At 67.4% G+C, this 112,155-nt stretch carries 113 protein-coding genes, 1 tRNA gene and 1 other RNA gene (2 of these 115 only partly in view); 54 read left to right on the top strand and 61 right to left on the bottom strand.

The annotated features are described in order from the left end of the window. The 7 genes in view from GU920_RS10840 to GU920_RS10810 are tightly spaced (at most 48 nt apart) and all read left to right on the top strand, a layout consistent with a single transcriptional unit that may run on beyond the window. On the top strand, positions 1–1,001 hold the 3' portion of the coding sequence (locus GU920_RS10840) for a CpaF family protein (RefSeq protein ID WP_161767025.1). It extends 487 nt beyond the left edge of the window; 1,001 of the gene's 1,488 nt are visible here — the last part of the coding sequence; the start codon falls outside the window, past its left edge; it ends in the stop codon at positions 999–1,001. A 15-nt stretch (positions 1,002–1,016) separates the two neighbouring features. Then, complete coding sequence (locus GU920_RS10835; protein WP_161767024.1) at positions 1,017–1,985, top strand: type II secretion system F family protein; 969 nt, start codon at positions 1,017–1,019, stop codon at positions 1,983–1,985. 3 nt (positions 1,986–1,988) lie between these two features. Continuing rightward, positions 1,989–2,969 carry a type II secretion system F family protein gene (locus tag GU920_RS10830; protein ID WP_161767023.1) on the top strand — a complete coding sequence of 327 codons (981 nt, stop codon included), beginning with the start codon at positions 1,989–1,991 and terminating at the stop codon, positions 2,967–2,969. A gap of 7 nt (positions 2,970–2,976) precedes the next feature. Continuing rightward, positions 2,977–3,540: a tetratricopeptide repeat protein gene (locus GU920_RS10825; RefSeq protein WP_394351558.1), complete on the top strand. Its 564-nt coding sequence runs from the start codon at positions 2,977–2,979 to the stop codon at positions 3,538–3,540. Positions 3,541–3,576: 36 nt separating this feature from the next. Next, the gene (locus GU920_RS10820) at positions 3,577–4,422 is read left to right on the top strand and encodes a tetratricopeptide repeat protein (RefSeq protein ID WP_161767022.1); all 846 of its coding nucleotides are present in this window, start codon (positions 3,577–3,579) and stop codon (positions 4,420–4,422) included. Positions 4,423–4,428: 6 nt separating this feature from the next. Further along, the gene (locus GU920_RS10815; protein WP_161767021.1) at positions 4,429–4,947 is read left to right on the top strand and encodes an A24 family peptidase; all 519 of its coding nucleotides are present in this window, start codon (positions 4,429–4,431) and stop codon (positions 4,945–4,947) included. 48 nt (positions 4,948–4,995) lie between these two features. Then, positions 4,996–6,348 (top strand): ATPase, encoded by a 1,353-nt coding sequence (locus tag GU920_RS10810; protein ID WP_235933229.1) that lies wholly within the window; start codon positions 4,996–4,998, stop codon positions 6,346–6,348. A 102-nt stretch (positions 6,349–6,450) separates the two neighbouring features. Here GU920_RS10810 and GU920_RS10805 read toward each other — a convergent pair whose 3' ends face one another. Together GU920_RS10805 and mgtE are read right to left on the bottom strand one after the other, a co-directional pair. Beyond that, positions 6,451–7,002 carry a 5-formyltetrahydrofolate cyclo-ligase gene (locus GU920_RS10805; protein WP_161767020.1) on the bottom strand — a complete coding sequence of 184 codons (552 nt, stop codon included), beginning with the start codon at positions 7,000–7,002 and terminating at the stop codon, positions 6,451–6,453. Then, on the bottom strand, positions 6,999–8,369 hold the full coding sequence (mgtE, locus tag GU920_RS10800) for a magnesium transporter (RefSeq protein WP_161767019.1): 1,371 nt from the start codon (positions 8,367–8,369) through the stop codon (positions 6,999–7,001). Before mgtE ends, GU920_RS10805 begins: the two co-directional genes overlap by 4 nt. A 145-nt stretch (positions 8,370–8,514) precedes the next feature. Here mgtE and guaD point away from each other — a divergent pair, with 145 nt between their 5' ends. Further along, complete coding sequence (gene guaD / locus GU920_RS10795; protein ID WP_161767018.1) at positions 8,515–9,816, top strand: guanine deaminase; 1,302 nt, start codon at positions 8,515–8,517, stop codon at positions 9,814–9,816. Positions 9,817–10,979: 1,163 nt separating this feature from the next. On the opposite strand, the gene GU920_RS10790 is transcribed toward guaD, so the two are convergent. The 4 genes from GU920_RS10790 to GU920_RS10775 form a co-directional block, all read right to left on the bottom strand. Next, positions 10,980–11,291 (bottom strand): hypothetical protein, encoded by a 312-nt coding sequence (locus GU920_RS10790; RefSeq protein ID WP_161767017.1) that lies wholly within the window; start codon positions 11,289–11,291, stop codon positions 10,980–10,982. 12 nt (positions 11,292–11,303) lie between these two features. Then, entirely contained in the window at positions 11,304–12,647 is a 1,344-nt protein-coding gene (locus tag GU920_RS10785) for an 8-oxoguanine deaminase (protein ID WP_161767016.1), read from the bottom strand. 214 nt (positions 12,648–12,861) lie between these two features. Continuing rightward, positions 12,862–13,659, bottom strand: a complete 798-nt coding sequence (locus tag GU920_RS10780) for an inositol monophosphatase family protein (protein WP_161767015.1) — start codon at positions 13,657–13,659, stop codon at positions 12,862–12,864. Between the two features lie 127 nt (positions 13,660–13,786). Beyond that, a complete protein-coding gene (locus GU920_RS10775; protein WP_101921111.1) occupies positions 13,787–14,149 on the bottom strand; it encodes a helix-turn-helix domain-containing protein in 363 nt (120 codons plus the stop codon). Between the two features lie 343 nt (positions 14,150–14,492). On the opposite strand from GU920_RS10775, the gene GU920_RS10770 reads away from it, so the two are divergent. After that, positions 14,493–15,461 (top strand): NADPH:quinone oxidoreductase family protein, encoded by a 969-nt coding sequence (locus GU920_RS10770; protein ID WP_161767014.1) that lies wholly within the window; start codon positions 14,493–14,495, stop codon positions 15,459–15,461. On the opposite strand, the gene GU920_RS10765 is transcribed toward GU920_RS10770, so the two are convergent. Next, positions 15,449–16,300, bottom strand: a complete 852-nt coding sequence (locus GU920_RS10765) for a LysR family transcriptional regulator (protein WP_161767359.1) — start codon at positions 16,298–16,300, stop codon at positions 15,449–15,451. The two genes, GU920_RS10770 and GU920_RS10765, sit on opposite strands and share 13 nt — an antisense overlap. 110 nt (positions 16,301–16,410) lie before the next feature. On the opposite strand from GU920_RS10765, the gene GU920_RS10760 reads away from it, so the two are divergent. Together GU920_RS10760 and GU920_RS10755 are read left to right on the top strand one after the other, a co-directional pair. Further along, positions 16,411–16,638, top strand: a complete 228-nt coding sequence (locus tag GU920_RS10760) for a DUF1127 domain-containing protein (protein WP_161767013.1) — start codon at positions 16,411–16,413, stop codon at positions 16,636–16,638. 160 nt (positions 16,639–16,798) lie between these two features. After that, positions 16,799–17,539, top strand: a complete 741-nt coding sequence (locus GU920_RS10755) for a Bax inhibitor-1/YccA family protein (RefSeq protein WP_161767012.1) — start codon at positions 16,799–16,801, stop codon at positions 17,537–17,539. A gap of 68 nt (positions 17,540–17,607) precedes the next feature. On the opposite strand, the gene GU920_RS10750 is transcribed toward GU920_RS10755, so the two are convergent. The 7 genes from GU920_RS10750 to gatC all read right to left on the bottom strand — a co-directional run bounded on the left by GU920_RS10750 (position 17,608) and on the right by gatC (position 22,487). Beyond that, positions 17,608–18,186, bottom strand: a complete 579-nt coding sequence (locus GU920_RS10750) for a GNAT family N-acetyltransferase (RefSeq protein WP_161767011.1) — start codon at positions 18,184–18,186, stop codon at positions 17,608–17,610. A 96-nt stretch (positions 18,187–18,282) separates the two neighbouring features. Continuing rightward, complete coding sequence (rpmG, locus tag GU920_RS10745) at positions 18,283–18,450, bottom strand: 50S ribosomal protein L33 (protein ID WP_149588253.1); 168 nt, start codon at positions 18,448–18,450, stop codon at positions 18,283–18,285. A 331-nt stretch (positions 18,451–18,781) separates the two neighbouring features. After that, positions 18,782–19,177: RNase P RNA component class A (gene rnpB / locus GU920_RS10740), an RNA gene on the bottom strand. Between the two features lie 34 nt (positions 19,178–19,211). After that, positions 19,212–19,874, bottom strand: a complete 663-nt coding sequence (locus tag GU920_RS10735; protein ID WP_328799255.1) for an N-acetylmuramoyl-L-alanine amidase — start codon at positions 19,872–19,874, stop codon at positions 19,212–19,214. Next, a complete protein-coding gene (locus GU920_RS10730) occupies positions 19,871–20,692 on the bottom strand; it encodes a hypothetical protein (RefSeq protein WP_161767358.1) in 822 nt (273 codons plus the stop codon). Before GU920_RS10730 ends, GU920_RS10735 begins: the two co-directional genes overlap by 4 nt. 32 nt (positions 20,693–20,724) lie before the next feature. Beyond that, a complete protein-coding gene (gene gatA / locus GU920_RS10725; protein ID WP_161767010.1) occupies positions 20,725–22,203 on the bottom strand; it encodes an Asp-tRNA(Asn)/Glu-tRNA(Gln) amidotransferase subunit GatA in 1,479 nt (492 codons plus the stop codon). Continuing rightward, complete coding sequence (gatC, locus tag GU920_RS10720) at positions 22,200–22,487, bottom strand: Asp-tRNA(Asn)/Glu-tRNA(Gln) amidotransferase subunit GatC (protein WP_161767009.1); 288 nt, start codon at positions 22,485–22,487, stop codon at positions 22,200–22,202. Before gatC ends, gatA begins: the two co-directional genes overlap by 4 nt. 256 nt (positions 22,488–22,743) lie before the next feature. On the opposite strand from gatC, the gene GU920_RS10715 reads away from it, so the two are divergent. After that, positions 22,744–23,436 carry a metal-dependent hydrolase gene (locus tag GU920_RS10715; RefSeq protein WP_161767008.1) on the top strand — a complete coding sequence of 231 codons (693 nt, stop codon included), beginning with the start codon at positions 22,744–22,746 and terminating at the stop codon, positions 23,434–23,436. Between the two features lie 48 nt (positions 23,437–23,484). Here GU920_RS10715 and GU920_RS10710 read toward each other — a convergent pair whose 3' ends face one another. After that, positions 23,485–23,937, bottom strand: coding sequence for a nucleoside deaminase (locus GU920_RS10710; RefSeq protein ID WP_161767007.1), 453 nt, complete (start codon positions 23,935–23,937; stop codon positions 23,485–23,487). Between the two features lie 150 nt (positions 23,938–24,087). Here GU920_RS10710 and GU920_RS10705 point away from each other — a divergent pair, with 150 nt between their 5' ends. The 10 genes from GU920_RS10705 to dtd all read left to right on the top strand — a co-directional run bounded on the left by GU920_RS10705 (position 24,088) and on the right by dtd (position 34,647). Next, positions 24,088–25,362, top strand: a complete 1,275-nt coding sequence (locus tag GU920_RS10705) for a pseudouridine synthase (RefSeq protein ID WP_161767006.1) — start codon at positions 24,088–24,090, stop codon at positions 25,360–25,362. Positions 25,363–25,523: 161 nt separating this feature from the next. Continuing rightward, entirely contained in the window at positions 25,524–26,420 is an 897-nt protein-coding gene (locus tag GU920_RS10700) for a 5-bromo-4-chloroindolyl phosphate hydrolysis family protein (RefSeq protein WP_161767005.1), read from the top strand. Between the two features lie 169 nt (positions 26,421–26,589). Then, a complete protein-coding gene (locus GU920_RS10695) occupies positions 26,590–27,411 on the top strand; it encodes a hypothetical protein (protein WP_161767004.1) in 822 nt (273 codons plus the stop codon). A 181-nt stretch (positions 27,412–27,592) separates the two neighbouring features. After that, positions 27,593–28,774 (top strand): toxic anion resistance protein, encoded by a 1,182-nt coding sequence (locus GU920_RS10690; RefSeq protein ID WP_161767003.1) that lies wholly within the window; start codon positions 27,593–27,595, stop codon positions 28,772–28,774. Between the two features lie 33 nt (positions 28,775–28,807). After that, on the top strand, positions 28,808–29,749 hold the full coding sequence (locus GU920_RS10685; RefSeq protein WP_161767002.1) for a DUF2927 domain-containing protein: 942 nt from the start codon (positions 28,808–28,810) through the stop codon (positions 29,747–29,749). 38 nt (positions 29,750–29,787) lie between these two features. Then, positions 29,788–30,897, top strand: a complete 1,110-nt coding sequence (locus GU920_RS10680; protein ID WP_161767001.1) for an SPFH domain-containing protein — start codon at positions 29,788–29,790, stop codon at positions 30,895–30,897. A gap of 3 nt (positions 30,898–30,900) precedes the next feature. Then, positions 30,901–31,989 (top strand): primosomal protein N' (replication factor Y) - superfamily II helicase, encoded by a 1,089-nt coding sequence (locus GU920_RS10675; RefSeq protein WP_161767000.1) that lies wholly within the window; start codon positions 30,901–30,903, stop codon positions 31,987–31,989. 285 nt (positions 31,990–32,274) lie between these two features. After that, positions 32,275–33,234: a phosphoribosylaminoimidazolesuccinocarboxamide synthase gene (locus GU920_RS10670; protein ID WP_161766999.1), complete on the top strand. Its 960-nt coding sequence runs from the start codon at positions 32,275–32,277 to the stop codon at positions 33,232–33,234. Positions 33,235–33,292: 58 nt separating this feature from the next. Further along, on the top strand, positions 33,293–34,216 hold the full coding sequence (locus GU920_RS10665) for a carbohydrate kinase family protein (RefSeq protein ID WP_161766998.1): 924 nt from the start codon (positions 33,293–33,295) through the stop codon (positions 34,214–34,216). After that, on the top strand, positions 34,213–34,647 hold the full coding sequence (gene dtd, locus GU920_RS10660) for a D-aminoacyl-tRNA deacylase (RefSeq protein WP_161766997.1): 435 nt from the start codon (positions 34,213–34,215) through the stop codon (positions 34,645–34,647). The genes GU920_RS10665 and dtd overlap by 4 nt, the downstream gene beginning before the upstream one ends. A gap of 14 nt (positions 34,648–34,661) precedes the next feature. Here the strand turns inward: dtd and GU920_RS10655 are convergent, their stop codons facing one another. Beyond that, positions 34,662–36,551, bottom strand: coding sequence for an acyl-CoA synthetase (locus tag GU920_RS10655; RefSeq protein ID WP_161766996.1), 1,890 nt, complete (start codon positions 36,549–36,551; stop codon positions 34,662–34,664). A 122-nt stretch (positions 36,552–36,673) separates the two neighbouring features. Further along, positions 36,674–38,452, bottom strand: coding sequence for an ABC transporter transmembrane domain-containing protein (locus GU920_RS10650; RefSeq protein WP_201744083.1), 1,779 nt, complete (start codon positions 38,450–38,452; stop codon positions 36,674–36,676). A gap of 137 nt (positions 38,453–38,589) precedes the next feature. On the opposite strand from GU920_RS10650, the gene GU920_RS10645 reads away from it, so the two are divergent. From GU920_RS10645 to GU920_RS10615, 7 genes are all read left to right on the top strand, one after another. After that, entirely contained in the window at positions 38,590–39,264 is a 675-nt protein-coding gene (locus GU920_RS10645) for a haloacid dehalogenase type II (RefSeq protein WP_161766995.1), read from the top strand. Next, the gene (locus GU920_RS10640; RefSeq protein ID WP_161766994.1) at positions 39,261–40,088 is read left to right on the top strand and encodes an alpha/beta fold hydrolase; all 828 of its coding nucleotides are present in this window, start codon (positions 39,261–39,263) and stop codon (positions 40,086–40,088) included. Before GU920_RS10645 ends, GU920_RS10640 begins: the two co-directional genes overlap by 4 nt. Then, positions 40,085–41,056 carry a threonine ammonia-lyase gene (locus tag GU920_RS10635; protein WP_161766993.1) on the top strand — a complete coding sequence of 324 codons (972 nt, stop codon included), beginning with the start codon at positions 40,085–40,087 and terminating at the stop codon, positions 41,054–41,056. The genes GU920_RS10640 and GU920_RS10635 overlap by 4 nt, the downstream gene beginning before the upstream one ends. 68 nt (positions 41,057–41,124) lie before the next feature. Beyond that, positions 41,125–41,913 (top strand): 3-oxoadipate enol-lactonase, encoded by a 789-nt coding sequence (gene pcaD / locus GU920_RS10630; protein WP_161766992.1) that lies wholly within the window; start codon positions 41,125–41,127, stop codon positions 41,911–41,913. Next, positions 41,906–42,634: an alpha/beta fold hydrolase gene (locus tag GU920_RS10625; protein WP_161766991.1), complete on the top strand. Its 729-nt coding sequence runs from the start codon at positions 41,906–41,908 to the stop codon at positions 42,632–42,634. Before pcaD ends, GU920_RS10625 begins: the two co-directional genes overlap by 8 nt. 56 nt (positions 42,635–42,690) lie before the next feature. After that, positions 42,691–43,902 carry a TCR/Tet family MFS transporter gene (locus GU920_RS10620; RefSeq protein WP_161766990.1) on the top strand — a complete coding sequence of 404 codons (1,212 nt, stop codon included), beginning with the start codon at positions 42,691–42,693 and terminating at the stop codon, positions 43,900–43,902. A 131-nt stretch (positions 43,903–44,033) separates the two neighbouring features. Further along, the gene (locus GU920_RS10615; protein WP_161766989.1) at positions 44,034–45,281 is read left to right on the top strand and encodes a mandelate racemase/muconate lactonizing enzyme family protein; all 1,248 of its coding nucleotides are present in this window, start codon (positions 44,034–44,036) and stop codon (positions 45,279–45,281) included. 36 nt (positions 45,282–45,317) lie between these two features. Here GU920_RS10615 and GU920_RS10610 read toward each other — a convergent pair whose 3' ends face one another. After that, positions 45,318–45,893, bottom strand: coding sequence for a GNAT family N-acetyltransferase (locus tag GU920_RS10610; protein WP_161766988.1), 576 nt, complete (start codon positions 45,891–45,893; stop codon positions 45,318–45,320). 135 nt (positions 45,894–46,028) lie between these two features. On the opposite strand from GU920_RS10610, the gene GU920_RS10605 reads away from it, so the two are divergent. Both GU920_RS10605 and GU920_RS10600 read left to right on the top strand, forming a co-directional pair. Continuing rightward, a complete protein-coding gene (locus GU920_RS10605) occupies positions 46,029–46,385 on the top strand; it encodes a cupin domain-containing protein (protein ID WP_235933226.1) in 357 nt (118 codons plus the stop codon). Between the two features lie 101 nt (positions 46,386–46,486). Continuing rightward, positions 46,487–46,840 (top strand): hypothetical protein, encoded by a 354-nt coding sequence (locus tag GU920_RS10600; protein ID WP_161766987.1) that lies wholly within the window; start codon positions 46,487–46,489, stop codon positions 46,838–46,840. 171 nt (positions 46,841–47,011) lie between these two features. On the opposite strand, the gene GU920_RS10595 is transcribed toward GU920_RS10600, so the two are convergent. The 3 genes from GU920_RS10595 to GU920_RS10585 all read right to left on the bottom strand — a co-directional run bounded on the left by GU920_RS10595 (position 47,012) and on the right by GU920_RS10585 (position 47,934). Further along, positions 47,012–47,088 (bottom strand) — tRNA-Arg (locus tag GU920_RS10595). Between the two features lie 59 nt (positions 47,089–47,147). Then, a complete protein-coding gene (locus GU920_RS10590) occupies positions 47,148–47,609 on the bottom strand; it encodes a GNAT family N-acetyltransferase (RefSeq protein ID WP_161766986.1) in 462 nt (153 codons plus the stop codon). A 13-nt stretch (positions 47,610–47,622) separates the two neighbouring features. Next, a complete protein-coding gene (locus GU920_RS10585) occupies positions 47,623–47,934 on the bottom strand; it encodes an ETC complex I subunit (RefSeq protein WP_161766985.1) in 312 nt (103 codons plus the stop codon). Between the two features lie 390 nt (positions 47,935–48,324). Between GU920_RS10585 and uvrB the strand changes: the two genes are divergently transcribed. Continuing rightward, entirely contained in the window at positions 48,325–50,502 is a 2,178-nt protein-coding gene (uvrB, locus tag GU920_RS10580) for an excinuclease ABC subunit UvrB (RefSeq protein ID WP_161766984.1), read from the top strand. On the opposite strand, the gene GU920_RS10575 is transcribed toward uvrB, so the two are convergent. Beyond that, positions 50,499–51,095, bottom strand: a complete 597-nt coding sequence (locus GU920_RS10575) for an NYN domain-containing protein (protein ID WP_161766983.1) — start codon at positions 51,093–51,095, stop codon at positions 50,499–50,501. The two genes, uvrB and GU920_RS10575, sit on opposite strands and share 4 nt — an antisense overlap. Positions 51,096–51,188: 93 nt before the next feature. Next, the gene (locus GU920_RS10570) at positions 51,189–51,428 is read right to left on the bottom strand and encodes a hypothetical protein (protein WP_161766982.1); all 240 of its coding nucleotides are present in this window, start codon (positions 51,426–51,428) and stop codon (positions 51,189–51,191) included. Between the two features lie 124 nt (positions 51,429–51,552). Between GU920_RS10570 and GU920_RS10565 the strand changes: the two genes are divergently transcribed. After that, entirely contained in the window at positions 51,553–51,747 is a 195-nt protein-coding gene (locus tag GU920_RS10565; RefSeq protein WP_161766981.1) for a hypothetical protein, read from the top strand. Here the strand turns inward: GU920_RS10565 and parA are convergent. Further along, positions 51,738–52,364: a ParA family partition ATPase gene (gene parA / locus GU920_RS10560; RefSeq protein WP_161766980.1), complete on the bottom strand. Its 627-nt coding sequence runs from the start codon at positions 52,362–52,364 to the stop codon at positions 51,738–51,740. The two genes, GU920_RS10565 and parA, sit on opposite strands and share 10 nt — an antisense overlap. 265 nt (positions 52,365–52,629) lie before the next feature. Between parA and GU920_RS10555 the strand changes: the two genes are divergently transcribed. Then, positions 52,630–52,767 carry a hypothetical protein gene (locus GU920_RS10555; RefSeq protein ID WP_161766979.1) on the top strand — a complete coding sequence of 46 codons (138 nt, stop codon included), beginning with the start codon at positions 52,630–52,632 and terminating at the stop codon, positions 52,765–52,767. A gap of 129 nt (positions 52,768–52,896) precedes the next feature. On the opposite strand, the gene GU920_RS10550 is transcribed toward GU920_RS10555, so the two are convergent. Both GU920_RS10550 and lepA read right to left on the bottom strand, forming a co-directional pair. Beyond that, complete coding sequence (locus GU920_RS10550) at positions 52,897–53,583, bottom strand: hypothetical protein (RefSeq protein WP_161766978.1); 687 nt, start codon at positions 53,581–53,583, stop codon at positions 52,897–52,899. 37 nt (positions 53,584–53,620) lie between these two features. Beyond that, positions 53,621–55,420, bottom strand: a complete 1,800-nt coding sequence (lepA, locus tag GU920_RS10545) for a translation elongation factor 4 (RefSeq protein ID WP_201744082.1) — start codon at positions 55,418–55,420, stop codon at positions 53,621–53,623. 368 nt (positions 55,421–55,788) lie between these two features. Here lepA and GU920_RS10540 point away from each other — a divergent pair, with 368 nt between their 5' ends. Continuing rightward, positions 55,789–56,103 (top strand): hypothetical protein, encoded by a 315-nt coding sequence (locus GU920_RS10540; protein ID WP_161766977.1) that lies wholly within the window; start codon positions 55,789–55,791, stop codon positions 56,101–56,103. A gap of 102 nt (positions 56,104–56,205) precedes the next feature. Here GU920_RS10540 and GU920_RS10535 read toward each other — a convergent pair whose 3' ends face one another. The 4 genes from GU920_RS10535 to meaB form a co-directional block, all read right to left on the bottom strand. Then, the gene (locus GU920_RS10535; RefSeq protein ID WP_161766976.1) at positions 56,206–56,748 is read right to left on the bottom strand and encodes a copper chaperone PCu(A)C; all 543 of its coding nucleotides are present in this window, start codon (positions 56,746–56,748) and stop codon (positions 56,206–56,208) included. 49 nt (positions 56,749–56,797) lie between these two features. Continuing rightward, positions 56,798–57,166, bottom strand: a complete 369-nt coding sequence (locus GU920_RS10530; protein ID WP_235933224.1) for a hypothetical protein — start codon at positions 57,164–57,166, stop codon at positions 56,798–56,800. Positions 57,167–57,294: 128 nt separating this feature from the next. Next, positions 57,295–57,582, bottom strand: a complete 288-nt coding sequence (gene rpmB, locus GU920_RS10525; RefSeq protein ID WP_161766974.1) for a 50S ribosomal protein L28 — start codon at positions 57,580–57,582, stop codon at positions 57,295–57,297. Between the two features lie 219 nt (positions 57,583–57,801). Further along, entirely contained in the window at positions 57,802–58,803 is a 1,002-nt protein-coding gene (gene meaB / locus GU920_RS10520) for a methylmalonyl Co-A mutase-associated GTPase MeaB (RefSeq protein WP_201744081.1), read from the bottom strand. Positions 58,804–58,975: 172 nt separating this feature from the next. Between meaB and GU920_RS10515 the strand changes: the two genes are divergently transcribed. The 3 genes from GU920_RS10515 to GU920_RS10505 all read left to right on the top strand — a co-directional run bounded on the left by GU920_RS10515 (position 58,976) and on the right by GU920_RS10505 (position 64,598). Continuing rightward, entirely contained in the window at positions 58,976–59,764 is a 789-nt protein-coding gene (locus GU920_RS10515; protein ID WP_161766973.1) for a DUF3108 domain-containing protein, read from the top strand. A gap of 938 nt (positions 59,765–60,702) precedes the next feature. Further along, positions 60,703–63,150 (top strand): ATP-dependent helicase HrpB, encoded by a 2,448-nt coding sequence (hrpB, locus tag GU920_RS10510; RefSeq protein WP_161766972.1) that lies wholly within the window; start codon positions 60,703–60,705, stop codon positions 63,148–63,150. A 260-nt stretch (positions 63,151–63,410) separates the two neighbouring features. Then, positions 63,411–64,598, top strand: a complete 1,188-nt coding sequence (locus tag GU920_RS10505) for an MFS transporter (protein WP_161766971.1) — start codon at positions 63,411–63,413, stop codon at positions 64,596–64,598. On the opposite strand, the gene GU920_RS10500 is transcribed toward GU920_RS10505, so the two are convergent. The 4 genes from GU920_RS10500 to GU920_RS10485 all read right to left on the bottom strand — a co-directional run bounded on the left by GU920_RS10500 (position 64,502) and on the right by GU920_RS10485 (position 67,675). Continuing rightward, the gene (locus GU920_RS10500; RefSeq protein WP_161766970.1) at positions 64,502–64,876 is read right to left on the bottom strand and encodes a DUF1993 family protein; all 375 of its coding nucleotides are present in this window, start codon (positions 64,874–64,876) and stop codon (positions 64,502–64,504) included. The two genes, GU920_RS10505 and GU920_RS10500, sit on opposite strands and share 97 nt — an antisense overlap. Before the next feature lie 122 nt (positions 64,877–64,998). After that, a complete protein-coding gene (gene argF, locus GU920_RS10495) occupies positions 64,999–65,925 on the bottom strand; it encodes an ornithine carbamoyltransferase (RefSeq protein WP_161766969.1) in 927 nt (308 codons plus the stop codon). A gap of 66 nt (positions 65,926–65,991) precedes the next feature. Further along, on the bottom strand, positions 65,992–66,504 hold the full coding sequence (locus tag GU920_RS10490) for a GNAT family N-acetyltransferase (RefSeq protein WP_161766968.1): 513 nt from the start codon (positions 66,502–66,504) through the stop codon (positions 65,992–65,994). Next, positions 66,491–67,675 carry an aspartate aminotransferase family protein gene (locus tag GU920_RS10485; RefSeq protein WP_161766967.1) on the bottom strand — a complete coding sequence of 395 codons (1,185 nt, stop codon included), beginning with the start codon at positions 67,673–67,675 and terminating at the stop codon, positions 66,491–66,493. Before GU920_RS10485 ends, GU920_RS10490 begins: the two co-directional genes overlap by 14 nt. Positions 67,676–68,015: 340 nt before the next feature. On the opposite strand from GU920_RS10485, the gene GU920_RS10480 reads away from it, so the two are divergent. Further along, positions 68,016–68,609 (top strand): GcrA family cell cycle regulator, encoded by a 594-nt coding sequence (locus GU920_RS10480; protein WP_161766966.1) that lies wholly within the window; start codon positions 68,016–68,018, stop codon positions 68,607–68,609. 120 nt (positions 68,610–68,729) lie between these two features. Here the strand turns inward: GU920_RS10480 and speB are convergent, their stop codons facing one another. From speB to GU920_RS10465, 3 genes are all read right to left on the bottom strand, one after another. Continuing rightward, positions 68,730–69,713 carry an agmatinase gene (gene speB / locus GU920_RS10475; protein ID WP_161766965.1) on the bottom strand — a complete coding sequence of 328 codons (984 nt, stop codon included), beginning with the start codon at positions 69,711–69,713 and terminating at the stop codon, positions 68,730–68,732. 26 nt (positions 69,714–69,739) lie between these two features. Next, complete coding sequence (locus GU920_RS10470) at positions 69,740–71,698, bottom strand: AsmA family protein (RefSeq protein ID WP_161766964.1); 1,959 nt, start codon at positions 71,696–71,698, stop codon at positions 69,740–69,742. 93 nt (positions 71,699–71,791) lie between these two features. Beyond that, positions 71,792–72,820 (bottom strand): hydroxyacid dehydrogenase, encoded by a 1,029-nt coding sequence (locus GU920_RS10465; RefSeq protein ID WP_161766963.1) that lies wholly within the window; start codon positions 72,818–72,820, stop codon positions 71,792–71,794. Between the two features lie 263 nt (positions 72,821–73,083). On the opposite strand from GU920_RS10465, the gene rimO reads away from it, so the two are divergent. Together rimO and GU920_RS10455 are read left to right on the top strand one after the other, a co-directional pair. Beyond that, a complete protein-coding gene (gene rimO, locus GU920_RS10460) occupies positions 73,084–74,466 on the top strand; it encodes a 30S ribosomal protein S12 methylthiotransferase RimO (protein ID WP_161766962.1) in 1,383 nt (460 codons plus the stop codon). A gap of 76 nt (positions 74,467–74,542) precedes the next feature. Next, a complete protein-coding gene (locus GU920_RS10455; protein ID WP_161766961.1) occupies positions 74,543–74,920 on the top strand; it encodes a thiol-disulfide oxidoreductase DCC family protein in 378 nt (125 codons plus the stop codon). Positions 74,921–75,096: 176 nt separating this feature from the next. Here GU920_RS10455 and GU920_RS10450 read toward each other — a convergent pair whose 3' ends face one another. From GU920_RS10450 to GU920_RS10430, 6 genes are all read right to left on the bottom strand, one after another. Then, entirely contained in the window at positions 75,097–75,459 is a 363-nt protein-coding gene (locus GU920_RS10450) for a diacylglycerol kinase (protein ID WP_161766960.1), read from the bottom strand. A gap of 38 nt (positions 75,460–75,497) precedes the next feature. Then, on the bottom strand, positions 75,498–75,860 hold the full coding sequence (locus GU920_RS10445) for a YigZ family protein (protein ID WP_161766959.1): 363 nt from the start codon (positions 75,858–75,860) through the stop codon (positions 75,498–75,500). A gap of 124 nt (positions 75,861–75,984) precedes the next feature. Then, positions 75,985–76,239 carry a DUF6455 family protein gene (locus GU920_RS10440; protein ID WP_161766958.1) on the bottom strand — a complete coding sequence of 85 codons (255 nt, stop codon included), beginning with the start codon at positions 76,237–76,239 and terminating at the stop codon, positions 75,985–75,987. Between the two features lie 497 nt (positions 76,240–76,736). Then, positions 76,737–76,904, bottom strand: coding sequence for a hypothetical protein (locus GU920_RS10435; protein ID WP_394351557.1), 168 nt, complete (start codon positions 76,902–76,904; stop codon positions 76,737–76,739). A 276-nt stretch (positions 76,905–77,180) separates the two neighbouring features. Then, positions 77,181–77,306, bottom strand: a complete 126-nt coding sequence (locus GU920_RS19525) for a hypothetical protein (protein ID WP_394351556.1) — start codon at positions 77,304–77,306, stop codon at positions 77,181–77,183. Positions 77,307–77,384: 78 nt separating this feature from the next. Then, on the bottom strand, positions 77,385–78,137 hold the full coding sequence (locus GU920_RS10430) for a M48 family metallopeptidase (protein WP_161766957.1): 753 nt from the start codon (positions 78,135–78,137) through the stop codon (positions 77,385–77,387). 807 nt (positions 78,138–78,944) lie between these two features. Here GU920_RS10430 and GU920_RS10425 point away from each other — a divergent pair. From GU920_RS10425 to GU920_RS10410, 4 genes are all read left to right on the top strand, one after another. Then, on the top strand, positions 78,945–79,190 hold the full coding sequence (locus GU920_RS10425; protein WP_161766956.1) for a hypothetical protein: 246 nt from the start codon (positions 78,945–78,947) through the stop codon (positions 79,188–79,190). A gap of 102 nt (positions 79,191–79,292) precedes the next feature. Then, complete coding sequence (locus GU920_RS10420; RefSeq protein ID WP_161766955.1) at positions 79,293–80,396, top strand: class II histone deacetylase; 1,104 nt, start codon at positions 79,293–79,295, stop codon at positions 80,394–80,396. 178 nt (positions 80,397–80,574) lie between these two features. After that, positions 80,575–81,144 carry a nitroreductase family protein gene (locus GU920_RS10415; RefSeq protein ID WP_161766954.1) on the top strand — a complete coding sequence of 190 codons (570 nt, stop codon included), beginning with the start codon at positions 80,575–80,577 and terminating at the stop codon, positions 81,142–81,144. A 71-nt stretch (positions 81,145–81,215) separates the two neighbouring features. Further along, on the top strand, positions 81,216–81,917 hold the full coding sequence (locus GU920_RS10410; protein ID WP_161767352.1) for an EI24 domain-containing protein: 702 nt from the start codon (positions 81,216–81,218) through the stop codon (positions 81,915–81,917). A gap of 184 nt (positions 81,918–82,101) precedes the next feature. On the opposite strand, the gene GU920_RS10405 is transcribed toward GU920_RS10410, so the two are convergent. From GU920_RS10405 to aspS, 5 genes are all read right to left on the bottom strand, one after another. Continuing rightward, complete coding sequence (locus tag GU920_RS10405; protein ID WP_161766953.1) at positions 82,102–82,371, bottom strand: DUF1467 family protein; 270 nt, start codon at positions 82,369–82,371, stop codon at positions 82,102–82,104. A 5-nt stretch (positions 82,372–82,376) separates the two neighbouring features. Continuing rightward, positions 82,377–82,781: a methylmalonyl-CoA epimerase gene (mce, locus tag GU920_RS10400; protein WP_161766952.1), complete on the bottom strand. Its 405-nt coding sequence runs from the start codon at positions 82,779–82,781 to the stop codon at positions 82,377–82,379. A gap of 258 nt (positions 82,782–83,039) precedes the next feature. Then, on the bottom strand, positions 83,040–83,732 hold the full coding sequence (locus GU920_RS10395) for a GNAT family N-acetyltransferase (RefSeq protein WP_161766951.1): 693 nt from the start codon (positions 83,730–83,732) through the stop codon (positions 83,040–83,042). A gap of 110 nt (positions 83,733–83,842) precedes the next feature. Then, the gene (locus tag GU920_RS10390; RefSeq protein WP_161766950.1) at positions 83,843–84,328 is read right to left on the bottom strand and encodes a DUF1993 family protein; all 486 of its coding nucleotides are present in this window, start codon (positions 84,326–84,328) and stop codon (positions 83,843–83,845) included. A gap of 127 nt (positions 84,329–84,455) precedes the next feature. Then, a complete protein-coding gene (gene aspS, locus GU920_RS10385; protein WP_161767351.1) occupies positions 84,456–86,237 on the bottom strand; it encodes an aspartate--tRNA ligase in 1,782 nt (593 codons plus the stop codon). A gap of 218 nt (positions 86,238–86,455) precedes the next feature. Between aspS and GU920_RS10380 the strand changes: the two genes are divergently transcribed. Both GU920_RS10380 and GU920_RS10375 read left to right on the top strand, forming a co-directional pair. Beyond that, complete coding sequence (locus GU920_RS10380; protein WP_161766949.1) at positions 86,456–87,367, top strand: ring-cleaving dioxygenase; 912 nt, start codon at positions 86,456–86,458, stop codon at positions 87,365–87,367. Further along, a complete protein-coding gene (locus tag GU920_RS10375; protein WP_161766948.1) occupies positions 87,364–88,005 on the top strand; it encodes an alpha/beta hydrolase in 642 nt (213 codons plus the stop codon). Before GU920_RS10380 ends, GU920_RS10375 begins: the two co-directional genes overlap by 4 nt. A gap of 231 nt (positions 88,006–88,236) precedes the next feature. On the opposite strand, the gene GU920_RS10370 is transcribed toward GU920_RS10375, so the two are convergent. Both GU920_RS10370 and GU920_RS10365 read right to left on the bottom strand, forming a co-directional pair. Beyond that, positions 88,237–88,863 (bottom strand): aminotransferase class IV, encoded by a 627-nt coding sequence (locus tag GU920_RS10370; RefSeq protein ID WP_394351555.1) that lies wholly within the window; start codon positions 88,861–88,863, stop codon positions 88,237–88,239. Then, positions 88,818–89,960 (bottom strand): aminodeoxychorismate synthase component I, encoded by a 1,143-nt coding sequence (locus tag GU920_RS10365; protein ID WP_161766946.1) that lies wholly within the window; start codon positions 89,958–89,960, stop codon positions 88,818–88,820. Before GU920_RS10365 ends, GU920_RS10370 begins: the two co-directional genes overlap by 46 nt. A 357-nt stretch (positions 89,961–90,317) precedes the next feature. On the opposite strand from GU920_RS10365, the gene carB reads away from it, so the two are divergent. Then, positions 90,318–93,647, top strand: coding sequence for a carbamoyl-phosphate synthase large subunit (gene carB / locus GU920_RS10360; protein WP_161766945.1), 3,330 nt, complete (start codon positions 90,318–90,320; stop codon positions 93,645–93,647). 73 nt (positions 93,648–93,720) lie between these two features. Here carB and GU920_RS10355 read toward each other — a convergent pair whose 3' ends face one another. The 3 genes from GU920_RS10355 to GU920_RS10345 all read right to left on the bottom strand — a co-directional run bounded on the left by GU920_RS10355 (position 93,721) and on the right by GU920_RS10345 (position 95,482). Further along, the gene (locus GU920_RS10355; protein ID WP_161766944.1) at positions 93,721–93,933 is read right to left on the bottom strand and encodes a toxin-antitoxin system HicB family antitoxin; all 213 of its coding nucleotides are present in this window, start codon (positions 93,931–93,933) and stop codon (positions 93,721–93,723) included. Next, positions 93,930–94,469, bottom strand: coding sequence for a hypothetical protein (locus GU920_RS10350; RefSeq protein ID WP_161766943.1), 540 nt, complete (start codon positions 94,467–94,469; stop codon positions 93,930–93,932). The genes GU920_RS10355 and GU920_RS10350 overlap by 4 nt, the downstream gene beginning before the upstream one ends. 551 nt (positions 94,470–95,020) lie before the next feature. Beyond that, positions 95,021–95,482, bottom strand: coding sequence for a BrnA antitoxin family protein (locus tag GU920_RS10345; protein ID WP_161766942.1), 462 nt, complete (start codon positions 95,480–95,482; stop codon positions 95,021–95,023). Positions 95,483–95,811: 329 nt separating this feature from the next. Here GU920_RS10345 and GU920_RS10340 point away from each other — a divergent pair, with 329 nt between their 5' ends. Further along, positions 95,812–97,206, top strand: a complete 1,395-nt coding sequence (locus tag GU920_RS10340) for a DEAD/DEAH box helicase (RefSeq protein WP_161766941.1) — start codon at positions 95,812–95,814, stop codon at positions 97,204–97,206. Between the two features lie 182 nt (positions 97,207–97,388). Further along, positions 97,389–97,970: a thymidine kinase gene (locus GU920_RS10335; protein WP_161766940.1), complete on the top strand. Its 582-nt coding sequence runs from the start codon at positions 97,389–97,391 to the stop codon at positions 97,968–97,970. Positions 97,971–98,021: 51 nt separating this feature from the next. Here GU920_RS10335 and GU920_RS10330 read toward each other — a convergent pair whose 3' ends face one another. Further along, positions 98,022–98,939, bottom strand: coding sequence for a DMT family transporter (locus tag GU920_RS10330; protein ID WP_161766939.1), 918 nt, complete (start codon positions 98,937–98,939; stop codon positions 98,022–98,024). A gap of 104 nt (positions 98,940–99,043) precedes the next feature. Between GU920_RS10330 and GU920_RS10325 the strand changes: the two genes are divergently transcribed. Continuing rightward, the gene (locus tag GU920_RS10325; protein ID WP_161766938.1) at positions 99,044–100,672 is read left to right on the top strand and encodes an AMP-binding protein; all 1,629 of its coding nucleotides are present in this window, start codon (positions 99,044–99,046) and stop codon (positions 100,670–100,672) included. 204 nt (positions 100,673–100,876) lie between these two features. Then, positions 100,877–101,893: a hypothetical protein gene (locus GU920_RS10320; RefSeq protein WP_161766937.1), complete on the top strand. Its 1,017-nt coding sequence runs from the start codon at positions 100,877–100,879 to the stop codon at positions 101,891–101,893. A gap of 45 nt (positions 101,894–101,938) precedes the next feature. Here GU920_RS10320 and GU920_RS10315 read toward each other — a convergent pair whose 3' ends face one another. The 7 genes from GU920_RS10315 to GU920_RS10285 form a co-directional block, all read right to left on the bottom strand. Further along, positions 101,939–103,120, bottom strand: a complete 1,182-nt coding sequence (locus tag GU920_RS10315) for an SPOR domain-containing protein (RefSeq protein WP_161766936.1) — start codon at positions 103,118–103,120, stop codon at positions 101,939–101,941. A gap of 68 nt (positions 103,121–103,188) precedes the next feature. After that, on the bottom strand, positions 103,189–103,821 hold the full coding sequence (gene upp, locus GU920_RS10310; RefSeq protein WP_161766935.1) for a uracil phosphoribosyltransferase: 633 nt from the start codon (positions 103,819–103,821) through the stop codon (positions 103,189–103,191). Continuing rightward, positions 103,814–104,791, bottom strand: a complete 978-nt coding sequence (locus GU920_RS10305; RefSeq protein WP_161767350.1) for an adenosine deaminase — start codon at positions 104,789–104,791, stop codon at positions 103,814–103,816. The genes upp and GU920_RS10305 overlap by 8 nt, the downstream gene beginning before the upstream one ends. 8 nt (positions 104,792–104,799) lie before the next feature. Further along, entirely contained in the window at positions 104,800–105,996 is a 1,197-nt protein-coding gene (locus GU920_RS10300) for a phosphopentomutase (protein ID WP_161766934.1), read from the bottom strand. Then, complete coding sequence (locus GU920_RS10295) at positions 105,996–107,303, bottom strand: thymidine phosphorylase (protein ID WP_161766933.1); 1,308 nt, start codon at positions 107,301–107,303, stop codon at positions 105,996–105,998. Before GU920_RS10295 ends, GU920_RS10300 begins: the two co-directional genes overlap by 1 nt. 1 nt (position 107,304) lies before the next feature. After that, positions 107,305–107,697 carry a cytidine deaminase gene (locus GU920_RS10290; RefSeq protein ID WP_161766932.1) on the bottom strand — a complete coding sequence of 131 codons (393 nt, stop codon included), beginning with the start codon at positions 107,695–107,697 and terminating at the stop codon, positions 107,305–107,307. Between the two features lie 161 nt (positions 107,698–107,858). Beyond that, complete coding sequence (locus tag GU920_RS10285; protein ID WP_161766931.1) at positions 107,859–108,953, bottom strand: cupin domain-containing protein; 1,095 nt, start codon at positions 108,951–108,953, stop codon at positions 107,859–107,861. A 149-nt stretch (positions 108,954–109,102) separates the two neighbouring features. Here GU920_RS10285 and GU920_RS10280 point away from each other — a divergent pair, with 149 nt between their 5' ends. Together GU920_RS10280 and GU920_RS10275 are read left to right on the top strand one after the other, a co-directional pair. Then, a complete protein-coding gene (locus tag GU920_RS10280) occupies positions 109,103–111,397 on the top strand; it encodes an NADP-dependent malic enzyme (protein ID WP_161766930.1) in 2,295 nt (764 codons plus the stop codon). 330 nt (positions 111,398–111,727) lie between these two features. Continuing rightward, positions 111,728–112,155 carry the 5' portion of a propionyl-CoA synthetase gene (locus tag GU920_RS10275; protein WP_161766929.1) on the top strand. The gene runs 1,465 nt beyond the window's last position, so only the first 428 of its 1,893 coding nucleotides appear in the window; its start codon is at positions 111,728–111,730; its stop codon lies beyond the right edge, outside the window.

Here is a 112,155-nt window from a genome sequence, read left to right as displayed (position 1 = left end):
GCCCGCAGCGCATCTTCGTGGAACGCGGCGGCAAACTCACGCTGACCGACATCACCTTCAAGGATGAACGCCACCTCCTGCGGATCATCGACAAGATCGTGTCGGCCGTGGGCCGCCGCGTCGATGAATCCAACCCCTATTGCGACGCCCGCCTTGCCGATGGGTCGCGCTTCAACTGCATGGTGCCACCCGTCGCGGTGGATGGCAGCCTCGTCTCGATCCGGAAGTTCAAGAAGGACAAGCTCGGCATTGCCGACCTCGTCCGCTTCGGCGCCTTCACCGAAGAGATGGCCGCCTATCTTCAGGCCGCCGTCTCCACCCGGCTCAACATCATCGTCTCGGGCGGCACGGGGTCGGGGAAGACCACCACGCTCAACGCGCTGTCCTCCTTCATCGACAACACCGAACGCGTGCTGACGATCGAAGACACCGCCGAACTGCAGCTTCAGCAGGTCCATGTGGGCCGCATGGAAAGCCGCCCCCCCAACGTCGAAGGCAAGGGCGCCGTCACCCAGCGCGACTGTCTACGCAACGCGCTGCGGATGCGGCCTGACCGCATCATCGTGGGCGAAACCCGCGGCGAAGAGGTGATCGACATGCTGCAGGCCATGAACACCGGCCATGACGGGTCCATGACCACGATCCACGCCAACAACGCCCGCGACGGCATCTCGCGCCTTGAAAACATGGTCGCCATGGCCGGCATCGACATGCCGCTCAAGGCCGTCCGCTCGCAGATCGCCAGCGCCGTCAACCTGATCGTGCAGGCCTCGCGCCTGCAGGACGGCTCGCGCCGCATGGTCTCCATCACCGAAATCACGGGGATGGAGGGCGAGGTCATCTCGATGCAGGAAATCTTCCGCTACGAACGCCTCGGCGTCGAACCCTCGGGCAAGATCATCGGCCGCTTCAACGCGACCGGCGTGCGCTCGCACTATTCCGAACGCTTCCGCCAGTGGGGCTATGACCTGCCGGCGTCCATCTACGAACCCATCATCTGATCAGGCCCGCGTCCCATGGAATTCAGTGCAGCCCCCGTCATCTACATCCTGATCTTCGTCGCCGTCATCGTGCTGGTCGAGGGCCTGTATCTCACCGTCTTCGGCAAATCCATCAGCCTCAACTCCAAGGTCAGCCGCCGCCTCGCGCTTCTGGAAAAGAACCAGAACCGCGAACAGGTGCTGGAACAACTCCGCAAGGAAATGTCCCAGCATATGAACGCCAAGGGCATCCCGCTCTACAAGATGCTGGCCTCCAAGGCGCAAAAGGCCAACATCGCCTTCTCGCCCCAACAGCTTCTGGGGATCATGGCGCTTTTGTCGGTCTTCGCCTATGTCGGCCTAACCGTCGGCACCGCCGCCGAAACCCCCGTTCGCCTTGGCCTGTCGGTCGTCATGGGCGTGGGCGGCGTCTATTTCTGGGTCGCCAACAAGGCCAAGAAGCGCATGGCCCTGCTCGAGGAACAGCTGCCCGACGCGGTGGAACTCATGGTCCGCTCGCTGCGCGTGGGCCATCCCTTTTCGGCTGCCGTCGCCATCGTGTCCAAAGAGGTGGCCGATCCCCTGGGCACCGAATTCGGCCTGATCGCGGATGAAGCGACCTATGGCCGCGACATCGCCGAAAGCCTGCGCTCCTTCGCCTCGCGGATGGACAATCAGGATCTCCACTTCCTCGCCGTCGCCGTGTCGATCCAACAGCAATCAGGCGGCAACCTCGCCGAAATCCTCGACGGTCTGGCCAAGGTGATCCGCGCCCGGTTCAAGCTGTTCCGCCGCGTCCGCGCCATCACGGCCGAAGCGAAATGGTCCGGCATGTTCCTGTCGGGCTTCCCGATCGTGGCCCTTATCCTGATCCAGATGCTCAAGCCCGACTATTACGACGGCGTCAGGGATACCGATGTCTTCGTCCCGGCGGCGCTCGGCGTCTGCGCCTTCCTCGTGGTCAACGTCATCTTCATGAAGATGATGGTCAACATCAAGGTCTGACCCATGCTTGCTTCGCTGAATGATTTCATCGTCGCCCGCATGGGCGAAATGGGCCCCCTGCTCATCGCCGGTGGACTGGGCCTTCTGCTGATCTTCGTCACCCTGCCCTTCCTGCTGCGCCGCGAGGCCGAACCCTTCGACAAGCTCAAGCAGCAGGTCCGCCAGCCGGAACGCGAACGGGACCGCAGCCGTGATGGCGAGTTGCGCCGCAGCAGCGACCGCAACGACAAGCTCAACAAGTTCGCCCACTTCCTCGAACCGCAGGACAAGGAAGAGATGTCCGCCGCGCGGCTCAAGATGATGCGCGCGGGCTACCGCTCCAAGAACGCGGTGCGGATGTTCCACGCCATGCAGTTCCTGCTGGGCATCGGGCTTCTGCTTCTGGGGATGCTCTACGCCTATCTCGTCAGCCTCAATCAGCCGCTCGACCTGCAAAAGGTGGCCATCTTCACCCTGCTGCCCGCCGCTGCCGGCTATTACCTGCCTACCTACTGGGTCCAGCGCCGCCTGCAGACCCGCCAGCAGAACATCACCGACGGCTTCCCCGACGCGCTCGACATGATGCTCGTCTGCGTCGAGGCGGGCCAGTCGCTCGACCAGTCCATCGCCCGCGTGGCCAAGGAGATCGGCCCCGCCTATCCCGACCTGGCCGAGGAATTCGAGATCGTCAGCCAAGAGGTCCGCGCCGGCAAGGAACGCGTTGCCGTCTTGCGCGACATGTCCGAACGCGTGGGCCTGTCCGACATCACCTCCTTCGTCACCACGATGATCCAATCCGCCACCTTCGGCACCTCGATCGCCGAAGCGCTGCGCGTCTACTCTGCCGAAATGCGTGACAAGCGCGTGATGCGGGCCGAGGAAAAGGCAAACACCTTGCCGACCAAGCTCACCCTCGGCACAATGCTGTTCACGGTTCCGCCGCTGATGGTCATCCTGATCGGGCCATCCATCCACGGCGTGGTCAAGGCATTCGGAGGGGGCTGAACCCTAAGTGACCAAACGCTACCTGACGGCCCTTGCCGGGCTCGCGCTTCTGGCCGCCTGTCAATCGACCGGCGGCCTTGGCACATCCGACCGCCGCACCCCACCGGGCGTCAATGCGCGCGGCGACAGCGAAGATGGCCTGATCGTCGGCCACCGCCTGATGGAATCGGGCGAATACGAACTCGCGCTCAAGGCCTATATGCGCGCGGCGGGCGAGGTGGGCATCAACGCCGACGTCCTTTCCGCCATCGGATCGGCCAACCTGCGCTTGGGCCGCCTTGGGCAGGCCGAAACCATCCTGCGCCGCGCCACCCGCGAAGACCCGACCTTCGTCCCCGCCCTCAACAATCTGGGCGTGGTGCTGATGGAACAGGGCAAACCCGCCGAGGCGCGGCTGATCTTCCAGCAGGCCTACGCGCTTGACAGTGGCCAAACGGACTCCATCCGCGAAAATCTGCGCCTCGCTATCGCGCAAAGCGAAAGCAACGTGTATACTGAACCGCAAGAAGAACCGAATTTCTCCCTCGTGCGGCGCGGTCAGGGCCAGTTCGTCCTGCTCTCGCAACTCTAGGGAAAAGGGATCGAGCAGCAAAAAGGACGCAGCAAGATGCGCCACCCCGTCTTTGTCGCCCTGTGCCTGTCCGGCACAGTGGGCCTCACCGCCTGCCAGAAGGCCTCCGATGCCGAGGTGCAGCGCGCCATCGACAGCGTCAACGTGATCGACGCGACGAACCTCAACGATATCATGCTCACCGTGGGCGACCCTGCCGAAGCGGTCGCCTATTTCAACAAGGCCTCCAGCGAAAATCCTGACCGCGTCGATCTCAAGCGCGGGCTCGCGAAATCCCTGATCCGCGCCAACCGCCCCGCCGATGCCGTGCCCGTCTGGGCCGCAATCGTCGCCTCTCCCGAGGGCACGAACGAGGATCGCATCGGTCTGGCCGATGCGCATATCCGCGTCAACGAATGGGACAAGGCCGCAGCCGAGCTGAACCGCATCCCCCCCACCTATGAGACTTTCGAACGCTACCGGCTCGAGGCGATGGTGGCCGACAGCCGCAAGGATTGGAAAAAGGCCGACAGCTTCTACGAGATCGCCGCCGGTATGACGACCAAACCCGCGGGCGTCTACAACAACTGGGGCTTCTCCAAGCTCAGCCGTCAGGATTTCGCCGGGGCCGAACGGCTTTTCGCGCAGGCGCTCACCTTCGATCCGGGCCTCTTCACTGCCAAGAACAACCTCGTCATCGCCCGCGGCGCGCAGCGCAAATACGATCTGCCCGTCGTCACCACCACCCAGACGGAAAAGGCCGAGCTTCTCTATTCCCTCGCGCTGACCGCGATCAAGCAGGGCGACGTGTCGGTGGGCAAGGCGCTGTTGCAGGACGCCATCTCGACCCATCCCCAGCATTTCGAGGCCGCCGTCCGCAGCCTCGCCGCGCTCGAGGCCTGATCGCCCATGCGCGTGGACGATCTGCCCTCGGTCTGGTCAGCCGCGTGGTTCATCCTGCCCGTCCTTGCCATCTGCATCTGGGTGGCCTGGTCGGACATGAAATTCATGAAGATCCCAAACACCGCCGTCCTCACGCTGGCGGCGGTCTATGTGGTGATCGGACCGATCGCCCTGCCCTTCGGCGCATGGCTCTGGGGCCTCGCACTTGGCGCCATCGTGCTGGCGGTGGGATTTGTCGCTTCCTCGCTGCGGCTGGTGGGGGCGGGGGATTCCAAATTCGCCGCCGCCATGGCCCCCTTCTTCACGGAAACGAGCCCCGCCTTCGTCTTCATCCTGTTCGGCATCTGCCTGCTCGCCGCCTTCACCGCCCATCGCCTGATGCGCAGCGTCCGCCCCTTCCGCGCCGCCAGCGCCGACTGGGCCAGCTGGACTCATGCCAAATTCCCCATGGGCCTCGCGCTGGCAGGCACCCTCTGTTTCTACTTTCTGCTCGCCCTCCTCAACTCTGCCCGAATTTCTCCATGAATGGCGGCTAATCCATCGGCAACCGTCGCTGATGAAAGAGTCTCCGGCATGAACGCCCCCTCCGCCCCTCCGGCCGCGCCGCTGGCACAGACGCCCGTCCCGACCCAATCGGTGACCCCGCCGCCGCAGCCCCGGACCCTTGCCGAAACCGGCCTGTCGCCGGTCTTGCTGCGCGACCTCCTGCTCAAGACGATGTTCCGCATGAACCTCGAACATGTCTCCGACATGTCGCGCGTCATCGCCCTGCCGCTTACCCTGATCCAGGAGATGATCGACAGCGCCCGCAGCCAGCGCTTTGTCGAGGCGACAGGCACCCTGCACGCCACCTCGGGCAACGAAATGGGCTATCAGCTCACCGATGCGGGCAAGGCGCGCGCGCTCGATGCGCTGTCGCAATCCGAATATTACGGCGCCGCACCCGTGCCGCTCGACATGTACAAGGAACAGGTCAAGCGCCAGTCGATCCGCAACATCACGCTGACCCGGCAGGAACTGATGCGCGGCATGGGCCACCTGATCCTGCCCCCCGACCTGATCGACAATCTCGGCCCCGCCGTCACCTCTGGCCGCTCCATCCTGATGTATGGCCCGCCCGGCAACGGGAAATCCTCCATCTCGAACGGCATCCGCGACGCGCTGGGAGACAAGATCTATATCCCCCGCGCCATCGAATATTCCGGCCAGATCATCACCGTCTATGACCCGATCGTTCATGCCGCCGCCGAAGAACAGACCGACGATCCGACCAGCCTGCGCCGGTCCGGCAACCGGTTCGACGCCCGCTACGTGCGCTGCGAACGCCCCACGGTGATCACGGGCGGTGAACTGACGCTCGACATGCTCGATCTGAAGTACAACCCCGTCGCGCGCACCTACAACGCCTCGCTCCAGCTGAAGGCCACGGGCGGCATCTTCATCATCGACGACCTCGGTCGCCAGTCAGAGCCGCCGCAAAAGATCGTCAACCGCTGGATCGTGCCGCTGGAAGAAAGCCGCGACATCCTCGCCCTGCAATCGGGCGAGAAATTCACCGTCCCCTTCGACACGCTGGTGATCTTCTCCACCAACTTCCACCCGAACGAGATCTTCGACGGCGCCGCCCTGCGGCGGATCTTCTTCAAGATCAAGATCGACGGCCCCAGTCAGGAAAACTTCCTCAAGATCTTCGCTCTCGTCGCGCGCAAGAAGAAGATGCCGCTGGATGAACGCGCCCTCGTCCACCTGCTGAAGGTCAAGTACCCGACCATCAACAACAACTTCGCCAACTACCAGCCCGTGTTCCTGATCGACCAGATGATCGCCATCTGCGAATTCGAAGGGATCCCCTATCAGATGACCCCCGACCTGATCGACCGCGCCTGGGCCAACATGTTCGTCCGCGACGAAAAGATCGCCAAGTAATCCGTATCCAAGCAATCCGCGCCGTCGCGCGGGCTGCACCTGCGGGACCGGGGGCCAGCCCCCGGACCCCCGGGATATTTGCGAACGGAAAATGGGGCAGGCTCAGGAAAAGGTTCTGATGCCGGCTTCCGTCACGATCACATCCAGCCGCTGATCGTATTCATCAATCGGCACCTCGGGCAGTTCCTGCGCGGCAAAAGCGAAACCCACCGCCAGCACCGCGTGCCGCGCGCGCAGGCGCGCCAGCGTGCGGTCATAGAACCCCCCGCCATAGCCCAGCCGGTAGCCCCGCGCGTCAAAGCCCACAAGGGGGACGATCACCACCTCCGGCTCCAGCCATGCGCCCTCTGCCGGGATGCGGGCGCCGAACGCGCCGTCCATCATGGCGCAGCCAGGCGACCATTCGCGAAAGCGCAGCGCCTGCCCCGCCCCCATGATGACCGGCACCCCCACCGGCCCCTGATGCGCCGCCATCGCCGCCAGCGGGTCCACTTCCGTCCGCATCGCCATGTAACCCGCCAGCACCCGCCCCCGATGCGGCGCCAGAAGATCGGCCAGCAATTCCGCCGCCTGCCCCTGCCCTCGGGCAAAGGCCTCTTTCCGCGCGGCAAAGGCCGCCTTGCGCGCCGCCGCCTTCGCTTCCTCCACGCTCATATCAGCACCAGCGTGGCAAAGCCGAGGAAGGCCAGAAAGCCCATCACATCCGTCAGCGTGGTGACGAACGTGCCCGACGCCAGCGCCGGGTCCAGCCCCAGCTTATCCATCGTCAAGGGCACCAGCACGCCCCCCAGCGCCGCCACGATCTGGTTCACCACCATCGCCGCCGCCAGCACCGCCCCGATCCACGGATCGCCAAACAGCCCCCAGGCCGCCAGCCCGATGATCGCCGCCAGCGCCAGCCCGTTCATCGCCCCCACCGCCAGCTCCCGCAGCACCACACGCCGCGCGTTGCTGCTTGTCAGATCGCGCGCCGCCAGCGCCCGAACCGCCACCGCCAGCGACTGCGTCCCCGCCACACCCCCGGTCGAGGCGACGATCGGCATCAACGCCGCCAGCGCGACGATGGCCGCGATCGTATCTTCGAAGCGCGAGATGACAACGGCCGAGATCGACGCCGTGAGCAGGTTCACCACCAGCCAGGGCAGCCGCTGCCGCATCGTGGCGAAGGGGCCGTCCAGAACGCTCGCCTCCTCGCTCACGCCCGCCAGCAGCAGCATGTCGGCTTCATGCTCCTCATCCAGCACGTTCATCGCATCGTCGATGGTGATCACCCCCACCAGCCGCCCCGCCGCATCCACCACGGGGCAGGAAATCAGGTGGTACTGGTTGAAGATATAGGCGACCTCGGATTCCTTCTCCGTGGCCTCCACCGTGCGGAAACTCTCTTCCGCCAGATCCCGCAGGCTTGCCTCGCGCCGGGCCGAAAGGATGCGCCCCAGCGTGACATAGGCAAGGGGGCGCATCCGCGGATCGACAAGGATCACATGATAGAACTGATCGGGCAGCACCTCTGCCCCGCGCAGGAAATCAATCGCCTCGCCCACAGTCCAATGTTCGGGCGCGACCACCACCTCGCGCTGCATCAGGCGCCCGGCCGACCCCTCGGGATAGGCCATGGCCTGTTCCACCGCCACGCGGTCGGCATCATCCAGCGCGTCAAGGATGCGCCCCTGCGCCGGGGCCTCCAGATCCTCCAGGATGTCCACCACATCGTCGGTGTCCAGATCGCGCACCGCATCCGCCACCACCTCGGCGGGCAGGCTCTCGATCACTTCCTCGCGGATCGTCTCGTCGATCTCGGACAGAAGATCGCCGTCGATCTCTCCGGCATAGATCGCCAGAAAGGCCTGCCGCTCCGCCGCGTCGATCTGTTCCAGAAAGTCTGCAATGTCGGCGGCGTGCAGCGGCTCCACCAGACGCAGCACCTCGCCTGTATCGCCTGCCTCCACCGCGATGCGCAGCGCCGCGACCCGGCCCTCGTCCAGTTCGATCTCGTCGATCCCTGCCGTGTCGTCTGCCATGCCGCACCCCGCCCGATTACCCCCAGCCTAGCGAAAGCTGTTTCTGCGAAACAGGGGGCATGGGGAAATTTACCCATGCGCCAAAAGACCATAGGCTTGCAAAAGACACACGATCCGCCGGAAGCGGCGCAAGCAAGGATATGCCATGGCCGATCTCCTGCTGGGACAGGTTCTCTCCTTCACCGCCGATCCCTTCGCGGCGGGCGAAACCGCCGCCCATCACGAAACCCACGGCGCCGTGCTGGTGGAAGACGGCCGCATCACCGCCACCGGCCCCGCCGATGACCTGCGCCGGCGCCACCCGCAGGCGCGCCTCCATGACTATGGCCGCGCGCTCATCACCGCAGGCTTCATCGACGCCCATGTCCACTACCCCCAGACGGCCATCATCGCCTCCTGGGGCAAACGGCTGATCGACTGGCTGAACAGCTACACCTTCCCCGAAGAGATGCGCTTTGCCGATCCCGCCTATGCCGGGGCGATCGCCAACCGCTATCTCGACCTTGCCACCGCGCATGGCACCACCACCGTCTGCACCTATGCCACCATCCACCCCGCCAGCGTGGACGCCATCTTCACCGCCGCCCAGACCCGCGGCATGCGCCTCTACGCGGGCAAGACCTGCATGGACCGCAACGCCCCGCCGGGCCTCTGCGACACCGCCCAATCCGCCTATGACGACAGCAAGGCGCTGCTCCAGAAGTGGCACGGGGTGGACCGGCTCTCCTATGTGATCACCCCGCGCTTCTCACCCACCTCCACCCCCGAACAGCTTGCCGCCCTGGGCAGCCTCTGGCGCGAATATCCCGATTGCCTGATGCAGACCCACCTCTCCGAACAGACGGATGAGATTGCCTGGGTCCGCACCCTCTTCCCCCAGTCACGCGACTATCTGGATACCTACGAGGCGCAGGGCCTCCTGCGCGAAGGCGCCCTCTACGGCCACGCCATCCACCTGACAGACCGCGAACGCGCCCGCCTGATCGAGGCAGGGGCAAGCCTCGTCCATTGCCCCACCTCCAACACCTTCATCGGATCGGGACTGTTCGACATGTCCCTCGCCCGCCACCTTCGCGTGGGCCTTGCCACCGACACGGGGGGCGGGTCCTCCTTCTCCATGCTGCACACCATGGCCGCCGCCTATGAAATCGCCCAGTTGCGCGGGCAGGCGCTGCATCCGTCGCAACTGATCTGGCTCGCCACCGTAGGCTCCGCCCGCGCCCTTCGCGCCGAAGACAGCATCGGCAACATCGCCCCCGGGATGGAGGCGGACCTCACGATCCTCGACCTCGCCTCCACCCCCGCCATCGCACAGGCCACCGCCCGCGCCGAAACCCTGTGGGAGGCACTCTTCCCCACCATCATGATGGGCGACGACCGCGCCATCCGCGCCGTTTGGATCGGCGGCAAACCGTTACAGACGTCGCCGGATACAACCCAAAGCTGACCTTCGCCAATCGGACAGCCCCATGGTACCCCTCAGGCTCGCCCCCTATCCGCCCCCGCCGCCCGACAAGACCCGCAACACCCCCTCAAGAAGCCCCTAAATTCCAACCCATTAACCTTAACGCCCCCACCTTGAGCTTGGCGAAAACCCTCAAGGGGTGAACCGGCGCACAGCGCCAGGAGACGGCGGTCCGCCCTTCTCCCTCCCCCTCGTCCCGCCGGACCCAACCGCCGCCCACGCCCCCAACCACGCACCGCCCACCCCGGAAGCCATCCGATCCAAAGCCCGCAGAACTCCCGACAAATCAACCCATTAACCTTATCGCCCCCCTTCGACTTCATCTTGGCAAAGATACCCTCAAGGGGTGACTCGGCGCACGGCGCCAGAAGACGGCGGAACGCCCTTCTCCCTCCCCCTCGTCCCGCCGGACCCAACCGCCGCCCACGCCCCCAAAACCACCCACCACCCACCGCCCACCCTGGACGGCATCCGATCCAAAGCCGCGAAAACCCCGAAAAATCCCCAAACTCCAACCCATTAACCTTAAAGCCTCCCGGCTCTCTCTTGACGAAGAACACCCGCAGAGGGTGAACTGCCACGCCGCGAGAAAAGCGGGCAGAACACCCCCTGCCCATGAACCAATTGCCGCAAGACCCATCCGCCGCCCACGCCCCCCGGCCATGCGTCGCCCTCCCCCCCCGCATCCCGAACGACCCATGATCCGCCACCCCCGAAAACCCCAACAAACCCGTTAACCCTGAACCGATTAACCTTAACGCCCCTCGGCTTCATCTTGGCAAAAATACCCTCAGGGGGTGAATTGGCGCGCAGCGCCAAGAGGGGGCGGAACGCCCCTCTGCCTCTTCCCCAAAGCCGGCGCCCCAGCTACCCCACGGAAAACAGGCCAGCGCCGTCACGGCACCCATCGCCCCGTCCGACACGCCGCCGGGCCCGAAGACGACCGCCCCGATCCGATCCCGCCCCAGACGATCCCCCAGGCAAGGCACCCAGCGTGATCCAAAGATCACCGCCGCCAGCACCATCAGCGCATCGCCAATGACCCGCCCCGCCCCCACGTCAGGGATCAGCCCCGGCGCAAAGACCAACCCGCCCGCCGCTTGCACCACTGGCGCCGCGCGGCAGATCCGTCGCCGGACACGTCCTTACTCGGCCAATTCCCAGCCGTCGGGATAGAAATCATGCGCCAGCGCAATCTCGGTGGCCAGACGCTCCTTGTCCCAGATCGCCTCCGGCGTCACCGGGATGGGGCCGAAAGAGGCGATCACCGTCTCGTCATCGCCCAGCCGCCGCGTCTTGAATCCCCGCGCCTTCAGGGCTTTCTCGAAGGCCCCCCAATTGGCATCCGTCTCCTCGACAAAGAAGATGAAGTCGATCACCGATTGCGCGGGCAGGCCCTTCGCCCCCTTGAAGGTGGCAAAGGTCTCGCGGCGCTGGGCTTCAAAATTATGCGACATGATCCCCGCCTATCACCCCATCAACCGCGCCGCCAGACGCTTCTGCCGCTCCACCACACGCGGCAGGTCGATCGTCACCATCTCGCCGTCCCGCACCACCTGCCGCCCCTCGACAAACAGATGCCTCACCCGCGCGGGCCCACACAGCAGCAGCGCCCCCACCGGGTCCCAGCTCCCCGCCGCGTCCACCCCAGACAGATCCCACACCGCCACATCGCCCCGCTTGCCCACCTCCAGCGATCCGCAGTCCTGCCGCCCTAGCACACGCGCGCCCCCCAGCGTCGCGATTTCCAGCGCCTCGCGCACCCCCATCGCATCCGCCCCCCGCGCCACACGCTGCAACAGCATCGCCATCCGCGCCTCACCCACCAGATTGCCCGCATCATTCGACGCCGACCCGTCCACGCCAAGCCCCACCTTCACACCCCGATCCCGCATCGCCCGCACCGGCGCGATGCCCGAACCCAATCGACAATTCGAACAGGGGCAATGCGCAACCCCCGTCCCCGACTGCCCGAAAAGTTCAATTTCCGAACCATCCAGCTTCACGCAATGGGCATGCCAGACATCCTCGCCCACCCAGCCCAGATCTTCGGCATATTGCCCCGGACGGCAGCCGAACCGCGCGAGGCTATAGGCGATATCCTCGTCATTCTCCGCCAGATGGGTGTGCAGCATCACCCCCTTGTCCCGCGCCAGCAGCGCGGCATCCCGCATCAACTCCTGGCTGACAGAGAAAGGCGAACAGGGCGCCAGCCCCATCCGCACCATCGCGCCCGGGCGAGGATCGTGAAAGGCATCCACCACCCGGATGCAATCCTCCAGAATCGCCGCCTCCCGCTCCACCAGCGCATCCGGCGGCAAGCCGCCCGCGCTTTCCCCGATGCTCATCGCCCCGCGTGTGGGATGGAACCGCAGCCCCACCTCGGCGGCGGCGGCAATCGTGTCATCCAGCCGCGCCCCGTTGGGATAAAGGTACAGATGATCCGATGTCAGCGTGCACCCCGACAGCGCCAGTTCCGCCAGCCCCACCTGCGCGGAGACGAACATCTCCTCCGGCCCGAACCGCCCCCAGATCGGATACAGCGTCTTCAGCCAGCCGAACAGCAGCGCATCCTGCCCCCCCGGCACCGCCCGCGTCAGCGTCTGGTACAGATGGTGATGCGTGTTCACGAACCCCGGCGTCACCACGCAGCCCGCCGCCACCACCACCTCGCCCGCGCTGGCCAAGCCCTGCCCCACGGCGGCCACCACGCCCCCGCGAAGCAGCACATCGCCCCCCGCAATCTCGCGCCGCGCGCCATCCATGGTGACAACGGCCGCCGCCCCGCGGATCAGGATCTCTCTCTCAGGCATGGCTTCTTCCCCTCTCGCCCACCCCCTTCGGTGGATCGGGAACGGCGGGCGACAGAAGGGGGAAGGACTCGGCCCGCGCCCGGCCAGCCTAGCCCCGCCCAAGCCGCAGGCCAAGCCCCGCCCGCAGCAAAACCCCCACCCTTGGCCCTGCCCGCTTCATCTTGGCCCAAATACCCAAAAAGCCACCGCCGTGGCCGGGCGCGACGCCGCAGGTCTAGCCCCGCAACAAGGCCAGCGCCGCCGCATGTACCTCGGCATTGGCGGCGGCCAGCACGCGGCCCCCGTCATGGCAGGGCCGCCCCTCCCAATCGGTGACAATGCCCCCCGCCGCCTCGATCACCGCGATGGGGGCCTGCACGTCATAGGCCTGCAACCCCGCCTCGATCACCAGATCCACCATCCCCGCCGCAATCAGCGCATAGCCATAGCAATCCGTGCCATAGCGCGTCAGCCGCACCTGCGGCACCACACGCCGGAAGGCCGCGCCCTCCTCGGCCGTGCCCACCTCGGGAAAGGTGGAAAACAGAATGGCCTCCGACAGCGGCCGCGCCCCCCGGCAGCGCAACCCCGCGCGCCCCGATGGCCCGTTCACCTCGGCCCGGCCAAGGCCCCCCTCGAACCGCTCGCGAATATAGGGCTGGTCGATGATCCCGTAGATCGGCCCCACCGCGTCGCGCACCGAAATCAACACCCCCCAGGTCGGCGTCCCCGACAGATAGCCCCGCGTCCCGTCGATCGGATCGAGGACCCAGGTCAGCCCGCTCGTCCCGGCTTCCGCCCCGAATTCCTCGCCCAGGATGCCGTCCTGCGGACGGCGGCGCTTCAGGATCGCGCGCATCCGCTCTTCCGACAGCCGGTCCGCCACCGTCACGGGATCGAACCGCTCGGTTTCCTTGGTATCCGCCGTCAGGTCGGCCCGCCGGAAGTGCAACAGCGTCGCCTCCCGCGCCGCATCCGCCAGTTCCGCCGCCGTGGCGATCAACTCTGCCGCAACCTGCGCCGAAACCCGCATCTGCCCCTCCCCCGGAAATGACTGTCCCCCCGCGCTATCCGCACGGGGGGACAGGGTCAAGCCAAAGGTCAGGCACAGCGGAGCGGCCTCGCGCGCGCGGCACGTCCCCGCACGCGGCACGCCCCTATCAGGCCGCGTCGCTCAGCACGCGGGCCAGATCGAACAGGCGGCGGCGCTGCGCCTCGGGGATCGCGTAGTAGGACCGCACCAGTTCCAGCGCTTCCTTGTCGGCCATGAAGTCGCCCTCGGCCGCCTGCGCGCTTTCGCGGCTGTCATCCAGCCCCTCGAAGAAGAAGCCGATCGTCACACCCAGCGCATCCGCAATATCCCACAGTCGCGAGGCCGACACCCGGTTCATCCCGGTCTCGTATTTCTGGATCTGCTGGAACTTGATCCCGACCTTGTCGGCAAGTTGCTGCTGGGTCATGCCCACCATCCAACGCCGGTGCCGGATGCGTTTCCCCACATGGGCGTCAACAGGATGCTTCATTCTCTACTCCTCGGACCAAGTCCCCGCTCAACTACAAGCAATTCGTATGCCAAAGTTACTTGATTAAGATTTATCCACAGAAAAGGTAAGAAAGATGCAAAAACCTGTCTGTTTGGACAGGATGCATTATACATCTGGAGAAGAGGGTTTGGACCAAAGTCCCGTCATACTCTAAGCGGAAGCAACAGAGCACAGATTCTCGTTTTAAGTGTATTTCATTTTGCAAAGCATTTTGCAATGATTCTCGCCCGATCTTCGCATTTCGCAAATAACTTTCCGCTGGATGCCCCCTCGGCCGCGTACTACCTGCGTCGTTGACACGCAAAGGCAGAAAGTCACCCACATGCGCGCCTGGCAGATCGACGAATTTGGAACGCCCGCCACCCTGCGCGACCTGCCCGATCCCCATCCCGCGCAGGGCGAAGCGCTGGTCGCCATTGCCGCCTGCGGGCTCAATTTCGCCGATCTCCTGATGGCCGAGGGCCGCTATCAGGAAAAACCCGCTCTCCCCTTCATCCCCGGGCTCGAACTCGCAGGCACTGTCCTCGCCCTCGGCCCCGGCACCACCGGCCCCGCCCCCGGCACCCGCGTCGCCGTCTATGCCGGCCACGGCGGGCTGGCCGAACGGGGCTGCTTCCCGGCAGACAGCCTGCTCCCCCTCCCCCCCGCCATGCCGATGGTTGAGGCTGCGGGTTTCCAGATCGCCTACGGCACCTCCCACCTCGCCCTCACCCACAAGGCGCGCCTGCAACCGGGTGAAACCCTCCTCGTCCTCGGCGCGGCGGGCGGCGTGGGCCTCACGGCGGTCGAGGTGGGAAAACGCCTCGGCGCCCGCGTCATCGCCGCCGCCCGTGGGGCCGAGAAACGCGCCATCGCCCGCGCGGCCGGCGCGGATGAGGTGATCGACAGCGACCACCCCGATCTGAAATCCGCCCTGCGCGATCTGGGCGGCGCGGATGTGGTCTACGATCCGGTCGGCGGCCCGGCCTTCGATGCCGCCCTCCGCGCCACCCGCCCCGATGGCCGCATCCTCACCATCGGTTTCGCCTCGGGCAGCGTGCCGCAGGTTCCCGCCAACCTCCTTCTGGTCAAGAACATCACCGTCATCGGCTTCTGGTGGGGCGGCTATCGCAGCTTCGCGCCCGCCCTTCTGAAGGGCAGCCTTGCCACGCTCCTCGACTGGTATGCCGCGGGCGACCTGCGCCCCCACATCTCGCACCGCCTGCCGCTCGACCGCCTGCCCGAAGCGCTGGACCTCCTCCGCAGCCGGGCCGCCACCGGCAAGGTGGTGATCGACCTTCAGCAGCAATAGGCGTTGCGGATCTCCTGCATCAGCAGTTCCGCCGCCTCGCCCCGCAGCGTGGGCGCGGCATAAAGGCAGATCGTCTGCGTCCCCAGATCGGGCAACTGCCCCTTGGTGTCCAGCGGATACAACCCCTGCGGCATCGCATTGGTCAACCGCGCCGTCACCGCCAGATCGGCCGCCACCGTCGCCTCGATCGCCTGCTCGCTTTCGCCCAGCACGGCCATCTCCCATGGCACGCCCGACGCCGTCAGCGCCGCAACCGCCTTGCGCCGGAAGATGCAGGTATCCTTGAACCCGATCCGCAAGGGCCGCTTCTGCCAGACCGTCCCGTCTTCCGCCCCGACCCAGACCAGCGGCCGCGCGCCCAATTCCTCCGCCCCCGCACCCGGCGCATCCTCCGTCGTCAGGATCAGGTCCAGCTCGCCCCTCTGGAACTGCTCCTTCAGCAGGATGGTAAAGGATGACACCAGATTGATCCGCATCCGCGGAAACTGCGCCGACAGCCGCTTCAGGATGCCCGGAATCGCCGGATAGACGATGTCATGCGGCACGCCCAGCCGGATCTCCCCCTCGAACTGCGATGATGTCAGCCGCGCCAGGGCCTCATCGTTCAGCGCCAGCATCCGCCGGGCGAACCCCAAAAGCTGCTCGCCCTCCGGCGTCAGGGTCAGCTTGCGCGCCGCCCGCGCGAACAGGCCAAGGTTCAACGCCTCTTCCAGCCGCTTCAACTGCATCGACACCGCCGATTGCGTCAGGTTCAGCAAACCCGCTGCTCGCGTCACCCCGCCCGCATCGACCACCGCCACGAAAGACCGCAAGGCCACCAGATCCAGCGTGCGCGCCATCATCAATCCCCCTGATGCGATATGCAACAATCATTCATTTTCAAAATGCCAAAAGCCGCGGCATATTTCAACCATTCTGATGAAATCAGATACAACCATCACCATCAAGCATGAAAGCCCCCACCATGGACCGCTCGCTCGCCACCCCCGCGTCCCGTCCCACCCGCCGCCTCCGCCTGCGCGAGCGCCTCGCCCAGATGCGGGCGCTCTTGCGCCAGCGCGCCACACTCGCGCAACTCGATGACCATCTCCTGCGCGACATCGGCCTCACCCGTGACGAGGCACAGGCCGAAGCCAGCCGTCCCCTCTGGGATGTCCCCGCCAACTGGCGCCGCTGACCGCGCCGCCCCTCCCGCAAAAACCCCAAAAAAGCGACATTCCGCCTGCATCGTTTCCCTGCCAAGCGTCTTGAAATGAAAGGCCGTCGTCCCGATATTGGCCTCATCCGGCCTGTGGGATGCCAACCCGCAGCCGTTGGCTCAACATCGGAGGCTTCACATGGCTGAATACCAGACGATCCGTTCGGTCGGCGCAGGCGCCCGGACCGCCGAGATCGACGCCGGGCTGCGCGCCCATATGAACAAGGTCTACGGCCTGATGTCCGTGGGCATGCTGCTCACCGGCGGCGTGGCCTGGGCTGTCGGCACGTCGGACGCGCTCCTGTCCATCTTCCGCGACCCCGCCACCCTGCAGCCGAACATCCTCGGCTGGGTGGTGATGTTCGCACCGCTCATCATGGTCTTTGCCTTCGGCGCGGCGATCAATCGCCTGTCGCAGGCCGCGGCCCAACTGTTCTTCTACGCCTTCGCGGCGGTGATGGGCCTGTCCATCGCCTGGATCTTCGCCGCCTTCACCGGCGTGTCGATCGCGCAGACCTTCCTCGTGACCGCGATCGCTTTCGCGGGCCTCTCGCTCTGGGGCTACACCACGAAGAAAGACCTGTCGGGCATGGGCACCTTCCTGATGATGGGCCTGATCGGCCTCATCGTCGCCTCGATCGTGAACCTGTTCCTCGGCTCGGGCGCGCTGGCCTTCGCGATCTCGGTGATCGGTCTGCTGATCTTCGCGGGTCTGACCGCGTTCGACACGCAGAACATCAAGAACACCTACATCCAGCACGCGCAGTACGGCGATGAAGAATGGCTCGGCAAATCCGCCATCATGGGCGCGCTGAACCTCTACATGAACTTCATCAACATCTTCATGTTCCTGCTGCAATTCCTGGGCAACCGCGAATAAGCGCAGCGCCCGCAGGGTACAAACAGGGGGGGCCGGTCACCAGACCGGCCCCTTTTTCCATGCCCCCGTCAGGGCGCGATCTGCCGCATCATCCGCACCGCCGGAAACTGGATGCCCGGCCCCAGCGGCACCTCCACCTCATGCAGCACGCGGAACCCCAGCGCCGCGTAGAACGGCACCGCCGTGCGCGTGGACAGGCAATCCAGCCAATGCACCCCCGCCCGCAGCGCCTCGACGATCACCTCGCCCATGATCGCCCGCCCCACGCCCCCACGCAGCCAATCCGGGTCCGTCGCCACATGGCGCACATGCCCCATGCCCACCTGCGCGGCCCAGCCCGGCTCGGCCTCGTCGCGCTCCGCCACGGGGCGCGACGGCACCACCACACCCGCCGCCGCCCGGGGCTGCGGCTTGCCCAGACTCCACCCCCCGGCGCCGAGGATGCGGCCATCCTCTGCCTCCACCACGAAATACCGCCCCGAGGCCAGCAGTTCCGGCCGCGCCCGGGCGATGATCGGCAGGGCCAGCACCATGGTTGACGGGGGATAATCCGCCCCCAGAAGGCGCGGATAGCTGCGCTGCAACAGCCGGTCCACGGCCGCCAGATCCGAAAGCCGCGCGCGACGCAGGGTAAGGCTCTGATCCATGCCAAAGCCTAGCACGATCGCGGCCCCCGCGATACGCGCAAAAGCAAAAGGCCGCCCCAAGGGACGGCCCGCGCACTGGCTCTTGTCGGCAGGATCTTACTTGATCTTGCCTTCCTTGTATTCCACATGCTCGCGCTTGACGGGATCGTACTTCTTCACGACCATCTTTTCGGTCATGGTCTTGGCATTCTTCTTGGTCACGTAGAAATGCCCGGTCCCCGCCGTCGAGTTCAGACGGATCTTGATCGTCGCCGGTTTCGCCATAGTCGTCTCTCCTGAACCGGGGAAACGCCTGCGCCCCCGCGAAATCTCTTGAAGCCCGCCTTTTACTCGGGCAACCGGCAGAGTCAACAGCCAAACCACCCGCCGATCATCAAATTGCGCGCCTGCGGCGCAAGCCTTTCAGGTCGCCCGCGCGGCCTGCGCCGCTTGGCTCCGCCGGGGGTTCCCCCCGGACCCCCAGGGTATTTTTCCCAAGATGAAGCGGCAGCCCCACAAAGCCCCCGGGCCTTCATCTTAGCCCAAATACCCTGGGGGTGAGCCGCCGCGGGCGGCGAGGGGGCAAGGCCCCCTGTTGCGACAGTGGCCAAGGAATACGCGCGGATGGCCTGTAAGCCGGATTCTGTCCGCCCCGGACCGTGATCCGGGGTTGGATGACCATTCCTCTGCCGCACGCGTTGCCGCGGCGGTCAAGCTGCCAACCCGGGCCTCTGGGCTGAAGCGTCCCTGCGGAGGTCTCTGCAAAGCCGCAGACCTTTCCGCGCGAGGCCCCTATTCGGCATTGCTCCGGGTGGGGCTTGCCGTGCCGTCCCGGTTGCCCGGTCCGCGGTGGGCTCTTACCCCACCGTTTCACCATCACCCCGCAAGCGGGGCAGACTCTTCTCTGTGGCGCTTTCCCTGGGGTTACCCCCGCCGGGCGTTACCCGGCACCCTTGCTTCATGGAGTCCGGACTTTCCTCGGGCTCGCACCCGCGGTCATCCGGCCATCCGCGCGAGGGGCGGCTTACGCCCCGCGCTCCCTGCCGTCAAGCCGACACATCCACCGGAAAACGCGCCGCCAGATCAGCGGCCATCGCGGCATCGGTGGCATCGACCGGCCCCTCCACCCCCGGGCGAAAGCGCAGGCGGAACGCCCGCAAGAGGATCCCCTCGTCCAGATCCGGGTAACCGAAGCGGCGCGCATGGCCGAGGAACTCGGCCGGCCGACCGCCGCTTCGCGCCTCGGGCCAGACCGACAGCCCCCCCATGGCCAGCCTGCGCCAGTCAAAGCGCGCCCCGGGATCACCCTTGCGGTCAGGCGCCATGTCGGAATGGCCGATCACCCGTTCCGGCCGGATCGCCCAGCGCCCCATGATCCCGGCCAGCAGCCGCTCCAGCGCCGCCATCTGCGGCTCGGGGAAGGGCTGCGCCCCGCCATTGTCCAGCTCGATCCCGATGGAGCGCGAGTTGACATCCGTCACCGCCCCCCATGCCCCCGCCCCGGCATGCCAGGCCCGCAAGGCCTCATCCACCAGCGCCTCCACGGCGCCATCCACCCCGATCAGCCAATGCGCCGATACCTCATGCGCGGGATCACACAGCCGCGCCCGCGCCGCCGCCATGCTGGCCATTGCCGTGTAATGGATCACGATCAGGTCGGGCCGCGCCCCGCCCCGCCTTTCGCCGCAATTCGGCGAAGGAAAGCTCACTGCAGGCGGAAGGGCCGCGGATCCCAGGCGCAGGCGAAGCCGTCGCCATCCGGGTCCAGCCCGCGCCGATCCCGCTCCGGCCCGCCTGCCGCCAGAAACGCCTCCTGCGCCAGATCGGGCGAGGCATAGCGCGCACAGGCCGCCGCCTGATCGGTAAAGCGCAGCGACGACCGGTTATAGACCTGCGTGCCGGGCGCATGGGTCGTGGACAGCGCGAACTGCACGATGTTCGGCCCCGTATCCGCGCGTTCCGGCACCGCCGTCGGCTGGATCACCGTATATTGCGCCCGGTTCCGCGCCAGCCGCTCGGCATCGCTTTCGATCGTCTCGCGCTGGGACACGGCGGCAAAGTCCTGCTCGTCGGAAATGCCGCCATTGTTGTGCACCATTTCGCCGGACTGGGACTGAATGTTGCTCGGCGCATTGCCGCGCGGGCGGTTGGGATCGTTCGGATCAAAGGCCGCCACCCCCGCGGATGGCTGGGCCATCGGATCGGCAAGGACAACCGGCGCAGGCTGCGTGGCCGAAAGCGGCGCGCCGATCACGGCACCCGTGGCTGCCCCACCCGTCCCGCTGGCCCGGTCGATCGCCGCAGCCGCCAGATCGGGCGAGAACCCGCCCGTCTGCGTCGCAGGCGCAACCGCCGTGCCAAACGGCGCGACCGGCGTCACCGGCGTAGAGGCCCGCGGGTCCGCCGCCGCCTGCTCGCGCAGATAGCTGTTGTAATCCTGAAACCCCACACCCGCGCCGCTGTCAGGCACGCTCTGGGTGCAGGCCGCCACACCGGCTGTCAGGGCAAGCATCAGGACAATACGCATCTTCACGCCTCGGCTCCGTTCGATCCGGGGGATTACCACCATTTCGCAGGCTTTGCCACAAAGCCCGCCGCCCGCTCCAGCACATAAGCGTGATTCAGCAGGTCCCCTTCCTCCCACGGCCGCCCAATCAGCTGCAGCCCCAGGGGCAGTCCCTGCTTGTCCAGCCCCACGGGAACGGCCACACCGGGCAGCCCGGCAAGGTTCACCGTCACGGTAAAGACGTCGTTCAGATACATCTCGATCGGATCGGCCGAAGACATCTCGCCCAGACCAAAGGCCGCGCTCGGCGTGGCAGGCGTCAGGATCGCATCCACCCCCGCCGCAAAGGCCTGCTCGAAATCCCGCTTGATCAGCGCCCGCACCTTCCGCGCGCGGTTGTAATAGGCATCATAGAACCCCGCCGACAGCACATAGGTCCCGATCATCACCCGCCGCTGGACTTCCTTGCCAAAGCCCTCGGCGCGGGTCTTCTCATACATCTCGGTGATGCCGTCACCCGCCGCCAGCTTCGCCCGATGCCCATAGCGCACCCCGTCATAGCGGGCGAGGTTCGAAGACGCCTCCCCCGGCGCGATCACGTAATAGGCAGGCAGCGCGTATTTCGTATGGGGCAGCGAGATATCCACGATCTCCGCCCCGGCATCGCGCAGCATTGCCGCACCGTCCGCCCACAGCTTTTCAATCTCCGCAGGCATCCCCTCCATGCGGTATTCGCGCGGCAGGCCGATCTTCTTGCCCCGGATGTCGCCCGTCAGCGCCGCCTCGAAATCCGGCACGGCCAGATCGGCCGACGTGCTGTCCTTCGGATCATGCCCCGCCATCGCCTGCAGGAAGATCGCCGCATCCCGCACCGTCTTGGTCATCGGCCCCGCCTGGTCCAGAGACGAGGCAAAGGCCACGATCCCCCAGCGGCTCACCCGCCCATAGGTGGGCTTGATCCCCACGATCCCGGTGAAGGCCGCAGGCTGGCGGATCGACCCGCCCGTATCCGTCCCCGTCGCGGCAAGGCACAGATCGCCCGCCACCGCCGCCGCAGACCCGCCCGAAGATCCGCCCGGCGTCAGCTTGCGCCCGTCGACCTTCCAAGGGTTCACCGCATGGCCATAGCACGATGTCTCGTTGCTCGACCCCATGGCAAACTCGTCCATGTTCAGCTTGCCCAGCATCACCGCGCCCGCCTCGAACAGCTTGGTGGTGACGGTGGATTCATATTCCGGCCGGAACCCGCGCAGGATGTTCGATGCCGCCTGCGACGGCACGCCGCGGGTCGCAAACAGATCCTTGATGCCAAGGGGGATCCCGCACATCGACGGCGCATCGCCCGCCTTGATCCGCGCCTCCGCCGCCCGCGCCTGATCCAGCGCGATCTCGGGCGTCTTGTGGACAAAGGCCCCCAGCGCATCGCCCGCGTCGATCGCGGTCAGACAGGCCATGGTCAGATCGGTGGCCGAAATCTCGCCCTTGCGCAGCGCATCCCGCGCCGCCGCGATCGTCCAAGTGTTCGCGCTCATTCCACCACCTTCGGCACGGCAAAGAACCCCTCGCGCGCATCGGGCGCATTCTTCAGGACAGCCGCCTGGATGTTCCCGTCCGTCACCTCATCCTTGCGCCGCTTCAGGCGCATGGGCGTGACCGATGTCATGGGCTCCACCCCCTCCACATCCACCTCGTTCAGCTGCTCCATGAAGGTGAGGATCCCCGAAAGCTCCCCGGCCAGCGCCGGAAGATCGGCCTCCTCGACCCGGATCCGGGCCAGCTTCGCCACGCGGCGGGCAGTATCAATGTCGATGGACATGGGGCCAGTATTCCCTGTTCTGATCCCCGCCCGTTTAGCCCCCTGCCCCCCGTCCCGCAAGGCCTACGCAAGGCCCGCGCCGCATCTCGCACGCGGCATGGGCGATCCCGCAACGCCGCGTTGTCTGCGCGCCCTTCCCCGCAGGCAAGGTGCAGTCACGCACAGGTCATGCGCCGCCTGCACACTTCCCTTGCCCGCCCGCACCCCTATCATCCCTCCGGGGACGATTGACCCGTTACGACAAAGGAAGACCACCATGCAGATCATCTGGCTCGGCCATTCCGGCTTTCGCATCGAAATCGAGGGGGCCGTCCTCCTCATCGACCCCTGGCTCAGCGGGAACCCGATGTTCCCTGCCGAACGGCGGGCCGATGCGATCCGGGGCGCGACGCATGTCCTGCTCACCCACGGCCATGGCGACCATTCCGCCGATGCGGTGGCCATCTGCAAGGAACTGGGCATCCCGCTCGTGGGCATCTACGACCTGACCTCCTGGCTTGAAGGCCGCGAAGGCATCGCCACCATCGGCTTCAACAAGGGCGGCACGGTGGATTTGGCCGGGGCCAAGGTGACCATGGTCAACGCCGTGCACTCCTCCACCATCGCGGGTGACAATGGCCCTGTCGCCATCGGCTCCGAGGCGGGCTTCATGATCGCGGGCGAAGGCCAGACGCTCTATGTCTCGGGCGACACCGACATCATGGCCGATATGCAGTGGATGGGCGAGTTGCACGCCCCCACCATCGGCATCCTCGCCGCGGGTGGCCATTTCACGATGGACATGAAGCGCGCCGCCTGGGCCGCGCGGCGCTATTTCAACTTCAAAGCCGTGATCCCCTACCACTACCGCACCTTCGGCGCACTGGAACAGGACGCGACCGAAATGGTCGTGGCCCTTCCCGGCGTGCAGGTGATCGAACCGCAGGTGCTGGAGCCGATCTCCTTCTGACGATGACCGGCGGCGGGGCGGGGGGACAGTCGTCCCCCCGCACCCCCCTCATCCCCGCTTCCCGGCGAAGAAGCCCTTCAACAGGGCCTCCGCCTCCGCCGCCCCGATCCCGTCATAGACCTCGGGCACGTGATGGCACTGCGGATGCGCAAACACCCGCGCCCCCACCGCCACGCCCCCGCTCTTTGGGTCCGCCGCGCCGTAGTAAAGCCGCGCGATCCGCGCCGCCGCGATCGCCGCCGCGCACATGGGGCAAGGCTCCAGCGTGACGTAGAGATCGTGCCCCACCAGCCGCTCGGCCCCCAGCCCCGCGCAGGCCGCCCGGATCGCCAGCACTTCCGCATGGGCCGTGGGATCGCACAACTCCCGCGTCCGGTTGCCCGCCCGCGCCACCACAAACCCGCCAGGCGACACCACGACCGCGCCCACGGGGACCTCGCCCCGCGCGCCCGCCGCCCGCGCCTCCTCCAGCGCCACATCCATGAAAGACCGGAACTCCATGCCCCTTCCTGCCCCGTCACAGGACAAGGCGCAACCTTGCCCCTTCATCTTGGCCCAAATACCCCCTTTCGACGGCGCATCCCGCGCTGCGGGGTGGAAAACGCGCCCCGCTTCCGCTAGGCACCAGTCCTGCCCGCAAAGGACGCGCCCATGACCCGCCCGCCGAAAGCCCCCGCGAAAGCCCCCACCAAAGCCGCCCCCGACGGCGACCGCATCGCCAAGGTGCTCTCCCGCGCCGGCATCGCCTCCCGGCGCGAGGCGGAACGCATGATCGCCGCAGGCGAGGTGGCGGTGAACGGCAAGGTCATCGACAGCCCCGCCCTCAACGTGTCCCCCAAGGACCGCATCACGGTCAACGGCCAGCCCCTCGCCCCGCCCGAACCCCCGCGCCTCTGGCTCTATTACAAACCCGAAGGTCTGGTGACCTCCGCCGCCGATGAAAAGGGCCGCGACACCGTCTTCGACCACCTGCCAGAGGACATGCCCCGCGTCATGTCGGTGGGCCGTCTCGACCTCAATTCCGAAGGCCTGCTCCTGCTCACCAATGACGGCGAACTCAAGCGCCGCCTCGAACTTCCCTCCACCGGCTGGTTGCGCAAATACCGCGTGCGGGTGAAGGGCAACCCGACCGATCCCGATCTCGAACCGCTCCGCAAGGGCATCACCATCGACGGCGAACGCTTCCAGCCGATGGAGGTTAAGCTCGACCGCCACCAGGGCGCCAATGCCTGGCTGACCGTGGGCCTGCGCGAAGGCAAGAACCGCGAGATCCGCCGCGCCATGGCCGCCATCGACCTGACCGTGAACCGCCTGATCCGCATCAGCTACGGCCCCTTCCGCCTCAACGAATTGCAACCCGGCGAGGTGGAAGAGGTCCGCCCCAAGGTCCTGCGCGATCAACTGGGCCTGACCGGCACCGATGCCGACGGCCGCGAAGACCGCAGCCCCACCCGCAAACCCACGCGCAGCCCCGCCCCAGCGCAAACCGCGACCAAATCCCCCGCCCGCAGCAAACCTGCCAGCGCCGCCCCCTCCCGCATCACCCCCCCGCGCGGTGCCACCCTGATCGAGGCGCCCGCCACCCGCCGCACCAGCGCCAAACCCGCCGCCACCCCCGGCAAAACCCCCGGCAAGTTCCCGGCCAAGCCCAGCGCACGCAGCGCCCCCCCGGCGAAGCCCGCGCAAACCGCTACCCCCGGCAAACCCGCCTCGCGCGCCACCGCCCCGGCAAAAGGCGCCAAACCCGCCGCCACACCCGGCAAGTCCCCGGCCCGCTTCACCGCACGCAGCACCCCCACGCCCAAACCCGCAACCCCCGCCGCGCCCGGCAAACCCGCCCCCCGCAGCAGCGCCCCGGCCAAAGGCCCCAAATCCGGCCCCTCTTCGCCCTCCCGTCCGGGTCAACCACCGCGCCGCCCGCGCTAGGCCCAGCCCCATTGCCGCGCCATCCCCCCTTCGCCTATAGTCCCGCCATGGCGACTACAGCGCAGGGGGATGGTTCATGTCGGGCACCGGATTGCAGACCCTCTCCTTCTGCGTTCTGGTCGCGCTGATCCTCTACACCGCCGCCAGCGGGGTGCAGTGACATGGCCCAGCGCTACGGCGGAAAATACAGCCCCACCGGCGAAGGCCGTGGCGATCCGGGCAAGACGCTGGCCTCCGGCACCACGCCCGCCCCGCACCGCTTTGATGGTAAACGCCCCCACCGCGCCGGGGCGCGCGTCAACATCTTCTTCCTCGTCTCGCTCACCCTGCTCGTCCCCGCCTTCACCGGCGGGCCGGATGCGCTCTTTGCGGGCCTAGGCGCCACCGCGCTCATGCTCCTTGCCGCATGGCTCACGCGCGAAGGCACCCGCGCGCATCAGGAATACGATGACCGCCGCATCGCCCGCCGCCCCGCCATCCCGCGCAAGATCTTCGCCTCGGTCCTGACCGGCGCCGCCCTCGCGCTCGCGGCCTCCATCACCCAGCCGGGCCTCATCCCCGTCGGTTTCGCCATCGCAGGCGCGCTTCTGCATCTGGCCGCCTTCGGCCCCGATCCGCTGCGCGACAAGGGGACGGAAGGGATCGACACCTTCCAGACCGACCGCGTCGCCCGCGCCGTGGACGAGGCTGAAAAACTGCTCACGGGCATGAAAGACGCCATCCTGCGCGCAGGCGACCGCGCGCTCGAAGCGCGGGTAGACCGCTTCGCCACCACCGCCCGCGCCATGTTCCGCACGATTGAAGGCGATCCCCGCGACCTGACCGCCGCCCGCAAATATCTGTCCGTCTACCTGACAGGCGCCCGTGACGCGACGGTGAAGTTCGCCGACCTCTACCGCCAGAACCGCGACCCCGCCGCCCGCACCGAATACGAGGCGCTGCTGACCGATCTCGAAACCAACTTCGCCGCGCGCACGCAGGCCTTGCTCAGCGACAACCGCACCGATCTCGATGTCGAAATCGGCGTCCTGCGCGAAAGGCTCCAGCGCGACCACTGACCGCCGGACACAAGCGGCGCCCCCCGCCCCGACCGGGCGATTTGCCCCCCGCCCTGCCCGGTCACACCCACAGAAAAGCCCGCAGCGCATCACCCCCGCGCCCCCCCCGCGCCCCATTGCCGCCATGCGGTCAGGCCATGCTGTGCAGGTCCAAACGGGTCCGCGCCACATGAAGACAACGATCTTCACCCTTGCCGCCCTCTTCGGCCTCGGCCTTGGCCTTGTGGTCGTCGGGGCGGATTTCGGTCTGGTGATCCTCGGCCTGCTGCTCGCGCTGGCAGGGGCCGCGTCGCTGACATGGACGCTCGTCACCGGCCTGCGCCCCTACCTGCCCGGCACCCGCCTGCTCTGGGCGCTGCCGCCGCTTCTGTCGGCGCTCATGGGCCTCAGCCTCGGTGCGGCGCTGGCCCAAGGCAGCGCCGATCTGCCCGCCGCCCTGCTCTGCGGCGCGCTGGCGGGGCTGCTCCACCTCCTCGCCGTCTGGCCCGCCACACCCGCCACCGCGGGCGCCAGTACGCCCCCCCATCCCGCACCCGCCCCGGATGCCGACCGAATCGCCGCGACCACCGCGACGCACCTTGCCCGGCTGATCCGCGCCCTTGCCCCCTGCCGCGATCCCCACCTCCACCGCGCCGCCTGCGCCCTGCGCCGCGCCGCGCTCACCCTCGCAGAACCCTCCGCCCCCCCTCCACCGCCCGAGGCCGCCCACGCCCTCACCCTCTGGCTGCCTGCCTTGGCCGATGCCGCCGAAGCGCTGCGCCTGCAACACCTCGCCGCCGCCGATCCCGCCCGCCCGTCCGAGAAGACCGCCGCACAGACAGCCGCGCTGACCGAGGCGCTGGCCCGCGTCACCACCCGCCTCTCCCACTTCGCCCCTCCGCCCGCCCCGCTGCCCGAAACCGCCCTCGGCACTGGCCCCGGCACCGCCCGCGACACCTCCCTCTCCCCCGCACCGCCACGGGCCACCGCCGCCCCCTACCCCACGCCGTGATCCCCCGCGCGGGCGCCCCGCAACCTGCCCCGGCGTCAAGCTGCTTTTCTGCGCCGCATCTGCAAAACCACACTGGAAAATCCGGCCAAGCTGGGCCAACCTGCGCGCATCAGAAAGGCCCCACCCATTTCATAACCAGTGCGCTGCAAGACCCAGCCGCGAGCAACAAGGAAAGCCCCCCATGGCCACCACCGTTCGTGAAGACGCCGCCAAGGCCCTGGCCGAGGTTGAAGCGCTCACCCGTCAGGTCCTGCCCGTACCGGTTGCGGAAATCCTGCCGCTCGATGCCGCCCCCGCCGACAAGGCCGAAGAAATCCGCAAACGCATGGCCGAGGTGGACCTCCACAACACCCAGTCCATCATCGCCTTCGGCTCCGCCGCGCAGGCCGAACTTCAGGTCATCTCGCAGGACATGCTGGCCGGCGTGAAGAACAAGGATGTGGGTCCCGCAGGCGACGCCCTGCGCGAAATCGTCACCACCATCCGCGGCTTCGCCTCCGAAGAACTGGACGTCAGCCGCGAACGCAGTTGGTGGGACAAGCTCACCGGTCAGGCCGCCCCCATCGCCAAATTCGTGGCCCGCTACGAAGAGGTGCAGTCGCAGATCGACCGCATCACCGAAAACCTGCTCAAGCACGAACACGTGCTTCTCAAGGATATCAAGTCGCTCGATCTCCTCTACGAAAAGACGCTGCGCTTCTACGATGAACTCGCCCTCTACATCGCCGCGGGCGAGGCGAAGCTCGCCCAGACCGACGCCACCGACATCCCCGCGAAAGAGGCCGCCGTCGCCGCCGCGCCCGAGATGGACAAGGTCAAGGTCGCCCAGGAACTGCGCGACCTGCGCGCCGCGCGCGATGATCTGGAACGCCGGGTGCATGACCTGAAACTCACCCGTCAGGTCACCATGCAGTCGCTCCCCTCGATCCGCCTCGTGCAGGAAAACGACAAGAGCCTTGTCACCAAGATCAACTCCACCCTCGTCAACACCGTGCCGCTCTGGGAAACCCAGCTCGCCCAGGCCGTCACCATCCAGCGCAGCAAAGAAGCGGCCGAAGCCGTGCGCGAGGCGAACGATCTGACCAACGAACTGCTCAAGTCGAACGCCGAAAACCTGGCTGAGGCCAACCGCACCGTGCGCGAGGAAATGGAACGCGGCGTCTTCGACATCGAATCCGTCCGCGCCGCCAATGAAACCCTGATCGCCACGATCGAGGACAGCCTCCGCATCGCCGATGAGGGCAAGTCGCGCCGCGCCGCCGCCGAGGCGGAACTGCAGACGATGGAGGCCAACCTCCGCGACACCCTCGCCGCCGCGCGGGCGCGCAGCACCCAGACGCCCCCCGCATCACCCGCACCCTGAACCCACCCCTCCAGCCTGTATCGGCCACCGCACATGACCTTCCCCAAGACCCTCGCCGCCATCGCGCTGGCAGGGATCACCGCCTGCACCCCGACCGCCACCCCCCCCCGCGCGCCCAGCCCCGCCGCGCCGCCCCCGGTCGTGGCCCCCGACAGCGCCGCTGTGGAAACCCCCGCCTCGCAGGCGGCGCGCGCCTATTACGCCCGCGTTCAGGCCCAGCTTCTGGCCCAGGGCCTCTTGCGCACCGATGGCGGCGGCCGCGACACCCCCTTCACCGACCGGATGCTGGCCGAAAACTTCATCCGCATCGCGCTCTATGACGAATACGCCCGCACCTCCGCAGGCCCCGTCCAGCGCATGACCACCAGCCGCATCCGCAAATGGCAGGCCCCGGTCCGCGTGGGCCTCCGCTTCGGCGCGGCCACCCCGCCTGACCGCCGCGCAGCCGATACCGCCCGCGTCGCCTCCTTCCTGCAACGCCTCTCCCGTGTCACGGGCCATCCCATTGGCCTGGATGACCGCGCGCCCAACTTCTTCGTCCATATCGTCAGCGAAGATGAACGCCGCGCGCTCGGCCCCCAGATCCGCAGCGCCCTCCCCGGCCTGTCGGGCTCCGAGGTCGCCGCCATCACCGACATGCCGCGCTCCACCTATTGCCTCGTCTACGCCATGTCGGCGGGCGACGGCGCCACCTATACCCGCGCCTTCGCCGTGATCCGCGCCGAACACCCCGATCTCCTCCGCCTCTCCTGCCTGCATGAGGAAATCGCCCAAGGGCTCGGCCTCGCCAATGACAGCCCCACCGCCCGCCCCTCCATCTTCAACGATGACGAGGAGTTCGCCCTGCTGACCCGGCAAGACGAACTCATGCTGCGGATGCTCTACAACCCCGCCCTCCGCCCCGGCATGACCGAGGCCGAGGCAAGGCCCATCGTGGAATCGCTTGCGGCAAGGCTGGTGGGCGGCGAAACTTGATCCAGACGCCGCGGCGCACAGGTTAGGGAGAGTTCGGCATGGTCTTCGATTTCCTCAAGGGCGAATTCATCGACGTCATCGACTGGACCGATGACAGCCGCGACACGATGGTGTGGCGCTTTGAACGCCGCGGCAACGCGATCAAGTACGGCGCCAAGCTGACGGTGCGCGAGGGGCAGGCCGCGGTCTTCATCCACGAAGGCCAACTGGCCGATGTCTTCGGCCCCGGCCTCTACATGCTTGAGACCAACAACATGCCGGTGATGACCACGCTCCAGCACTGGGATCACGGCTTCAACTCGCCCTTCAAGGCCGAGGTCTATTTCATCTCCACCACCCGCTTCAACGATCTGAAATGGGGCACCAAGAACCCCATCATGGCGCGTGACCCGGAATTCGGCCCCGTCCGCCTGCGCGCCTTCGGCACCTATGCAATGCGCGTGGGCGACCCGGCGAAATTCATGCAGGAAATCGTCGGCACCGATGGTGAATTCACCGCCGATGAGATCAGCTTCCAGATCCGCAACATCATCGTGCAGGAATTCTCCCGCGTGATCGCCTCCTCCGGCATCCCCGTGCTCGACATGGCCGCCAACACCGCCGATCTGGGCAAGCTGGTGACCACCGCCATCGCGCCCCTCGTGGCGAATTACGGCCTGACCCTGCCCGAATTCTACATCGAAAACATCTCGCTGCCCGAAGAGGTGGAAAAGGCGCTGGACAAGCGCACCTCCGTAGGCATCGCGGGGGACCTCAACAAATACATGCAGTTCTCCGCGGCCGAGGCGATGGGCAAACCCGGCTCTGCCGGCGATGCCATGACCGCGGGCATGGGTGCCGCCATGGGCATGGCAATGGCCCAGAACATGGGGCCGTGGGGCGCTTCTGCGGGCGCCTCCCCGGCCGCCGCCGCCGCCCCGCCGCCTCCGCCCCCGCCGCCCGCAGGCAGGGCCTGGCACATCGCCGAAAACGGCGCGACCAAAGGCCCCTTCTCTGATGCCGACCTCACCGCCATGGTCACCTCGGGCGCCCTCACCCGCGCCACGCAGGTCTGGACCGCCGGGATGGATGGCTGGAAACCCGCGGCCGAGACCGATCTCGCCCGCCTCTTCACCCAAATGCCCCCACCACCGCCGCCCGGGGCCTGATCCATGCTCGACGAACGCAAGAACTGGCCCTGCAACACCTGCGGGGCCGATCTCCGCTTTGAGCCCGGCGCGACCGAGCTTGTCTGTGACCATTGCGGTGCCCGTCAGGCCATCCCCGACGCCCCCGCCGCCCGCCGCCGTTCCCTGAACGAGATCGACCTTGCCCTCGGCCTGTCCGACGATCTGCCGCCCGCCCAGATGGAACAGGTCCGCATCACCCCCTGCCCCTCCTGCGGCGCGCAGGTGGAGTTTCAGGGCGCGACCCATGCCACCGAATGTCCCTTCTGCGCCACCCCCGTCTCCATCGGCACGGGCGAGGAACGCCGGATCAAGCCGCAAGCCGTGATGCCCTTCGCCCTGAACGAAGGACAGGCGCGCGAGGCGATGACGAACTGGCTGGGCAGCCTCTGGTTCGCCCCGAACGGATTGCAGGAATACGCCCGCAAGGGCCGCACGCTGAACGGCCTCTACGTCCCCTTCTGGACCTTCGACGCCGCCACCCGCTCGCATTACGCAGGCGCCCGCGGCGATCACTATTACGAATCCCGCACCGTCACGCGCGACGGCAAGACGACCACCGAACAGGTCCGCAAAACCCGCTGGTCCGCCCGCTCGGGCTGGGTCGCGCGGCGCTTCGACGATGTGCTGGTCCTCGCCAGCACCAGCCTGCCGCGCCACTACACCGACAATCTGCAACCATGGGATCTTTCCGCCCTGCAGCCCTGGCGCGACGATTACCTCGCGGGCTTCACCGCCGAAGGCTACACCGTGTCCCTGGCAGACGGCCACGCCATGGGGCGCGACGTGATGGCGGGCGTGATCAAAAGCGATGTCCGCGCCGATATCGGCGGCGATGAACAGCGCATCGACCGGATCGAGACGGATTGGAAGGACGAAACCTTCAAGCACGTCCTCCTGCCCATCTGGATGGCCGCCTACAAGTATAACGGCAAAAGCTACCGCTTCGTGGTGAACGGCCAGACCGGCAAGGTGCAGGGCGAACGGCCCTACAGCGCGTGGAAGATCGCCTTCGCAATCCTCGCCGCGCTGATCGTGGCGGGCATCGTGCTCACTGTCACGCAAACCCGCTAGGGCGGAAACTGACGCAGTTTCCGCGCCGATTTCTGCGTGCAGAAATCGGCCGACTCGCCGCATGGTTAACGTGCGGAAAAGGCCGCGCCCGTGCATACGCCGTGCATACGCCGTGCTGCACGCCGTCCTGCATGCCGCCCGGCACATCCCACACCCCCCGTCCCGGTGAATTAATCCGCCGCGCGCAAGGGCTTGGCCGCCCCCGCCCCAGCCCCGCCCCACCCCCGCTTGACAGCGCCCCTCCCGCGCCGCATCACCCCCGCAACCACAGCATCGGGGGCCCCCATGACCGACCTCACCCGCACCCTCGCGCAGGCGCATATCCCCGAACTTCCCAACCCCTATTTCGGCAAGGTCCGCGATTGCTATGACCTGCCCGACGGCACCCGCATCCTCATCTCATCCGACCGCATCTCCGCCTTCGACCGCATCCTCGCCGCCATCCCCTTCAAGGGCCAAGTCCTGACCCAGACCGCGAAATTCTGGTTCGAACACACCGCCGACATCTGCCCCAACCACGTGATCTCCTACCCCGATCCCAATGTCGTCATCGGCAAGCGGCTCACCATCCTGCCCGTCGAAATCGTCGTGCGCGGCTACCTTGCCGGCACCACCGGCACCTCGATCCTGACGCTCTACAAACAGGGCCAGCGCGCCATGTACGGCCACACCCTGCCAGATGGCCTGCGCGACAATCAGGCCCTCCCCGCCCCCATCATCACCCCCACCTCCAAGGCCTTCGATGGCGGCCATGACGAACCACTGACCGCCCAAGACATTGTTTCCCAAGGACTTCTCACCCAATCCCAATGGGATGAGGTCTCCGCCAAGGCCCTCGCCCTCTTTGCGCGCGGCCAACAGATGGCGGCAGAACGCGGCCTGATCCTCGTGGATACCAAATACGAATTCGGCACCGACGCGGACGGAACCATCTTGCTCGCCGACGAAATCCACACCCCCGATTCCAGCCGCTACTGGCTCGCCTCCGGCTACGCCGCCGCTTTTGACAACGGCACCCGCCCCCCCTCCTTCGACAAGGACGTGATCCGCGCCTGGGTCGCCGCCCGCTGCGACCCCTACAAGGACGAAATCCCTGAAATCCCTCAGGAAATGATCCAGCACACCGCGCAGGTCTATATCGACGCCTATCAGGCGATCACCGGCCAGACCTTCACCCCCGACACCTCCGGCGACACCCCCCTCGCGCGCGTGCGCGCCAATCTCGCCCCGTGGTTCACCCGCTGATTGTTTGCGCTAACATCGCGTGATCCGATAAGGTCCGCCCCACGGATAGGAGGCCCGAATGATTCTCAGCTGTGGCGAAGCCCTGATCGACATGCTCCCCCGCACCACCACGCTGGGCGAACCCGCCTTCTCGCCCTATGCGGGGGGCGCGGTCTTCAACACCGCCATCGCGCTGGGCCGCCTCGGCGCGCCGTCGGCTTTTTTCTCGGGCATTTCCAATGACATGCTGGGCCAGATCCTGACCGAAACGCTACAGGCGTCCAAGGTGGACACCCAGTATTGCGCCCGCTCCGACCGGCCCACCACCGTGGCCTTCGTCAAGCTGGTGGACGGTCAGGCCACCTATGCCTTCTATGACGAAAACACCGCCGGCCGCCTCTTGTCGCAGGACCAGCTCCCCACCCTGCCCGCCGCCATCTCCACCCTCTTCTTCGGCGGCATCTCGCTGGTCAACGACCCCGCCGCCTCCACCTACGAGGCGCTTCAGGCCCGCGAATCCCCCACCCGCGTCACCATGATCGACCCCAACATCCGCCCGGGCTTCATCGCCGGGAAAGAGGCCGAATACCGCGCCCGGATCGAACGGATGATCGCGCGGGCCGATATCGTCAAGCTGTCGGATGAGGATCTGCGCTGGCTGCAAGGCGCGGGCGATGTCTCTACGCTGGCCCGCCAACTCCTTGAAAAGGGGCCGAAACTCATCTTCATCACGGAAGGCGCGGAAGGCGCGCGCGCCATCACCGCCACGCAAAACCGCTTCGTCGCCGCCACCCGCGTCACCGTTGCCGATACTGTCGGCGCGGGCGACACCTTCAACGCAGGTGCCCTGACCGCGCTGCACGAAGCAGGCGCGCTGACCAAAGCCGCGCTGGCAAATCTCTCCGACGCGACCCTCGATGCCGCCCTGACGCTCGGCACGAAAGCCGCCGCCGTCACCGTCAGCCGCCCCGGCGCCAACCCGCCCTGGCGGAACGAGCTGTGAGGGCGGTCCTCCAGCGCGTCTCCCGCGCCTCGGTCACCGTTGACGGGGCCATCACCGGCGAAATCGGTGCAGGCCTCCTGATCCTCGTCTGCGCGATGGAGGGCGACACCGACGAAAAGGCGCTGCTCCTCGCCGCCAAGATCGCCAAACTGCGTATCTTCAAGGATGATCAGGGCAAGATGAACCTGTCCATCCGCGACATCGGCGGTGCCGCGCTGATCGTATCGCAATTCACCCTCGCCGCCGATCTGCGCGGCAACCGCCCGGGCTTTTCCACCGCCGCCAAGCCCGAAGAAGGGCGCCGCCTCTACGAACGCTTCACCCGCGCGATGCAGGACGAAGGCATCCCCACCGCCAACGGCATCTTCGGCGCCGATATGGATGTCAGCCTGAACAATGACGGCCCGGTGACGATCTGGATGGATATGTAAGGGCGCAGCCGCCCTTACACCTTCCAATCCCACGCGCCCGGGAAGGCCCCCAGCAGCGCGGCCACCTTCGCCTCGTCCACCGCACCGGTCTTCTCGACCCGCGCCACCAGCCCGCGCTTCTTGTCTTCCACCACCTCGGCCACACGGGCCGGGATGCCTGCCTCGGCCAGCGTGGCGTCATAGATGCGGCTGATGGCCATGCGCCGCAGGTCCGGCTTGAACACCTTGCCCACCGCCGTCTTCGGCAATTCCGCAAGGATCTCGATATGCTTCGGCACCGCCGCGCGCTCGTGGATATGCGTCTGGGCATAATCCATCAGCGCCTCGACGCCCACGTCCTTGCCCTTCACCAGTTCCACATAGGCGCAGGGCAATTCGCCCGCATGGGCATCGGGCTGGCCGATGGCCCCCACGAAAGCCACCGCCTCATGCTTTATCAAGCCTTCCTCGATCACCGCCGGGTCGATGTTATGCCCGCCCCGGATGATCAGGTCCTTCGCCCGGCCCGTGATGAACAGATAGCCATCCCCGTCGATCCGCCCCAGATCGCCCGTCCGCAGAAAGCGGCCTTCGGCAAACAGATCGCGGTTCTTGTCCACCTCCGTATAGGTCGATCCCTCGAACACGCCGGGATTGGCAACGCAGATCTCGCCCACCTCATCCACGCCACATTCGCGGAACCCGTCTGCCGTCTTCTGCAGGATGCGCACATGGGTATGCGGGAAGGGCAGGCCGACCGACCCGATCTTCTTCGTCCCCCCCGGCGGGTTGACCGACACAAGACAGGTGCATTCCGTCAGGCCATAGCCTTCGACGATCTCCACCCCCGTGGCCTTCAGAAACCGGTTGTACAACTCCACCGGCAGCGGGGCCGATCCCGAAAAGGCATTCTTCAGGCTTGAGATATCGGCATCAATCGGCCGCTGCATCAGCGCGGCCAGGGCCGTGGGCACGGTGATCAGATAGCTGCAGCGCCAGCGTTCGATCAGCTTCCACAGATTGTCGAACACCCCCTCGCCCCGATACCCCGCAGGCGTCGGGAACACCACATGCGCGCCCGATGCGATCATCGACATCAGGATCGGATAGGCCGCAAACACATGGAACAGCGGCAGAGGGCACATCACGCAATCGGTTTCCTTGAACAGCAGCCGATGCCCCAGCCAGCCATTATAGACCATGCCGGATACCTTGTGCTGCGCCACCTTGGGCATCCCCGTGGTGCCGCCGGTGTGGAAATAGGCCGCGACCCGGTCTTCCTTGCGATCCTCAAAGGTCAGCCGGTCCGCCGGTTGCCGCGCCAGTTCCGCCGCGAAGCTGCGGACATTGGCCGTATGCGTGACCGGGTTCTTGGGCCGGATCAGCGGCACGATCCACGATTTCGGCGGGGCAAGATAGCGGACCAGATCCACCTCCAGCACCGTCTTGACCGAAGGCGCATGTTTCACCGCCTCGGCCACCTTCTGCGGCACATCGGTCTTGGGGAAGGCCTTCAGCGTCACCACTACCTTGGCCTTCGTCTCGCGCAGGATGGCGCTGATCTGTTCGGCCTCCAAAAGCGGGTTGATCGGGTTCACGATCCCCGCCACCGCGCCCCCCAGCAGCGTCACCGCCGTCTCAAGGCTGTTGGGCAGCACATAGGCCACCACATCCCGTTCCCCCACGCCCAGGCTGCGGAACAGGTTCGCCGCCTGCGTCACCTTGCCATGCAGCGCGTTCCAGGTCAGCGTTTCGGCCTTTTCCTTGGGGCCGGACAGGATCTGATAGCTGATCGCAGGCCGGGTCCCATGCGCCGCCTTCGTGCGGCCCAGAAACTCATATACCGTGCGCGCCGCGCCGCGCGCCTCCCAAGGCATCTCGGCCTCGATGGCTTTCACGTCCGCCAAGTTTGCGAATTCACCCATGATATCCTCCCCTGTCGCCGGTCCCCCCTTGTGTCCTCCCGGGGGGTGTCAGGGGAAGATGATGGCTCTGGCCCCGCCCCGCAAGGCTGGACTGCACAGGAAAACGCAACGTCAGACGCGGCTCACGCCTGCCCATCGGTGAATTGCAGCCGCGCCAGCCGCGCATAAAGCCCACCTTCGGCCACCAGCGCCTCATGCGTGCCGGTCGCCACGATCCGCCCCTTGTCAAAGACGACGATCCGATCCGCCCGCTTCACCGTGGCCAGCCGGTGCGCCACCACCAGCACCGTCCGCCCCTCGGACAAGCCCTCCACCGCCGCCTGCACCGCGCGCTCGGATTCCGCATCCAGCGCCGAGGTCGCCTCATCCAACAGCAGCACCCGCGCATCGCGCAGGATCGCCCGCGCAATCGCCACTCGCTGCTTCTGCCCGCCCGACAGCATCACCCCCCGCTCGCCCAGCCATGTGTCATAGCCATCGGGCAAGGCGGTCAGGAAATCATGCGCCGCCGCCGCCTTTGCGGCGGCCTCCACCTCGGCATCCGTGGCATCGGGGCGGCCAAAGCGGATATTCTCCCGCGCCGTCGCGGCAAAGATCACCGGATCCTGCGGCACAAGCGCGATCGCGCGCCGGAAATCGCCCCGCGCCATGGTCCGCAGGTCGATCCCGTCCATCGTCACCCGCCCCTGCTGGGGATCATAGAACCGCATCAAAAGCTGCAGGATCGTGGTCTTCCCCGCGCCCGAAGGCCCGACCAGCGCCACCGTCTCGCCGGGGGCCACCCGCAGGCTCACCCCGTTCAGCGCCGAAACCTCAGGCCGCGTCGGATAGCGGAAGGTCACATCCTCAAAGGCGATCTCCCCCCGCGCCGGGCGGGGCAGCGCCACGGGCGCGGCCGGGTCCACCACCGGGTCATCGGCGCCAAGCAGTTCCACCAGCCGCTCCGTCGCGCCCGCCGCGCGCTGCACCTCGCCCCAGATTTCCGACAGCGCGCCCACGGCGCCCGCCACGATCACCGCATAGATCACGAACTGCACCAATTCGCCCGGCGTCATCACGCCCGCCCGCACATCGCGTGCCCCGATCCACATCACGCCGACGATCCCGGTAAAGGTCAGAAAGATCACGATCACCGTCATCAACGCCCGCACCCGCGTGCGGGTCTGCGCCGCGCCATAGGATTTCTCCGTCACCTCGGCAAAGGCCGCCCGCGTCCGCGCCTCATGGGTGAAGGCCTGCACCGTCTGCACCGACATCAGCGCCTCCGACGCCGTGCCCGATGAATTGGCGATCCAATCCTGCGTCTCGCGGCTCAACCCCCGCAGCCGCCGCCCCAGCACTATGATCGGCACCACCACCGCCGGCACGATCAGCAGGACCAGCCCCGTCAGCTTGGCCGAGGTCAGGAACAACAGCGCCAGCCCCCCCACCAGCATCAGCACATTGCGCAGCGCGACCGAAATCGACGATCCGATCAGCGACAGGATCAGCGTGGTATCCGTGGTGATCCGGCTCAGCACCTCGCCGCTCAGCAGTTTTTCGAAAAAGGCCGGGCTCAACCCCATCACCCGGTCAAACACCGCGCGGCGGATGTCGGCCACCACCCGCTCCCCCAGCTTGGTCACCAGATAGTAGCGCAGCCCCGTCCCGATCGCGAGCAAGGCCGCAATGCCCAGCGCCGCCGCGAAATACATGTCCAGCAGCGCCACATCCTCGTTGAACCCGTCCACCACGCGGCGCACCGCGATGGGCAGGATCAGGCTCATCCCCGCCGTCACCACCAGTGCAGCCAAGGCCAGCAGCGTCATGCCGCGATAGGGGCGCAGAAACGGCGCAAGGCCCCGTAGCGCGCCCACCTTCTTTGAGGCTGCGCGCGTCTGCGCACTGTCATCCTTGGCCATGTCTCTTCCCTGATCTGCGCGCCCGAAGGCCTAGGCGGGGTTTAGGCCGTGCCCCCGGGCTGGGCAAGCGCCGCGATGGTCGCGCCCCCTACCACCCCCCCGCCGCCTGTGCCAGACTGGCACCCAAGGGGGATCACATGTCCATCACGACACTGGTGTTCGATGCCTATGGCACGCTTTTCGACATTGCCGCCCCGGCCCGGCGCGCCGCCGCCGCGCATCCGGCGCTTGCCCCGCTCTGGCCACGCCTCGCCGAAGACTGGCGCCGAAAGCAGCTCGAATACACATGGCTGCGCACGATCACCGGCGCCTATGCCGATTTCGCGCAAGTGACGGCCGAGGCGCTGGATTGGGCCCTGCAGGCCCATGCCGTGGCCGACCCGGGCCTGCGGCGCGACCTGCTCGCGCTCTATGACGCGCTCGACCCCTTCCCCGAAGCGCCCGACACCCTGCGCAACCTGCGCGCCACAGGCCTGCGCCTTGCGATCCTGTCGAACGGCACGCCCGCCATGTTGGCCTCCGCGCAGGCCGCCGCGGGCCTGACCGGCCTCTTCGATGCCACCCTCTCCGTCGATCCCCTGCGCCTCTACAAACCCCATGCCCGCGTCTACGCGCTGGTCGAGGCGGCAACCGGCGCCCGCCCGCAGGATGTGCTCTTCGTCTCTTCCAACGGCTGGGATATCGCGGGCGCCGCCCGCTTCGGCTTCCGCACGGCCTGGGTCAATCGCGCAGGCCTGCCGCAGGACCGCCTGCCCCAGCGCCCGCAGCACGAAATCCCCGACCTAACCCACCTGCCCCGGCTGATCGCATGACGCATACCTTCACCGCCCCCGATGGCGCCCGCCTCGCCTATAGCGATGAAGGCGCGGGCCTGCCGCTCCTCTGCCTGCCCGGCCTCACCCGCACCATGGCCGATTTCGATTATCTCCGCCCCCATCTGCCGCCCCTCCGCCTGATCCGCATGGATTACCGCGGGCGCGGGCAAAGCCAGTGGACCGGCGCCGCCACCTACACCGTCCCGCAAGAGGCGCAGGATGCGCTGGCCCTTCTCGATCATCTGGGGGTGGATCGCGCCGCCATCCTCGGCACCTCGCGCGGCGGGCTGATCGCCCTCCTCCTTGCCGCCATCGCCAAGCCCCGCCTGATCGGCATCGCGCTGAATGACATCGGCCCCGAAATCCACCGCCCCGGCCTGACGCGCATCTTCGACTATGTGGGTCGCAACCCCGCCGCCAAGACGCATCAGGCCCTCGCCGCCGCCCTTCCCGGGGCCATGCCGGGCTTTGCCAATGTCCCGCCCGAACGCTGGCTGGCCGAGGCGCGGCTGCACACCACCGCCACCGGGACGGGGCTGAAGATCACCTACGATCCCGCCCTGCGCGACGCCTTCCTCGCCGCCTTCGACGGCCCGCCCGCCGATCTCTGGCCGCTGTTCGATGCCTGCGCAGGCCTGCCCCTCGCCCTGATCCGGGGCGCGAATTCCGATCTTCTCACCGCCGAGACGGCGCAGGAAATGCGCCGCCGCCGCCCCGACCTCATCTTCGCCGAGGTGCCCGACCGCGCCCATATCCCCTTCCTCGACGAAGCCGAAAGCCTTGCCGCCCTCCACGCCTTCCTGAAAGCCTGCCGCGCATGACCGATGTGACGATGATCGAGGCCGCCGCCGCCCGCCTGTCGGGCCATGCCCGCGTGACGCCCCTGCTGAACGCACTGCTCCTTGATGCCGCCGCGGGCCGCCGCATCTTCGTCAAGGCCGAATCCCTGCAACTGACCGGGTCGTTCAAGTTTCGCGGCGGCTGGTCCGCCATCTCGGCCATGGACCCCGCCACCCGCGCCCGGGGCGTGATGGCCTATTCCTCGGGCAACCATGCGCAGGGCGTGGCGCTGGCCGCACAGGCCCACGGCATCCCCGCCGTGATCCTGATGCCGTCGGACGCGCCACAGGTAAAGATCGCCAACACCCGCGCCTATGGCGCCGAAGTCATCCTCTATGACCGCGCGACCGAGGATCGCGATACCCTCGGCGCCCGGCTGACCGCCGACCGCGGCCTGACGCTGATCAAACCCTTCGACGATCCGCAGGTCATCGCGGGCCAAGGCACCATCGGGCTGGAACTGGCCGAACAGGCGGCGGCCCTCGGCATCACCCGAGCCCCCGTCCTCACCTGCTGCGGCGGGGGTGGCCTGTCGGCCGGGATCGCGCTCGCCCTGCAGGCACGCGCCCCGGGGCTGACCGTGCGCCCCGTCGAACCCGCAGGCTTCGACGACATGGCGCGCTCGCTCGCCTCCGGCCAGGCCGAACGCAACGCCCAGACCACCGGCTCGATCTGCGACGCGATCCTCACGCCGCAGCCCGGCGCCCTTACCCTGCCCGTCCTGCAACGCCTCGCAGGCCCCGGCCTGACCGCCACCGATGATCAGGCCCTGCGCGCCATGGCGCTGGCCTTCACCCATCTGCGCCTCGTCCTCGAACCGGGCGGCGCCATCGCGCTGGCCGCCGCGATCCATCACGCCGATCTGCCCGACACCGTGATCTGCACCGCCTCCGGCGGCAATGTGGATGCCGCGATCTTCCGAATGGCGCTTGATCGGCACGCCCCCTGACTGCCTTTTTCGAACCAGAACCCTCGCCCCCACCGCGACAGACACGCAAAGAGTTTCCCCTTTCAAACATGGCCCCTGTCTTCTTTCCCGATCTCCGGCTCAACGCCGATCTCTCCGGCCCCAAGGACGGCCCGCCCCTCGTGCTGATCCACGCGCTCGGCACCAGCGGCGCGATCTGGGATGACCTGATCCCCCTCCTGCCGCCGTCCTTGCGCATCCTGCGCGTCGATCTGCGCGGCCACGGCGCCTCAGACGTCCCCGCCGCCCCCTATGCCATGGGCGCGCTGATCCGCGACACCGAACGCCTTATGGATCACTTCGCGCTCAAGGAGGCCGTCCTCCTCGGCCTGTCCATCGGCGGGCTGATCGCCCAAGGCCTCGCCGTCAAACGGCTCGACCTCGTCCGCGCAATGATCCTGTCCAACACCGCCGCCCGGATCGGGCGGCCAGAACACTGGGCCGACCGCATCGCCACGGTGCGCGCAGGCGGCATGGCGGCCCTCCATGATCCCACGATGGAACGCTGGCTCGGCCGGAACTGGCGCAGCGCCCCGGCCCTGCCGCGCCTGTCCTCCCTGTTCCTGAACACCGATCCCGAAGGCTGGTGCGGCTGCGCCGCCGCCATCGCCGGCACCGACCTGTACGAGACGACCGCCACCCTCACCCTGCCCACCCTCGCCATCGCAGGGGCCAATGACGGCTCCACCCCGCCCGATCTGATCCGCGAAACCGCCGATCTGATCCGTGGCCACCACTTCGCCCTGATCCGCGGCGCAGGCCATATCCCCCCCGTGGAAAAGCCCGCCGAATACGCCGCCATCATCACCCAGTTCCTCACCGGGATCGGCCATGTCTGACATCCTGCTCATCCACGGCGCGGCCCATGGCGCATGGTGCTGGCACCGCGTCCTGCCCGCGCTGGCCGCCCTCGGCCACCGCGCCCGCGCCATCGACCTGCCGGGGAACGGCGCCGACCGCACCCCCGCCGCCGATGTCACGCTCGACCTCTACGCCCGCGCCATCCTCGCTGCGACGACCGGCCCCACGATCCTTGTGGGCCACAGCATGGGCGGCTTTCCCATCACCGCCGCCGCGCAGGCCGCCCCCGACCGAATCGCCGCGCTGGTCTACCTCTGCGCCTACCTCCCCCAGCCCGGCCAGACGCTGGCCCAGATGCGCAAGGCCGGCCCCAGCCAGCCCCTCGCGGGCGCCTTCCGCATCGACGCGACGCGCACCACCTTCACCTTCGATCCCGATCTCGCGCCCGCGCTCTTCTACCACGACTGCCCGCCCGAAGACGTGGCACTGGCCCGCGCCCGCCTCTGCCCCCAGCCGATCCTCCCGCAGGAAACCCCGCTCCCCGACACCGCGCGCGCCGAAAGCCGCCCCCGCTTCTACATCCGCTGCACCGAAGACCGCGCCATCCCCCCCGCCTATCAGGCGACCATGGCCGCCGCCCTGCCCGCCGCCCGGATCCACGCGCTGCCCACCTCGCACTCGCCCTTCTTTGCGGCCCCCGACGCGCTGGCCCGGATGATCGACGAAATCGCGCATCACCCCTCTGTCAACCAAAGCTGACACAGGCTAGCCTGCCCCGGCGCCCCACATCCCCCCGGGCGCCACAGGGACGCCCGATGTCAGACCGCCGCGAAAAACTCGCCCTCGCCTTCATCCTGATCACCATCACCATCGACGCCATCGGCATCGGCCTGATCTTCCCGGTGATGCCCGACCTGATCGAAAGCGTGACCGGCGGCTCGCTCTCGCAGGCCGCCCTTTGGGGCGGGGTCCTGTCCACCTCCTACGCGGTGATGCAGTTCCTCTTCGGCCCCGTCATCGGCTCGCTCTCCGATCGCTACGGGCGGCGGCCCATCCTGTTGATCTCGCTCCTCGTGATGGCGCTCGATTACCTCGTCATGGCGATGGCACCCACGATCTGGCTCCTCCTGATCGCGCGCATCGTGGCGGGCATCACGGCGGCCACCTATTCCACCGCCACCGCCTATATCGCCGACATCACGCCGCCCGAACGGCGCGGCGCGCGCTTCGGCCTGATCGGCGCCTGCTTCGGGGTAGGCTTCGTCGCAGGCCCGCTGGTGGGCGGCCTCCTCGCCGCCATCGACCTGCACGCCCCCTTCTACGCCGCCGCCGCGCTGGCGCTGGCCAACATGATCTTCGGCTGGTTCGTCCTGCCCGAAACCGTGACCGATGCCACCCGCCGCCCCTTCAGCCTCGCCCGCGCCAACCCGCTGGGCGCGCTGCGGGCCGTGTCGAAACTGCCGGGCCTGAAACGGGTGCTCACCTGCTTCCTCATCCTCGGCATCGCGATGAACGTCTATCCCGCGATCTGGGCCTATTACGGACAGGCCCGCTTCGGCTGGGACAGCACGATGGTGGGCGTCTCGCTCGCGCTCTACGGGATCAGCTTCGCCGCCGGTCAGGCCCTGCTGGTGGGTCCGCTCATCAAGCGCTTCGGCGAACATCGCGCGGTGCATTACGGCATGTGGGTGGATGTCACGACGCTGGCCGCCCTCGGCCTTGTCACCCAGGGCGCGCACGCCCTGATCATCACGCCCCTCACCGCGCTGGGCGGTGTCGTCACCCCGGCCCTGCAGGCGCTGGCCAGCCGCGCCGCCCCCGCCGATGCACAAGGCGAACTCCAGGGAGTCCTCGCCTCGCTCAACGCCATCGCGATGATCACCTCTCCCCTCCTGATGACCACCACCTTCGCCTATTTCACCACTCCCGGCGCGCCCGTCTTCTCACCCGGCGCGCCCTTCCTCTTTGCCTCCACCTTGATGCTCCTCTGCCTGATCCTGCACGTCACAGGCAAAGCCAAGGCCTGAAACCGTCACGATCAGGTCGCAAACCCCCGCGCCCCCTGCCTCTGCCCCCTTCATCTTGGCGAAAATACCCTGCGGGGGTCTGGGGGTGCAAAACCCCCAGTCCAACCGCTCCACAAGACGGGAGGCCAACCATGAAGCTCAAGGATCTCGAAATCTTCGTCGTGGCCCCGCCCTTCCCGGGCTGGGGCGGGCGCTACTGGATCTTCCCCAAACTCACCACCGACACTGGCATCGTGGGTTACGGCGAATGTTACGCCTCCACCGTCGGCCCCACCGCGATGAAGGCGGTGATCGAGGATGTGTTCTCCCGCCACATGCAGGGCGAAAATCCCGAAAACATCGAACTGATGTTCCGCCGCGCCTATTCCGCAGGCTTCACCCAACGCCCCGATCCCACCGTGATGGGCGCCTTCGCAGGGCTGGAGATCGCCTGCTGGGATATCCTCGGCAAGGCGCTGAACCGCCCCGTCTATGCGCTTCTGGGCGGCAAGATGAACGACCGCATCCGCAGCTATACCTATCTCTACCCCGAACCGGGCAAGGAGAGCGCCGAATTCTGGGTGGACCCGGACGCCGCCGCCGAGGCCGCGCTGCGCTTCGTGAACATGGGCTTCACGGCGGTGAAGTTCGATCCCGCCGGCCCCTACACCATCCGCGGCGGCCATGAACCCGCCATGTCCGACATCAGCCGCTCTGTCGCCTTCTGCAAGGCGATCCGCGAGGCGGTTGGGGATCGCGCTGACCTGCTCTTCGGCACCCATGGCCAGTTCACCACCCCGGGCGCCATCCGCATGGGGCGCGAACTCGAACCCTACAACCCGCTCTGGTACGAAGAGCCGATCCCCCCCGACAACCTCCTGGAATTCGCCGAGGTGGCAAAATCCGTGCGCGTGCCACTGGCCACCGGCGAACGCCTGACCACCAAATACGAATTCGGCACGCTCCTGCGCGCGGGCGGGGTCAAGATCCTGCAACCGGCGCTGGGCCGCGTGGGCGGCATATGGGAGGCGAAGAAAATCGCCGCCATGGCTGAGATTTTCAACGCCGAGATGGCGCCGCATCTCTACGCAGGCCCGGTGGAATGGGCGGCAAACGTGCATTTCGCGGCCTCCATCCCCAACCTCCTGATCGCCGAGACGATCGAAACCGGCGGCACCTTCCACCTGAAACTCATCCGCAACTCGATCAAATGGGAAGACGGCTACATCCTGCCGCCCGAAGCCCCCGGTCTGGGGATCGAGTTTGACGAGGACGTCGCCCGCGCCCACCCCTTCACCGGCACGGGCCTGCACCTGCAGATGCAGGAGGCACCCTGCGACTATCGCCACGGCAACCGCTTCGAAGGCGGCGCCCCCTCGACCCTGCCGCACAAGACCTGACCGCGCGCGGGGGGCATCCGCCCCCCGCGACCCCCCTCAGATCTCCTTGACGAACAGGATCCACTCATCTGCCGCCACTGCCCAGTCGTCCTTGACGACCGGGCGCCGTGCGACCTCGCGGTAGCCCTTCGCCTGATAGAGCCGCAGCGCATCCAGATGCGTATCCGCCGCGATCAGACTGACCGTCCGGCGCCCGATCCCGCGCGTCACCTCTTCGGCCTTGGCCAGAAGGGCCGACCCGCAGCCCCGCCCCCGGAACGCCGCATAGGTCGCCAGCACGTTCAGATACCACGACCCCGGCGCCAGCGCCTCCAATTCCAGAAGCGGCATGAAGATCGGCGGGGTATCCGGGTCTATCGGCGCAGGCGCATCCTCCGCCGGATAGCCCAAAAGACAGGCCGCCACCGCGCCATCCACCTCGGCCAGCCAGGCGTTGCGATAGGAAAACCCCCCCGTCTCGCGCGCCGCCCGCTCGTGCCCATAGGCCCAGGGGTCACCCTCCGGCCCGACCGACCGCTTCCAGAAATGCAGCGGTAGATCATCTGCCGCCATATTGATGAACCGCACCAGATGCTCCGCATCCGCCGCCACCGCCTGCCGCATCGCCACCATGCGCCCACTCCCTTTCGCCTATACCCCTGACTTACCCGACAGACCGCCCCGCACAACCCCCATCCCCCCGCATCCCGCTTGCCAGCCCCCCGGCCAACCCCTACCAAGGTCAAAACCCACATCAGGAGCGCCCCGATGCCCGCCGACATGGTCTTCCGCTTCCCGCCCCCCGGCCCCGAACCCCTGACCACCGATCTCGACGGCTGGGTAAAGGTCGAAGGCCACCCCAGCATGAAGACATGGGTGCAGCACACCTCGCTCGACGGCAGCGTCATCAGCGGCACGTGGGAGGCGACGCCCGGCACATGGCACGCCACCTACAAATTCTATGAATTCGTCCACCTGATCGACGGCCAGATCACCATCACCCCCGACGGCGCCGCCCCCGTCACCCTGCACCCCGGCGACGGTTTCGTGGTCGAACCGGGCTTCGCCGGGACATGGAAGATCGAAAAGCCGGTGCGCAAGCATTTCTGCATCAAGCTGAAGTGACACCAGTCACAGGCGCGGGAACAACGGGCCACAACCGCAGAGGCAGGATGGGACGGACTGAGACAAGACGCGCAACTGCGGCCGCTCTGGCCATTGGCGCAATGACAGGCACGGTCGTCGCTGGTGATGCAGTCAACAAAGCCGTCGGAACCTGCCTGATCCTGATAGAGGCAGATCAGGAAGAGACGGCCCACCGAAGAAAGTGCACAATCGGAGACCAGATCTCTCTGGTGACCGACCTGATCCATGTGAAGGTGACGTTTCTGGAGCCCGACGCCGAGATAGAGGTTTTGAACCCCGGCTACGTCTTCTTCGACGAAAGATCCATGAACCGAAGCGTAACGCAGGCGCAGAAGTTACCCCTCGCCGTTTATGATCTCAACGCGCCGGACTACGTGTCTGGAGCGCTCAACAGGGCCGTAGCGACCATCTCTGTCCTGTTTGTCGAGGAGTAGGTCCGACTTCCGTCCGCAGGGGCGCCACAGCACCTTCGCGCCCGCACAGGCCGCTTGGCTCGCCCATGGCGCACCGTCCAGTCGCCCCGCAGGAACCCTACACCGGGCCGACATCCGATCCAGTGTCTGACCACCGCGCCGTGCGGGCAGCCTGCGATAACGCACACAGTCTGGCGATCCCGGGAGGACTCGAACCCCCGACCCGCCGCTTAGAAGGCGGCTGCTCTATCCAGCTGAGCTACGGGACCGTTGCCCCCTTTTGGCCGAGCTTGCCCCGTCAGGCAAGACGTCACAGCGCGCAACGCGCCTAGAGCATCCGCGTCATGAAGACGGAATTGGGATCCTCCCAATACCCTTCAAAGGGCGCACATTCCACGAACCCCGCCTTGGCATAAAGCGCGCGCGCCGCGATGAAGGTGGGCTGCACCCCCGTCTCAAGGCTCAGGCGGCGATAGCCCATCACCCGCGCCTCATCCATCAGATGGTCCAGCATCCGGCGCGACAGGCCGCGCCCCCGCACCTCGGCCAGCACATGCATCGACTTGATCTCGGCATGGCCCGCGTCGATCCGCTTGAACGCGCCCATCCCCACCGGCATCCCCACATCGCGCATCACGAAAAAACGCACCTCCGGGATCGCCAAGGCAGAGGCATCCATCATGTGGATCGATTCGGGCGGCGTGTCGGCATGCATATCCGCCGTGTGCCGTTCGAACAGCAGCCGCAGGTCCGCCCCTGTCGGGCTTTCCTCGGTGATGGTCACATCCATCTGCGGCCTGCCGTCAATGCGTCCATGCCCCGCGCCGGTCGGTCGCGAAATTCTCGCCGTAGCCGCGCGGGCGGATGACCTGCTTGCGCGCCTTGGGCTCCACCACGTCATAGGCGATCCCCTTCGCCGTGGCATAGGCCACTGCCGCCTCGCGCGTCTCGAACCGCAGCTTCACCTGCGCCTGCGTGTCGGTGGATGACGTCCATCCCATCAGCGGGTCCACCTCGCGGGCCGAGGCGGGGGCAAATTCCAGCACCCACCCCTTGGCCTTGGCCGTGCCGGACTGCATGGCGGTGCGAGCGGGCTGATAGATGCGGGCGCGCATGGCTGATCTCCTGTAACTGCAGGGGTGTTTTGGCGAAATTGCGCGCGCGACGCAAGCGGCAGGTTGTCCCGCAGGCGCGCGGCCTTGATCGCCTTCGCATCAAAACTGCCGGCCGGTCACGGGGAGTGTGGGTGGGGTGTGGTGCGACCGGCCGACAGCCCTGCTGCTCGCCTCATCATCTTCGCGCAAAGACGCGGGCCTTGCAACCAAAGGATGCACGGTTCTCCGAAAAACCCCATAAAATTGATCCCGCTTTCTTCACGCTTGCGAAACTAATCGGCAGCACCGGGCCGGGATGCCTTGCAGGGGAACAAAAACGGATCAAATCTGCGCTCTGGCCCGGTTCCCGCCGAACCCGATTCCCCGGCCCCAACCCGCGGAGTGATGAAGATGCCCCACAACAACACCAACGCCCTGACCGACCGCCCCGAGGTGCTGACCCGGCCCAAGCTGGAAGGCGGCCGCCGCTTCGTCTTGAACACGCCCTTCCAACCGGCGGGCGACCAGCCCACCGCGATTGCCGAACTGTCCTCGGGCGTCCTGTCGGGCGAACGCGATCAGGTGCTCTTGGGCGCCACCGGCACGGGCAAGACCTTCACCATGGCCAAGATCATCGAAGAAACCCAGCGCCCGGCCATCATCCTTGCGCCCAACAAGACGCTTGCCGCGCAATTATACGGGGAATTCAAGGGCTTCTTCCCCGACAACGCGGTGGAATACTTCGTTTCCTACTACGACTACTACCAGCCCGAGGCCTATGTCCCGCGCTCCGACACCTATATCGAGAAGGAATCCCAGATCAACGAACAGATCGACCGGATGCGCCACTCGGCCACCCGGGCGCTTCTGGAACGCGATGACGTGATCATCGTGGCCTCCGTCTCCTGCATCTACGGCATCGGCTCGGTGGAAACCTATTCCGCCATGACGCAGGACCTTGTCACCGGCCAAATGTATGACCAGCGCCAGATCATGGCCGAACTCGTGGCCCAGCAATACCGCCGCAACGATCAGGCCTTCGCCCGCGGCTCCTTCCGCGTGCGCGGCGACAGTCTCGAGGTCTGGCCCGCCCACCTTGAAGACCGGGCCTGGCGCTTCTCCTTCTTCGGCGAAGAGCTTGAGGCCATCACCGAATTCGACCCCCTCACCGGCGCCAAGACCGACACGTTCAAACAGATCCGCATCTACGCCAACAGCCACTACGTCACGCCCCGCCCCACGATCCAGCAGGCCATCAAGGGCATCAAGGGCGAGCTTGCCCTGCGGCTCGACCAATTGGTGAAGGAAGGCAAACTGCTCGAGGCGCAGCGCCTGGAACAGCGCACCCAATTCGATCTCGAAATGCTCGAAGCGACGGGGTCCTGCAACGGGATCGAAAACTACTCCCGCTACCTCACGGGTCGCGCGCCGGGCGAACCGCCGCCCACGCTGTTCGAATTCATCCCCGACAATGCCATCGTCTTCGCCGATGAATCCCACGTCTCCGTTCCCCAGATCGGCGGCATGTATCGCGGCGACTACCGGCGCAAGTTCACGCTGGCCGAACACGGCTTCCGCCTGCCCTCCTGCATGGACAACCGCCCCCTGAAATTCGAGGAATGGGATGCCATGCGCCCCCAATCCATCTTCGTCTCGGCCACGCCCGCGAAATGGGAACTGGAACAGGCGGGCGGCGTCTTCACCGAACAGGTCATCCGCCCCACCGGCCTGATCGACCCCGAGGTGGAGATCCGCCCCGTCGAGATGCAGGTGGATGACCTCCTCTCCGAAATCCGCATCGTGGCGCAGAAAGGCCTGCGCGTGCTCGTCACCACCCTGACCAAGCGGATGGCCGAAGACCTGACCGAATACTTCCACGAACAGGGCATCCGCATCCGCTACATGCACAGCGATATCGACACGATCGAACGCATCGAAATCCTGCGCGACCTGCGGCTGGGCGCCTTCGATGTGCTGGTGGGCATCAACCTCTTGCGCGAAGGGCTCGACATTCCCGAATGTGGCCTTGTCGCCATCCTCGACGCCGACAAGGAAGGCTTCCTGCGCTCGGAAACCTCGCTCATCCAGACCATCGGCCGCGCCGCGCGCAACGCCGAGGGCCGCGTCATCATGTATGCCGACCGCATCACCGGCAGCATGGAACGCGCCATGGCCGAAACCAACCGCCGCCGCGAAAAGCAGATCGCCTACAACACGCTGCACGGCATCACGCCCCAGACCGTCAAGAAGAACGTCGATGACGTGCTGGCGGGCCTCTGGCAGGGCGATACCGACATGGCCCGCGTCACGGCCAAGGTGGAAAAACCCATGGTCGGTTCCAACCTCGCCGCCCATCTCGATGCCCTGCGCGCCCAGATGCGCAAGGCGGCCGAGAACCTCGAATTCGAGGAAGCCGCAAGGTTGCGGGATGAGGTAAAGCGTCTGGAGGCCGTCGAACTCGCCATCGCCGACGATCCCCTCGCCCGCCAATCCGCGGTGGAAGAGGCGGCCGAAGCCGCGGTCAAGGCCTCCGGCCGCTCCACCGCCGGCCGCGCCGGCCAGCGCGGCGGCAACAAGCGGCGGCGCTAGGCGGCGGGGGCGGCCTGAGGCCAGTCGATACGCGCGGTGCCGCCCTCGACGCGCCCCCGCAGCAAAACGCCCGGTTCGGTCACACTGGGGAAGTGCTGCGCCCAGTCGCGGTAGCGGTCGTTAGTGATGACCCCGGTCTGCAAGGCCACCGCATCGCGCAGGATCAGGGGGTCGGCAGGCGTTCCCTTTGGCGCGACCCGTACCTGTTCCTGCGCCAAGCCAAGCGCGCGCGACAGGGCCGTTTCGTTCATGTAGCGCCCGGCCAGCTCATAGCCCGCATTTGCATCGAACCACAAAAGCGGTGTCAGGCCCACACGCTGCACCTCGCCCAGCACGGCGGACAGGGCCGCCATGGACGGGCGACCCTCTTCCCAATGCATCACGTTGGACCCGTCGATCACCACCCAAGACCGCGCCCGCCGCGCCGCCCGAACCCGCCGCACCCGGATCGCGGCGCGCAACAGCAGCAAAAGCGACACCACCGCCGCCCCTGTCGCGGCAAGGAACCTGTCCTCCAGCGCGCCGCCCTCGGGGGGAAGAAAGGCCGCCATCGCGGCAAGGCTGGCCAAGGTGAAAATGATCGGGATCAGCATTGCAAGCCACGGAAATCAAAACCTAATCCGTGTCGCAGCCAATGAAGGCGGGATCATGGCAACGGCCCCGCAACCGTGAAACTTAACGCGCCCTCAACGCGCTTCCAGCGCAGCGATCCGTTCCTCGTGCTGCGCCTGACCTCTGGCCAGCATCACGGTTATATGCGTCAGCCCGTCGAAACGGGCGGACAGGGCGGCGATGGAGTCTTCGACCTGCGCAAAGCGTTCTTCGACATGACTGCGGAAGCTCGCCATCTCTGCGCGCATCCCGTTCATGTCCTGCCGCATCTCCTGCAACAGGCGAAGGATCAGGTTCTCCGTTGCTTCCGTCATCGCGTCACCCTTCACAGCACACCCCCAAGATAATCGCACCTATGCCTTGACGCAACGTTGACGCCCCCCTTTGCCAAAGCGCCCGCCCTGCCCCATATGGGGATGAACAACCCCAGAGGCGCGCATGAACAAACCCTTCCTCGACCCCGACCATCCGATGTTCCGCCGTCCTTGGGTGCGCTGGGCCACCACCCTTACCCCGCTCGCCTGGGCGGCGTTCGAACTGTCGATGGGCAACACGCTCTGGGCGCTGATGTTCGGGGCCGCCGGGGCCTATGCGGGGTGGAAACTCATCCTGCAAGGCCCCTCTCAGCCCTGAAGCAGCGCCCAGACCTCCTCCGCCAGCGCCACCACCTCATCGCGCGCAGGGCCGCGCCCGACATCCACCGCCGCCCGGCCCTGCCCCAGCGTCTCGGCATAGGCCACGCGATGCGCCAGCCGCGCCGCCGCTACCCGGGCCTTGCCGCCCGCCGCCTGCGCCACCTCCTCCGCCAGCCGCGATCCCGCCTTGCCCCGGTTCAGCACCACCAGCGCCGCCCGCCCCTCGCGCGCGATCAGGTCCAGCACCCCATCCACCGCCCACAGATCCACATGCGACGCCGCCACCGGGATCAGCACCAGATCCGCCTCGCGCAGCGCGGGCCGCAAATCGGCATCCACCTTGGGCGGCGTGTCCACGATCACCACATCCGCGCTCTTGCGCAGCTTTTCACATTCATAGGACACGCCCCAGGCGCTGGCGGTGGAAAACTCCAGCCCCTCCACCCCGACCGCCTCCCGCCGCGCCAGAAACCAGCGCCCAAGGCTGCCCTGCGGATCGGTGTCCAACAGCGCCACCCGCCGCCCGCGGCCCAGCCACGCCACGGCAAGGTTCACGGCCAGCGTGGTCTTGCCCGCTCCGCCCTTCTGCTGCGCGACGGTGACGACATGGCCCATGCAGCCCTCCATGACGGCTCATGCTGCATTGCAGCATGAATGACGCCCTCCGTCAATGCGCCACCCCCTATCCCACCTCAGCCCCCCCGCATCCGGGGCCGGACCTCCCCGCCACATCCCCGCCGCGCATCGGGCGGCCCACCCACCCCAGACAGGCAGCACAGCAAAAATCCGCCGGCCCCATGGCCAGACCGCACAGAATGCCCTAGCTTTACCCTCGTAAACACCGCCCCAACCCTGTGGCGGCACCCGAAAGGACCCTCCCATGCGCCTCACCTGGCTCACCACCCTCCTCGCCCTCACCACCCTGACCGCCTGCGCCCCCCTCGTCGTCGGCGGCGCCGGAGCCATCGTGGCCGACGAGGTGATCGAGCAGGAAGAAGGCGGGGATGGGTTGTTTTGAGAGGGCGTGTAGGGTGCGCGCTTAGCGCGCACCGGGCGTGGGAGATAGTGCGCGCAAAGCGTAAGAGATCCAGCGCAGCACCAGTGCAAAATCGAGAAGACTACCCTCGCCTTAACAAAATAAGCATGCCTAACCTGCAGTTTTGCAATCTTCAGTCATCCGGACAAGATGGGCTCTTATCCCGTTCAAGATAAATAGTTTCAGCTCGCTGGAAACATCAATCAGACCTTGATACCCTCTCAAAGCTCCATGCGCATACGCATGCCTAACAAAATGACAAAAGTCATATAGAAACTCATCCTCGCCCGAGAAGAAGCGGTTCAAGCGATTTTTGTGAGTTTCTTTTGCAAGGAAGCCTTCAAGCTTTAGACGTATTCTTTCGGCCTCAGATATTTGCCGCAATTTTCTTGAGAGATCTAGATTATTCAACTTGAACACGACTTGCTTATGCTGGTACCAATCACGCCCATTTGAACCAAAGCAACCAGCGTAGGCCTCGAAGGCAAAAACTGCGAGAGCAATTTGCATCTGCGCGCTATAACTATTACATAGTTTCTGCGAAATTTTTGACTCAAACGAAGAATGTTCACCTGCAACGACTGGCGTCGCCTGCAAAATATCTGCATTAAAAGATGTTATTGAATTAGCAACTCGCCACTTTGACGCTGCGTTAGTCAGACCATACACATACTCGCCATTTGCACCAATGACAATCCTTACATCATGGCGCTTGGCAACAACCCGATTAGCTGGGATCAAAATCACGTCAGAGAATTCTGAGAAAAATTTAGGCTTCCAAATCTGAGGTTTGGCCAAATCTAACTCCTATGTTAGCTTTAAATTATCGTCCCCCTCACCCATCCATCTTCAGCGCCGAGATAAACGCCTCCTGCGGGATCTCCACCTTGCCGAACTGGCGCATCCGCTTCTTCCCGGCCTTCTGCTTGTCCAGAAGCTTCCGCTTCCGCGTCGCATCCCCGCCATAGCACTTGGCCGTCACATCCTTGCGCATCGCGCTCAGCGTCTCGCGCGCGATCACGCGGGCACCGATCGCCGCCTGAATCGGGATCTTGAACATGTGCCGCGGGATCAGCTCCTTCAGCTTTTCCACCATCGCCCGCCCCCGGCTTTCCGCCCGGTCCCGATGCACCATCATCGACAGCGCATCCACGGGTTCCTCGTTCACAAGGATCGACATCTTCACCAGATGATCCTCGCGATACTCTGAGATCACATAGTCGAACGACGCATAGCCCTTGGTCACCGATTTCAGCCGGTCATAGAAATCAAACACCACCTCGGCCAGGGGCAGATCATATTCCACCATTGCGCGGTTGCCCGCATAGGTCAGGTTCAACTGGATGCCGCGCCGGTCCTGACACAGCTTCAGGATATCGCCCAGATATTCATCCGGCACCATGATCGTGGCCTTGATGCGCGGCTCCTCGATATGGTCCACATAGGTCAGATCGGGCATGTCGGCGGGGTTGTGCAGATCGCGCACCTCGCCATCCTTCATGTGCAGCTTGAACACCACCGACGGTGCCGTGGTGATCAGGTCCAGATCATATTCCCGCTCCAGCCGGTCGCGGATCACCTCAAGGTGCAACAGGCCAAGGAACCCGCAGCGGAAGCCAAAGCCCAGCGCGGCCGAGGTCTCCATCTCATAGCTGAACGACGCATCATTCAGCGCCAGCTTCTCGATCGCATCCCGCAGCGCCTCGAAATCATTGGCATCCACCGGGAACAGGCCGCAGAACACCACCGGCTGCGCGGGCTTGAACCCCGGCAGCGGCACCTCGCAGCCCTTGCGCTCATGCGTGATCGTGTCGCCCACCCGCGTGTCGCGCACCTGCTTGATCGACGCGGTGAAAATCCCGATCTCGCCCGGCCCCAGTTCGGGGATATCCACCATCTGCGGCTTCAGCACGGCCAGCTTGTCGATCCCATAGACGGCATTGGTCTGCATCATCCGCACCCGGTCGCCCTTGCGGATCACGCCATCCATCACCCGGATCATCACGACCACGCCCAGATAGGCATCATACCAGCTGTCCACCAGCATGGCCTTCAGAGGGGCCTCCCGGTCGCCCTTGGGCGCGGGCAGCCGGGTGACGATCGCTTCCAGCACATCGGGGATGCCAAGCCCGGTCTTGGCCGAAATCGGGATCGCATCGCTGGCATCCAGCCCGATCACATCCTCGATATTTTCCTTCACCCGGTCCGGGTCGGCGGCGGGCAGGTCGATCTTGTTCAGGACGGGCACGATCTCATGCCCCGCGTCGATGGCCTGATAGACATTGGCCAGCGTCTGCGCCTCCACCCCCTGCGACGCATCGACGACCAGCAAAGACCCCTCCACCGCGCGCATGGACCGGCTCACCTCATAGGCGAAATCCACATGTCCGGGCGTGTCGATCAGGTTCAGGATATAGGTCCGCCCATCCTTGGCCGGATACTCGATCCGCACCGTGTTGGCCTTGATGGTGATGCCCCGCTCCCGCTCGATATCCATGCTGTCGAGGAGCTGCGCCTTCATATCGCGCTCGGCCACCGTTCCCGTCATCTGGATCAGACGGTCGGCAAGCGTGGATTTGCCGTGGTCGATATGCGCCACGATGGAGAAATTGCGGATCTGGTCAAGCTGGGTCATGGCGCGCATATAGCCTGTCGCACAAGGCGCGGAAAGCCCCCGCAGGGCCGCAAGCGCCGTCATTTTCCCCACCCCGCCCCGGCCTTGCCCCGAACCCGACCCCGCCGCTTCATCTTGGCCCAAATACCCCGGCGCGGCCCACAGCCCCGCACCCCCGCCCGGGCCTGATTGCGCCTGCCCATCGCCGCCCGGCCAACCCACCGTGCCGGGGCCTATCTTGCGGGCCGCCACGCGCGCCCCCGCCAAATTGTCACGCCCGACGCCGGGGAATTGAAAAATCAGGTCCGACGCGGCATAGTCCCTCCCAGAAAACACGATCGCCGCCGGGTCCGCCAAGATGCACCCGGCCGGGGACAAGAGGCAGAGACATGAAGACCATCCTGTTCTGCGCGGCACTCGCCACGCTCACCCTCCCCCTGTTCACCACGCCCGCCACCGCCGGCGTGATCGAACGCGCCTGCCTGCGGTCAGACCGCGACGCCGCCAACCGCGCGCTCTGCGCCTGCATCCAGCAGGTGGCCGACATGACGCTGCGCGGCGGCGACCAGCGCCGCGCCGCTGCCTTCTTCCGCGATCCCGATCGCGCGCACGACACCTGGATGTCAAAGCGTGGCGCCGACGATGCCTTCTGGGAACGCTACAAGGCCTTCGGCTCCACGGCCGAGGCCTATTGCGCGGGCTGAGGCCCGCCACACCGCGCTGAATCCCCCAAAGCAAGAACGCCGCGCCCCGCCCCATGGGCAAGGCGCGGCGCCCTCGCTAAAGCTGGCGCCGTAACCCGCCGATCAGCCGCCCGAACCGTGGCCCGCACCGTGGCCGGAATGATCATGCCCGTCGCCATGATCCATAATCTCGCCTTCGGCGGGCTTGCGGTCATTGTCCACGACCGCCTCGATCACCACATCGCCCGCCTGCTCGAAGGTCAGCGTCACCGGGAAGGTCTGGCCATCTTCCAGCGCCTCGGTCAGCCCCATCAGCATCACATGGTCGCCCCCGCGCTCCAGCGCGTGCATCTCGCCCGCGGGCAGGGCGATGCCACCCTCGACCTCGCGCATCTGCATCACGCCATTGGCATCCTCGATATGGGTGTGCAACTCCACCCGCTCGGCCACATCCGCACGCGCCGCGATCAGGCGGTCATCCGTGGCCGTGTTGTTGTGGATCATGAAGAAGACGGCGCCCGACCCGCCCGCCTGCCCATTGCTGCGGGCATAGACATCGTGGACATGCAGGCCTTCGGGATGCTCCTGCGCCGCCAGCGGCAACGACAGGGACAGGGAAAGGGCAACGCCGGCCGCCAGCGCGGCCATGGGGGTACGGATCATCATGGTGACTACCTCAGATAGATTGTGAACGGTGTGAAAAGCCTCTCGAACGTCACACCGCCCGGGGTGGCCCCCGCGCCGCAGGCCGCGGCGCCGTCAGCGCCGCCCCAGGCTGCGCCCCCATCCCATCCGCCAGCGCCAGCAGGCGTGACACGGGGCGCACCACATCCGGCGCCCGCGGCCCGGCATCCGCCGCCAGTGTCAGGCAATCGGGGCAATGATGCCCCGGCTCCATCGGATCGCCAAAGGAATCGAGGGTGACAACCTCCTCCACCCCCGGCGTCCCGCAGATCACGATCTGCGCCGCCCCGCCCGCACGCATATGCGCCACCGCCGCCGTGACCGAAGTCAGCGCCAGCGACAGGGCCAGCGAAAGGGCCAGGATCAGGCCCGACAGCAAGGAAAAGGACACGCGCCGCATCATGCGCCCCCTCTAGACCAGCGCGCGGCCGGCGAAAAGGGGACCAAAGGTCGCCCCTGCGCAAGGGCAAAAGGCAAAGGCCCCGCTGCGACGCACGCAGCGGGGCCTTTGCAATCCTCGCCCAGCACTCAGGCCGCGGCCTGCGCCTTGGCGATCTCTTTCTTGATCTTCAGCGCATTGGCCGACAGCTCGTCATCCTTGGCCTTGGCCAGGAAGGCATCCAGCCCGCCCCGGTGATCCACCGACCGCAGCGCTGCCGCCGAGATGCGCAGCTTGAACGACTGCCCCAGCACGTCCGAGATCAGCGTGACTTCGTTCAGGTTCGGCAGGAAGCGGCGACGCGACTTGTTGTTCGCATGGCTCACGGTGTTGCCGGTCATCGGGCCCTTGCCCGTCAGTTCGCAGACGCGCGACATCGTCCTGTTCCTTCGTGTGTATACCGGACATGCCCCGAGTCACCCCGGGCGTCCCCAATTCGATTGGGGGCGTGTAAGCGCAAAGCCCGCCCCCGTCAAGCGACGCCACAGCCCCCCATGGCCCCCGGGCGTGATTTTTCGAAGGAAAATCGTAAGCCCGGACCACGATTTTCCTGCGAAAAATCAGTCCGGGCCCCAGCGGCACGCACGGGGCGCGACTCAGGCCAAACCGCGCAGCATCTCGGCCGCGGCCGCCTCCGGCGTCATCCGGCCCGCTTCCACCGCTGCCCCCAGATCGGCCAGCCGTCCCCGCGCAGGCCCCTGCGCCAGCACGCTCAACAGGCCCTGCCGCACCTCTTCCTCGAACCAGTGCCGCGCCTGCGCCGCCCGTCGCGCCTGCCAATGCCCCGTCTCCCGGCGCCACGCGGCCAGGGCCCGCATCTCGGCCCAGGCGCCCTCCAGCCCCTCCACCGCCAGGGCCGAGACCGGCATCGCCTTGGGAAACCCCTCCGGGTCCTGCGGGCGCCGCCGCAGCAGCCGCAACGCCCCCGCATAATCCGCCACCGTGCGCAGCGCCGCCGGGCGCAGATCGCCATCCGCCTTGTTCACAAGGATCAGATCCGCCATCTCCATGATCCCGCGCTTGACCCCCTGCAACTCATCCCCCCCCGCCGGGGCCAAGAGCAGCAGGAACAGATCGCAGATCTCGGCCACAACCGTTTCGGACTGGCCCACCCCCACCGTCTCGATCAGCACCACATCGAACCCCGCCGCCTCGCACAGGGCCACCGCCTCGCGCGACCGCCGCGCCACGCCGCCCATCTGCGCTTGGCTGGGCGAGGGGCGGATGAAGGCGCGCGGATCACGGCTCAGCCGGTCCATCCGCGTCTTGTCGCCAAGGATCGACCCGCCCGACCGCGCCGAGGACGGGTCCACCGCCAACACCGCCACGCGCAGCCCCCCTGCCGTCAGCATCAGGCCGAAGCTTTCGATGAAGGTGGACTTCCCCACCCCCGGCGTCCCCGACAGGCCCAGCCGCAGCGCCTGCCGCCCGGCGGCCGGCTGGCCCGGCGCCCGCAGCCGCGCCAGCAGGTCGAGCGCCTGCCCCCGGTGATCGGCCCGCCCGCTTTCCACCAGCGTGATGGCACGGGCCAGCGCGCGGCGGTCCCCCGCCGCCACGCCCATGGCCAAGGCCGCAACATCAATCACTCCACCGGCCATGTCGCCCCCTTGCGCAACGCCGCCCCGCCCATGGCCGCGCCATGGCGCATGACCGGACGCATCGGCCCTTTTGTGCCTGACACACGCAGGTTATGCCAGTGGGGCATGGACAGCCGCAGAACCGCACCCTCACACTGCCCTGCCCCCACACAGAACACAAAGGCCGCCGCCCATGCTGACGACCGCCCGCCGTTTTGCCCCTACCCCCCTGCGCCCCGCCCCCCTGCGCGCCATCCTGCCGCTCGCCATCCTGCTGCTTGCCGCCACGGCCCCGGCCCCGGCATCTGCCCAGGACACGAAACCGCAGGTGGAGGGCGCCGAATATGACCTCGTCACCACCGGGATCACCGCCGCCCAGCTCGGCTATTCCGCCCGGCAGGAGGGGGACCGCTACGTCGTGACCGCCCGCTTCGCCTCCACCGGCCTCCTTGCCCTTTTGCGCCGCGTGCAGTTCGAAGCCACGAGCGAGGGCCTGCTCACCGACACTACCCCCCGCCCCGACCGCTATGCCGCGCAGGCCGAGGTCGGCCGCCGGACCGGTCAGACCGTGGTGGACTATACCGATGGCACACCGCGCCTGACCGTGGACGAACCGCCCCGCGCCCCGGCCGACTGGCAGATCGACCCCGCCACGCAGGGCGGCACCGTGGACCCGATCAGCGCGCTCTTCGTCATCCTGCGCGATGCGGTGCCGGGCACGGAATGCAACCGCGCCTTCCGGCTGTTCGATGGCCGTCGCGCCACGGAACTGACCGTCGGCCCCGCACGCCCCGGCACCGACGGCACCCTCACCTGCGATGGCGAATACCGCCGCATCGCAGGCTACCCGCCCGAGGATATGGCCGAACGCACGCGCTTTCCCTTCACCCTCACCCTCATGCCCACAGCCGATGGCCGCCTGCGCGTGACCGAGGTGACGATGGACAGCCTGATCGGCAAGGCCCGCCTCATCCGCCGCTGAGGCCAGAAGGCCCTCCACGGCACCGCCCTTCCCTGCCCAGTCTCCCGTTCCACGTCTCCCGCCCCCACGTCTCCGGCCCCACGTCTCCTCTCCCACGCCCCCTCCCCCCGGTTCCCCCCATGGCAGGCTCGACCGAGGCCCCCCACCTTTCCCGTCCAAGGCCCCGCATCGACAGCAGAGCGCGGCGCCCTCGCCCATTCAATCCTCAGCCCCCGGCCCCCACCACCAACCGTCGTCCTAGGCGTCTCCCCTCCCCCGATCTCCTGCCCCGCTCCGATCTCCACCGACCTCCCGCATCCCCAGCCCCGCACCTAACCGAGGCCTCAACCGCTCCACCCGAGGCCCCGCATCGACTGCGTGGCGCCGCTTCCTCTGCCCCCCAATCACCTTCTCCCATCACCCGCCACCAACCGCCGTCTTGAGCGTCTCCCCGCCCCCCATCGCCTGCCCCCGCCGATCTCCTCCGACCTCCCGCCCCCACCCCGCACCTAAACCGAGGCATCACCCGCCCCACCCGAAGCCCCGCATCAACTGCGGGGCGCCGCTTCCTTTGCCCCCCAATCACCTTCCCCCATCACCCGCCACCAACCGCCGTCTTGGGCGCCTCCCCTCCCCCGATCTCCTCCAGCCTCCAGGTCCCCCCCGCCCCGCACCTGAACCGAGACCTCGCCCGCCGCGCCCAAGGCACTGCATCGAATGCGGGGCGCGGCGTCCTCCGCCCCTGATCACCCACCCCCGCCTGAGGCGTCTTCCCTCCCCCGTTCTCCTCACCACCCTTGGTGTCCCCCCCCGCCCCCTCCCCGATCCCCCCCGTCCGGCGCCTGACTCGGACACCCGCCCCGCCTCACCCCCCGCCCCACATCAACGGCGCCACCGCCCCACCGCCCGGCGGTGTCTCCCCTCTGGTCCAAATCCCCCGCCCCCGCGATAAGGGGGCCATGCGCGACTCACACCCCCTGCCCATCGACGATGCCCTGCCCGCCCTGCGCGCCGCGCTGGCCGCCCGTGGCATGGCCGTGCTGCAAGCCCCCCCCGGCGCAGGGAAAACGACGCGGGTCCCCCTCGACCTCCTCGCCACCCCGCGCATCACCGGCCGCATCCTCATGCTGGAGCCGCGCCGCCTCGCCGCCCGCGCCGCGGCCGAACGCATGGCCGAAACCCTGGGGCAACCCGTGGGCCAGACGGTGGGCTACCGCATGCGCGGCGAGGCGAAGGTCAGCCCCGCCACCCGCATCGAGGTGGTGACCGAAGGCATCCTCACCCGCATGATCCAGTCCGATCCGGGGCTCGACGGCATCGGCGCGGTGATCTTCGACGAATTCCACGAACGCAGCCTGAACGCCGATCTGGGCCTTGCCCTCTGCCTCGAAATCCGGGCCGCCCTGCGCGACGACCTGATCCTGCTGGTGATGTCGGCCACGCTGGACGCCGCCCCCGTAGCCCGGCTCATGGGCGATGCGCCCATGGTCACCTCCGAAGGCCGCGCCTTCCCGGTGGATACCCGCTGGCTGCCCCGCCCGCCCGATGCCTCGCTCCGGTTCGAGGCGGCGATGACCAACCTGATCCTGCAGGCCTGCGCGGAAACCACCGAAGGTGGCATCCTCTGCTTCCTACCCGGCGAGGGCGAGATCCGCCGGGTCGAGGCCGCCCTCACCCCCCGCCTGCCCCCGGGTTTCACCCTCCGCCCCCTGTTCGGCGCGATGGAATTCGCCGCCCAGCGCGCGGCGCTGGCCCCGGTGCCGGGGCGCAAGGTGGTGCTCGCCACCTCCATCGCCGAAACCTCGCTGACGATCCCCGACATTCGCGTGGTGGTGGATGGCGGCCGCGCCCGCCGCGCGCGCTTCGACGCGCCCTCGGGCATGTCGCGCCTCGTCACCGAACGCGTCACACGGGCCGAGGCCGAACAACGCCGCGGCCGCGCAGGCCGCGTGGCCCCCGGAACCTGCTACCGCCTCTGGACCAAGGGCGAGGAAGGCGCCCTCGCCGCCTTCCCCCCGGCCGAGATCGAGGCCGCCGACCTCACCCCCCTCGCCCTGGAACTGGCGCTCTGGGGCGGGGCCGACCTGCCCTTCCTCACGCCCCCCCATCCCGGCGTGCTGGCCGAGGCGCGGGCGCTGCTCGAAGCGCTCGGCGCGCTGGATGGCGCAGGCCGCATCACCGATCACGGCAAGCGCCTTGCCACCCTGCCCCTGCATCCCCGTCTGGGCCATATGCTGGCCGTGGCCGGGCCCGAGGCCGCGCCCCTCGCCGCCCTGCTGGCCGACCGCGATCCCCTGCGCGGCGACCCGCCCGATCTGACCGCCCGGCTCAAGGCCATCGACCGCCCGCCCGCGCAGGCCCACCGCCCCACCCTCGACCGCATCCGGGACGAGGCGAAACGCCTCGCCCGCGCCATCCCGCAAGGCAGCAGTCAAGGCATACAAACAGGCCTCTCCCCGGCGCAGATGGCCGCGCTCGCCTATCCCGATCGGATCGGCCTGCGCCGCAAGGGCGACGCGCCGCGCTGGGTGCTTTCGGGCGGCAAGGGCGGCGCCATGGCCGCAGGGCTGCCCCTGTCCGGCGCCCGCCTGCTGGTGGCCACCGATCTTGACGGCGACCCGCGCGAGGCCGCGATCCGTCAGGCCATCGCGATCTCCGAAGCCGAGATCCGCACCCTCTTCGCAGACCGCATCCGCTGGCACGACCTCTGCGAATGGTCGCGGCGCGAAGGCCGCGTGCTGGCCCGCCGTCAGGAACGCCTGGGCGCCCTCGTGCTCGACGATCGCACCTGGCCCGACGCCCCGGAAGAAGCCGTGGCCCGTGCCGCGCTGGACGGCCTTCGCCAGATCGGCCTGCCATGGACCCCCGCCGCCCGCCGCTTCCGCGCCCGGGTGGAACTCGCGCGCGGGGATGGCGACGGTTTCCCCGACATGACCGATGCCGCGCTGATGGCGCGGCTCGACGACTGGCTCCTCCCCCATCTGGGCGGCGCCCGGACCGAGGCCGATCTCCGCCGCCTCGACCTCACCCCCGCGCTCAAGGCCATGCTCGACTGGGACCAGACCCAGCACCTCGATACGCTCGTCCCGCCCCATTTCGACACCCCCCTCGGCCGCCGCATCCCCATCGACTATGACGGCGAGGCACCGGCGATCGAGGTCCGCCTGCAAGAGATGTTCGGCCTGACCCGCCACCCGGTCGTGGGCGCCGCCCGCCTGCCGCTGCGCATCACGCTCCTGTCGCCCGGTCACCGCCCGGTGCAGGTGACGATGGACCTGCCCCGCTTCTGGGCCACCTCCTATGCGGATGTGCGCAAGGACATGCGCGGCCAATACCCCCGCCACCCTTGGCCGGAAGACCCCACCATCGCCGAACCCACGCTGCGCGCCAAACCGCGCGGCACGTGACAGGGGCGATTCTCCTCCGAAAGATCGGCGACGTTCCGTCGCGCGCAAACGGATAACCCGAATTTTCGCAGGAAATTCGCCCCCCTTCCCATCCCGAATTTTCGCAGGACATTCGCAAAGCCTCTCTGGTTTTCGAATTTTCGCAGAAAATTCGCGCCCCCCCGCGGTCTGACACCCGCTGTAACGAAACGTCAACGCCGCCCCCTTCCCCCCGGCCCGCGTCCCGCCTATGGAACGCCCATGCCAAGCGGAGCCTTGCGATGACCGATCTGCACACCACCCGCCGCGGCCGTTGGGCCGTCTCGGCCATGTTCCTTGCCAATGGCTTCGTCATGGGGGCATGGGCGCCGCAGATCCCCCTCCTCCTGCCCCGGCATGACATCACCGAAGGTGTCCTCGGCCTTCTGATCCTTGTCCTCGGCGCGGGTGCGGTGGGGTCCATGATCTTCGCGGGCCGCCTGATCGAGATCTTCGGGGCCCGACGGGTGCTCTGCGTCTTTGCGCTGGCCATCTTGCCCGCCTTGCCGCTGGTGGTCTTTGCCCCCAGCCTGCCGCTTCTGATCCCCGCCATGGCGCTGTTCGGGGCCACCCTCGGCTCCATGGACGTGGTGATGAACGCCCATGCGGTAGAGGTCGAGCGCAGGCTGGGCCGGGCCATCATGTCCTCGCTCCACGGGTTCTGGAGTGTGGGCGGCTTTCTCGGCGGGGCGGGCGGCGGCTGGCTGCTGGCCCATGTCGGGGCCGAAGGGCAAGCTCTGATGGCCGCAGGCGGCGCGGCGCTGGCCGTGCTGGTGGCCATGCCCTTCCTTGCGCCCGATGACCCGCGCCCCGCCCCCGCCCCGGGCGAGAGGCCGCAGCGCAACCGCCTGCTGCCGCGCGAGGCATCGGTCTGGATCCTCGGCCTCCTTGCGCTGGCCTGCATGGTGCCCGAAGGGGCGGTGCTGGACTGGGCCGCGCTCTACCTGCGACAGGAACTGGGGGCCGAGGTGGCGCGCTCCGGCCTCGCCTTCGCCTTCTTCTCGGGCGCCATGGCCCTGATGCGCTTTCTGGGCGACGGGGTGCGCAACCGCTTCGGCGCCGTCCTCACCCTGCGTTGGTCGGGGCTGGTGGCCGCGACCGGCCTGATGGCCGCCGCGCTGGCCCCCGGCGAAGGCATGGCACTGGCGGGCTTCTTCCTGGCGGGCCTTGGCGTGGCCAACATGATGCCCATCATGTTCTCTGCCGCCGGCAACCTGCCGGGCCTCAGCCCCGGCGCAGGCATCGCCGCCGTCACGATGATGGGCTATTCCGGCATCCTCATCGCGCCCTCCGCCATCGGTTTCATCGCCGAACATGCAGGCTTCCGCCTGACCTATGGCGCGCTGGCCGTGGTGCTGGTGGTCGTGTCGATGATGGCAGGCCGCACCGCCTCGGCCGACAGCCTGCGCCCGGCGCCGACCTCGGCCTGAAGTGCGGGCCGCGTGACCGCCCCATGGCGGTGGACTGCGCACTCCCCAGACATCCGTTGCGCCCGTCGCTTTGCCGCCCGCCCCGCCGCCGCACGGGCCGCGAAATCACAGGCCAGTTGCACCTGCCGGACAAAGGGTGGCATGTCGGTAAACTGCCAGAAGGTCAGCAGCGCCTCAGGCTGGATCCCCTTGGCGGTGCAATGCGCCTCGGCCTTGGTCAGCAAGGTGGACAAACTGCCTAGGACGTAGTCACATATGGCAGCGGAACGCTGATGCATGAAAGGCCCCCAGAAGCGCATTTGACGGGAGCCTCTGCCCTTCCCGACGCCGTATCAATCACGGCGCCAGGACCAAATTTCTTCGAAGAAATTTGCAAAAATCTTCGAAGATTTTTGTCGGTTCACACCCCCAGACACCAGCGCATGATGGCCTTCTGGGCGTGCAGGCGGTTCTCGGCCTCGTCGAAAATCACCGAATGGGGGCCGTCCATCACCGCGCTCGTGGCCTCGTCATTGCGATGCGCAGGCAGGCAGTGCATGAACAGCGCATCCGGCTTGGCCCGGCTCATCAGCTGTTCGTTCACCTGATAGGGGCGCAACTGGTTGTGACGGCGTTCCTTGGCGGATTCGGGGTCGTGCATCGACACCCATGTGTCGGTCACCACAAGATCAGCGCCTTCGACGGCGGTGAAGGGGTCGCGCTGGATGGTGATGCGCGATCCCTTGGCGCGGGCGAATTCCACGAATTTCTCCTCGGGGTCCAGCGGTTCCGGCCCGGTGAAGGTGAAATCGAACCCGAACTGCCCCGCCGCATGCAGGAAAGAGGCACAGACATTGTTGCCATCCCCGCACCACACCACCTTCTTGCCCCCGATCGGGCCGCGATGTTCCTCATAAGTCATCACATCGGCCATGATCTGGCAGGGATGGGTGCGGTTCGTCAGCCCATTGATCACCGGCACGGTGGCATGCTCGGCCATCTCCAGAAGCGTCGCCTCCTCGAAGGTGCGGATCATGATCAGGTCCACATAGCGCGACAGCACACGCGCCGTATCGGCGATCGTCTCGCCATGGCCCAGCTGCATCTCCTTTCCCGACAGCACCATCGTCTCGCCGCCCATCTGGCGCACCCCCACATCGAAAGAGACGCGGGTGCGGGTCGAGGGCTTCTCGAAGATCAGCGCCACCATCCGGCCCTTGAGCGGCATCTCGTCATCGGGCGCCCCGCGCGGGCGACCGTTGCGGGCGATTTTCATCGCATGGGCGGCGTCGATCATCCCACGCAACTCGGCGGCGTCGGTCTTGTGGATGTCCAGGAAGTGTTTCATTTCATTCCGTTTCTCTGAGATGGAGCCCCCGGGGCCATTCTGCCCCCGGACCCCTTGAGGGTATTTTTACCAAGATGAAGAGGCGGGATCGTATTCCATCACCACGACCGGATCGCCATCCTCGCAAGGCGCGATGCCGCGTGGCACGAAGCCCGCTCGTCGGTAGGCCCGCACGGCGCGCTCGTTGTCGGGGCTGGGGTCGATCACCACGGCCGTCGCCCCGGCCGCCAACAGCGCCACCGCCCGCTGCCGCAGATAGCGCGGCGCATGGCCCCGCCCCAGCCAGGCCGGATCGCCAAGGAAGGTGTCCACCGCCCGCGTGCCCTGCGGAAAATCCGCGTAATGCGGCATGGGCCAGTGGTGGGCGGGATAGTCCTGCACATAGGCGAAGGGATGCCCGCCCAGCGCGACCAGCCGCATGTCGGTGGGGCCGGTGTCGATGTCTTCCTCGATCAGGGCGATCTCCTCGTCCGGGTCGCCCCACCACGCCCGCACATGCGGCTGCGCGAGCCAGCCCCGCAACAGCGGGTAATCCGCGCGGGTCACGCGCGGAAAGCTGTAGATCTCAGGCTGCGACATCGGCCTTCACCCGTCCGGCCGCCCGGTCCAGCCGCGCCAGCGCCTCGGCGATGTCGGCGTCGGGGATGTTGAGCGCCGGCAGAAGGCGCAGCACGTTATCCGCCGCAGGCACCGTCAGCAGATTTTCGGCATAGGCCGCCTTGACGACATCGGTATTGGGAACCCGGCATTTCAGACCAAGGATCAGCCCCTGCCCGCGCACCGCCTCGAACACCTCCGGATGGCTGGCGACCAGCGCCTCCAGCCCCTGCCGGAAGCGCGCGCCCTTGGCCTGCACCGCGCCCAGAAAGCCGTCCTCCGACACGATCTCCACCACCTTGGCGCCCACCGCACAGCCCAAGGGGTTGCCACCATAGGTGGACCCATGCGTTCCCGCCACCATGCCCGCCGCCGCGGCCTCGGTCGCCAGCACCGCACCCAGCGGGAAGCCCCCACCGATGCCCTTGGCCACCATCATGATGTCCGGCGCCACGCCCGACCATTCATGCGCAAAGAGCCGCCCCGTCCGCCCCATGCCGCATTGCACCTCATCAAGGATCATCAGCGCCCCGCTCTCGTCGCACAGGTCGCGCAGGCCCTTCAGGCAGGCATCGGGCAGCACGCGGATGCCCCCCTCGCCCTGCACCGGCTCCACCATGATCGCCGCCGTCCGCGGCCCGATCGCCGCGCGCAAGGCATCATGATCGCCGAATTTCAGATGCACAAAGCCCGGCATCAGGGGACCGAAGCCCTTCACCATCTTCTCCGACCCCGCCGCCGCGATGGCCCCGGTGGACCGGCCATGGAAGGCGCCCTCGAAACACAGGATCTCCACCCGCTCGGGCTGGCCCTTCTCGTACCAGTATTTGCGCGCCATCTTGATGGCCAGTTCCGCCGCCTCCGTCCCGGAATTGGTGAAGAACACCGTATCGGCAAAGGTCCGTTCCACCAGCATCTCGGCCAGCCGTTCCTGCTCCGGGATGCGGTAGAGGTTCGAGACATGCCACAGCCGCGCCGCCTGCGCCGCCAGCACCTCCACCAGCGCCGGATGGGCATGGCCCAACGCATTGACCGCGATCCCCGCGCCAAGATCGAGGTAGCGGCGGCCGTCCTCGGTCACCAGCCAGGACCCTTCGCCGTGGCTGAAGGCAAGGGGCGCGCGGTTATAGGTCGGCAGGACGGCAGGGATCATGGGCGTGGTCCTTGAAGGGAAGACCCTAGCCGTAAAGGCCGGGCGGGTCGGGTGTCAACGAAAGGAAGGGGCGATGCCCAGGGAAACGGGGCAAATCAGAGCGTCCGGCGCGGTCAGCGTCGGCGTCGGGTGGGCGGAAAAGGCGCGGTCCACAGGCTCATGCGTGGGGTCATAGGCGAAAACGGCGGCCTTGCAAAGCGGAACTTGCCCGCCCGCCGTCACGCTGGCACGCCGGACCCGCCCCCCGCCCCGATCGCCCGGCTTGATCTTGGCGGCCCCGTCTTGTATCCCGCACCGTCCCGTCTAGAATGGCGGGGAACCATCCACCAAAGGGGTTGCCATGTCCTGGACCGATGAGCGCGTCGAGACGCTCAAGCGCATGTGGGCCGAAGGCCAGTCGGCCAGCCAGATCGCCAAGGAACTGGGCGGCGTCACGCGCAACGCCGTGATCGGCAAGGTCCACCGCCTTGGCCTGTCCAACCGCGTGGCGGGCGGCAAGGAGGATGAGGACGACACCCCCGCCGCCCCCGCCACCAGCGCCAAGCCCGAGCCGCGCCCCGAACCCGTCGCACGGCCCGAACCGGCCGCCCGCGCGCCGGAACGCCCCGCCGCACCCGCCGCCGCGCCGTCGAACGTGACACCCCTGCCCCTGCGCAAGGCCATCGTTCCGGCAGGCCAGCCCTTGCCACCGCAGCCCTCGGCCAACGAGATCAGCCCCGAAGCGCTCGCCTCCGTGCGCGAGGTGGAAAAGCGCGCCCGCCGCCTGACGCTGATGGAACTGACGGAACGCACCTGCAAATGGCCGATCGGTGATCCGGCGACGGATGATTTCTGGTTCTGCGGCCTGCCCTCGCTGCCCGGCAAACCCTATTGCGAGGCCCATGTCGGCGTGGCCTTCCAGCCGATGAGCGCCCGGCGCGACCGCCGCCGCTAAGCGCGCCCGCCTGATCGCGCCCAACGAAATTCCTCCGAAATTTCAGGGCGCGGTCCACCCCACCGCGCAACCCTGATTTTTCGCAGGAAATCGCCCTTCCCCCGGCCCGCCCCCCCGCGCCTAGGCCTCCCCCGGCGCGCGCGCGCCTCGCGCCCAGGCCTTCAGGCACAGCATCTCCACCGCGATCACGGCCGCTGCGTTCGATGTCATCTCGGCATGGTCATAGGGCGGCGAGACCTCGACCACATCCATCCCCGTGAAGTCCACCCCCCGCAGCGCGCGCAGGATGGACAAAGCCTGATGCGAGGTCAGCCCCCCCGGCACCGGCGTCCCCGTCCCCGGCGCGGTAGAGGGATCCAGACAGTCAATGTCGAAGGTAAGGTAGGATGGCCCGTCCCCCAGCACCCGCCGGATCACCGCCGCCACCTCCTCGGCCCGCATCCCATGCACCTGCCCGGCATCGAGGATCGTCATCCCGTGGGATGTCTCGCCGTGAAAACAGGTGCGGATCCCCACCTGCACCACGCGGGCCGGGTCCAGTATCCCCTCCTGCACCGCGTATTGGAACATCGACCCATGGTCGATCCGCCCGCCCGCATCGGGCTCCACGTCGCGATGCGCGTCGAACTGCACCATCCCCATCGGCCCGAACTTCGCCGCATGGGCGCGCAGCGTCGGGTAGGTGGTGAAATGATCCCCGCCAAGGTTCAGCGTCGCCGCCCCTGCCGTCAGTATCGCGGCCACATGCGCCTCGATCCCCGCCACGATCTCCATGGGCTGTCCCCAGTCAAAGCCGAAATCGCCGTAATCGACGCAGGCCAGCGTGTCGAAGGGATCGAACCGCCACGGCCAGATCGGCCCCCAGGAATGTTGCGCCGAGGCGCGGCGGATCGCCTCGGGTCCGAACCGCGCTCCGGGGCGGTTGCTCACCGACAGATCGAAGGGGATGCCGGTGATCGCCACATCCACCCCGGTCAGGTCCTTGGAATACCTGCGCCGGAAAAAGCTCAGCGCCCCCGACCAGGACGCCTCGATCAGCGATCCCTTCAGCGCCGTCCGCGTGAAGGCCGCATCCGTCAGCGCCTCGCCCACATCCTTGCCCATCGCCCCTCCCGCAACAAAAGCCCCGCTCAATTCCCGCCCAGAAGCCCGTCCAGCAATCCGCCCACCCCCGCGCCCAGCTCTTCTTCCAGCTTGCGCCGCGCCGCATCCTCCAGCGATTCGCCCGCCTGCTGATCGAATTCCTCGGCCGCCTTGGCCTTTAGCTGGTCCTCCAGCGCTGCTGCCTCCTCGCGCAGGTTCTCCTGCGCCAGGGCCTCCATGTCGAGGGCAAAGGACGGCGCCGCCCAGGATCCCGTGATCCAGAGCGGCACCGACAGCCCGCCCGTCCCATCCTCGGCCGCCAGCGCCGTGGGCCGGATGCGATATTCCAGATCGCGCGCGCCCAGCCCGATCCGCCCCGATCCTTCGGCCCGGATCACCGGCCCGGCCATGATCAGATCGCTGTTGAACAGATCCCCCTGATCCATGTCGAAACTTGCCGACAGGCTGTCAAAGATCGTCCGCTGCCCCTCGCCCACATAGCCCGTATCCAGCCGCGTGATCATGCCCGCGATGTCCAGCCCCACGATCTCGCCCGCGCCGAGGTTCAGCACACCCGATCCCGACAGGCTGTTCATGATCGCCGCCACCGAATTGCCTGAGCCGAGGAAATCGAGGCTCAGGTCACCCGTCCCGATCAACCGCTCGAACCCTGTTAGATCGGTCAGCATCGGCTGCAGGCTGATGTCGCGGAACTGCATGTCGCCCCCCACCGAAAGCCCGCGCCGCCCGTTCACCACAAACTGCCCCGCCACCGTGCCACCATAAGCGCCCACCTCATCCAGCCGGATCACCGCGCGCGCATTGTCCAGCGTCACCGCCGCCGCCACCGGCCCCAGCTTCACCGCCCCAAGGTCCAGCGACGCCGCCGTCACCCCCACATCCGCATCCAGCGCCGACAGCCCGCTCACGTCGATCGGCCGGTCCGACCAGCCCGCGGTCGCCACATCGCCGCCGCCTTCTCCCGCGCCCGTACCGCCCGCCACATTCTGCGCCACCGCCAGATCGCCCATGGTCAGCCGCGCCACCAGCTTGGGCCGCGCCTCGCCCGGCGTCAGGTCCAGATCGCCCGTGATCGCCGTGCCATCCAAGAGGATGCTGCCCCCCCGCAGATGGGCCGACCCCTCGGCGGTGACGGTCACATCCCCCGTCACCTGCACGCTGTCCTGCCCGAACCCCTGCGGCAGCGCGGGCCGGTCCATGCCCAACAGCGCCGACACCGCCGACAGATCGGCCAGATCGGCCTCCAGCCGCCCCTCGGCCATCATCGGCCGGAACCCCGCCCGCCCGTCAAAGACCACCTCCGCCGCCCCGGCCGCCAAGGACAGCGCGACCGGCGACACGCCCCCCTCATAGGCGGTGCGGAACGCCCCCACTGTCAGATCCAGCGCAACCGCCTCGCCTGCCGTGGCGCCCGTCATCGTCACCTCCAGCGCGCCCTCGTAATCGGCCAGCCGCGCCTCCAGATCGACGCCGGTCAACTGCACCCGCCGCCCCGTCGCATGATCGACATAACCGATGCTGCCATCGCGGATCACCCCCAGATCCAGCGTGAAGGGCCGGTCCGCCGTGGCCATGTCGGCGCTGGCGGTGCCGCCCTGCGCGCCCCCGAACACCCAGTTCCCGGTCCCGTCCTCGCCGCTTTCGATCAGGATCTCGGGCCGCGTCAGCTCCAGCCCCGTGATCCGCACCTCGCCCCCGAACAGCGCGTTGGAATCAATCTCGATCGCCATCGCATCGGCCACCAGCATCGGCCCCTCATCCGACCAGCCCGCATTGGAAATCTCGATGCGCCCTGTCTCCACCCCCAGCACGGGCCAGAGCGTGGGCCGCACGCCGCCCTCGATGGTCAATTCCCGCCCGGTGACCCGCTCGAACTGCGCCACCGCCAGCGCCGCCACCCGGTCCGACGGGATCAGCACCAGCGCCGCCGCCGCCGCCACCACCAGCACCGCCACACCCCCAAGCACCCGGAACACCCAGCGCATCGCACCCCCCGAAACCAGCCTTTCCCGCAGGTTACGCCCGCCCCGCCCCGGCCCGCAAGCGCCGCCACCCGAACCGCCCCGCCCATCGGCGGATCAGTTCACCGCCACCGGCTTCGATCGGAACCGCGCCACCGTCTCGCGCTCGGCCCGCTTGCAGACCATGGGCGGCAGGCCCCGATCCAGCAGCGCCAGATCCTCCAGCACCATCTCGCCCATCCGCTTGAACGCCACATCCAGGGCCCCCGCTCGATGCGCCGACAGAAGGAAACCTGGGATCGACCGCACCGGATGATCGGCGGGCAGAGGCTCCTCGGGGAACACGTCAGAGGCGGCAAGGATATGGCCTTCCCGCACCGCGCCCATCAGCGCGGCGAAATCCACCACATCGGCGCGCGACAAAAGCAGGAAGATCGCCCCCCGCCGCATCGACGCAAAGGCCGCCGCGCCCAGAAACCCCCGGTTCTCCGACGTCACGGCAGCGGTGCAGAAGACCACATCCGATTGCGCCAGCACCACCTCCAGATCGGCCGGCTCCGCCCCGGCCTCGCGGATGCGCGACGGCGGCAGCCATGGATCGAACACCCGCAGCCGCGGCTGGAAGCCGGAAAGCACCCGCGCGCAGGCCCGCCCCAGATCGCCAAAGCCCAGGATCCCCACCTCTGCTCCGGTCAGAAGCCGCGCCTCTGCATTGCCCTCACCCCCCCACAATTCCCGCCCCGCCCGGAAATCCGCATCCGCCCCATGGATGTTGCGCAAGAGCGATAGGGCAAAGCCCAGCCCGATCTCGGCCACCGGCTGGGCAAAGACTGCGCCTGTCGTCACCACATGGATGCCGCGCGCGAAGACCGCATCATAAGGCATGTTGTTGAGAAGATTGGATTCCACGTTGAAGATGCAGCGCAACCCCGCCAGCCGCGCCAGCGTGCCCGCATCCAGCGGCGGCTGCCCGATGATATAGCGCGCCTCGGCCAGCACAGCATCGGGCAGGCCGGGCAGGGCCTCATCCGTCGTCTCGACGATGCGGTAGCGCGCGCGCAATTCCGCCAGCCGATCCGGCGCAAAGATCAAGGGCAACGTGCGCGGCAAGGGGCAGGACAGGATCAGCGGGCGGGTGTCGGTCATGGATCGGGCCTCCTCTGGCCGCCGGACGCTAAGCCGCCCCCGACGTCAGGGCAAGCCGCCAACGGTGATCCAATCGCGCGGCTGCGCCGCAAGCCTTTTTGTTGCGCCTGCGCGCCTGCGCGCTCCGGCGCCGCGGCGGGGGCGCTTCGCCCCCCGCACCCCCCGAGGGTATTTTTCCCAAGATGAAGCGGCAGGACAGGCAGGCACCACCCTTCCCGGCGCCCCTCCTTTGCGCTATGACGCCGCCTTCAAGGACAGATGCCATGACCCAGAACCCGCCCAACCTGCGCCCCGATCTTGCCCGTGCCAGCGTCCCCGATGAACGCCGGGCAGGCCAGCCCACCATCGGCATGGTCTCGCTCGGCTGCCCCAAGGCGCTGGTAGACAGCGAACGCATCCTCACCCGCCTGCGGGCCGAGGGTTATGCCATCTCGCCCGATTATGCGGGGGCGGATGCGGTCATCGTCAACACCTGCGGCTTTCTCGACAGCGCCCGCGCCGAAAGCCTCGATGCCATCGGCGAGGCGCTCAAGGAGAACGGGCGCGTCATCGTGACCGGCTGTCTGGGGGCCGAGCCCGACTTCATCACCGGCGCCCATCCCAAGGTGCTGGCCGTGACCGGGCCGCATCAATACGAACAGGTGCTGGACGCTGTCCACGGCGCCGTGCCGCCCCAGCCCGACCCGTTCATCGACCTTCTGCCCGCCACCGGCGTCAGCCTGACGCCGCGCCATTACAGCTATCTGAAGATCTCCGAAGGCTGTAACCACAAATGCAAGTTCTGCATCATCCCCGACATGCGCGGGCGTCTGGTCAGCCGCCCCGCCCATGCCATCCTGCGCGAGGCGGAAAAGTTGGTGGCAGCCGGGGTGAAGGAACTCCTCGTCATCAGCCAGGACACCTCTGCCTACGGGGTGGACCGCAAGCACGACACCAGCCCCTGGCAGGACCGCAGCGTTCGCGCCCATATCACCGACCTCGCGCGCGAGATGGGCCAGCTTGGCGCCTGGGTGCGCCTGCATTACGTCTACCCCTATCCCCATGTGCGCGACCTCATCCCGCTCATGGCCGAGGGCCTGATCCTTCCCTATCTCGACATCCCCTTCCAGCACGCCCACCCGGATGTGCTCAAACGCATGGCCCGGCCCGCCGCCGCCGCACGCACGCTGGACGAAATCGCCGCCTGGCGCAGCCAATGCCCCGACATCACCCTCCGCTCCACCTTTATCGTGGGCTACCCCGGCGAGACCGAGGCGGAATTCCAGACCCTTCTCGACTGGCTGGATGAGGCACAGCTCGACCGCGTCGGTTGCTTCAAATACGAAAACGTCCCCGGCGCACGCTCCAACGCCCTGCCCGACCACGTGGCGGAAGAGGTGAAGCAGGACCGCTGGGATCGCTTCATGGCAAAAGCACAAGCCATTTCCGCGGCGAAACTGGCCGCGAAGGTTGGAAAAGTGCTGCCCGTGATCGTGGATGAGGTGGATGATCAGGGCGCCACCTGCCGCACCATGGCCGATGCGCCCGAAATCGACGGCAACCTCTTCATCGACGAAGGGTTCGAAACGCTCTCCCCCGGTGACATCGTGCAGGTGGAGGTGGAGGAAGCGGGCGACTACGACCTCTGGGGTCGCCTCCTGCCCTGATCGCGCGCAGGATTAGGGGGGGCGGCATCCCGTCGCGCCCCTGCAAGGCGGCCGCCGCCGCGCTATATCCCGCGACATGGCCGAAGAGACACGCATCCTCTACAACGACACCTGCCCGGTCTGCCGGTTCGAGATCGACCATTACCGCAAGACCGCCACCCGCGACGCCCTGCCCCTGCGCTTTGACAGACTGGATCAGGCCGCCGCCTACGGCCTCACGCCCGATCAGGCCGCGCGCCGCCTGCACGTGCTCAAGGATGGCGAACTCCTCTCCGGTCTGGCCGCCTTCCGCGCCATCTGGGCCGGTCTGCCCCGCTGGCGCTGGCTCGCCCGCCTGACGGGCCTACCCCTCATCCGCCCCGCGCTGACCTTCGTCTATGACCGCATCGCCGCGCCCCTGCTCTACCGCGCCCACCTGCGGCGCCAATCGAACCGGGCCCGACCCGCGCCCTGACCCGCGCCCCCCTCAGGCACCACCACAGGCCCCCCCGCGCATGGTCTGGCCCGCCCCTTCACCTTGGCCCAAATACCCAAAAGCAAGGCCACCACCCCGCACCCCGGCCCCATTCCGCGCGCCCAAAAGTTTTCAGAAAAACTTTTGCAAATTCCTTCCTTCAAGGAATTTGTCCCTCACCCGATCAGGATCACCACCCACGCAACCCCGCCCGCCAGCGCCGTCACCGCCACCACCGCCGATCCCGCATCCTTGGCCCGCTTCGCCCGCGGATCGACCTGTTCCGAGATGTAGTCCACCACCTCTTCGATCGCCGTATTCGCCAGTTCCGCCGCCAGCAAAAGCAGCCCCAGCGCTAGGATCAGCGCCCGCTCCCCCGCCGTCAGATCGAGGGCGAAGGCCAGCACAGCCGAAATCACATTCACCAGCGTCCATTGCCGCAGCGATTTCTCCCGCGCCCAGGCCGAGGCCCAGCCCTGCCAGCTCCAGACCGTCGTATTGCCGATCCGGCGGATCTCTGCCCGCAGCCAGCCGAACATCGCGCCACTCCTCCGCACCCTTGCCGTCGCGGCAAGCCTTACCCCGCCCGACCCAAGGCGTCGAGATAGGCCCGCACACAGGTCACCACATGCGCGAAACGGTCCCCGCCAAGCGGCACCCCGCCATACCAGCGCGTGACCACGACAAGATGATCGCGCAACTCCGCCCGCTCCAGCATGCGCAGGATCACCGCACCGGCACCCGCCTCGCCATCATCGCCCTTCTGCGGCCCGCCCTCGCTCAGGACACAGGCCCAGGAGTTGTGCGTGGCCTTGGCATATTTCTTGTCGCGTCGCAATTCGGCCAAGGCCACCGCCACCCCGGCCCGGCCGGCGACCGGCCCGCCCGACACGGCATAGCGCGACCCCCGGTCACGCAGGATCTCACCCAGCTTTTCCATCCGATGGACCGTGCCACAGCGCCGCGGCCCCCTCAAGCCCGGCCCCGCTGCTCACCCGGCGCCCCACAAACAGCGCCCCCAAACAACTCCCCCTAAAACAACTCACCAAGATCGGCGCACAACCTCACCGCGGCACCAAGGCCTCGATCCCCGCCTTGTTCGGGCAGAACTCCGGCAAGGCCTCCGCCTGCGCCGTGCGCCCCAGCCAGCCCGCACAGCGCTCCGCCTGCCCGCAGGCCTGACAGCGCTCCACCAGCACAGCCAACTCCGACCGATGCAGCCAGCCCGCGACCACCGCATCCGTCAGGCTGACGCCCAACACCCGCCCCATCCCGCGCGTCAGGCCCCAGGCCATCGGCGCCTCGCCATATCCGATCATCGCCGCAAGCTCCCAGCCACAGGATCCGCCTCCCGCACCGGCCACCCTGCACCCGGGCGCCCACCCCCGCCTTGACCCAGATCAAGCGCCCCGCTCACACTCCGCGCAACGCTGCCACCACAGCCCGCCCTCGCGCCTCGCGCCGGGCGTTGAACGGGTGACACCCCAGAAAATTGTCCCCCGAAGCCGTCAGCCGACCAAAGAACCCGCCCCCAGCACCGGGTCAAACCCCACGCAGAGCGCGATCTCCTCCCCCAGCGCACCGCCCCATGCCTCGCAAGCCCACCCCGCCCCGCCCACACCCCGCGCAACGGCGCCACCGCGGCCCACGCTTTCACGCTGCGCTGGGCATGGGGCGGATGGCTCCCCAGAAACGGACCCCCCGGATCGCTCAGCCGATCAAAGAACCCGCCCGGAGTACGGGGTCATTCCCCGTGCAAAGCTCGATCCCCGCCGCAAGCGCTTCGACCCATGCGCGCAGGCACACTCCGCCCCGATCAGAACCCGCGCAACTGCGCCACCACGGCCCGCACCTGCGCCTTGCGCTGGGCGTTGGGCGGATGGCTCCCCAGAAACTGGTCCCCCAGATCGGGCAGCCGGTCAAAGAAGCCCGCCCCCAGCACCGGGTCAAAGCCCTCAGATAAGGCGATCTTCGTCCTCGGCACACCAGCCCATGGCCATAAAGCCCGCACCCACGCAGCGCACAGGGCGCCATACAGAAAGACGCACCCGCCCCTCTCAGAACCCGCGCAACGGCGCCATCACAGCCCGCCCTCGCGCCTTGCGCCGGGCGTTGAACGGGTGACACCCCAGAAACTTGTCCCCCGGATCGCTCAGCCAATCAAAGAACCCGTCCGCAGCACCATGCCAAAGCCCGCGCAGAGCGCGATCTCCTCCCCCGGCGCTTTGACCCATGCGCGCAGGCCTGCACCCCGCCCCGATCAGAACCCGCACAACTGCGCCACTACAGCCCGCACCTGCGCCTTGCGCTGGGCATTGGGCGGATGGCTCCCCAGGAACTGGTCCCCCGGATCGGGCAGCCGGTCAAAGAAGCCCGCCCCCAGCACCGGGGCATTCCCCGCGCAAAGCCCGATCCCCGCCCCGAGCGCTTCGACCCATGTGCGCAGGCCTGCACCCCGCCCCGATCAGAACCCGCGCAACTGCGCCACCACGGCCCGCACCTGCGCCTTGCGCTGGGCATTGGGCGGATGGCTCCCCAGAAACTGGTCCCCCGGATCGGGCAGCCGGTCAAAGAAGCCCGCCCCTAGCACCGGGTCAAAGCCCGCATAGAGCGCGATCTCCGTGCCCAGCGCATCGGCCTCCAGTTCAAAGGCCCGCGAATAGCGCCGCGCGCCCACCGTCGCGCCCATCTGCTGCGCCGCCTGCACCGCTTCAGCCCCCGCCCCCGTGGCCTGCGCAAGGATGCCCGCCATCATCGCCCCGGCCATCGCGGTCTGCTGCTGCTGCGGGATATGCCCAAGGATGTGATGCGCCGCCTCATGGCCAAGCACGAAGGCGATCTCATCGGCATTGCGCGCATCCGCAATCAGCGCCAGCGTGAAGCCAAGGACCGGCCGCCCCGTCTCGTCCAGCGTCTGGAACGCGTTCGGCCCCACACCCGGCCGGTCGTCGATCACGATGCGGAAATCGCAATTCACCCCGCGTGTCCGCGCCCGGCAGATCTCTTCGGTCATCGGCTCCACCTGCCGCACGACCCGGATGAAATTGTCCGCCGCCTGCCGCGGCGACAAGGGCGCCGATGGCACGGACGCAACGGCGTCAGGCACCTCCGGCCCCGGCAGGGGCGCGGGATAGCCGCCGGGATAGCCCGCCGGATAGGTCGGCACACAAGCCGCCAGCGCGCCCACCGCCATCATTGCCAGAACCACTGCCCGCATCGCCCGCCAATCTCGCCTTCTGCCGTCCTGCCCGTTGCCGGCCCGCATCCGGCCGTGACAAGGCCCGCTCACCCGTCGCGCGGCGCTGTGGACCTGCACCTTTTCGCACAATCTAGCAAAGCCCGCGCCGCGAACCAGCCCCCACCCCGCCCCTTCACGCCCTGTTCAGCGCCCATCCGCCCGCATCCCCCAATCCCAATCCGCACCACAACCTCAATCTGCCCCCCAACCGTCTCACGCTGTCCCGCAGCGCGAACCAGCCCACACCCCTTCACGCCCGGTTCAGCGCCAACCCACCCGCATCCCCCAATCCAAATCCGCACCCCAGCCCCAATCCACGCCCTCCTCCCCGTACCACCGTCTCACCCTGTCCCGCACCCTTGCATCCCTGCCAACCTTCCAGGCCACCCCGCCCCGTCCCAACCCACCCGCGTCCCCACCACCCCTTCCGTCCCAAGCCACACCACCGGCCCAAACCGCCCTCACCCCTGTCGCCCTTCCCACGGCAAGCCATCCTGCCGTCCCGGCCCACCTTCCTCCCTACCCGCCCCGTCCCCAATTCCCCGCCATCCCCCTCCTCTCCCATCCCTGCCACCCCTCCCGTCCAGCCCCCCCACCGTCCCATCCCGCGCTTATCGCGGTCGCTCTTCCCCCTCTTCCCCCACCACCGTCCCACCCCACCCTCTGCCCTGCCAGCCTGCCCCTCACGCCCTCCATCCCGCAGCCCCCCGTCGCCAAGACCCCCGTTTGCACACCCCCCCGCCTTTCCCGTTGCGCCCCCCGCCCGCCCCGCGCTAGCCTACCGCCATGTTCACCATCGAGCACGACTTCGACGCCACCGTGATCACCCTCATCGACGAAGGGGGCGACACCCTGCAGGAAGACATCACCATCCTCGCCTTCGAGGATTGCGTGACCCTCGAACAGATCGACCCGCTCACCGAAGAGCCGGTCCGCATCACCCTGTCGATCACCCAGTTGCGCGACCTCGCCGCCGCGCTGGACCTGCCCGAAGGCAGCTACCGAATCGAGGGCAAATCCGCCAAAGGCTGATCCCCCAAGGCAGGGCCGCAGCGAGGCGGCCGCCTGTCCCGCGCGCCGATCCCGCCCCGCAGCCCCCGCCCTGCCGCCCGCCCCCCCACAGCCGAGGCCCCGATGACCACCGCCTTCTACACCGACGAACGCACCTTCTGGCACCATGGCGGCCAATACGCCCTCACCCTGCCCGCAGGCGGCCTCGTCCAGCCCGGCGGTGGCCTGCCCGAATCGCCCGAAACCAAACGCCGCCTGAAAAACCTGATCGAGGTGACGGGCCTGATCCACCACCTCTCCCCCCGCAGCGCCGATCCCGCCACGCGCCAAGACCTGCTCCGCGTCCACCCCGCCGCGTATCTCGACCGTTTCAAGGCCCTGTCGGATGCCGACGGGGGCGAACTGGGTCCCCGCGCCCCCTTCGGCCGGGGCGGCTATGACCTCGCCGCCCTCTCCGCAGGCCTCGCCAAACAGGGCCTGCTCGATATCCTCACCGGCAAGGCGCGCAACGGCTATGCCCTCTCCCGCCCGCCCGGCCACCATTGCCTGCCCGACCGGCCCAACGGCTTCTGCCTCCTCGCCAATATCGCCATCGCCATCCGCGCCGCGCAGGCCGAAACCCCGGGCCGCCGCTTCGCCGTGATCGACTGGGACGTCCATCACGGCAACGGGACCGAGGCGATCTTCCTGCACGACCCCGACATCCTGACCATCTCGCTGCATCAGGACCGCAACTATCCCACCGATACCGGCGGGGCAGAGGTCCGGGGCGAAGGCGCGGCCCGTGGCACCAACCTCAACATCCCCCTCCCCCCCGGCACCGGCCACAAAGGATATATCGAGGCGTTCCAACGCCTCGTCCTCCCCGCGCTCCACGCCCACAAACCCGACGCCATCCTCATCGCCTGCGGCTTTGATGCCGCCGCACTCGATCCCTTGGGGCGGATGCTCGCCACCGCCGACACCTTCCGCCAGATGACCCGCCTCACGATGCAGGCGGCTGACACCCTCTGCGACGGCCGCCTCCTCGCCGTCCACGAGGGCGGCTATTCCGAGGTCTACGTCCCCTTCTGCGGCCATGCCGTGATCGAGGAACTGGCCCAAAGCCCCGTCACCGCCCCTGACCCGCTCGCCGCCACGCTTGCCGCCCGCCAGCCCGACCCCCGCTTCGATGCCTTCCTCACCGCATGGATCGACGACCTCGAAACCCTCTTCACGAAACCCTGATCCGCCCCGCCTCGCCGCACTTCGCCCTTGCCCCTTCACCTTGGCTCAAATACCCAAAAAACACCCGAGCCGAGCGCGACCGCGCGCAGGCGAGACAAAAGCAATGCGGGCGCATGCCCGCTCCGCCAGAAATCCCCCCCTCACCGCCCCGCGCCACGCCGGGGCAGCAAGGCCCTCGATGCAACCCGATAGCCCCGCCTTCACCTTCCTCGCCACCCGCGCCTCCTACCCGTCCAAGCTGATGACCGCCCCCGCGCCGGACCGCGCGGCGCTGGAACCCATCCTGCAGGCGGCCCTGCGCGTGCCCGATCATGGCAAGCTGGAACCCTGGCGGCTGATCGTGGGGGGGCGCGCGGCGCTCGACCGCTGGGCCGATCTGGCCGAGGCGCGGGCGCGCGAGATCGGCCCCGAACCCGAACGCATCGAAAAGGGGCGCGGCCAGTTCGACCGCTCCCACCTCGCCGTCATCGTCATCGCCGCGCCCAAACCTTCGGACAAGATCCCCCAGATCGAACAGACCCTGTCGGCAGGCGCGCTCTGCGCAGGCCTCGTGAACGCCGCCACGGCGGCAGGCTGGGGCGCCAATTGGCTCTCCGGCTGGGTCAGCCATGACCGCCCCTTCATCACCCGCGCCTTCGGCTGTACCGACAGCGAATGGGTGGCGGGCATCATCCACATCGCCACCCCCGGCGCGCCCCTGCCCGATCGGCCGCGCCCGGACCTCGCCCGCACTGTCACCTGGGCTTGAACCGGGGCATGGATACAGGGCTTGGAACGAAGCCCGCACCCCGCCCCCGCAAAAGGACCCCCCCAATGGGCATGATCCTCGCCAGTTTCTCCCGCGCCCTCGCCCAATGGGGCGACGCGCGCTTCCGCCGCGTCGTCGCCCTCGGGGTGGGGCTGACGCTGGCGCTTCTGGTCGCGCTCTATGCGCTGATGATCGGCGCGATCCAGTGGCTGGTGCCGGAAACCACCGACCTGCCGCTCCTTGGCCCGGTGGGCGGGCTTGACACGCTTCTCTCGGTGGGTTCGATCATATTGATGCTGCTCGCCTCGGTCTTCCTGATGGTGCCGGTCGCCTCGGCCTTCACGGGGCTGTTTCTCGAGGATGTGGTGGATGCCGTCGAAGACCGCCACTACCCCACCCTGCCCGATGCACGGCCCCAGACCCTTGCCGAAGGCCTGATCGGCGCGGTCAATTTCTTCGGCATCGCGCTGGGGGCGAACCTGATCGCGCTCTTCCTGTGGCCCTTCGCCGGGCCGCTGGTGCCTGTGCTGTTCTGGGGCTTGAACGGCTATCTGCTGGGCCGGGAATATTTCACCCTCGTGGCCCAGCGCCGCCTGGGCCGCACCGAGGCGCGCCGCCTGTGGCGCGCCAACCGCGCCCGCATCTGGGGCGCGGGCGTGCTGATGGCCGCGCCCCTGTCGATCCCGGTGGTGAACCTCTTGATCCCGGTCTTCGGCGTGGCGACCTTCACCCACCTGTTCCACCGCTTGAACACCCCCAGACACACCCGCTGACGCACCCGCTGCCCCCGCCACCAACCCGCCCGCCAGTTTTGCGGAGCGGCTGCGCCGCAAGCCTTTTGGCGTCGCAAGCCGCCTACGCGCTTGCTCCGGGTTCAGGGGGCGTTCCGCCCCCTCTGGGCCATGCGGCCCATTCACCCCCTGAGGGTATTTTCCGCCAAGATGAAGACAGGCCGCATCACTCTGTCATCACGCCCCGCACGTCCAGATCGCGCACGCTGATGACGCCCGACAGGATGATCCCCGCCAGCACCACCCAGACGCCCGCCGCGATCACCGTGGTGAGCCGGGCCTTGCGCCCCACCATCTCGGTCGCCGGGGCGCTTTTGGGCGTGCCCGGCACCACCTCGCCCGTGTCCCCCTGACTGACAAAGCGGATGGGCAGAACGATGAAGAACACCATGAACCACGTCACGGCATAAAGAACGATGGCGGCAGTGATGCTCATGGCGCTTAGACCTGTTCCAGTTCGACGAGGCAGCCGTTGAAATCCTTGGGATGCAGGAACAGCACCGGCTTGCCATGCGCCCCGATCTTGGGCTCGCCCGTCCCCAACACCCGCGCCCCCGCCGCCTTCAGCCGGTCGCGCGCGGCAAGGATATCCTCCACCTCGTAGCAGACGTGATGGATGCCCCCCGCCGGGTTCTTTTCCAGAAATCCCGCGATGGGGGAATTCTCGCCCAGCGGGTAGAGAAGTTCGATCTTCGTGTTCGGCAATTCGATGAACACCACCGTGACCCCGTGATCGGGTTCGTCCTGCGGCGCGCCTACATGCGCCCCCAGCGTGTCGCGATACTGCGCCGCCGCCGCCGTCAGGTCCGGCACCGCGATGGCCACATGGTTCAATCGTCCGATCATCGCGCACTCCCCTGCAACGCCCTGCCCTGCGTTATGGGTGCGCCGCCGCCGCCGCGCAAGGGGCGCGCCCGTCGCAGGCCGCGCGCAGGCAGAAGAAGGGGCGCGCGTTTACCCGATCTTCATGCACGCGACGCACCCTGTCCCCGTGACCACTGGAAGGAGCCTGCCATGCCCCGCCCCCCGCCGCCACCGGCCCAGACGCTGCGCGATCCGGTCAACGCCCGCCTTGCCACACTCTATCCCGGCTGAGGCGCCCGCTCACAGCGCGGGGTCCGATGCGGCGCGCACCAGCCGCGTCAGATCGGAAAGCCGCTCCCTCTGTCGGCCGGCGGCATCGAAATTGGCCGGCGACAGCCAGGCCGCATAGGCCTCGCGCAGGGCGGGCCATTCGCTGTCGATGATGGAGAACCACGCCGAATCTCGGTTCGCGCCCTTGATCACCATATGCTGGCGGAACACGCCCTCGAAGGAAAAGCCCAACCGCTGCGCCGCCCGCCGCGACGGCAGGTTGCGCGCGTTGCATTTCCATTCATAGCGGCGATAGCCATGGGAAAAGGCCCAGTCCATCATCAGGAACATGGCCTCTGTCGCCGCCCGCCCGCGCTGCAGGGCGGGCGACAGGCAGATATGCCCCACCTCGATCACGCCATGCTCGGGCGTGATGCGCAGGAAGGCGGCCACCCCCGTCGGATGCGCCGCCCCTTCGGCCCGGATGGCCCAGAACAGGGGATCCTTGCCCCCGGTCGCCTCCTTGGCCCAGCGGTGATAGGCCGCCGCCGCATGGAACGGCCCATAGGGCATGTAGTCCCACAGGCTGTCATGCCCGGCGAAGGCCGCGAACAGATCCGCCGCATGGGCATCGGCATCCAGCCGCTCCAGCCGCGCATAGCGGCCCTCCAGCGCCGCCCCGTCCGGCCAGGCCGCCGCCTGCCACCCGCTCAATTCCGCCATCCGCTCCCCCCACAAACCCCGTCCGCACGCCGCGCCCGCACCTTGCCCCGCCCGGGCTTTCCCCCGCAAGATCAGCCCGAAAGATCAGCCCGACACATCAGCCCGACACATCAGAACGAAAACCCCGGCGGATAGGCGTGGAAGCCGTCGAAATCCGCCTTGCCCAGCGGCACCCCCACCGCCCGCAAGGCGGCATATCCCATGGTCAGATGGAACAGGAAATTGGGCATCCCGTACAGGTGCAGGAACGACGCCCCGTCTTGCTCCAGCCACGCCTCCCCCGCCCGGTGCCGAATCACGCGCGCCTCCGCCCCCTCAAAGGCGCCGGGTCCCATCGCCCCCAGCATCGCCCGCGCCACCGCCAGCCGCGGCCCCAGCGCGGCAGGCAGGTCCGGCACCTCGCGCCCCGCCAGCGGGCAGGCCACCCGCAGCGCGAACCCCGCAGCGGTCGCGAATTGCTGCCGCGCCGGGAAGGCATCCGCGATCCGCGCCTCCAGCGCCTCCGTCCCCGCCCGCTCCACGATGGCCGAGACGCGCTCCAGATAATGCCGGAACACAGGCACCGATGCGGTGTAAAGCGGCGGGACAGGCGGCATGGATCACCTCAGGGCAGACCCGCAGACTGGCAGGGAAAGCCCCGCTTGGCGAGGGGGGTCGCCACTCCCTCCCCCGGCACGGGGGAGGGCCGGGGAGGGGGTCAACCCCACCAGAACCGCCGCCCCCTCACTGCTCCTTCGGCACCACCCGCAGCCGCAATTCGCGCAGCTGCTCATTCGTGGGCTCGCTCGGCGCGCCCATCAGCAGGTCTTCCGCGCGCTGGTTCATCGGGAACATGATCACCTCGCGGATGTTGCTCTCATCCGCCAGCAGCATCACCGCCCGGTCGATCCCCATGGCACAGCCACCATGCGGCGGCGCGCCATATTTGAACGCCTTCACCATGCCGCCGAACCGCTTGTCCACTTCCGAATTCGGATAGCCGGCCAGTTCAAAGGCCTTGTACATGATCTCGGGCTTGTGGTTGCGGATGCCGCCCGAAATCAGCTCATACCCGTTGCAGGCCAGATCATACTGATAGGCATGCACCTTCAGCGGATCGCCCATCAGCGCTTCCATCCCGCCCTGCGGCATGGAAAACGGGTTGTGGGAAAAGTCGATCTTCCCGTCATCCGTCTTCTCATACATCGGGAAGTCCACGATCCAGGCGAAACGGAAGGTATCCGTCTCGGCCAGACCCAACTCCCGCCCGATCTCGTTGCGCGCCCGGCCCGCGAAAGCCTCGAACTGCTCGGGCTTGCCGCCAAGGAAAAACGCCGCATCGCCAAGGCCAAGGCCAAGCTGCTGGCGGATCGCCTCCGTCCGTTCGGGTCCGATGTTCTTGGCAAGCGGCCCCGCCGCCTCCATCCCCGACCCGTCCTCCGCCTCGCGCCAGAAGATATACCCCATCCCCGGCAGCCCTTCCTTCTGGGCATAGGCATTCATCCGGTCACAGAACTTCCGGCTGCCGCCCGTCGGCGCCGGGATGGCGCGGATCTCCGTCCCCTCATTCTCCAGAAGCTTGGCAAAGACCGCAAAACCCGATCCCCGGAAATGCTCGGATACCACCTGCATCCTGATCGGGTTGCGCAGGTCGGGCTTGTCCGACCCGTACCACAGCAGCGCATCTTTATAGGCGATGCGCGGCCAGTCGGACGGCACGGTGCAATCGGGGCGGAACTCCTCGAACAGCCCCTGGATCACCGGCTGGACGGCGGCAAAGACATCCTCCTGCTCGACAAAGCTCATCTCCACGTCCAACTGGTAGAAATCCGTGGGCGAACGGTCGGCGCGCGGGTCTTCATCCCGGAAACAGGGCGCGATCTGGAAATAGCGGTCAAACCCCGCCACCATGATCAGCTGCTTGAACTGCTGCGGCGCCTGCGGCAGGGCATAGAACTTGCCCGGATGCAGGCGGCTCGGCACCAGAAAATCCCGCGCCCCCTCGGGGCTGGAGGCGGTGATGATCGGCGTCTGAAACTCGTTGAACCCCTGCCCCCACATCCGGTTGCGCAAGGACCGCACCACGTTCGACCGCAGCATCATGTTGCGATGCAGCTTTTCCCGCCGCAGGTCGAGGAAGCGGTAGGTCAGCCGCGTCTCCTCCGGGTAATCCACCTCGCCGAAGACGGGCATCGGCAGTTCCTCCGCCGCGCCCAGCACCTCAAGGCCCGTCACATAGACCTCCACCTCGCCCGTGGGGATCTTGGGGTTCACCAGCGCCGCATCGCGCGCCTTCACGCGGCCATCAATGCGGATCACCCATTCGGCGCGCACCTTCTCCACCGCCGCAAAGGCCGGGCTGTCACTGTCGGCCAGCACCTGCGTGATCCCGTAATGATCGCGCAGGTCGATGAACAACACGCCCCCATGGTCGCGCACCCGATGGACCCAGCCCGACAGGCGCACCGTCTGGCCCACATGGGCAGTGTTCAACTCGGCGCAGGTATGGCTGCGATAGGCGTGCATCATGCTTCCCCTGACGAGGCTGTTTGGATCATCGCGCCGATACACCCCTTGGCGCGGGCGAAGTCAAGGCCCGCCCGGGGCCGACCCCACCCCCCACGGGGCGCGACCGCCCTTCCGTGCAATGCTGCACAAGTCTCGCGCGCGCCTGCCCGGTTTTCGCAATGCCGCACCTGCCCCATATTCGACGCAACCGAAACTTCCGCCGAAAGGGCAGTCCGATGACCAAGATCCCCGGCCTCCACCATGTCACCGCCATCTCCGGCCCGCCGCAGGAGAATGTCGATTTCTACGCAGGCCTGCTGAAACAGCGCCTCGTGAAGAAAACCGTCAACTTCGACGATCCCGGCACCTATCACCTCTATTACGGCGATCACGTCGGCAGCGCGGGCACGATCCTGACCTTCTTCCCCTTCGCCGATGCCGGCCCCGGCCGCGCCGGCCCCGGCATGGCTTCGGCCTTCGCCTATGCCATCCCCAAGGGGCAGATGGACAGCCTGATCGACGAATTGTCGGAAGGCGACCGCCACATCCCCGCCGGGACCGAACGCTTCGGCCAGCGCGTCATCACCCTGCGCGATCCTGATGGCGCGCCGGTGGAACTGATCGAAACCGACGGGGCGGCGGATCGGCACGGCTTCCATTCCGTCACGCTCTGGGAACGCGACCCCGACCCCACCGCCCGCCTCCTGACCGAGGTGTTCGGCTATCGCGCGATCGGCTCCGAACGCGCCCCCGGCGGCGAACGCCTGCGCCTGCAAGCGGATGGCACCGACCGCGCCCGCATCATCGACATCTGGCGCGCCGATGTCCCCGCCGTCCCGCGCCCCGGGCGCGGCACGATCCATCACGTCGCCTTCCGCGCCAAGACGCAGGACGATCAGCACCACTGGCAAGAGGCGCTCTTGAAATTCGGCCACCGCACCACGCCCGTCATCGACCGGCAGTATTTCAACGCGATCTACTTCCGCGAACCGGGCGGCGTGCTGTTCGAAATCGCCACCGATCCGCCGGGCTTCGCCGTGGACGAGCCGGTGGAAACCATGGGGTCGAAGCTGATGCTGCCCGCGCAGCACGAACGCCTGCGCGACCGGATCGAGGCCGTGCTGCCGCCCATCAGGGTGCCGGCATGAGGCGCCATGGCCCCCAGACCGGGGCCACCGCCGGGATCGTGCTCCTGCACGGTCGCGGCGGCTCGGCCGCCGACATCCTGTCGCTGATGGATCACGCGGCCCTGCCCCAGGTCGCCGCCATCGCGCCCGATGCGCCGGGCCAAAGCTGGTGGCCCACCAGCTTCCTCGCCCCCGCCGCGCAGATGGAACCCTTCGTCACCCGCGCGCTCGCGCAGGTGGATCAGGCCATCGCCACCCTGCAATCCGAAGGCATCCCGCGCCGCCAGATCTGGCTCGCAGGCTTCAGCCAGGGCGCCTGCCTCGCGGCAGAAGGCTATGCCCGCCACGGCGCGGGCCTTGCAGGCGTGCTGGCCTTCTCCGGCGGCCTCGTCGGCACCGCCGACGCCCCCGGCGATCCGTCAGATGCGCTCTACGGCCACCGCCCCAAGCGGTTCGACTATGCAGGCACGCGCGAAGGCCGCGTCTGGCTTTCCGTCCACGAACGCGACCCGCACATCCCCCTGCAGCGCGTGCGCGAGACGGCCAATACCCTCAACGCCCTCGGCGCCACGGTGGAAACCCGCATCCACCCCGGCGCGGGCCACGGCCTGATGCAGGACGACCTCGCCGCCCTGCGCCACCTTCTGAACCGGGCCTGAAGATCACCACCGTCGCAGGGGGGCCGTCTGCCCCCCTCGTCGCTGCGCGCCTCACCCCCTGAGGGTATTTCACACCAAGATGAAGCCCATCCCCCTTCATCTTGGCCCGAAATACCCGCGGGGGTGAATTGGCCCGCCGCAGGCGGGACAAAAGGGGGCGCGCCCCCTCACCACGGAGGAGGCGCGCAGGCGCCGACGACAGGAAAGGCTTGCGGCGGCACGCCGCTCCGTTCAATCGCCGACCCAGACCGCCGGGATCAGCCCCCGCAGCGCATTTCCCACCCACAGCCGCACGCGCGGCAGATCCGCCGCCCGCAGCACCTCTTCCGGCACCGCCAACTCGGCCCGCAGCACGCCGGGCAGCAACCCGCATGTCAGGGGCGGCGTCCGCATCCCCTGCCCGCGGTCGAAAAAGACGGTCGTGATCGTGCCATCGCAGACCTCGGCCCGCTCGTTCAGGAAGACCACCTCGTCCACCCCATCCGGCAGGGCCGCCCGCGCCGCGTCATAGGCCGCGCGCCGGGTGGATTTCACCCGCAGCCACGGATCGTCTGACGCCAGCCGCGCCGCGGCCAGCCCCACCCGCCATGCCGCCTTTGCCGCAGGCAGGGGCGCCACCGTCACCTCCGCATCGCCCGCAGCCCCCAGCGTCAGCCGCACCCGCAACGGCCCCGCCGCAACCGCCGCCCCCAGCGCCGCGCGCACCGCCGCCCCATCGAAGGGATAACCCAGCGCCTCCGCCCCCGCCGCCAGCCGCGCCAGATGCAGCGGCAGCCGGGGAAAGGCCGCCCCGTCCCAAAGCAGCGTCTCGATCAGCCGGACGTCGCCCCCAGCCCTTCCGCGTAGCGCGCCTTCCACAGCGCCTCCTCCCATTCGCCCGCCGCGGTGGAATCCTGCACCACGCCACCGCCCACGTTCAACCGCACCCGCCCCCCGGGAAACAGCGACAGCGTCCGGATCGCCACGTTCCACACCGCATCGCCCCCGGGCGCCATCCACCCCATCGCCCCGCAATAGACGCCCCGCGCGCGCCCCTCCACCTCGGCGATGATCTCCATCGCGCGGATCTTCGGCGCCCCCGTGATCGACCCGCAGGGAAAAAGCGCCGCCATCAGCCCCGCCAGATCGGCCCCCGCCACCAGCCGTCCCTGCACGGTCGAACTCATCTGATGCACCGTCGCATAGGGCTCCACCGCGTAAAGCTCGGGCACCTTCACCGATCCCACTTCCGAGATGCGGGCGATATCGTTGCGCAACAGATCCACGATCATCAGGTTTTCCGCCCGCGCCTTCTCCGACAGCTGCAACGCCGCCGCCAGCGCAGCATCCCGCGCGGGGTCTGCATCGCGCGGCGCGGTCCCCTTCATGGGCCGGGCCGAAATCACGCCCCCCTCCACCCGGAAGAACAATTCCGGCGACCGCGACATGACCACAGGGCCGACGCCCAGATCGCAGAACACCCCATAGCCCACCGCCTGCCGCGCGCGTAGCGCGCCATAAAGACCCAGCGCCGTCCCCGCCTCCAGCCGCGCCGACAGGGGAAAGGTCAGGTTGATCTGATAGCAGTCACCCGCCGCGATATAGCCCATCACCCGGGCGATGGCGGCGCCATAGGCCGCGCGGCTGATCCCCCGCCGCAGGGGCGACAGCCGCGCCTCCCCGGCCTCGGCCCCCGCCCGCGCCAGAACGCGATCCGCCACCTGCGGCCCGTCGAACACGCCCAACAGCACCAAAGGCCCCGGCCGCCGCCGCGGCATCCGCGGCGCCAGCTTCGGCTCCAGCGCATAGCCCGCCTCATAGGCCACATAGCCCGCCAGCCAGCCACCCGCGCCCCGCGCCCGGTCGGCCCGGGCCAGCGCCGGGCGCACCTGATCGGCCCGCCGCGCCACGATCACCTCGCGCGCGCCGTCGAAAAGCGCAGGCACCCCGCCCGGACCATGTTCGAAAAGGATCACGCGCCGCCTCTCCAGCCTTACGAAGGGCCGAGATAGCACCCCCCCCGCCCCCCGACCAGCCCAGCCGCGACACCCTGCCGCCCCGAACCGCCGCCCCTGCCGCGCAGGGGCCAAATTTCTTCGAAGAAATTTGCAAATTCGTTCGAACGAATTTCGCCCGCCGCAGGTGGGCGGGCCTGCCCTTGCATCGCGCCGTCAGCAAAGGGCCATGCGGCGAAGGATGGCAGGCGTGATCTCGCAACCCACAATCCCTTGCGCCCCGCGCCCCGCTCCCCTAAACCCCCGTCAATTTGCGCAATGCACGAATCCTCCTCCCGCAGGCCGCACGCCGCGGGATGGCACATGCGGGACAGGACCATGCCGAAAAGAACCGATATCTCCTCCATCATGATCATCGGCGCCGGTCCCATCGTCATCGGACAGGCCTGCGAATTCGACTACTCCGGCGCACAGGCCTGCAAGGCCCTGCGCGAGGAAGGCTATCGCGTCATCCTCGTGAACTCGAACCCCGCCACGATCATGACCGATCCGGGCCTTGCCGACGCCACCTATATCGAACCGATCACGCCCGAAGTGGTGGCCAAGATCATCGAAAAGGAACGCCCCGATGCGCTCCTGCCCACGATGGGCGGGCAGACCGGCCTGAACACGGCCCTCGCGCTGGCCGATATGGGGGTGCTGGATCAGTTCGGCGTGGAACTCATCGGCGCGAACCGCAGCGCGATCGAGATGGCCGAAGACCGCAAGCTCTTCCGCGAAGCGATGGACAGGATCGGTCTGGAAAACCCCAAGGCCACCATCGTCGCCGCCCCCAAACTGGCCTCGGGCAAATACGACATCGCCGCCGGCGTGGCCGAGGCGATGGCCGCGCTCGAATATGTGGGCCTGCCCGCCATCATCCGCCCCGCCTTCACCTTGGGCGGCACCGGCGGCGGCGTGGCCTACAACCGCGATGATTACGAGGCGATCGTGAAATCCGGGCTCGAGGCCAGCCCCGTCGCGCAGGTCCTCGTCGATGAATCCCTCCTCGGCTGGAAGGAGTATGAGATGGAGGTGGTGCGCGACCGCGCCGACAACGCCATCATCGTCTGCTCCATCGAAAACGTCGATCCGATGGGCGTGCATACCGGCGACAGCATCACCGTCGCCCCCGCCCTCACGCTGACCGACAAGGAATACCAGATCATGCGCAACGGCTCCATCGCCGTGCTGCGCGAGATCGGGGTGGAAACCGGCGGCTCCAACGTGCAGTGGGCCATCAACCCCGCCGATGGCCGCATGGTGGTGATCGAGATGAACCCCCGCGTCTCCCGCTCCTCGGCGCTGGCGTCCAAGGCCACGGGTTTCCCCATCGCCAAGATCGCCGCGAAACTCGCCGTGGGCTACACGCTGGACGAGCTCGACAACGACATCACCAAGGTCACGCCCGCCTCGTTCGAGCCCTCGATCGACTATGTGGTCACCAAGATCCCCCGCTTCGCGTTCGAGAAATTCCCCGGCAGCCAGCCCAACCTGACGACCGCCATGAAATCGGTGGGCGAGGCGATGGCCATCGGGCGCACCATCCACGAATCCCTGCAAAAGGCCCTCGCCTCGCTGGAAACCGGCCTCACCGGATTTGACGAAATCGCCATTCCGGGCGCGCCCGACCGCGCCGCCATCTCCAAGGCCCTCTCTGACGCCACGCCCGACCGCCTCCGCGTGATCGCGCAGGCCATGCGCCATGGCTTCACCGATGACGAGATCAACCAGATCACCGCCTTCGACCCCTGGTTCCTCGCCCGCATCCGCGAAATCATCGACACCGAGGCGCAGGTCCGCAAGGACGGCCTGCCCGTCACCGCCGATGGCCTGCGCCGGCTCAAGATGCTGGGCTTCACCGATGCGCGGCTGGCCAAACTCACAGGCCGCGACGAGGCGCAGGTCCGCCGCGCCCGCCAACGCCTCGGCGTCACCGCCGTCTTCAAGCGCATCGACACCTGCGCCGCCGAATTCGAGGCCCAGACCCCCTACATGTATTCCACCTACGAATCCCCCGTCATGGGCGATGTGGAATGTGAGGCCCGCCCCTCCAAGGCGAAGAAGGTCGTCATCCTCGGCGGCGGCCCCAACCGCATCGGGCAGGGGATCGAGTTCGACTATTGCTGCGTCCACGCCTGCTACGCCCTCACCGCGGCGGGGTATGAGACGATCATGGTCAACTGCAACCCCGAAACCGTCTCCACCGACTATGACACCTCCGACCGGCTCTATTTCGAACCCCTGACGCTGGAGCACGTCCTCGAAATCCTCCGCGTCGAACAGGAAAACGGCACGCTGCACGGCGTCATCGTCCAATTCGGCGGCCAGACGCCCCTGAAACTCGCCAACGCGCTCCACGCCGAAGGCATCCCGATCCTCGGCACCACGCCCGACGCCATCGACCTCGCCGAAGACCGCGAACGCTTCCAGCAACTTCTCCACTCCCTCGGCCTGAAACAGCCCGTCAACGGCACCGCCCGCTCGCGGGATGAGGCCTTCTCTGTGGCGCAGCAAGTCGGCTACCCCCTCGTCATCCGCCCCTCTTTCGTCTTGGGCGGCCGCGCGATGGAAATCATCCGCGACGATGCGCAACTGGAACGCTACATCCGCACCGCCGTGCAGGTCTCGGGCGACAGCCCGGTCCTCTTGGACAGCTACCTCGCCGGCGCGATCGAGGTGGACGTGGACGCCCTCAGCGACGGCAAACACGTCCATGTCGCGGGCATCATGGAACATATCGAAGAGGCCGGGGTCCATTCCGGCGACAGCGCCTGCTGCCTGCCGCCCCACTCCCTGACCGCCGACACCATCGACGAACTCAAACGCCAGACCGTGCAGATGGCCCTCGCGCTGAACGTGCGCGGCCTGATGAACGTGCAATTCGCCATCAAGGACGGCACGATCTACGTGCTCGAGGTGAACCCCCGCGCCTCCCGCACCGTCCCCTTCGTCGCCAAGGCCACCGACAGCGCCATCGCCTCCATCGCCGCCCGCCTCATGGCAGGAGAACCCCTCTCCAACTTCCCCCTGCGCCCGCCCTACCCCGCCGGCGTCGGCCCCGATACCGACCTGCCGCTCGCCGACCCCCTCACCCTCGCCGATCCGCAAACCCCGTGGTTCAGCGTGAAAGAGGCCGTCCTCCCCTTCGCCCGCTTCCCCGGCGTCGATCCCCTCCTCGGCCCCGAAATGCGGTCAACGGGTGAGGTGATGGGCTGGGACCGCACCTTCCCCTTGGCCTTCCTCAAGGCTCAGATGGGCGCAGGCACCCACCTGCCCGAGGCGGGCCGCGTCTTCCTGTCGGTCAAGGACATGGACAAGACCCCCGCCCTCGCCGCCGCCGCCCGTGACCTCGTGGCCATGGGCTTCGACATCGTCGCCACCCGCGGTACCGCTGACTGGCTGAAAGGTCAGGGCGTGAAAACCGAATCCGTGAACAAGGTCTATGAAGGCCGCCCCAACATCGTGGACCGGCTGAAAAACAACGACATCGCGCTGGTGATGAACACGACCGAAGGCACCCAGGCCGTCTCCGACAGCCGCGACATCCGCCGCGTGGCCCTGATGGACAAGATCCCCTACTTCACCACCGCCGCCGCCTCGATTGCCGCCGTGGCCGCGATGAAGGCCCGGGGTGAGGGGTATGGGGTGAGAACTCTCCAAGGATAACGCCAAGGCGAGGCAAAGCCCGCCCTACGACGCCCGGTAGGGCGGGGTTCACCCCGCCACCCGCAACCGCCCCCTACTCCGGCCGCCCCTCCAGAAACGCAACCGCCCGCTCCGGATCGCCGTCCTTTCCCCGTTCCACAAAGAACTCCGCCGCCCCCCTCGCGCCGATCTTCTCGGCCAACGCCAGCGCGATGTACTGGTTCACCGACACACCATCTTTGGCCGCGAAATCCTCGGCGGCCTTCTTAAGCGATTGGGGCAGGTTCAAAGAGACGCGCGCTTTCATTTCCGGAGCAAAGATGTGCTTGGCTCAATAGTGTCCCACAAGCGTCGGATCATGCGACCGGCGGCTTCAATGTTCTTTTGCCGAGACACCCAGTCAGACGGAAAAGGAATTGCTTCGCCAAGCCGAATATCCCAAACAAAAGAACGCCTTGGATCGAAACTGTCCTTGGAAACTCCCGAGGCCACAACTGCCATTTGCGCTAGTGTGAGCATATAACGTGCAGCCTCGCGCCGATACTCTCGACGGCTATCTCTAGTTTCTGATGTTTTCGGGCCATCGACGTCAGGCGTCTTCTGCGGGCGGATGAATATCATCCCAAACTTTACGTCAGACTGTGGAGGAAATGTACTGTTGACAACAAGATCGGGTTGCACAGAAACCAGCGTCCCGGCCACGTTGATTGGTTCAAGACGATCACACGCGAAGAGCGCAAGACTATCCGCAAACAAGGCTTGTTTTGCCTCGACGAACCTGTCCAAGACTTCAACACAACGCGCAGCTTCCTCCCTGTTGCTGGGAGTAATGCTTGCGGACACACTTTTTCTCAAGCGCTTCGCGTGCCTGTGAAATTATGTCTTTGGGCCGACTGACATTTGAGCAGTAAGAAACTATTGCTCGAACAGCATCTCTGTTCTTTGGAACCACGGCACGCGTCTGAAAGCGTTGTGCTTGAAGTACGCTTTCTTGCTTGTTTGGGTCGGCGATAATATACTCAGCTAGACCGTATGCTGATACCTGGGGGAACAGGCGTTCGCGAACATCTTCGCGAAGAGTATATGGAGCTACCATGGATTGCCTCGCATCTGCTTCACTGGGACCGGGACGTACGCTTTACCTTACCGAGATTAGCAGAAGAACTTTTGAAGAACAACGTCTCGAACATCTGTCCTCTGACGAAGGACTTTTTCTTGTGCTGGAAGACGAAGCCATGGACTCTTGGGAGGTTTTGGCGAAGGCAGCCTGCGAAACAACTGGGGTCCGATTGTTAGAGATGTTTGCCCGCGCGAATACTCGATGGGTTGTGTATGCTTAACAAGGTGAAATAACCACGTTGTTGGACGCGCTGAAATTCGACGCTAAGCAACCCTCACCCCCCCACCCTTGCCGCCTTCACCCGCTCCGCCACCCGCGCCTCCGCTTCCACCGCCCGCTCCGCCGCATCCGGCCCCTCGCCCAACCCCAACCCCGCCGCCGTCTCCCCCCACAAGGGCCGCTCCGCCGCCACGCCCATGCGGAACTCCGGCGCCGTCTCCGCCCCCCGGATCACCCCCGCCAGCCGCGCATGCATATAGGTCCGCAGCACCCGGTTGATCCGCGGCCCATAGCCCTTTCCCATCGACCGAAAGAACCGCAGCACATCCCGGTCCAGCCGCAGCGCCACCCGATCCGCGTCCGGCTTCACCGTCGCCTGAGCGATCTCATGCCATTCCAGCGGAATGCGCCCCGTCGCCTCGATCCTGTGATGCAGGTCCCATTCCAGCCGCCGCATCGCATCGGCCATATAGTGGTAATGCTCCGCCTTCTTGCCGCGCATCTTCCCCGGTTCCATCCGCCACCCCTTGCACAAACCAAGGCCGCACCCTGCCGGACAACGGTTAACCAACCCCTCCCCCACCGTGCGGCGCGTGCATACGCCCGGCTGCACTGCTCTGCTGCACTGCTCTGCTGAACAGTTGACTTCTGCCCCGAAAGGCCCCATGTCCCCCTCACGCCCGCCCTCCGCTGCCGCGTGAGCAGCCCCAGATGGGGAGCCGGATCGGGCAACAGGTTCCCACCTTCACGCAGGGGTTCCGCGCTGCGCAATCGGCGCATCCCTGCAATCGGCCGCCCCGGATGCGGCCCCCTTGGTCTTTGCAAAAGGCCGGAAAGACACGACACATGACCACCTTCGCCGAACTCGGCCTTTCGCCCAAGCTCCTGAAGGCGCTTGAAAAAACCACGCTCAAAGACCCCACGCCCATCCAGGTGCAGGCCATCCCCCATGTGATGAAGGGCCGCGATCTGATGGGCCTCGCCCAAACCGGCACGGGTAAAACGGCGGCCTTCGGCCTGCCGCTCCTGCACCGCCTTCTGGACATCGGCCACCCGCCGGGGCCAAAGAACGTGCGCGCCCTGATCCTCGCCCCCACGCGGGAACTGGTCACGCAAATCTCTGATAACCTTACCATTTTCACCAAAGGCACCCCCGTCAAGGTGCTCACCGTCGTGGGCGGCGCGTCCCTCAACCGGCAGGCCATGGCGCTGGCGCGCGGGGCCGATGTGCTGGTCGCCACCCCCGGCCGCCTGATCGACCTCCTGGAGCGCGGCGACGTCTCGCTTCAGGCCACGGGCTATCTCGTGCTGGATGAGGCCGACCACATGCTCGACATGGGTTTCATCCACGCCCTGCGCCGCATCGCCAAGCATATCCCCTTGAAAAGACAGACGCTTCTCTTCTCGGCCACGATGCCCAAGGATATCGAGGAGATCGCCTCCACCTACCTGCACAACCCGGTGAAGGTGCAGGTCGCCCCCCCCGGCAAACCGGCCGAAAAGATCGTCCAGGGCGTGCACTTCATCCCCAATGGCGACAAGGCCAAACTGCTTGAGGACTACCTCAAGAAACACCCCGGCGAACAGGCGCTCGTCTTCGGCCGCACCAAGCATGGCTCTGAAAAGCTTGCCAAATTGCTGGCCCAATGGGGCTTCAAGGTGGGCTCCATCCACGGCAACAAAAGCCAGAACCAGCGCGACCGGACGCTGACCGAATTCCGCAATGGCGAACTTGAGGTCCTCGTCGCCACCGATGTCGCCGCACGCGGGATCGACATTCCGGGCGTCCGCCATGTCTACAACTACGATCTGCCCAACGTGCCGGAAAACTACGTCCACCGCATCGGCCGCACCGCCCGCGCAGGCGCCGAAGGGAATGCCGTGGCCTTCTGCGCCCCGGCCGAGATGGGCGAATTGCAGGCCATTGAAAAACTTCTGAAAAAGCCGGTCCCCGTGATCGGCGGCGCGCCATGGGCCGCCGACATCGTCGCCGCCGCCCCCAAACCCGGCCAGAACCGCGGCCAGCGCCCCAGCCAAAAGCCGCAAGGCCAGAAACCGCAGGGCCAGAAACCGCAGGGCCAAAAGTCGCCGGGTCAGCGCCCCGAACACAAATCCCAGGCGCCCAAACCCCAACCCCGGCCCGGTGCCAAACCCGCCCGCCCGGTCGGCGGCGGCCAATCCCCCACGCGCTCCGGCAACAGCGGCAAACCGCGCCCCCAGGGCAACCGCCGCCCCGCCTAAGCAAAACCCGCGGCCGGGTCATCGCGCCCCGGCCATGCCCTTCACCTTGGCGAAAATACCCCCTTCGCCGCCCCCCCACACCCGCGCCGGCTCATCGCGCAGGAGGGGGGTCCGGGGGGACAAACGTCCCCCCGGGGCCATCCGCCCTTCCAAGGCCCGGACCAATGCGCTAAGCCCCGGCTATGGCCAAACTTTACTTCCACTACTCCACGATGAACGCAGGCAAATCGACCCTGCTCCTTCAGGCCGCGCATAACTATCGCGAAGGCGGGATGGCCACCTATCTGATCACCGCGCAATTCGACAACCGCGCCGGACAGGGCCGCATCGCCAGCCGCATCGGCATCGGGGAGGAGGCCGACACCTTCGCTCCCGGCGAGGACATGTTCGAAAAACTCCGCGCCCGCCTCACCCTCGGGCCCATAGCCTGCGTCTTTGTCGATGAGGCGCAGTTCCTGTCCAAGGATCAGGTCTGGCAACTCGCCCGCGCCGTGGATGACCTGAAGGTTCCGGTGATGTGCTACGGCCTGCGGGTGGATTTTCAGGGCAACCTCTTCCCCGGCTCCGCCGCCCTCCTCGCCTGGGCCGATGAGATGCGCGAGGTCCGCACCATCTGCCATTGCGGAAAAAAGGCCACCATGGTCATCCGCCGCGGCCCCGACGGCCGCGCGCTGACGGCGGGAGAACAGGTGGTGATCGGCGGCAATGAAACCTATGTCAGCCTCTGCCGCCGCCACTGGCGCGAAGCGGTGGGCGATCGCTAGGACCAAATTTCTTCGAAGAAATTTGCAAAAATCTTCAAAGATTTTTGGCCCCTACCCCTCCACCGCCCGCGCGCGCAGCGCGATCATGGACCCCGCCGCCACGATCAGCACCATCCCCAACACGGCCAAAGGCGCCAGCCCCGTCCCCCACAACACCCAGGTCCAGAAGGCAGAAGCCGGCAGGATCACATATTCCAGCACGCTCGCCTTCGACGCATCGGTGATCTGATAGGCGCGGATCATCATGCCGACCCCGATCAGAGATCCCGCCGCCTGCACGAAGGTCCAGAAATAGAAGGTCGCGCCCGGCCAGACCGGCCCGCGCTGCAGAAACCCGTCGGCCCCTTCCGGCACCGGCAAAGGCATCAGCCAAAGCACCGCCATCCCCACCGCCCCGATCACCCCCAGCGCGGCGAAGAACCCCGCCAGCAGCGTCTCGGCGCTTTCCTGCCCGCACCATTCCCGCGTGGCGATGTTGCCCATGGCATACATCGCCCCCGCCAGCACCGGCAGCACGGCAGGCAGCGACGCGCCCGCCAGCGCCTCTGGCCCCAGCACCAGCACCACGCCGACGAACCCCAGCACCACCGCCACGATCCGCACCGGCCCGATCGCATGGCCATAGACAAAGCGCGAGATCAGCAGCACCCAGATCGGCGCGGTGAACAGACCCGCCGCCACCAGCGCCACATCCAGAAAGGCAAGCGCCCCGAAATAGATCACCATCGCGCTGCCATGAATGGCCGACCGCGCCACCACCGAACCCCAGCGCACCGGCCGCAGCCGCAACCCCAAGGGCACCATCGCCAGGGCCAGCAGCACCGCCGCCATCAGGCTGCGCGTCAGATGGAACTGCCACAGCCCCGCCTCCTCGGCGATCACCCGCACGTAATTGTCGGTGAAGCCGATCACCATGGCATAGACAAGGATCAACCCTGCCGCCGCCAGCGTCCTGTCGGAACCGCTCATCCTGCTGCCTCTTCCTGCCCTCGCTTCTTCTGTGAACCCTGCTACCTTCGTTCCGCGCGCCCGAAAACGACATCGACACAAGAATTGGCGGGAGGGAGAGAGGAATGGGCTGGTTGGCCGATGAAACCGGATTGGAGAAATGTGCGGCGAATTACGTGCCGCTCACGCCGCTCTCCTTCCTGAAGCGGGCGGCGGACATCCACGCCAACCGCACCGCCGTGGTCTGGAAATCCACCCGCCTCAGTTATGCGATCTATGCCGAACAGGTTTCCTGCCTCGCCTCGGCGCTGGCGCTGCATGGCATCGCGCCGGGCGATGTGGTGGCCACGCTCCTGCCCAATATCCCGGCCCAGGCCGTGGCCCATTTCGGCATCCCCGCTGCGGGCGCGATCCTCAACACCATCAACACCCGGCTCGACGCCGATACGGTGGCCTATATCTTCGGCCATGCGGGCGCGAAGATCGTGCTTTGCGACACGGCCTTCCTGCCTTTGGCCGAGGACGCGATCCGCCGCATGGACGGCCCCGCCCCCCAGATCATCGAGGTGGTGGATGAAGGCTTCACGCCATCGGGGCGCTACCTGACCTATGATGAATTGCTGGCCGAAGGCGACCCCACGGCGGCATGGATCATGCCTCAGGACGAATGGGAATCCATCGCCATCAACTACACCTCTGGCACCACGGGCCGCCCCAAGGGCGTGGTCTATCACCATCGCGGGGCCTATCTTTCCGCCACCGCCAATATCCTCTCCTGGCGGATGGTGCTGCACCCGGTCTATCTGACCATCGTGCCGCTGTTCCACTGCAACGGCTGGACCCACACCTGGATGACGCCCATCCTTGCCGGCACGCTTGTCTGCTGCCGCGACATCACGGCAAAGGCCATCTATGACGCCATCGCCGATGAAGGCGTCACCCATTTCGGCGGGGCGCCCATCGTGCTCAACACCCTGATCAATGCCCGCGACGAAGACCGCCGCCCCTTTTCGCATATCGTCGAGGTCTTCACCGCCGGTGCTCCACCCCCTGCTGCCACGCTTGCGGCCTTTGAACCCTTGGGCTTCAACGTGACGCAAGTCTATGGCCTGACCGAAACCTACGGCCCGGCCACCGAATGCACCTGGCGCGCGGAATGGGACGGCGCGTCCAAGGACGACCGCGCCGCCTACAAGGCGCGCACCGGCGTCGCCATGCCCATGCTGGAGGGGGCCGAGGTGCATGACACCCACGGCACCCCCGTCCCCCGCGACGGCGCGCATCTGGGCGAGATTGCGATGCGCGGCAACATGGTGATGAAGGGCTATTACAAGAACCCCGCCGCCACGGCGGAGGCGTTCAGGGACGGCTGGTTCCGCTCCGGCGACATCGCCTTCCAGCATCCCGACGGCTATATCAAGATCACCGACCGCGCGAAGGACATCATCATCTCGGGCGGCGAGAATGTCAGCTCGGTCGAGGTGGAGGGCGTGCTGATGCACCACCCCGCCGTCCTTCTTTGCGCCGTCGTGGCCAAGCCGGACGAGAAATGGGGCGAGGTGCCCTGCGCCTTTGTCGAGTTGAAACCGGGGCAGAGCGTGACGGAGAAAGACCTCATCACCTTTTGCCGCGAGCGTCTGGCAGGGTTCAAGACGCCAAAGCATGTGGTGTTTTCCGACCTGCCCAAGACATCGACCGGCAAGATCCAGAAGTTCGAACTGCGCGCCGTCGCCAAGTTGATGGATGGGGGCTGATGGGTGGGGCCTGATGGATGGAGCGTGACCGCGCCGCGGGACGGCAGGCGTCGCAGGGGGGCTTTGCCCCCCTCGCCCTGCGGGCTCACCCCCCAGGGTATTTTGCGCCAAGATGAAGGAGGCATACCCTTGCTTGTGGTGCACCGGGGGCTGCGGTAACGTCAGCGCGACAGGACAAGGCCGAGCCAAGGGCAGACCCCGCGCATGACCGCGCTGAAGAAATACCAAAGGCTGGAAAGCCCCGGCCTCTGGCGGGACAGCCCCGAGGCGCAGCGCCGCGAGGTGGTGGTCGCCTTCCGCGAGGCGACGCTGGTGCTGTCGGACCCGCGCACGGAACTGCCGCTGAGCCATTGGTCGCTGCCCGCGGTGGAGCGGTTGAACCCCGGCACGCTGCCCGCGCTTTACGGCCCGGCCCCCGACAGCGACGAGACGCTGGAACTGGACGATCCCGACATGATCGCCGCGCTGGAAACCGTGCGCGGCGCGGTGCGCAAGGGCACGCCGCGCCCCGGTCGCCTGCGGGGCAGCCTGCTGGGCGGGGCGACGCTGGCCATTCTGGCGATCTGCGCCTTCTTCCTGCCTGATGCGCTGGTCCGCCATACCGCCGCTGTCCTGCCCCCTGCCACCCGCGCCCAGATCGGCACGGCGGCACTGGCGGATATCTCGCGCCTGACCGGCGCGCCCTGCAGCACCACGCTGGGCGACCGCGCGCTCGGCCTTTTGTCAGAGCGGCTGTTCGGCGATGCGGGCGTGCAACTGGCCGTCCTGCCCGAAGCCTTGGCCGGGGCGGCCGCGCTGCCCGGCAACATCCTGCTGCTGGGCCGCCCGATGCTTACCGCCGCCGCCAGCCCCGAGGTGCCCGCAGGCTTTGCCCTGACCGAGGCGCTGCGCGCCGAGACCGAGGATCCCATGATCCCGATCCTGCATCATGCAGGCTTTGCCGCGACAGTGCGCCTTCTGACCACCGGCAGCCTGCCCGAGGGTGCGCTGGATGGTCTGGGCGAGGCCTTCCTCGCCGCCCCGCGCCCGCCTTTGCCTGACGAGCCCCTTCTTGCGCGCTTCGACGCGGCGGATGTCTCGTCGGCGCCCTATGGCTTTGCCCTCGATCCCACGGGTGAATCCACCCTTGGCCTGATCGAGGCAGATCCCCACCGCAACGGCAGCCCGCGCCCCTTGCTCACACCCGAGGATTGGGCGACGCTACAGGCGATCTGCCCCTGACGTGACCCCCGGCCTGCACCGGGGGCCATCCGCCCGTCCTCACCGTCAACGCAGGAACGCATCCCCGAAGCCGGCCCCGCGCGCCGCGCGCAGCGCCGCCTGCGCCTCGGCCGCCGATCCGAAGGGACCGGCAAGCACGACCTGCACCGGCTTGCCCCCGATCGTGGCTTTTGACCGCGCCACCGGCAGCCCCAGACCTGACAGCCGGGCCGAGGCGCCATCAGCATTGGCCGGAACGCCGAAACTGCCCACCTGCACAAAGAGGCGGCCAGATCCCGCCACAGGCGCGGCCGGGGCGGTCTTGGAGGATTGTGTCACCCTTGGCGCGGCTGGTGCGTTCTGCGCGGCTACCGTCACCGTGCGGCGCGGCGCAGCCACCGTCTCGGCCGGGATGTCTCGGGTCCAGACCTGATCCTGCGCCGCCTGCCCCTGCGCCGTTCCCACGCCGCGCAGCGGGTTCAGCCGGTCATCCTCCCAGGCGAGCTTATAGCCCTTGGGCACCGGGGCGGCGTGGTTCACCACCCGCGCGCCAGTGCGCCCATCCCCCACGCCGGACGGCTGACCCAGCGGCACCACCCGGCCCGGCGCTTCGAGCGAGGCGCCGACCGGCGATCCCGGCGGATAGATCGGCGCGCGCAGGCCCTCCAGCGTGCCATCGCCCCGGGTACAGACCACCACTGTCCCGCCATTCGTAAGCCGCAGCCGCTGCGGCACCGGGGCCGCACGGGTGCAGGCAATGCGCGTGCCGCCGATCTGCGGCGCGGGCGCGGCGGCCACCGCTGCCGGGGCGGCAGGCTTGGGCGCAGGTGCCACGGTCGCCACCGCCGAAGGGCGGCGGATATCGGTCACGGGCGCTGGCACATAGCTTGACGCAGGCGGCTCTGCCGCCGCGGTCCGCACCTGTGGCGCGGGCCGCACAACCGGCGCAGGCGCAGGCGCCGGTGCGGGTGCTGACGCCGCCGCCACCTGCCGCGTGCCGCCGCCCATGGTGGGCGGATAGCCACACATGGGCCGCCGGTCGCGATCCACGCGCGGTACCCAGTTCACCCGCCCGGCCAGCCCGGCGCGCAGGAAGACGCAGCCCCGGCTGTCCACATATTGCTGGCCCGAAAACCCGGGCGGGGGCAGCTCGCGCGGCCCCCCGATATCGGCGGTGGACTGTGCTTGGGCGCCAAACGCGCCCAGTGCGAGGGTCAGGAATACCCCCGTCAGAACCTTTACGAACATGACTACCCCCCAGTAGCGTCAGGGCAGAATGCGCGAGGATCGGGCCGGGGTAAAGGGGCGAAATTACATTATTTTGTGCCGAACATCCGATCGCCCGCATCGCCTAGACCCGGGACGATATAGCCGTGATCGTTCAGATGATTGTCCAGCGCCGCCGTCACGATCGGCACATCGGGATGCGCGGCCTTCATGCGCGCCACGCCCTCGGGCGCGGCCAGTAGGCACAGGAAACGGATGTTCCGCGCCCCCTTGGCCTTGATCAGGTCCACCGCCGCCGCGCTGGAATTGCCCGTGGCCAGCATCGGATCGACGACGATGGTCACCCGATCTTCCAGCTGTTCGGGCAGCTTGCAGTAATATTGCACGGGTTGCAGCGTTTCCGGATCGCGGTAGAGGCCCACAAATCCCACCCGCGCCGCCGGGATCAGTTCCAGAATCCCGTCCAAAAGCCCGTTCCCCGCCCGCAGGATCGACACCAGCGCCAGCTTCTTGCCCTCGATCGCCGGGGCGTCCATCTCGCAGAGCGGCGTCTCGATCCGCTTGGTCGTCATGGGCAGTTCGCGCGTCACCTCATAGGCCAGAAGCAGGCTGATCTCGCGCAGCAACTGCCGGAAGGACGCGGTCGAGGTGTCCTTCTCCCGCATCAGCGTCAGCTTGTGCTGCACCAGCGGGTGGGAAACGACAGTCAGGTGGTCAAGCATCGGCGGCCTCCAGCCTTTTCAGGATACGCCCCCGCGTATCGCCATCGCAAAAGGCGGCGTCAAGCGAGGTGCGCGCCAGCCCTGCAAAAACCCCCTCATCCCAATCAAAGGCGTCGTGGAGCCGGTCATATTCCCGCGCCATGGTGGTGTGGAAAAAGGGCGGGTCATCGGTGGACACCGTCACCTTGACCCCGCGCCTGTAAAGCTCCCCGATCGGGTGCGCCCGCCACCCGGGGTAAAGCCCCAGCGCGATGTTTGATCCGGGGCAGACCTCCAGCACCACGCCCCGCTCGGCCAGTTCGTCCACCAGCGCAAGGTCCTCGATGGCGCGCACGCCATGCCCGATCCGCTCCACCCCCAGATCGCGTAGCGCATCGCGCACGCTGTCAGGCCCGCCCCATTCCCCCGCATGGGCCGTCAGCCGCAGCCCCGCCTCGCGCGCGCAGTCAAAGGACCAGCGGTAATCCTTGGGCTTGCCCACCTTCTCATCGCCCGCGATGCCAAAGCCCACGATCCAATCCCCTGCCGTCTCAGCCGCGCAAAGCGCCGTCTCCCGCGCCTTGTCGGGGCCGAAATGCCGGATGCAGGTGACGATGCCGCGCAGGGTGACGCCCAGCTCGCGCTCGGCCTGGTCGGCGGCCTCGCGCATCGCGTGCAGATATTCCCGCCACGCCCCCACATCCCGCCCGCCGCAGAAATCGGGGGAGAGGAAGGTCTCGGAATAGACCACGCCCGATTTGGCGCTTTCCTCCAACACCGCCAGCGTCAGCCGCGCATAATCCTCGGGGCGGGTCAGCACCGATGTGGCCGCCTCATAGACTTTCAGGAAATCCCAGAAATCCTTGTAGGTGTAATTCCCCCGCGCGTCGAAGATGCCGCCGATATCGGCCTTCTTCTCCTTGGCCAGCCCCCGGATGAAGGCGGGCGGGGCCGCCCCTTCCAGATGCAGGTGCAACTCCACCTTGGGCATGTCGGTGATCACAGGAATGCCCTCCCCGGCCCTTGCGCCGCCACCCCCAGATGCGCCGCGACCGAGGCCGCCACATCGACAAAGGCGCACAGCCCGAAAGACCCCGCCCCCGCCCCATGGCACAGGACCGGCACCCGCTCGCGCGTGTGTTCGGTCCCCGCCCATGTCGGATCATTGCCATGATCGGCGGTCAGGATCGCCAGATCGCCCGGCCCCAGCCGCGCCAGAAACGCCCCCACCCGCGCGTCAAACCATTCAAGCTGCCGCGCGTAGCCCGCCACGTCCCGGCGGTGGCCATAGAGGCTGTCAAACTCCACAAAGTTCGCGAAGGTCAAGGATCCCTCTTCCGCAGCGCCAGCAAGCCGATCCAGATGATCGAAAAGGGCAACGTCATCCTTGCCCTTGTGCAGATGCGTGATCCCCCGATGGCTGAAGATGTCGCCGATCTTGCCCACTGCATGGGTCACCCGCCCCGCCGCCTGCACCCAGTCGAGCAGCGTGGGCGCGGGCGGCGCGATCGCGAAATCCCGCCGGTTCCCTGTCCGCTGGAAACCGCCCGGCGCCCCCACGAAGGGCCGCGCAATCGCCCGCCCTACCTTCATCCCATGGAGCCGCGGCGCAAGATCGCGGCACAGGGTCACCAACCGCTCCAGCCCGAACGCCTCTTCATGCGCCGCGATCTGGAACACGCTGTCGGCGCTGGTATAGCAGATGGGCCAGCCTGTGCGCAGATGTTCGGCCCCCAGCCGGTCGATGATCTCGGTCCCCGAGGCGTGGCAATTGCCCAATATCCCGCCGACCCCCGCCAGACGGCACACCTCTGCCACCAGATCATCCGGGAAGGCAGGCACCCTGTCGGGGAAATAGGTCCAGTCCCACGGCACCGGCACCCCCGCCAGTTCCCAATGCCCCGACGGCGTGTCCTTGCCCCGCGACACCTCTGTCGCCGCACCCCAGCGCCCCACCGGCACCGCCTTCAGCCCCGGCATCGCGTGACCCGAGGCCAGCCGCACCGCCGCCCCCAAGCCCAGCGCATCGAGATGCGGCACCCGCAGCGGCCCGCTCCGCCCCGTCTCTGCCCGGCCCCCGGCGCAGGCATCGGCGATATGGCCCAGCGTGTTGGCCCCCGCATCGCCGAAATCGCCTGCATCCGGCGCGCCGCCGCAGCCGACGCTGTCCATCACGATCAGAAAGGCCCGCGCCATCACCCCACCCGCCGCAGCACCAGCGGCGGCTCCTCTGGCGCAGATGTGGCGATGCGATAGGCCGCCTGCACCGCGCGCACCGCCGCCTCTGCCGCTGCCTCATCTGCGGCATGGACCATGCCCAAGGGCACGTCCCGCGCCACCCCCTCGCCCAGCCCCGCCAGATCCGACAGCCCCACAGACGGGTTGATCCGGTCGCCTTCGCGCAGGCGGCCACCTCCCAGATGCACCACCGCCTCGCCCAAGGCCCGCCCGTCGATGGCGGCGACAAAACCATCGCTCAGCGACGGCACCTCCACCATCACCGGCGCCGATGGCAACCGGTCGGGCCAGCGTTCCACGAAATCCGCAGGCCCGCCCTGCGCGGCCACCATCCGGCCGAACCATTCTGCCGCCTGCCCGTTCTCCAGCGCCGCGACGATCCGCCCCTCGCCATCCTCGGCATCCGCCGCAAGGCCGCCCAGCGCCAGCGCCTCGCCCCCCAAGGCCGCCGTCAGATCCCACAGCGCGGCATTGACTGAAGTCCCGGTCAGCGTCTCCATCACCTCGATCACCTCCAGCGCATTGCCCGCCGCCGTGGCCAAGGGCTGGCTCATGTCGGTAATCAGCGCCCGCGTCATGCAGCCCGCCCCCTGCGCGGTGGCCACAAGCGCCTGCGCCAGCGCCTCGGCCTTCTCCAGCGTATCCATGAAGGCGCCCGATCCGCATTTGACGTCCAGCACCAGCGCCTCAAGCCCCGCCGAAAGCTTCTTCGACAGGATCGAGGCGGTGATCAGATCCACGCTCTCCACCGTCGAGGTTACGTCGCGGATCGCGTAGAGCCGCCGGTCGGCGGGCGCGATCTCGGCGCTTGCCGCCACGATGGCACAGCGCACCTCGCCCAACTGACGGCGCAACTGCGCCTCGCTCAGCCCGGTGCGAAAGCCGGGGATGGATTCGAGCTTGTCCAGCGTCCCCCCCGTATGCCCCAAGCCCCGGCCCGAAATCATCGGCACATAGGCCCCGCAGGCCGCCAGCGCCGGGGCCAGCAAGAGCGACACGCAATCCCCGATCCCGCCCGTGGAATGTTTGTCCACCACAGGCCCGTTCAGATCCCAGTCAAGCACCCGCCCCGAATCCCGCATCGCCCGCGTCAGCGCCACGCGCCCCGCCTCGCCCAGTCCGTTCAACAGCACGGCCATCGCAAAGGCCCCGGCCTGCGCATCGCTTACCGTGCCATCGGCCAAACCCTTGGCGAACCAGCCCAACTCGTCGGGCGAAGGCGCGCGCCCGTCCCGCAATTTCGCGATGATCGCCCGGGCGTCCACCTCAGGCCCGATCCATATGCGCGGCGGTGAACACGCCGGGCAACAGGTCTGCCACCGTCATCACGCGGCTTTTCCCATCCGTCGTGCACAGCGTGACGCGCACATCCTGTGCGGCGAATTCCGCGATCTTCTGGCGGCACCCCCCGCAGGGCGGCACCGGATCGGGGCTGTCGGCGATCACGCAGACCTCGGCAATCCGCGTCTCCCCCCCCGCCACCATCGCGGCAATCGCCCCCGCCTCGGCACAGGTGCCCTCAGGGTAGGCCACGTTCTCGACATTGCAGCCGACATAGACCGTCCCGGCCGTGGTCCGCAGCGCGGCCCCCACCTTGAAGCGGGAATAGGGCGCATAGGCCCGTTCGCGAACCTCTGTCGCGGCGGAAAGAAGGGACATCGGCGCACCTCGCGGAATTCTGACCATCCGGTCACAGTTTGGAAGCGCCGCGCGGGATTGGCAAGGCGAACGATTTTTCTCCGAAAAATCAGGGGGGCTTTGCGCCCCCCTCGCCGCGTGCCGCGGCTCACCCCCCGCAGGGTATTTCAGCCAAGATGAAGCTAGATCACGTCCGTCCTCGGCGTCCCCGGCAGGGTCACCTCCAGCAGTTCGAGATCCGCCGTCGCATCGGCGTAGCGCGTGGCCATCCCGGGCGGGATGACAAAGGCATCGCCGGGCGACAGGCGGAAGGGATCCTTCCCCTCGCCCTCCAGCGTGAAGGCGCCCGCCATCACGAAGGTGAACAGGATATCGCCCGCGTGCCGCGTCCAGACCGGCGCACCCTCGCCGCACCGCACCACCATGACCGAGGCCACGCCCTTCGTCGCATCATGGATGCCTGTATCCCGCGCCACGAAACCCGGCAGCCGGAAGGGGCGGAACACCCCTTCTGCCCCCCGATCGTAAACGAAACGCTGCCCCTGCCATTCCCGCGCGGGCCGCAGATGGGGGGTGGGCAGTTCCATCTCGTGGTCGATCTCGGTCACATGTTCGGCCGGAACGCCGATCTCGATCACCTCGATCCCGTCCGATGCCTCCAGCACGCGATGGCGGATCTCAGGCGGCTGGATGAAGCAATCCCCCGCCGTCAGCCGGATCGGCGGCCCCTGATCCTCATACACCACATCGACCCAGCCCTTGATGCAGAATATGAGTTGGAACCCCACCTTGTGGAAATGCACCATGTCGGGCACCGGCCCGCCATCGGGGATGCGGATATGCGAGGCAATCATCGCACCACCCAGCCGCGACGGCACCAGATCGCGGTAGTGCATCCCCGCCCGCCCGATGATCCACGGCGCCTGCTCGGCCAGCCTGCGCACCACGAAGGCATGTTCCGTCTTGGGCAGCACAAGGGGCGGGTTGGCCTGGTCAATCTCCACCCGCGTGCCATTGGGCGCGATCAAAAGCCGCTCGCCGCCCGCGAAGCCTTCCTCATCCGTCAGGATGCGCACCGTCCCCGGCGCCTCTGCCGCGCCCTTCTGCAGCCGAAGCCGCAACCCGTGACCCGATAGCACCGCCACCTCCGGGTTGTCGGCCGGATAGATCATGTCCAGCCGGAACCCCAGCCGCTTGGTCCAGAACGGCAGGTCGTCGCGCAATTCCTGCGTGGGCAGGCGCATTTCCGCCCGCGTCTCGCCCTTCACCTCGAACATGCTGCCCTCCCTTTGCGCCCAGATCGGCATCCGACAATGCCAAGGTCAGATCAGGATTTGCAAGCAGGCCCGAAAACGCCTATTGGAAAAAGGCAAGACACAGGTTCGAAAAAGTAGTTTAACGTTGAACCAGTTTTCGGGAGGGCAGGATGGAAGACGGCAAACCGGCAGACACGCGGCAGGACAATGCACGCCAGGCGGCATTGGACTATCACGAATTCCCCAAGCCGGGAAAGCTTGAGATCCGCGCCACCAAGCCGCTCGCCAATGGCCGCGACCTTTCCCGCGCCTATTCCCCCGGCGTGGCCGAGGCCTGCCTGGAAATCAAGGCCGACCCCGCCACCGCCAGCCGCTACACCGCACGCGGCAACCTTGTCGCGGTCGTCTCGAACGGCACCGCTGTGCTTGGCCTTGGCAATATCGGGGCGCTGGCTTCAAAGCCGGTGATGGAAGGCAAGGCCGTCCTCTTCAAGAAATTCGCCAATATCGACTGTTTCGACATCGAGTTGAACGAACCCGATCCGGTGAAACTGGCTGAGATCGTCTGCGCGCTGGAACCCACCTTCGGCGCAATCAACCTCGAAGACATCAAGGCCCCTGACTGCTTCATCGTTGAAAAACTGTGCCGCGAGCGGATGAACATCCCCGTCTTCCACGATGACCAGCACGGCACCGCTATCGTGGTGGGCGCCGCCGCAACCAATGCGCTGATCGTGGCCGGCAAGCGGTTCGAGGATATCAAGGTCGTCTCCACCGGCGGCGGCGCGGCGGGCATCGCCTGCCTGAACATGCTGCTGAACCTCGGGGTGAAGCGCGAAAATGTCTGGCTCTGCGATCTGGCCGGCCTCGTCTACAACGGCCGCACCGATCAGATGACCGATCAGAAGGCCGCCTTCGCCCAAGGCACCACCCCGGCCACACTGGCCGATGTGATCGAAGGCGCCGACCTCTTCCTCGGCCTCTCCGGCCCCGGCGTGCTCACGCCCGAGATGGTGGCCAAGATGGCCCCCCGCCCTATCGTCTTTGCGCTGGCCAACCCCACGCCCGAGATCCTGCCCGATCAGGTGCGCGCCGTGGCCCCCGATGCGATCATCGCCACGGGGCGGTCGGATTTCCCCAATCAGGTGAACAACGTCCTCTGCTTTCCCTTCATCTTCCGGGGCGCGCTGGATGTGGGCGCGACCGAGATCAACAAGCGGATGGAGATCGCCTGCATCGAAGGCATCGCCGCGCTGGCCCGCGCCACCACCAGCGCCGAAGCGGCCGCCGCCTACAGCGCCGAGAAACTCTCCTTCGGGGCCGATTACCTGATCCCCAAACCCTTCGACCCGCGCCTGATCGGCGTCGTCGCCTCTGCCGTGGCCCGCGCCGCGATGGAAAGCGGCGTCGCCACCCGGCCCATCGAAGATCTTGATGCCTACAAGCACAAGCTGGACGGTTCGGTCTTCAAATCCGCGCTCATCATGCGCCCGGTGTTCGAGGCGTCCAAGGTCGCCGCCCGCACCATCGTCTTTGCCGAAGGCGAAGATGAACGCGTCCTGCGCGCGGCGCACGCGATGATGGAGGAAACCAACGACATCCCCGTCCTGATCGGCCGCCCCGAAGTGGTGGAGATGCGCTGCGAACGCGCAGGGCTTCCCATCCGTCCGGGCCGTGACGTGCATCTGGTGAACCCCGAAAACGATCCGCGCTACCGCGATTACTGGGGCACCTATCACGATCTGATGGCCCGGCGCGGCGTGTCGCCCGACATCGCCCGCGCGGTCATGCGCACCAACACCACCGCCATCGCCGCCGTCATGGTCCATCGGGGCGAGGCCGACAGCATGATCTGCGGCACGTTCGGGCAGTATCACTGGCACCTCAACTATATCCGTCAGGTGCTGGCCCGCGATGGCCTGCACCCGGTGGGCGCGCTTTCGCTGATGATCCTCGAAGACGGCCCGCTCTTCATCGCCGACACGCAGGTGAACCCCGAACCCACGCCGGAACAGATCCGTGACACCGTGATCGGCGCCGCCCGCCATGTCCGCCGCTTCGGCCTGACGCCGAAGATCGCGCTCTGCACCCAAAGCCAGTTCGGCAACATGGACAATTCCGCCGCCCAGCGGATGCGCGCCGCCCTTGAACTGCTCGACGCGCGCGAGCCCGATTTCTGCTACGAGGGCGAGATGAACGTGGACAGCGCGCTCGACCAATCCCTCCGCGACCGGCTGCTCCCCGGGTCCCGCATGGAGGGCGCGGCCAATGTCCTCGTCTTCGCCTCCACCGATGCGGCGGCGGCCACGCGCAACATCCTGAAGATGAAGGCCAACGGGCTGGAGGTCGGGCCGATCCTGATGGGGATGGGCAACAAGGCCCACATCGTCACGAATGCCATCACCGCGCGCGGCCTGCTGAACATCTCCGCCCTCGCGGGAACACCGGTCGCCCATTACGGCTGAACCGCTGCCCCTTCACCTTGGCCCAAATACCCAGATCCGACCCAACCACCCCCACCCCGGTCGCCTGACGGCGCCCTCCCCTCCCCCGCTTGCGGGGGAGGGGCCGGGGGAGGGGGTCGCCCGCCAAAGGCTGAGTCGCTACGGAATTTGCAAATCCCGCCCCGCTTCGCGCCCATCCGCGAAGGACGGTCGGATTTGCAAATATTTGCAGATCAAACTTGCAATAAACTGCAAATAAACCGCCGCACCCCGCCCATGTTCACGGTAACAGCGTTGCGTCAACGCCCTGCCGTCGCGTAACAAACCCCATCTCTTGGGAGGGGGCATAAGATGGCATACCGGGAACTCTACGCGAAATGGAAAGCCGATCCCGAAGGCTACTGGCTCGACGCCGCCGGTGCGATCGACTGGGTGGAACGCCCCACCAAGGCGCTCAACGCATCTCGCGCGCCGCTCTATGAATGGTTCACCGAGGCCCGCGTGAACACCTGCTGGAACGCCGTGGATCGCCACGTTGCCGCTGGACGCGGCACGCAGGCGGCCATCATCCATGACAGCCCGGTGACCGGGACGAAACACACCATCACCTATGCCGAACTCAAGGACCGCGTCTCCCGCCTTGCCGGTGCACTCCGCGCAAGAGGCGTGGAAAAGGGCGACCGCGTCATCATCTACATGCCCATGGTGCCCGAGGCGCTGGAGGCAATGCTCGCCTGCGGCCGCATCGGCGCGATCCATTCCGTCGTGTTCGGTGGCTT

Origin of the sequence: Paragemmobacter ruber (genome assembly GCF_009908315.1) — a bacterium.
Taxonomy (GTDB): domain Bacteria; phylum Pseudomonadota; class Alphaproteobacteria; order Rhodobacterales; family Rhodobacteraceae; genus Paragemmobacter; species Paragemmobacter ruber.
Note: the sequence above shows the minus strand (reverse complement) of the source record. Positions and strands in the feature narration are given on the sequence as shown.

Bases quoted from the DNA above. Each gene is read 5' to 3' on its own strand.
- GU920_RS10835 (WP_161767024.1), top strand. From the start codon at position 1,017: ATGGAATTCAGTGCAGCCCCCGTCATCTACATCCTGATCTTCGTCGCC.
- GU920_RS10830 (WP_161767023.1), top strand. From the start codon at position 1,989: ATGCTTGCTTCGCTGAATGATTTCATCGTCGCCCGCATGGGCGAAATG.
- GU920_RS10820 (WP_161767022.1), top strand. From the start codon at position 3,577: ATGCGCCACCCCGTCTTTGTCGCCCTGTGCCTGTCCGGCACAGTGGGC.
- GU920_RS10815 (WP_161767021.1), top strand. From the start codon at position 4,429: ATGCGCGTGGACGATCTGCCCTCGGTCTGGTCAGCCGCGTGGTTCATC.
- GU920_RS10810 (WP_235933229.1), top strand. From the start codon at position 4,996: ATGAACGCCCCCTCCGCCCCTCCGGCCGCGCCGCTGGCACAGACGCCC.
- GU920_RS10805 (WP_161767020.1), bottom strand. From the start codon at position 7,002: ATGAGCGTGGAGGAAGCGAAGGCGGCGGCGCGCAAGGCGGCCTTTGCC.
- mgtE (WP_161767019.1), bottom strand. From the start codon at position 8,369: ATGGCAGACGACACGGCAGGGATCGACGAGATCGAACTGGACGAGGGC.
- guaD (WP_161767018.1), top strand. From the start codon at position 8,515: ATGGCCGATCTCCTGCTGGGACAGGTTCTCTCCTTCACCGCCGATCCC.
- GU920_RS10790 (WP_161767017.1), bottom strand. From the start codon at position 11,291: ATGTCGCATAATTTTGAAGCCCAGCGCCGCGAGACCTTTGCCACCTTC.
- GU920_RS10785 (WP_161767016.1), bottom strand. From the start codon at position 12,647: ATGCCTGAGAGAGAGATCCTGATCCGCGGGGCGGCGGCCGTTGTCACC.
- GU920_RS10780 (WP_161767015.1), bottom strand. From the start codon at position 13,659: ATGCGGGTTTCGGCGCAGGTTGCGGCAGAGTTGATCGCCACGGCGGCG.
- GU920_RS10775 (WP_101921111.1), bottom strand. From the start codon at position 14,149: ATGAAGCATCCTGTTGACGCCCATGTGGGGAAACGCATCCGGCACCGG.
- GU920_RS10770 (WP_161767014.1), top strand. From the start codon at position 14,493: ATGCGCGCCTGGCAGATCGACGAATTTGGAACGCCCGCCACCCTGCGC.
- GU920_RS10765 (WP_161767359.1), bottom strand. From the start codon at position 16,300: ATGGCGCGCACGCTGGATCTGGTGGCCTTGCGGTCTTTCGTGGCGGTG.
- GU920_RS10760 (WP_161767013.1), top strand. From the start codon at position 16,411: ATGAAAGCCCCCACCATGGACCGCTCGCTCGCCACCCCCGCGTCCCGT.
- GU920_RS10755 (WP_161767012.1), top strand. From the start codon at position 16,799: ATGGCTGAATACCAGACGATCCGTTCGGTCGGCGCAGGCGCCCGGACC.
- GU920_RS10750 (WP_161767011.1), bottom strand. From the start codon at position 18,186: ATGGATCAGAGCCTTACCCTGCGTCGCGCGCGGCTTTCGGATCTGGCG.
- rpmG (WP_149588253.1), bottom strand. From the start codon at position 18,450: ATGGCGAAACCGGCGACGATCAAGATCCGTCTGAACTCGACGGCGGGG.
- GU920_RS10730 (WP_161767358.1), bottom strand. From the start codon at position 20,692: ATGCGTATTGTCCTGATGCTTGCCCTGACAGCCGGTGTGGCGGCCTGC.
- gatA (WP_161767010.1), bottom strand. From the start codon at position 22,203: ATGAGCGCGAACACTTGGACGATCGCGGCGGCGCGGGATGCGCTGCGC.
- gatC (WP_161767009.1), bottom strand. From the start codon at position 22,487: ATGTCCATCGACATTGATACTGCCCGCCGCGTGGCGAAGCTGGCCCGG.
- GU920_RS10715 (WP_161767008.1), top strand. From the start codon at position 22,744: ATGCAGATCATCTGGCTCGGCCATTCCGGCTTTCGCATCGAAATCGAG.
- GU920_RS10710 (WP_161767007.1), bottom strand. From the start codon at position 23,937: ATGGAGTTCCGGTCTTTCATGGATGTGGCGCTGGAGGAGGCGCGGGCG.
- GU920_RS10705 (WP_161767006.1), top strand. From the start codon at position 24,088: ATGACCCGCCCGCCGAAAGCCCCCGCGAAAGCCCCCACCAAAGCCGCC.
- GU920_RS10700 (WP_161767005.1), top strand. From the start codon at position 25,524: ATGGCCCAGCGCTACGGCGGAAAATACAGCCCCACCGGCGAAGGCCGT.
- GU920_RS10695 (WP_161767004.1), top strand. From the start codon at position 26,590: ATGAAGACAACGATCTTCACCCTTGCCGCCCTCTTCGGCCTCGGCCTT.
- GU920_RS10690 (WP_161767003.1), top strand. From the start codon at position 27,593: ATGGCCACCACCGTTCGTGAAGACGCCGCCAAGGCCCTGGCCGAGGTT.
- GU920_RS10685 (WP_161767002.1), top strand. From the start codon at position 28,808: ATGACCTTCCCCAAGACCCTCGCCGCCATCGCGCTGGCAGGGATCACC.
- GU920_RS10680 (WP_161767001.1), top strand. From the start codon at position 29,788: ATGGTCTTCGATTTCCTCAAGGGCGAATTCATCGACGTCATCGACTGG.
- GU920_RS10675 (WP_161767000.1), top strand. From the start codon at position 30,901: ATGCTCGACGAACGCAAGAACTGGCCCTGCAACACCTGCGGGGCCGAT.
- GU920_RS10670 (WP_161766999.1), top strand. From the start codon at position 32,275: ATGACCGACCTCACCCGCACCCTCGCGCAGGCGCATATCCCCGAACTT.
- GU920_RS10665 (WP_161766998.1), top strand. From the start codon at position 33,293: ATGATTCTCAGCTGTGGCGAAGCCCTGATCGACATGCTCCCCCGCACC.
- GU920_RS10655 (WP_161766996.1), bottom strand. From the start codon at position 36,551: ATGGGTGAATTCGCAAACTTGGCGGACGTGAAAGCCATCGAGGCCGAG.
- GU920_RS10650 (WP_201744083.1), bottom strand. From the start codon at position 38,452: ATGGCCAAGGATGACAGTGCGCAGACGCGCGCAGCCTCAAAGAAGGTG.
- GU920_RS10645 (WP_161766995.1), top strand. From the start codon at position 38,590: ATGTCCATCACGACACTGGTGTTCGATGCCTATGGCACGCTTTTCGAC.
- GU920_RS10640 (WP_161766994.1), top strand. From the start codon at position 39,261: ATGACGCATACCTTCACCGCCCCCGATGGCGCCCGCCTCGCCTATAGC.
- GU920_RS10635 (WP_161766993.1), top strand. From the start codon at position 40,085: ATGACCGATGTGACGATGATCGAGGCCGCCGCCGCCCGCCTGTCGGGC.
- pcaD (WP_161766992.1), top strand. From the start codon at position 41,125: ATGGCCCCTGTCTTCTTTCCCGATCTCCGGCTCAACGCCGATCTCTCC.
- GU920_RS10625 (WP_161766991.1), top strand. From the start codon at position 41,906: ATGTCTGACATCCTGCTCATCCACGGCGCGGCCCATGGCGCATGGTGC.
- GU920_RS10620 (WP_161766990.1), top strand. From the start codon at position 42,691: ATGTCAGACCGCCGCGAAAAACTCGCCCTCGCCTTCATCCTGATCACC.
- GU920_RS10615 (WP_161766989.1), top strand. From the start codon at position 44,034: ATGAAGCTCAAGGATCTCGAAATCTTCGTCGTGGCCCCGCCCTTCCCG.
- GU920_RS10610 (WP_161766988.1), bottom strand. From the start codon at position 45,893: ATGGTGGCGATGCGGCAGGCGGTGGCGGCGGATGCGGAGCATCTGGTG.
- GU920_RS10605 (WP_235933226.1), top strand. From the start codon at position 46,029: ATGCCCGCCGACATGGTCTTCCGCTTCCCGCCCCCCGGCCCCGAACCC.
- GU920_RS10600 (WP_161766987.1), top strand. From the start codon at position 46,487: ATGACAGGCACGGTCGTCGCTGGTGATGCAGTCAACAAAGCCGTCGGA.
- GU920_RS10590 (WP_161766986.1), bottom strand. From the start codon at position 47,609: ATGGATGTGACCATCACCGAGGAAAGCCCGACAGGGGCGGACCTGCGG.
- GU920_RS10585 (WP_161766985.1), bottom strand. From the start codon at position 47,934: ATGCGCGCCCGCATCTATCAGCCCGCTCGCACCGCCATGCAGTCCGGC.
- uvrB (WP_161766984.1), top strand. From the start codon at position 48,325: ATGCCCCACAACAACACCAACGCCCTGACCGACCGCCCCGAGGTGCTG.
- GU920_RS10575 (WP_161766983.1), bottom strand. From the start codon at position 51,095: ATGCTGATCCCGATCATTTTCACCTTGGCCAGCCTTGCCGCGATGGCG.
- GU920_RS10570 (WP_161766982.1), bottom strand. From the start codon at position 51,428: ATGACGGAAGCAACGGAGAACCTGATCCTTCGCCTGTTGCAGGAGATG.
- GU920_RS10565 (WP_161766981.1), top strand. From the start codon at position 51,553: ATGAACAAACCCTTCCTCGACCCCGACCATCCGATGTTCCGCCGTCCT.
- parA (WP_161766980.1), bottom strand. From the start codon at position 52,364: ATGGGCCATGTCGTCACCGTCGCGCAGCAGAAGGGCGGAGCGGGCAAG.
- GU920_RS10555 (WP_161766979.1), top strand. From the start codon at position 52,630: ATGCGCCTCACCTGGCTCACCACCCTCCTCGCCCTCACCACCCTGACC.
- lepA (WP_201744082.1), bottom strand. From the start codon at position 55,420: ATGACCCAGCTTGACCAGATCCGCAATTTCTCCATCGTGGCGCATATC.
- GU920_RS10540 (WP_161766977.1), top strand. From the start codon at position 55,789: ATGAAGACCATCCTGTTCTGCGCGGCACTCGCCACGCTCACCCTCCCC.
- GU920_RS10535 (WP_161766976.1), bottom strand. From the start codon at position 56,748: ATGATGATCCGTACCCCCATGGCCGCGCTGGCGGCCGGCGTTGCCCTT.
- GU920_RS10530 (WP_235933224.1), bottom strand. From the start codon at position 57,166: ATGCGGCGCGTGTCCTTTTCCTTGCTGTCGGGCCTGATCCTGGCCCTT.
- rpmB (WP_161766974.1), bottom strand. From the start codon at position 57,582: ATGTCGCGCGTCTGCGAACTGACGGGCAAGGGCCCGATGACCGGCAAC.
- meaB (WP_201744081.1), bottom strand. From the start codon at position 58,803: ATGGCCGGTGGAGTGATTGATGTTGCGGCCTTGGCCATGGGCGTGGCG.
- GU920_RS10515 (WP_161766973.1), top strand. From the start codon at position 58,976: ATGCTGACGACCGCCCGCCGTTTTGCCCCTACCCCCCTGCGCCCCGCC.
- hrpB (WP_161766972.1), top strand. From the start codon at position 60,703: ATGCGCGACTCACACCCCCTGCCCATCGACGATGCCCTGCCCGCCCTG.
- GU920_RS10505 (WP_161766971.1), top strand. From the start codon at position 63,411: ATGACCGATCTGCACACCACCCGCCGCGGCCGTTGGGCCGTCTCGGCC.
- GU920_RS10500 (WP_161766970.1), bottom strand. From the start codon at position 64,876: ATGCATCAGCGTTCCGCTGCCATATGTGACTACGTCCTAGGCAGTTTG.
- argF (WP_161766969.1), bottom strand. From the start codon at position 65,925: ATGAAACACTTCCTGGACATCCACAAGACCGACGCCGCCGAGTTGCGT.
- GU920_RS10490 (WP_161766968.1), bottom strand. From the start codon at position 66,504: ATGTCGCAGCCTGAGATCTACAGCTTTCCGCGCGTGACCCGCGCGGAT.
- GU920_RS10485 (WP_161766967.1), bottom strand. From the start codon at position 67,675: ATGATCCCTGCCGTCCTGCCGACCTATAACCGCGCGCCCCTTGCCTTC.
- GU920_RS10480 (WP_161766966.1), top strand. From the start codon at position 68,016: ATGTCCTGGACCGATGAGCGCGTCGAGACGCTCAAGCGCATGTGGGCC.
- speB (WP_161766965.1), bottom strand. From the start codon at position 69,713: ATGGGCAAGGATGTGGGCGAGGCGCTGACGGATGCGGCCTTCACGCGG.
- GU920_RS10470 (WP_161766964.1), bottom strand. From the start codon at position 71,698: ATGCGCTGGGTGTTCCGGGTGCTTGGGGGTGTGGCGGTGCTGGTGGTG.
- GU920_RS10465 (WP_161766963.1), bottom strand. From the start codon at position 72,820: ATGACCGACACCCGCCCGCTGATCCTGTCCTGCCCCTTGCCGCGCACG.
- rimO (WP_161766962.1), top strand. From the start codon at position 73,084: ATGACCCAGAACCCGCCCAACCTGCGCCCCGATCTTGCCCGTGCCAGC.
- GU920_RS10455 (WP_161766961.1), top strand. From the start codon at position 74,543: ATGGCCGAAGAGACACGCATCCTCTACAACGACACCTGCCCGGTCTGC.
- GU920_RS10450 (WP_161766960.1), bottom strand. From the start codon at position 75,459: ATGTTCGGCTGGCTGCGGGCAGAGATCCGCCGGATCGGCAATACGACG.
- GU920_RS10445 (WP_161766959.1), bottom strand. From the start codon at position 75,860: ATGGAAAAGCTGGGTGAGATCCTGCGTGACCGGGGGTCGCGCTATGCC.
- GU920_RS10440 (WP_161766958.1), bottom strand. From the start codon at position 76,239: ATGATCGGATATGGCGAGGCGCCGATGGCCTGGGGCCTGACGCGCGGG.
- GU920_RS10430 (WP_161766957.1), bottom strand. From the start codon at position 78,137: ATGCGGGCAGTGGTTCTGGCAATGATGGCGGTGGGCGCGCTGGCGGCT.
- GU920_RS10425 (WP_161766956.1), top strand. From the start codon at position 78,945: ATGTTCACCATCGAGCACGACTTCGACGCCACCGTGATCACCCTCATC.
- GU920_RS10420 (WP_161766955.1), top strand. From the start codon at position 79,293: ATGACCACCGCCTTCTACACCGACGAACGCACCTTCTGGCACCATGGC.
- GU920_RS10415 (WP_161766954.1), top strand. From the start codon at position 80,575: ATGCAACCCGATAGCCCCGCCTTCACCTTCCTCGCCACCCGCGCCTCC.
- GU920_RS10410 (WP_161767352.1), top strand. From the start codon at position 81,216: ATGATCCTCGCCAGTTTCTCCCGCGCCCTCGCCCAATGGGGCGACGCG.
- GU920_RS10405 (WP_161766953.1), bottom strand. From the start codon at position 82,371: ATGAGCATCACTGCCGCCATCGTTCTTTATGCCGTGACGTGGTTCATG.
- mce (WP_161766952.1), bottom strand. From the start codon at position 82,781: ATGATCGGACGATTGAACCATGTGGCCATCGCGGTGCCGGACCTGACG.
- GU920_RS10395 (WP_161766951.1), bottom strand. From the start codon at position 83,732: ATGGCGGAATTGAGCGGGTGGCAGGCGGCGGCCTGGCCGGACGGGGCG.
- GU920_RS10390 (WP_161766950.1), bottom strand. From the start codon at position 84,328: ATGCCGCCTGTCCCGCCGCTTTACACCGCATCGGTGCCTGTGTTCCGG.
- aspS (WP_161767351.1), bottom strand. From the start codon at position 86,237: ATGCACGCCTATCGCAGCCATACCTGCGCCGAGTTGAACACTGCCCAT.
- GU920_RS10380 (WP_161766949.1), top strand. From the start codon at position 86,456: ATGACCAAGATCCCCGGCCTCCACCATGTCACCGCCATCTCCGGCCCG.
- GU920_RS10375 (WP_161766948.1), top strand. From the start codon at position 87,364: ATGAGGCGCCATGGCCCCCAGACCGGGGCCACCGCCGGGATCGTGCTC.
- carB (WP_161766945.1), top strand. From the start codon at position 90,318: ATGCCGAAAAGAACCGATATCTCCTCCATCATGATCATCGGCGCCGGT.
- GU920_RS10355 (WP_161766944.1), bottom strand. From the start codon at position 93,933: ATGAAAGCGCGCGTCTCTTTGAACCTGCCCCAATCGCTTAAGAAGGCC.
- GU920_RS10345 (WP_161766942.1), bottom strand. From the start codon at position 95,482: ATGGAACCGGGGAAGATGCGCGGCAAGAAGGCGGAGCATTACCACTAT.
- GU920_RS10340 (WP_161766941.1), top strand. From the start codon at position 95,812: ATGACCACCTTCGCCGAACTCGGCCTTTCGCCCAAGCTCCTGAAGGCG.
- GU920_RS10335 (WP_161766940.1), top strand. From the start codon at position 97,389: ATGGCCAAACTTTACTTCCACTACTCCACGATGAACGCAGGCAAATCG.
- GU920_RS10330 (WP_161766939.1), bottom strand. From the start codon at position 98,939: ATGAGCGGTTCCGACAGGACGCTGGCGGCGGCAGGGTTGATCCTTGTC.
- GU920_RS10325 (WP_161766938.1), top strand. From the start codon at position 99,044: ATGGGCTGGTTGGCCGATGAAACCGGATTGGAGAAATGTGCGGCGAAT.
- GU920_RS10320 (WP_161766937.1), top strand. From the start codon at position 100,877: ATGACCGCGCTGAAGAAATACCAAAGGCTGGAAAGCCCCGGCCTCTGG.
- GU920_RS10315 (WP_161766936.1), bottom strand. From the start codon at position 103,120: ATGTTCGTAAAGGTTCTGACGGGGGTATTCCTGACCCTCGCACTGGGC.
- upp (WP_161766935.1), bottom strand. From the start codon at position 103,821: ATGCTTGACCACCTGACTGTCGTTTCCCACCCGCTGGTGCAGCACAAG.
- GU920_RS10305 (WP_161767350.1), bottom strand. From the start codon at position 104,791: ATGCCCAAGGTGGAGTTGCACCTGCATCTGGAAGGGGCGGCCCCGCCC.
- GU920_RS10300 (WP_161766934.1), bottom strand. From the start codon at position 105,996: ATGGCGCGGGCCTTTCTGATCGTGATGGACAGCGTCGGCTGCGGCGGC.
- GU920_RS10290 (WP_161766932.1), bottom strand. From the start codon at position 107,697: ATGTCCCTTCTTTCCGCCGCGACAGAGGTTCGCGAACGGGCCTATGCG.
- GU920_RS10285 (WP_161766931.1), bottom strand. From the start codon at position 108,953: ATGTTCGAGGTGAAGGGCGAGACGCGGGCGGAAATGCGCCTGCCCACG.
- GU920_RS10280 (WP_161766930.1), top strand. From the start codon at position 109,103: ATGGAAGACGGCAAACCGGCAGACACGCGGCAGGACAATGCACGCCAG.